Annotated in this window: 111 protein-coding genes and 1 other annotated feature (2 of these 112 cut by a window edge); of the genes, 18 read left to right on the top strand and 93 right to left on the bottom strand. The window is 41.8% G+C overall.

All coding sequences use genetic code 11. The features are described from left to right. The 12 genes from PV403_RS05285 to PV403_RS05230 all read right to left on the bottom strand — a co-directional run. Positions 1 to 704: the 5' portion of a gluconolactonase gene (locus PV403_RS05285; RefSeq protein WP_332083752.1), read on the bottom strand. It extends 784 nt beyond the left edge of the window; only the first 704 of its 1488 coding nucleotides appear in the window; its start codon is at positions 702 to 704; its stop codon lies beyond the left edge, outside the window. 16 nt (positions 705 to 720) lie between these two features. Further along, on the bottom strand, positions 721 to 1590 hold the full coding sequence (locus PV403_RS05280; protein ID WP_213532735.1) for a carbohydrate ABC transporter permease: 870 nt from the start codon (positions 1588 to 1590) through the stop codon (positions 721 to 723). Positions 1591 to 1594: 4 nt separating this feature from the next. Next, complete coding sequence (locus PV403_RS05275; protein ID WP_213532698.1) at positions 1595 to 2563, bottom strand: carbohydrate ABC transporter permease; 969 nt, start codon at positions 2561 to 2563, stop codon at positions 1595 to 1597. A 16-nt stretch (positions 2564 to 2579) separates the two neighbouring features. Continuing rightward, complete coding sequence (locus tag PV403_RS05270) at positions 2580 to 5540, bottom strand: extracellular solute-binding protein (protein WP_332083751.1); 2961 nt, start codon at positions 5538 to 5540, stop codon at positions 2580 to 2582. A 101-nt stretch (positions 5541 to 5641) separates the two neighbouring features. Further along, a complete protein-coding gene (locus tag PV403_RS05265) occupies positions 5642 to 7006 on the bottom strand; it encodes an ABC transporter substrate-binding protein (protein ID WP_332083805.1) in 1365 nt (454 codons plus the stop codon). A gap of 496 nt (positions 7007 to 7502) precedes the next feature. Further along, positions 7503 to 8552: a substrate-binding domain-containing protein gene (locus tag PV403_RS05260; protein ID WP_332083750.1), complete on the bottom strand. Its 1050-nt coding sequence runs from the start codon at positions 8550 to 8552 to the stop codon at positions 7503 to 7505. 77 nt (positions 8553 to 8629) lie between these two features. Beyond that, on the bottom strand, positions 8630 to 9346 hold the full coding sequence (locus PV403_RS05255; RefSeq protein ID WP_332083749.1) for a GntR family transcriptional regulator: 717 nt from the start codon (positions 9344 to 9346) through the stop codon (positions 8630 to 8632). Between the two features lie 7 nt (positions 9347 to 9353). Next, entirely contained in the window at positions 9354 to 10376 is a 1023-nt protein-coding gene (locus tag PV403_RS05250; RefSeq protein ID WP_332083804.1) for a sugar kinase, read from the bottom strand. Next, a complete protein-coding gene (gene dagF, locus PV403_RS05245; protein WP_332083748.1) occupies positions 10369 to 11130 on the bottom strand; it encodes a 2-dehydro-3-deoxy-phosphogluconate aldolase in 762 nt (253 codons plus the stop codon). Before dagF ends, PV403_RS05250 begins: the two co-directional genes overlap by 8 nt. A gap of 6 nt (positions 11131 to 11136) precedes the next feature. Next, positions 11137 to 12240 (bottom strand): DgaE family pyridoxal phosphate-dependent ammonia lyase, encoded by a 1104-nt coding sequence (locus tag PV403_RS05240; protein ID WP_442951730.1) that lies wholly within the window; start codon positions 12238 to 12240, stop codon positions 11137 to 11139. After that, positions 12221 to 13321 carry an amidohydrolase/deacetylase family metallohydrolase gene (locus PV403_RS05235; protein ID WP_332083747.1) on the bottom strand — a complete coding sequence of 367 codons (1101 nt, stop codon included), beginning with the start codon at positions 13319 to 13321 and terminating at the stop codon, positions 12221 to 12223. The genes PV403_RS05240 and PV403_RS05235 overlap by 20 nt, the downstream gene beginning before the upstream one ends. Positions 13322 to 13433: 112 nt before the next feature. Continuing rightward, complete coding sequence (locus PV403_RS05230; protein ID WP_332083746.1) at positions 13434 to 14363, bottom strand: DMT family transporter; 930 nt, start codon at positions 14361 to 14363, stop codon at positions 13434 to 13436. Positions 14364 to 14524: 161 nt separating this feature from the next. Between PV403_RS05230 and PV403_RS05225 the strand changes: the two genes are divergently transcribed. Further along, positions 14525 to 15421 (top strand): LysR family transcriptional regulator, encoded by an 897-nt coding sequence (locus PV403_RS05225; RefSeq protein ID WP_332083745.1) that lies wholly within the window; start codon positions 14525 to 14527, stop codon positions 15419 to 15421. Here PV403_RS05225 and PV403_RS05220 read toward each other — a convergent pair. Beyond that, positions 15398 to 16663: an MFS transporter gene (locus PV403_RS05220; protein ID WP_332083744.1), complete on the bottom strand. Its 1266-nt coding sequence runs from the start codon at positions 16661 to 16663 to the stop codon at positions 15398 to 15400. The two genes, PV403_RS05225 and PV403_RS05220, sit on opposite strands and share 24 nt — an antisense overlap. Positions 16664 to 16972: 309 nt before the next feature. Between PV403_RS05220 and PV403_RS05215 the strand changes: the two genes are divergently transcribed. After that, the gene (locus PV403_RS05215) at positions 16973 to 17116 is read left to right on the top strand and encodes a sporulation protein YjcZ (protein WP_191798553.1); all 144 of its coding nucleotides are present in this window, start codon (positions 16973 to 16975) and stop codon (positions 17114 to 17116) included. Between the two features lie 58 nt (positions 17117 to 17174). Here PV403_RS05215 and PV403_RS05210 read toward each other — a convergent pair whose 3' ends face one another. Further along, positions 17175 to 18074 (bottom strand): NAD(P)/FAD-dependent oxidoreductase, encoded by a 900-nt coding sequence (locus PV403_RS05210; RefSeq protein ID WP_332083743.1) that lies wholly within the window; start codon positions 18072 to 18074, stop codon positions 17175 to 17177. Positions 18075 to 18272: 198 nt separating this feature from the next. Between PV403_RS05210 and PV403_RS05205 the strand changes: the two genes are divergently transcribed. Next, on the top strand, positions 18273 to 18938 hold the full coding sequence (locus PV403_RS05205) for a hypothetical protein (RefSeq protein WP_332083742.1): 666 nt from the start codon (positions 18273 to 18275) through the stop codon (positions 18936 to 18938). A gap of 118 nt (positions 18939 to 19056) precedes the next feature. Here the strand turns inward: PV403_RS05205 and PV403_RS05200 are convergent, their stop codons facing one another. The 15 genes from PV403_RS05200 to PV403_RS05135 all read right to left on the bottom strand — a co-directional run bounded on the left by PV403_RS05200 (position 19057) and on the right by PV403_RS05135 (position 30193). Then, positions 19057 to 19671: a hypothetical protein gene (locus PV403_RS05200; RefSeq protein ID WP_332083741.1), complete on the bottom strand. Its 615-nt coding sequence runs from the start codon at positions 19669 to 19671 to the stop codon at positions 19057 to 19059. 22 nt (positions 19672 to 19693) lie between these two features. Then, a complete protein-coding gene (locus tag PV403_RS25290) occupies positions 19694 to 19834 on the bottom strand; it encodes a hypothetical protein (protein WP_442951732.1) in 141 nt (46 codons plus the stop codon). A 124-nt stretch (positions 19835 to 19958) separates the two neighbouring features. Continuing rightward, positions 19959 to 20513, bottom strand: coding sequence for a hypothetical protein (locus PV403_RS05195; RefSeq protein ID WP_332083740.1), 555 nt, complete (start codon positions 20511 to 20513; stop codon positions 19959 to 19961). 248 nt (positions 20514 to 20761) lie between these two features. Then, positions 20762 to 21100, bottom strand: coding sequence for a DUF3243 domain-containing protein (locus PV403_RS05190; RefSeq protein WP_213532679.1), 339 nt, complete (start codon positions 21098 to 21100; stop codon positions 20762 to 20764). Between the two features lie 280 nt (positions 21101 to 21380). Further along, on the bottom strand, positions 21381 to 22238 hold the full coding sequence (locus PV403_RS05185) for a prohibitin family protein (RefSeq protein WP_213532678.1): 858 nt from the start codon (positions 22236 to 22238) through the stop codon (positions 21381 to 21383). Next, positions 22216 to 22374, bottom strand: a complete 159-nt coding sequence (locus PV403_RS05180; protein ID WP_213532677.1) for a hypothetical protein — start codon at positions 22372 to 22374, stop codon at positions 22216 to 22218. Before PV403_RS05180 ends, PV403_RS05185 begins: the two co-directional genes overlap by 23 nt. A 151-nt stretch (positions 22375 to 22525) precedes the next feature. Continuing rightward, positions 22526 to 23434: an NAD(P)/FAD-dependent oxidoreductase gene (locus tag PV403_RS05175; RefSeq protein ID WP_332083739.1), complete on the bottom strand. Its 909-nt coding sequence runs from the start codon at positions 23432 to 23434 to the stop codon at positions 22526 to 22528. A gap of 165 nt (positions 23435 to 23599) precedes the next feature. Next, complete coding sequence (locus tag PV403_RS05170; RefSeq protein ID WP_374705805.1) at positions 23600 to 23863, bottom strand: hypothetical protein; 264 nt, start codon at positions 23861 to 23863, stop codon at positions 23600 to 23602. A gap of 122 nt (positions 23864 to 23985) precedes the next feature. Next, the gene (locus PV403_RS05165) at positions 23986 to 24747 is read right to left on the bottom strand and encodes an acyl-[acyl-carrier-protein] thioesterase (protein WP_249717221.1); all 762 of its coding nucleotides are present in this window, start codon (positions 24745 to 24747) and stop codon (positions 23986 to 23988) included. A gap of 128 nt (positions 24748 to 24875) precedes the next feature. Beyond that, positions 24876 to 25742 (bottom strand): AraC family transcriptional regulator, encoded by an 867-nt coding sequence (locus PV403_RS05160; protein ID WP_213532674.1) that lies wholly within the window; start codon positions 25740 to 25742, stop codon positions 24876 to 24878. A gap of 98 nt (positions 25743 to 25840) precedes the next feature. Beyond that, positions 25841 to 26926 (bottom strand): Gfo/Idh/MocA family protein, encoded by a 1086-nt coding sequence (locus PV403_RS05155; RefSeq protein WP_213532673.1) that lies wholly within the window; start codon positions 26924 to 26926, stop codon positions 25841 to 25843. 76 nt (positions 26927 to 27002) lie between these two features. Beyond that, complete coding sequence (locus tag PV403_RS05150; RefSeq protein ID WP_213532672.1) at positions 27003 to 28172, bottom strand: Gfo/Idh/MocA family protein; 1170 nt, start codon at positions 28170 to 28172, stop codon at positions 27003 to 27005. 2 nt (positions 28173 to 28174) lie between these two features. Beyond that, complete coding sequence (locus tag PV403_RS05145; protein ID WP_213532671.1) at positions 28175 to 29056, bottom strand: sugar phosphate isomerase/epimerase family protein; 882 nt, start codon at positions 29054 to 29056, stop codon at positions 28175 to 28177. Positions 29057 to 29264: 208 nt separating this feature from the next. After that, positions 29265 to 29762, bottom strand: a complete 498-nt coding sequence (locus tag PV403_RS05140) for a metallophosphoesterase family protein (RefSeq protein WP_213532733.1) — start codon at positions 29760 to 29762, stop codon at positions 29265 to 29267. A 47-nt stretch (positions 29763 to 29809) separates the two neighbouring features. Then, positions 29810 to 30193 carry a DivIVA domain-containing protein gene (locus tag PV403_RS05135; protein WP_213532670.1) on the bottom strand — a complete coding sequence of 128 codons (384 nt, stop codon included), beginning with the start codon at positions 30191 to 30193 and terminating at the stop codon, positions 29810 to 29812. A gap of 250 nt (positions 30194 to 30443) precedes the next feature. Between PV403_RS05135 and PV403_RS05130 the strand changes: the two genes are divergently transcribed. Further along, a complete protein-coding gene (locus PV403_RS05130) occupies positions 30444 to 31022 on the top strand; it encodes a TraR/DksA C4-type zinc finger protein (RefSeq protein ID WP_213532669.1) in 579 nt (192 codons plus the stop codon). 60 nt (positions 31023 to 31082) lie between these two features. On the opposite strand, the gene PV403_RS05125 is transcribed toward PV403_RS05130, so the two are convergent. From PV403_RS05125 to PV403_RS05115, 3 genes are all read right to left on the bottom strand, one after another. Beyond that, on the bottom strand, positions 31083 to 31640 hold the full coding sequence (locus PV403_RS05125; protein WP_213532668.1) for an ArsR/SmtB family transcription factor: 558 nt from the start codon (positions 31638 to 31640) through the stop codon (positions 31083 to 31085). 158 nt (positions 31641 to 31798) lie between these two features. Further along, the gene (locus tag PV403_RS05120; protein WP_213532667.1) at positions 31799 to 32821 is read right to left on the bottom strand and encodes a Gfo/Idh/MocA family protein; all 1023 of its coding nucleotides are present in this window, start codon (positions 32819 to 32821) and stop codon (positions 31799 to 31801) included. 46 nt (positions 32822 to 32867) lie between these two features. After that, complete coding sequence (locus PV403_RS05115; protein ID WP_213532666.1) at positions 32868 to 33227, bottom strand: helix-turn-helix transcriptional regulator; 360 nt, start codon at positions 33225 to 33227, stop codon at positions 32868 to 32870. A gap of 315 nt (positions 33228 to 33542) precedes the next feature. Here PV403_RS05115 and PV403_RS05110 point away from each other — a divergent pair, with 315 nt between their 5' ends. Then, entirely contained in the window at positions 33543 to 34565 is a 1023-nt protein-coding gene (locus PV403_RS05110) for a phosphotransferase family protein (protein ID WP_213532665.1), read from the top strand. Positions 34566 to 34631: 66 nt separating this feature from the next. Here PV403_RS05110 and PV403_RS05105 read toward each other — a convergent pair whose 3' ends face one another. The 12 genes from PV403_RS05105 to PV403_RS05050 all read right to left on the bottom strand — a co-directional run bounded on the left by PV403_RS05105 (position 34632) and on the right by PV403_RS05050 (position 50473). Next, the gene (locus PV403_RS05105) at positions 34632 to 35786 is read right to left on the bottom strand and encodes an acyltransferase (protein ID WP_213532664.1); all 1155 of its coding nucleotides are present in this window, start codon (positions 35784 to 35786) and stop codon (positions 34632 to 34634) included. 155 nt (positions 35787 to 35941) lie between these two features. After that, positions 35942 to 36547, bottom strand: a complete 606-nt coding sequence (locus PV403_RS05100; protein ID WP_213532663.1) for a general stress protein — start codon at positions 36545 to 36547, stop codon at positions 35942 to 35944. A gap of 109 nt (positions 36548 to 36656) precedes the next feature. Next, positions 36657 to 39188, bottom strand: coding sequence for an ATP-dependent helicase HrpB (gene hrpB / locus PV403_RS05095; protein WP_213532662.1), 2532 nt, complete (start codon positions 39186 to 39188; stop codon positions 36657 to 36659). 240 nt (positions 39189 to 39428) lie between these two features. Beyond that, positions 39429 to 40238 carry an SDR family oxidoreductase gene (locus PV403_RS05090; RefSeq protein WP_213532661.1) on the bottom strand — a complete coding sequence of 270 codons (810 nt, stop codon included), beginning with the start codon at positions 40236 to 40238 and terminating at the stop codon, positions 39429 to 39431. 90 nt (positions 40239 to 40328) lie between these two features. Beyond that, complete coding sequence (locus PV403_RS05085; protein ID WP_213532660.1) at positions 40329 to 41171, bottom strand: hypothetical protein; 843 nt, start codon at positions 41169 to 41171, stop codon at positions 40329 to 40331. A gap of 13 nt (positions 41172 to 41184) precedes the next feature. Beyond that, positions 41185 to 41937, bottom strand: a complete 753-nt coding sequence (locus tag PV403_RS05080; RefSeq protein WP_213532659.1) for a vWA domain-containing protein — start codon at positions 41935 to 41937, stop codon at positions 41185 to 41187. A 50-nt stretch (positions 41938 to 41987) separates the two neighbouring features. Beyond that, positions 41988 to 44114: a hypothetical protein gene (locus tag PV403_RS05075; protein WP_213532658.1), complete on the bottom strand. Its 2127-nt coding sequence runs from the start codon at positions 44112 to 44114 to the stop codon at positions 41988 to 41990. Positions 44115 to 44258: 144 nt separating this feature from the next. Next, the gene (locus PV403_RS05070; protein WP_191798528.1) at positions 44259 to 44534 is read right to left on the bottom strand and encodes a WXG100 family type VII secretion target; all 276 of its coding nucleotides are present in this window, start codon (positions 44532 to 44534) and stop codon (positions 44259 to 44261) included. 244 nt (positions 44535 to 44778) lie between these two features. Next, positions 44779 to 45294 (bottom strand): WXG100 family type VII secretion target, encoded by a 516-nt coding sequence (locus tag PV403_RS05065; RefSeq protein ID WP_213532657.1) that lies wholly within the window; start codon positions 45292 to 45294, stop codon positions 44779 to 44781. Between the two features lie 6 nt (positions 45295 to 45300). Then, positions 45301 to 46128 carry a hypothetical protein gene (locus PV403_RS05060; protein WP_213532656.1) on the bottom strand — a complete coding sequence of 276 codons (828 nt, stop codon included), beginning with the start codon at positions 46126 to 46128 and terminating at the stop codon, positions 45301 to 45303. Positions 46129 to 46144: 16 nt separating this feature from the next. Then, the gene (gene essC, locus PV403_RS05055; RefSeq protein WP_213532655.1) at positions 46145 to 50134 is read right to left on the bottom strand and encodes a type VII secretion protein EssC; all 3990 of its coding nucleotides are present in this window, start codon (positions 50132 to 50134) and stop codon (positions 46145 to 46147) included. An 18-nt stretch (positions 50135 to 50152) separates the two neighbouring features. Next, positions 50153 to 50473: a hypothetical protein gene (locus PV403_RS05050; protein ID WP_191798668.1), complete on the bottom strand. Its 321-nt coding sequence runs from the start codon at positions 50471 to 50473 to the stop codon at positions 50153 to 50155. Between the two features lie 400 nt (positions 50474 to 50873). On the opposite strand from PV403_RS05050, the gene PV403_RS05045 reads away from it, so the two are divergent. Beyond that, positions 50874 to 51113 (top strand): hypothetical protein, encoded by a 240-nt coding sequence (locus PV403_RS05045; RefSeq protein ID WP_191798524.1) that lies wholly within the window; start codon positions 50874 to 50876, stop codon positions 51111 to 51113. Between the two features lie 82 nt (positions 51114 to 51195). Here PV403_RS05045 and PV403_RS05040 read toward each other — a convergent pair whose 3' ends face one another. The 4 genes from PV403_RS05040 to PV403_RS05025 form a co-directional block, all read right to left on the bottom strand. Continuing rightward, positions 51196 to 51366: a hypothetical protein gene (locus PV403_RS05040; RefSeq protein WP_213532654.1), complete on the bottom strand. Its 171-nt coding sequence runs from the start codon at positions 51364 to 51366 to the stop codon at positions 51196 to 51198. A 125-nt stretch (positions 51367 to 51491) separates the two neighbouring features. Beyond that, entirely contained in the window at positions 51492 to 52019 is a 528-nt protein-coding gene (locus PV403_RS05035) for a GNAT family N-acetyltransferase (RefSeq protein WP_213532653.1), read from the bottom strand. A gap of 50 nt (positions 52020 to 52069) precedes the next feature. After that, positions 52070 to 53098, bottom strand: a complete 1029-nt coding sequence (locus PV403_RS05030) for a DUF4367 domain-containing protein (RefSeq protein WP_332083738.1) — start codon at positions 53096 to 53098, stop codon at positions 52070 to 52072. Then, positions 53062 to 53670 carry an RNA polymerase sigma factor gene (locus PV403_RS05025; protein ID WP_332083737.1) on the bottom strand — a complete coding sequence of 203 codons (609 nt, stop codon included), beginning with the start codon at positions 53668 to 53670 and terminating at the stop codon, positions 53062 to 53064. The genes PV403_RS05030 and PV403_RS05025 overlap by 37 nt, the downstream gene beginning before the upstream one ends. An 820-nt stretch (positions 53671 to 54490) precedes the next feature. Between PV403_RS05025 and PV403_RS05020 the strand changes: the two genes are divergently transcribed. The 4 genes from PV403_RS05020 to PV403_RS05005 are packed head-to-tail and all read left to right on the top strand — an operon-like array spanning position 54491 to position 56528. Continuing rightward, on the top strand, positions 54491 to 54688 hold the full coding sequence (locus PV403_RS05020) for a hypothetical protein (protein WP_213532649.1): 198 nt from the start codon (positions 54491 to 54493) through the stop codon (positions 54686 to 54688). A 1-nt stretch (position 54689) separates the two neighbouring features. Further along, positions 54690 to 55061 (top strand): GntR family transcriptional regulator, encoded by a 372-nt coding sequence (locus PV403_RS05015; RefSeq protein ID WP_213532648.1) that lies wholly within the window; start codon positions 54690 to 54692, stop codon positions 55059 to 55061. Between the two features lie 5 nt (positions 55062 to 55066). Further along, on the top strand, positions 55067 to 55933 hold the full coding sequence (locus tag PV403_RS05010) for an ABC transporter ATP-binding protein (protein ID WP_213532647.1): 867 nt from the start codon (positions 55067 to 55069) through the stop codon (positions 55931 to 55933). Next, the gene (locus tag PV403_RS05005) at positions 55926 to 56528 is read left to right on the top strand and encodes an ABC-2 transporter permease (RefSeq protein ID WP_332083736.1); all 603 of its coding nucleotides are present in this window, start codon (positions 55926 to 55928) and stop codon (positions 56526 to 56528) included. The genes PV403_RS05010 and PV403_RS05005 overlap by 8 nt, the downstream gene beginning before the upstream one ends. A 754-nt stretch (positions 56529 to 57282) precedes the next feature. On the opposite strand, the gene PV403_RS05000 is transcribed toward PV403_RS05005, so the two are convergent. From PV403_RS05000 to PV403_RS04990, 3 genes are all read right to left on the bottom strand, one after another. Further along, on the bottom strand, positions 57283 to 57621 hold the full coding sequence (locus PV403_RS05000; protein ID WP_213532645.1) for a L,D-transpeptidase: 339 nt from the start codon (positions 57619 to 57621) through the stop codon (positions 57283 to 57285). Between the two features lie 34 nt (positions 57622 to 57655). Continuing rightward, the gene (rsgA, locus tag PV403_RS04995; RefSeq protein ID WP_249717202.1) at positions 57656 to 58786 is read right to left on the bottom strand and encodes a ribosome small subunit-dependent GTPase A; all 1131 of its coding nucleotides are present in this window, start codon (positions 58784 to 58786) and stop codon (positions 57656 to 57658) included. A 388-nt stretch (positions 58787 to 59174) separates the two neighbouring features. Further along, on the bottom strand, positions 59175 to 59768 hold the full coding sequence (locus PV403_RS04990) for a DUF2087 domain-containing protein (protein ID WP_213532644.1): 594 nt from the start codon (positions 59766 to 59768) through the stop codon (positions 59175 to 59177). 186 nt (positions 59769 to 59954) lie between these two features. Between PV403_RS04990 and PV403_RS04985 the strand changes: the two genes are divergently transcribed. The 3 genes from PV403_RS04985 to PV403_RS04975 all read left to right on the top strand — a co-directional run bounded on the left by PV403_RS04985 (position 59955) and on the right by PV403_RS04975 (position 62070). Beyond that, positions 59955 to 60956 carry a YpdA family putative bacillithiol disulfide reductase gene (locus PV403_RS04985; RefSeq protein WP_213532643.1) on the top strand — a complete coding sequence of 334 codons (1002 nt, stop codon included), beginning with the start codon at positions 59955 to 59957 and terminating at the stop codon, positions 60954 to 60956. A gap of 5 nt (positions 60957 to 60961) precedes the next feature. Beyond that, entirely contained in the window at positions 60962 to 61405 is a 444-nt protein-coding gene (locus PV403_RS04980; protein ID WP_213532731.1) for a DUF441 domain-containing protein, read from the top strand. Between the two features lie 152 nt (positions 61406 to 61557). After that, positions 61558 to 62070 (top strand): ADP-heptose synthase, encoded by a 513-nt coding sequence (locus PV403_RS04975; protein ID WP_213532642.1) that lies wholly within the window; start codon positions 61558 to 61560, stop codon positions 62068 to 62070. Positions 62071 to 62139: 69 nt separating this feature from the next. On the opposite strand, the gene PV403_RS04970 is transcribed toward PV403_RS04975, so the two are convergent. Together PV403_RS04970 and PV403_RS04965 are read right to left on the bottom strand one after the other, a co-directional pair. Next, a complete protein-coding gene (locus PV403_RS04970) occupies positions 62140 to 62583 on the bottom strand; it encodes an NUDIX domain-containing protein (RefSeq protein WP_213532641.1) in 444 nt (147 codons plus the stop codon). Positions 62584 to 62637: 54 nt separating this feature from the next. Beyond that, entirely contained in the window at positions 62638 to 62931 is a 294-nt protein-coding gene (locus PV403_RS04965) for a HesB/YadR/YfhF family protein (protein ID WP_213532640.1), read from the bottom strand. A 538-nt stretch (positions 62932 to 63469) separates the two neighbouring features. Here PV403_RS04965 and PV403_RS04960 point away from each other — a divergent pair. Beyond that, positions 63470 to 65215, top strand: a complete 1746-nt coding sequence (locus tag PV403_RS04960) for an ABC transporter ATP-binding protein (RefSeq protein ID WP_213532639.1) — start codon at positions 63470 to 63472, stop codon at positions 65213 to 65215. Positions 65216 to 65230: 15 nt separating this feature from the next. Then, positions 65231 to 67312 carry an ABC transporter ATP-binding protein gene (locus PV403_RS04955; protein WP_213532638.1) on the top strand — a complete coding sequence of 694 codons (2082 nt, stop codon included), beginning with the start codon at positions 65231 to 65233 and terminating at the stop codon, positions 67310 to 67312. Positions 67313 to 67404: 92 nt separating this feature from the next. Here the strand turns inward: PV403_RS04955 and PV403_RS04950 are convergent, their stop codons facing one another. The 11 genes from PV403_RS04950 to PV403_RS04900 all read right to left on the bottom strand — a co-directional run bounded on the left by PV403_RS04950 (position 67405) and on the right by PV403_RS04900 (position 79984). Then, positions 67405 to 67929 (bottom strand): hypothetical protein, encoded by a 525-nt coding sequence (locus PV403_RS04950; RefSeq protein ID WP_249717200.1) that lies wholly within the window; start codon positions 67927 to 67929, stop codon positions 67405 to 67407. A gap of 58 nt (positions 67930 to 67987) precedes the next feature. Then, positions 67988 to 69778, bottom strand: coding sequence for a sensor histidine kinase (locus tag PV403_RS04945; protein ID WP_249717198.1), 1791 nt, complete (start codon positions 69776 to 69778; stop codon positions 67988 to 67990). A gap of 20 nt (positions 69779 to 69798) precedes the next feature. After that, a complete protein-coding gene (locus PV403_RS04940; RefSeq protein WP_332083735.1) occupies positions 69799 to 70965 on the bottom strand; it encodes a response regulator transcription factor in 1167 nt (388 codons plus the stop codon). Between the two features lie 130 nt (positions 70966 to 71095). Beyond that, positions 71096 to 72760, bottom strand: a complete 1665-nt coding sequence (locus PV403_RS04935; RefSeq protein WP_213532636.1) for an extracellular solute-binding protein — start codon at positions 72758 to 72760, stop codon at positions 71096 to 71098. 70 nt (positions 72761 to 72830) lie between these two features. Beyond that, positions 72831 to 73727, bottom strand: coding sequence for a carbohydrate ABC transporter permease (locus PV403_RS04930; protein ID WP_213532635.1), 897 nt, complete (start codon positions 73725 to 73727; stop codon positions 72831 to 72833). 46 nt (positions 73728 to 73773) lie between these two features. Further along, entirely contained in the window at positions 73774 to 74730 is a 957-nt protein-coding gene (locus PV403_RS04925; protein ID WP_213532634.1) for an ABC transporter permease, read from the bottom strand. Between the two features lie 187 nt (positions 74731 to 74917). Next, positions 74918 to 75628: a hypothetical protein gene (locus tag PV403_RS04920; protein WP_332083734.1), complete on the bottom strand. Its 711-nt coding sequence runs from the start codon at positions 75626 to 75628 to the stop codon at positions 74918 to 74920. A 24-nt stretch (positions 75629 to 75652) separates the two neighbouring features. Continuing rightward, entirely contained in the window at positions 75653 to 76525 is an 873-nt protein-coding gene (locus PV403_RS04915) for an ATP-binding cassette domain-containing protein (protein WP_213532632.1), read from the bottom strand. A gap of 31 nt (positions 76526 to 76556) precedes the next feature. Beyond that, a complete protein-coding gene (gene argS, locus PV403_RS04910; protein WP_213532631.1) occupies positions 76557 to 78254 on the bottom strand; it encodes an arginine--tRNA ligase in 1698 nt (565 codons plus the stop codon). Positions 78255 to 78307: 53 nt separating this feature from the next. Next, positions 78308 to 78568 (bottom strand) — a binding site (T-box leader). 53 nt (positions 78569 to 78621) lie between these two features. Continuing rightward, positions 78622 to 79458 (bottom strand): alpha/beta fold hydrolase, encoded by an 837-nt coding sequence (locus tag PV403_RS04905; protein WP_213532630.1) that lies wholly within the window; start codon positions 79456 to 79458, stop codon positions 78622 to 78624. 178 nt (positions 79459 to 79636) lie between these two features. Continuing rightward, the gene (locus PV403_RS04900) at positions 79637 to 79984 is read right to left on the bottom strand and encodes a four-helix bundle copper-binding protein (protein ID WP_213532629.1); all 348 of its coding nucleotides are present in this window, start codon (positions 79982 to 79984) and stop codon (positions 79637 to 79639) included. A 358-nt stretch (positions 79985 to 80342) separates the two neighbouring features. On the opposite strand from PV403_RS04900, the gene ggt reads away from it, so the two are divergent. Together ggt and PV403_RS04890 are read left to right on the top strand one after the other, a co-directional pair. Next, positions 80343 to 81989, top strand: a complete 1647-nt coding sequence (gene ggt / locus PV403_RS04895; protein WP_213532628.1) for a gamma-glutamyltransferase — start codon at positions 80343 to 80345, stop codon at positions 81987 to 81989. A 36-nt stretch (positions 81990 to 82025) separates the two neighbouring features. Further along, a complete protein-coding gene (locus tag PV403_RS04890) occupies positions 82026 to 83657 on the top strand; it encodes an L-lactate permease (RefSeq protein ID WP_213532627.1) in 1632 nt (543 codons plus the stop codon). 82 nt (positions 83658 to 83739) lie between these two features. On the opposite strand, the gene PV403_RS04885 is transcribed toward PV403_RS04890, so the two are convergent. Continuing rightward, a complete protein-coding gene (locus tag PV403_RS04885; RefSeq protein WP_249717197.1) occupies positions 83740 to 84762 on the bottom strand; it encodes a CobW family GTP-binding protein in 1023 nt (340 codons plus the stop codon). 172 nt (positions 84763 to 84934) lie between these two features. Here PV403_RS04885 and PV403_RS04880 point away from each other — a divergent pair, with 172 nt between their 5' ends. Beyond that, entirely contained in the window at positions 84935 to 85456 is a 522-nt protein-coding gene (locus tag PV403_RS04880; RefSeq protein ID WP_213532728.1) for a MogA/MoaB family molybdenum cofactor biosynthesis protein, read from the top strand. A 152-nt stretch (positions 85457 to 85608) separates the two neighbouring features. Here PV403_RS04880 and PV403_RS04875 read toward each other — a convergent pair whose 3' ends face one another. From PV403_RS04875 to PV403_RS04740, 28 genes are all read right to left on the bottom strand, one after another. Continuing rightward, positions 85609 to 86619, bottom strand: coding sequence for an acrylyl-CoA reductase family protein (locus PV403_RS04875; protein ID WP_213532626.1), 1011 nt, complete (start codon positions 86617 to 86619; stop codon positions 85609 to 85611). Positions 86620 to 86986: 367 nt separating this feature from the next. After that, positions 86987 to 88432 carry a nicotinate phosphoribosyltransferase gene (locus PV403_RS04870; RefSeq protein ID WP_332083802.1) on the bottom strand — a complete coding sequence of 482 codons (1446 nt, stop codon included), beginning with the start codon at positions 88430 to 88432 and terminating at the stop codon, positions 86987 to 86989. A gap of 55 nt (positions 88433 to 88487) precedes the next feature. Next, entirely contained in the window at positions 88488 to 89033 is a 546-nt protein-coding gene (locus PV403_RS04865; RefSeq protein ID WP_213532625.1) for a cysteine hydrolase family protein, read from the bottom strand. A 25-nt stretch (positions 89034 to 89058) separates the two neighbouring features. Further along, the gene (locus tag PV403_RS04860) at positions 89059 to 89856 is read right to left on the bottom strand and encodes an NUDIX domain-containing protein (protein ID WP_213532624.1); all 798 of its coding nucleotides are present in this window, start codon (positions 89854 to 89856) and stop codon (positions 89059 to 89061) included. Between the two features lie 98 nt (positions 89857 to 89954). Next, entirely contained in the window at positions 89955 to 90362 is a 408-nt protein-coding gene (locus PV403_RS04855; protein ID WP_213532623.1) for a PaaI family thioesterase, read from the bottom strand. A gap of 121 nt (positions 90363 to 90483) precedes the next feature. Beyond that, positions 90484 to 90933 (bottom strand): RicAFT regulatory complex protein RicA family protein, encoded by a 450-nt coding sequence (locus PV403_RS04850; protein WP_213532622.1) that lies wholly within the window; start codon positions 90931 to 90933, stop codon positions 90484 to 90486. A gap of 57 nt (positions 90934 to 90990) precedes the next feature. Next, on the bottom strand, positions 90991 to 92544 hold the full coding sequence (gene miaB, locus PV403_RS04845; RefSeq protein WP_213532621.1) for a tRNA (N6-isopentenyl adenosine(37)-C2)-methylthiotransferase MiaB: 1554 nt from the start codon (positions 92542 to 92544) through the stop codon (positions 90991 to 90993). 226 nt (positions 92545 to 92770) lie between these two features. Then, positions 92771 to 93343: a phosphate propanoyltransferase gene (pduL, locus tag PV403_RS04840; RefSeq protein WP_213532620.1), complete on the bottom strand. Its 573-nt coding sequence runs from the start codon at positions 93341 to 93343 to the stop codon at positions 92771 to 92773. A gap of 115 nt (positions 93344 to 93458) precedes the next feature. Beyond that, entirely contained in the window at positions 93459 to 94448 is a 990-nt protein-coding gene (locus tag PV403_RS04835; RefSeq protein ID WP_332083729.1) for a dipeptidase, read from the bottom strand. Between the two features lie 118 nt (positions 94449 to 94566). Then, positions 94567 to 94827: a stage V sporulation protein S gene (locus PV403_RS04830; protein ID WP_213532618.1), complete on the bottom strand. Its 261-nt coding sequence runs from the start codon at positions 94825 to 94827 to the stop codon at positions 94567 to 94569. A gap of 241 nt (positions 94828 to 95068) precedes the next feature. Then, the gene (locus tag PV403_RS04825) at positions 95069 to 95866 is read right to left on the bottom strand and encodes a TIGR00282 family metallophosphoesterase (RefSeq protein WP_213532726.1); all 798 of its coding nucleotides are present in this window, start codon (positions 95864 to 95866) and stop codon (positions 95069 to 95071) included. Positions 95867 to 95960: 94 nt separating this feature from the next. Further along, positions 95961 to 97511 carry a ribonuclease Y gene (gene rny, locus PV403_RS04820; RefSeq protein WP_213532617.1) on the bottom strand — a complete coding sequence of 517 codons (1551 nt, stop codon included), beginning with the start codon at positions 97509 to 97511 and terminating at the stop codon, positions 95961 to 95963. A gap of 326 nt (positions 97512 to 97837) precedes the next feature. Then, positions 97838 to 98566 carry a regulatory protein RecX gene (locus tag PV403_RS04815; protein WP_249717195.1) on the bottom strand — a complete coding sequence of 243 codons (729 nt, stop codon included), beginning with the start codon at positions 98564 to 98566 and terminating at the stop codon, positions 97838 to 97840. Positions 98567 to 98791: 225 nt separating this feature from the next. Continuing rightward, the gene (gene recA / locus PV403_RS04810; RefSeq protein ID WP_213532724.1) at positions 98792 to 99853 is read right to left on the bottom strand and encodes a recombinase RecA; all 1062 of its coding nucleotides are present in this window, start codon (positions 99851 to 99853) and stop codon (positions 98792 to 98794) included. Positions 99854 to 100239: 386 nt separating this feature from the next. After that, the gene (locus PV403_RS04805) at positions 100240 to 101505 is read right to left on the bottom strand and encodes a competence/damage-inducible protein A (protein WP_213532616.1); all 1266 of its coding nucleotides are present in this window, start codon (positions 101503 to 101505) and stop codon (positions 100240 to 100242) included. A gap of 120 nt (positions 101506 to 101625) precedes the next feature. Beyond that, positions 101626 to 102207, bottom strand: coding sequence for a CDP-diacylglycerol--glycerol-3-phosphate 3-phosphatidyltransferase (gene pgsA / locus PV403_RS04800; protein ID WP_213532615.1), 582 nt, complete (start codon positions 102205 to 102207; stop codon positions 101626 to 101628). A 185-nt stretch (positions 102208 to 102392) separates the two neighbouring features. Next, positions 102393 to 102881: a YajQ family cyclic di-GMP-binding protein gene (locus PV403_RS04795; RefSeq protein ID WP_213532614.1), complete on the bottom strand. Its 489-nt coding sequence runs from the start codon at positions 102879 to 102881 to the stop codon at positions 102393 to 102395. Positions 102882 to 103033: 152 nt separating this feature from the next. Further along, positions 103034 to 104014: a helix-turn-helix domain-containing protein gene (locus tag PV403_RS04790; protein WP_213532613.1), complete on the bottom strand. Its 981-nt coding sequence runs from the start codon at positions 104012 to 104014 to the stop codon at positions 103034 to 103036. Between the two features lie 82 nt (positions 104015 to 104096). Then, positions 104097 to 104864, bottom strand: coding sequence for a DUF3388 domain-containing protein (locus PV403_RS04785; protein WP_213532612.1), 768 nt, complete (start codon positions 104862 to 104864; stop codon positions 104097 to 104099). 187 nt (positions 104865 to 105051) lie between these two features. Further along, positions 105052 to 105306, bottom strand: coding sequence for a DUF3243 domain-containing protein (locus tag PV403_RS04780; protein WP_213532611.1), 255 nt, complete (start codon positions 105304 to 105306; stop codon positions 105052 to 105054). 99 nt (positions 105307 to 105405) lie between these two features. Then, positions 105406 to 106176, bottom strand: a complete 771-nt coding sequence (gene ymfI, locus PV403_RS04775) for an elongation factor P 5-aminopentanone reductase (RefSeq protein WP_332083728.1) — start codon at positions 106174 to 106176, stop codon at positions 105406 to 105408. Position 106177: 1 nt separating this feature from the next. Beyond that, positions 106178 to 107458: an EF-P 5-aminopentanol modification-associated protein YfmH gene (gene yfmH / locus PV403_RS04770; protein WP_332083727.1), complete on the bottom strand. Its 1281-nt coding sequence runs from the start codon at positions 107456 to 107458 to the stop codon at positions 106178 to 106180. A 3-nt stretch (positions 107459 to 107461) separates the two neighbouring features. Further along, entirely contained in the window at positions 107462 to 108742 is a 1281-nt protein-coding gene (gene yfmF / locus PV403_RS04765) for an EF-P 5-aminopentanol modification-associated protein YfmF (RefSeq protein ID WP_332083726.1), read from the bottom strand. A gap of 177 nt (positions 108743 to 108919) precedes the next feature. After that, on the bottom strand, positions 108920 to 109750 hold the full coding sequence (gene sleB, locus PV403_RS04760; RefSeq protein ID WP_213532607.1) for a spore cortex-lytic enzyme: 831 nt from the start codon (positions 109748 to 109750) through the stop codon (positions 108920 to 108922). A 173-nt stretch (positions 109751 to 109923) separates the two neighbouring features. Beyond that, on the bottom strand, positions 109924 to 112560 hold the full coding sequence (locus PV403_RS04755) for an FtsK/SpoIIIE family DNA translocase (protein WP_332083725.1): 2637 nt from the start codon (positions 112558 to 112560) through the stop codon (positions 109924 to 109926). 79 nt (positions 112561 to 112639) lie between these two features. Then, on the bottom strand, positions 112640 to 112873 hold the full coding sequence (locus tag PV403_RS04750) for a YlzJ-like family protein (protein WP_213532606.1): 234 nt from the start codon (positions 112871 to 112873) through the stop codon (positions 112640 to 112642). Further along, the gene (locus tag PV403_RS04745) at positions 112870 to 113631 is read right to left on the bottom strand and encodes a ClpP family protease (protein WP_332083724.1); all 762 of its coding nucleotides are present in this window, start codon (positions 113629 to 113631) and stop codon (positions 112870 to 112872) included. Before PV403_RS04745 ends, PV403_RS04750 begins: the two co-directional genes overlap by 4 nt. Before the next feature lie 196 nt (positions 113632 to 113827). Continuing rightward, positions 113828 to 115343, bottom strand: partial view of a ribonuclease J gene (locus PV403_RS04740; RefSeq protein WP_213532604.1) — the 3' portion only. The gene runs 164 nt beyond the window's last position; only the last 1516 of its 1680 coding nucleotides appear in the window; its start codon lies beyond the right edge, outside the window — the gene reads right to left on this strand; the stop codon is at positions 113828 to 113830.

Below are 115343 nucleotides of genomic sequence, written 5' to 3'. Positions count from 1 at the left end.
AATTGCATCTGTTTCTTTTGCGCATCACTTGCAAGGAGCCTCCATATGTAGTCTGCAAAATCACGCCGAACTTTGTTGGTTCCAGAGTATCCAATGAATTCACCACTTTTATCAAATTGCAGCATTCCTTCATATGCCCCTCTAGCGATGACAAAAATCCGACCTCCGGCGTCTACTGACAACTTAAGTGGTACAAAGGAAAAGGAAGATCCCAGCAGATCAGACTGAGGATTTTCAATAATTTGAATTAATTTTCCTTCTGGTGACAGAACAACCACTCGTTTATGTTCCGTATCTGCTACATACAAATTTCCTTCTTCACTTACGACAACCCCGCTTGGGGATAAAAAAGTATCTTCTTTCGAATCATGCTGGAAGGTGGTGATCACTTTTTTGACCTTCCAGTCATCCGCCAAAATCACAACCCGGTTATTTCCCGTATCTGCAATGTAAATCTCTCCCCTGCTAGACACGAAGAGATCCTGAGGTGTAGAAAAGCTGCCGATTCCGAGATCGATCCCTGATATGCTTCTTTCAGGCAAATATGCATCTGGAGCAGGTACTGCTTCCTCATAATAATTGTAGGTATAACTCTCATAAGGAGCTTTAGCTAGTACTGCGGTGCCATGGGAAGCAAGTGCCATGGAACAAACAGCAACACCCAGAATCGTGCGGCTGAGAAGACGTTTATATGCTTGCTTCATTGGTATCCACCCCTCCTCATTCCTTCATTCCGGATGTGGCCATTGTTTCAATTATCCGGCTTTGTGAGAAGACAAAAATCGTAATCGGCACACTCATCATCATCAGTGCAACCGCTGCCCCAACCCCAGCTCTTGCGATCCCGCCTTGTACGATATTGGTGGTTGCCGAAGTTAGTGTCTTGAGCTGCTCACTATAAATAAAGCCGTTGCCATCCGTTCCCCATAAAATTTGAAATAGTAAAATAATTAAAGTCAGCCATGCAGGCTTTACGTTAGGCATTACGATGGTCCAAAAAATCCGATATTCCGTTGCACCATCGATTTTCGCTGCTTCGATCAGTGCATCAGGAATCTGTTCCATGAACTGTTTCATAAGATACAGCCCCAGTGGATAAGAGAATGCCGGGATAATGACAGCCCAGTAAGTGTCAACCCATCCTAAAAACGACATGATCATGTACGTAGGAATAGCAGTTACAGCAGGAGTAAACATCAGTGAGAGCACAATGAGTTTAAACGTTACGTTACTCCCTGGAAAACGATGTTTCGCCAGCGGGTAAGCAGCTGCTGATGCTAAAAGTACGTGCCCAACGATCCCTACTCCTGTGATAAATATCGTATTAAAGATGTACCTTGTAAAAGGAACCCACGAAGCCCCCAGCAGATTTATTAAGTCTGCAAAGTTATCTAAGGTAGGATTTCTCACAAACAATGTCGGTGGAAAAATAAAGATTTCATCCAGCGGTTTAAAGGCGGCATTGATCGCATAGACCAAAGGCAGGACCATAAACGCACCGATAACGGCAAGGAGCAGGAAGAGGAAGAAGCTGCCCCAGAAAGAGCGATTCACTCTTTTCTTACGGAACATGCCGAGCGTAAAATTCATCGCTTTACTCACCCACTTTCCTGAGCAGTTTTTGAATAATCATGTTAGAACCAACCATTAACATGAACAAGACGGTTGCAATGGCGGATGCAAAGCCCATCTCAAACCGAATGGTTCCGAAATCCATTAAGTGAGTAACGACCGTTTCTGCAGCATAGTTGACGCTCGGAAAACCTGCCAGCTGGATGGATACATCGGCCACGGCAAACGAGGAAGTAATCTGAATTACAGCACCAAACATCAACTGTGGTTTCATCGAAGGCAGGGTGATATACCAAAGCTCTTGCCAGCGGTTTTTTATTCCGTCCACTGCACCTGCTTCATACAAGGTCTTATCTACCGTTTGCAGTCCCGCAATAAATGCCAAGAAACCAGTTCCAAGACTTAGCCAAAGCTGAACAAGTATGATAATAGGCATGATATAAGCTTCTGTTTTGAGCCACTGGATCGGTTCTAGCAGAATGCCCAGCTTAATAAGCAAACCATTGATAATTCCGTAACGGTCTCCCGAAAAGATTAGGAGCCAGATAAAAAATACGTTTCCTGAAATAGAAGGTGCGTAAAAAATCAGGGTCATAAATGCCCGTAATTTCGGGCTGAGTTCATTAATAATCCATGCGAAAATAAAACAAGCCAAGTAACTGACAGGACCTGTGATGGCAGCGAATAAAAATGTATTTTTCAAAGCAATAAGAAAAATATCATCTTCTAAAAACAATCTTGTATAATTCTGCCACCCTACAAATTTGGGCATTTCGAGCATATTAAAATAGGTAAAGCTAATCACAATAGATAATAGAACAGGCAATACCGTAAACATTAAAAACAGAATCATGTAAGGCGCCATCAAGATATACAAATGTTTATTAATTTTGATCTGATGAAGCTTTTGTTTCCGCCGTTCACGGCGCCGAAGCGAACGTTCCTCTGGAGGGACGCCCCTCACCTTATTTTTAAGTTGTAAATCAGACATGACGTCTCACCCTCCTTTACTCCGGCAGACCGAATTCATTACGTTTAACTCGAATTTCATCCTGGATATACTGTACATAGTCCATGAGTGCTTCTCTTGGTTCGATCTTTCCATCAACGGAACGATAGAAGGCATTAATGAGATGGCGACCCGTAAAATATCCACCTGGTACTTCCGGTATTCCCCTTACCCACTCCATTTGCTTTTGCAGGTTTTCATAATCTTCGACTGGCCAAGGCAGTTTCTCTAGTGCCGCAATATTCGCCGTTGGATATCTGGCTGCTGCACCCATAAGCCCTTCCATTTCTCTTCCGAATTTGACCTGCGTTTCTTCACTTGTCCACCACTTCATATATTCCCATGCCGCTTGTTTGTCTGCTGCATCTTCGAGCATCAGGACACCGCTTCCACCGCTGGCAACCGTATGGTCAGTAGATCCATCTGCTTGCACGGTACCAGGAATCATAGTGAATCCCCACATTCCGCGAATCTCGGGAGCAAACACAGTCAATTGGTTATAAGTAGTGTAATCTGCGATGCCAATCGGCATTTCACCTGTTCTGAATCGGTTCGCAAAGTCGTATTCACGCTCCAACTTGTAGTCCGTATAAAATTCAGTCCACTGTTTAAACGCTTCCATTCCGATTTTTGAGTCCAGGTTGGATTCCTTGCTTCCATCTCTGTAGAACTCACCGCCGCCTTGGAATAAGAGCATCGAGTACACGGAATTCGGCGGAACGTTTTCACCAGGATATTGCGGCTGAGTGACCAGCGGTAAGCCGAAGTCCATATGATTTTTATCAAGCACGGTCAGCAGGCTTCCTACTTCTTCCCACGTTTGCGGTATTTGAAGCCCAAGCTCTTCTAGTACGTCTTTTCGGTAAAATAACATATTAAAAGTCTGCGTTTCAGGTAACGCATATACTCCATCCTCAAATGTGTACGGTACCATAGCACTCTCTCTGAACTGCTGTTTCACTTCATTAAAATCATCAAACTGAGACAAATCGGCCGCTGCTTTCCTCATCGCATAGTTCACAGGAACATCATTCCCCATCTGCATTGCTACATCGGGTCCTTCACCCGAAAGAGTAGCAGGTAGCAGGGAATTCATCGGAACAAGCTTAAGGTTAACTTGTATTCCAGATTCCGGCGTAAACGTTTCATCAATCATCGCCTTAATGGTATTGGCCTGATCACGTCCGCTTCCAATCCAAACCGTAATTGTCTTTTGTGTATTGTCCGTTGCGGCATTACCAATTTGGTCATAATCAATAAAGAAAGAATAGAAGAAGGTTACGATCTCATGCCAAGTTCGAGCAAACCATCCCATCCCTTTTTCGGAAACTTTTTTTCCAGGAGAAGTAACATAGATTGCATCAATTTCGAGTGGCTGTTCCCTTGTTTGCTGCAACCAAGTTCCAAGTCCTCCTGTATTGGTTTTATAAGCCGATAACCTTCTTGGTATTGTATCTGGATCTTCAATCATTTCATCGAGCTGCAAAGCCATCGTCTTGAGCAGCGCATCTTGATCTCCTTTTTCGTCAGACAACTCTCGCAAACGTTTTCCTACTGCTTTTAAACGCTCGCTTTCACTCGCAAAAACATCAAGAATATTAGGCACTCGTTCACTAAGTCTATAGTCTCGAACTTCATCTGGAGCTGTACCTGTGATCATTAATATCTTTCGGTACATGGCATTCAGTTCAGTCAAACTTTCTTGTACCTCTCTAATCAGTGAAGCAAATTCACCTAAGCTAACTTCCATTCGGATGACGTTTGTTCCCTTTTTCAAATGATATAAATAAGGTGTCTCATCCCCCATAACCTGCATCGCATAGCTGCTCTTGTAACGGAAGGATACTCTATTCATTTCCTGAAAAGGAACTTCTCCGTTAATCATAATTTTTCGAGTAGAATAGACGCCTCGTGAGAAGTTTTGCTTTGCTTTAAAAGCGAGCTCGTACATGCCTTCCTCGGGAACTTCTACATTCCATTCAATCCACTGTCCAGGAATTCTCCAGTTATATCCGCCTATCGTATTGATTTTAGATACAGATGGACTATAAGGCTCTACTGCCGGCGAAGAACGATCCATTAGCGGATAAAGAGTAGGTGAGGATTTGGCTGACGCTTTCTCAGCTTGAAGTTCTATGGACACATCGTCAGGCGTACGCTGCACCTGATCCTTATACTCTGCAGCATATGTAGTATATTCGGGCGGAAGCTCCTCATGTAACAGTCTGATTTCACTGATCACTACTGGCTCACGCTGGGATGTAAGTGTTAATGTGTGTTTTCCTTTGCTAAAATAAAAAGTAAATGGCTCTTCATAATAACCATTGGAATCTTTAAACAAAGTCGTTTGCCATACTGGTTTTTCCTGCTGTTGAGGCCTCAGATCATTTCCTCGATTATCTTGCTGCGGCTCATCTTTTACATTGCCCCATACTCTGTCCATCTGAATGAAAGCTGCTTCTTGAAAAGGAAGTTTTCCATCAATCAGAACACTTCGTTCTATGGCAGAACTTTTCCCTTCGATTGGATAATAGCTCGTTTCCAGCTGATACAAACCTGGATCTGCTACTTCAAAAGTCCACGTGACACTGCTTTTTTCTCCGGTTTTCACGGACTTTCCGGTTTTCCCTTCAAAATCAGTGATGATTTCGCTGTCTTCCCCAGTCAGTTCACTTACCTTATCCGCACCTAATACGATTTCGCTTGTAGGGAAAGGTTCATCTTTATGCTTCTCCATATATTCACTGTAGAATTCGGTACTGGAAAGTTGAAAGCTATTATCTTCTATCGTTGAAGCAGGCGATGATGACAAATCAGCCTTTTCCAATTCAACATGATCCGTGTTTACTGAAGTAGCAAAGGCCAATTGACTGTTACCTCCGGCAAGTACAAGCGATACACAACCCGCAACAATGATACTTTTCATGATCCATAAGCGGACTCTTCTCTGGCCCTTCAATAGTAACTCCCCCCTCTGCTATCTTAGGCAGATGAATCTACGGAAAAGGGAGCTAGTTTTAATAACGCTCCCCTGTTCTCGTAGATTGCTAAACTTCATACTTATTTGGCTGCTCCCAGCTTGTCGATCGAAGCTTGCGCCTGTTGTTTAAATTTCTCTGCTGCAGATGCAACGGAGGCATTATTCACAATCACATCAGCAATAAAATCATTGAATGGATACTCTGGGTAAGCTTCATCCAACCCTACAAGTCCTGTGCCTGTAATATGTTCACGAATAATACGTGTGTCATCTTCCGTGGAGTATAAGCTCTCCAAATAGTTTTGCGTTGGATACTCTTCTAATTGAGGAACGTCAAATAGTTCTTCAAACACTTGATATACCGCTTCTGGATCTTTTACGCCTTTCGGAATGAAATATGCATTCAAACCTGTATCCGCATAAGTGACTTCCGGGCTTCCTTGTGGTCCGACTGGATAAGGGACAACACCAACTTCAAAGTTCAGATCACCGATCATCCACTGTGCTCCATGGAACATCGCAACGTCTCCGTCTTTAAAGGTGTCGCCTTCTTCCCAATTCACTTTGTCTCCCGTTTTCACTTTTACTACATTGTTGCTATATAAAGATGCCAAGAATTCAATGGCTTCAATTGCTTTTGGATCTGTAAACCCTTCTTTAGCATTCGATTCCCCATCTTCTGGATCGAGAACAGTGTTTCCACCATTTGCTGCAATAAAGTTACGTCCGACTACAGCTGCCCATCCAGAGAATCCATAAGTATCCATTTTTCCGTCGTTATTTGTATCTTTCGTTGCTTGTTTGGCTATTTCAAGGAATTTACTCCAGGTCCACTCGCCATTGTCATACAATTGTTGGAGGTCAGGAAGCCCAAGTTTTTCAAATAGGTCACGATTATAATGAATTCCATGACCCCCGTTTCCTTTGACTCCGCCATTGAAAGCGTATAACTCTCCAAGAAGCGGTGGTGCTGGATTAGCTAGCCGCTGATCCGTGTTTATACTAGAGTTTGGTGTTGTAAATTCAGAAATTTTGAGAAGCTGGCCTTTCAGAATGGTTGGCAAGGCACTTTTGTATTCAAGGAAGGCAATATCGGAGAATGGTTCCCCTGCAAGAACGGATGTAGTAAACTTATCCATGTACTCTTCAAAAGGTACGTTAACGTATTCGATTTTCACATTATACTTTTCTTCTACTTTCTTCTGTTGCTCAACCAATGCTTGCCCTGTAGCATCTGCATCGGTAGGTGCAAGGTCCCACCATGCTGACAGCTTGATTGTTCTACCACCAAGATCAACAGCAGGTGCTTGTGGTTCTTCCGTCTTTTCTGGAGTTTTTTCTTCCACTTCTTTTTGCGGAGCTGGATTTTCTGCTGTTTTTCCTCCGCTGCATCCGGCTACAATCACAAAACACGACACCAACAATAGAATTAAAAGCGCTTTCATGTTTCTCAAAGTACATAGCCCCCTTCGTAATGATGACACCTTATTACAGTATAGCTAACTGTTATCTAAAAATGATCGCACCCTTAAAAATCAGTGGAATCATTTTACAAAACAACAATAACACCACTATCTAATGTTAGTCAAACAATATTTTACACAGGTGGTATTTTGTTATCCAAATAGTATGTATCTGTATTTTTTATCATGTTTTTAGTTTTTTCTTGTGGCGAGCATACAACCATCTTGTAGGTCTCTATCTTTATAACTTTGTCTATATTATGACAGGTTAGATCCTTCAAGTTCCCGGTGATATTTATACATTTAACTAATTCATGAATTCTAATTACAGATTTCATATCCCGATCGGGTCATTTATGATACATAACAAAATTGATTCATTATCTTTTTTGTTATCAATTTTAAAGAAAACAAAAAGCAAAAAAACCATTAATCATGGAAAATATATTCCATCACTAATGGTTCTCGTATGGTTAGCTTATCCTCTTTTTGCTGTCATATATGTATCCCTGAATATGAGATCTGCATGGATCAGAAGACGTTCCACCGGCAAAGACGGATGATCTACTCTCCATAACAATTGATCCACTGCCCTTCTTCCAAGTAATGACTTATTCACATCAACTGTAGCCAGCAGCGGAAGATCTGTTTCCACATTATCAAAACCCGTCACAGCGCAATCTTCCGGTACGGACACATCTTGGTTGGATAATTGCTCCAGGACAAACAGTGCGGTTGAATCATTTACACACACAAATACTTCGGGAAGCTGACTTTTGGGAATCTCACTTACCGCTCCCATGAGTCCCTCCGTTTCTTCGTGGAACAATTTCATGTTCTGCTCTAAAGGAATGTTATGCTCATCGAGAGTCATTCGAAACGCCGTCCATCGTTCTAAAAAGCTGGGTGCATCATAAATATTCCCTACAAACTGAAACTTGCGATAACCGGTTGCAATTAGTTGATTCATCATCTCTCTCATGAGACTAATATTGTCACTAAAAACGGTGTCACAGTGAAATGCGGAATCCGAATGATCTAACATCACAACCGGAATCTGCATGCGCTGAAATTCAAGCAATAACGCAGAAGATACAGCACCCACCGTGATTACTCCTTGAATTGCATCGGGATTAAGTAACGAAAACACTTTATCTGAAGAAGGTTCAGTTAAGGTCAGAATATCGAATCCCTTCTCATTGAGCCTAGCAGATATGCCTTCGAACATAGGACCCCAGTACAGAGAATCTTTGTTCTGATATCTTATATTCGGAAATAGAACCAAGACTGTACCCGTCTGTTTTCGCCATTCGGGGGTTAACTCTTTCTCCTTTTCCTGCTCTAATGCAGCAACTCTTGAAGCACCGCCAAATCCATTCTTAAAATAACCCAGCTGTCCCGCCGTACGAATGATCTTATCTCTTGTTTGTTCGCTAACTCCAGATTTGCCTGTGAGTGCTCTAGATACAGCGAATTTAGACACACCGACCGTATCCGCGATTTGCTGCATTGTCACTTTTTTTCGCATCTTCTCACCTGTTTTCTATGGTCAAAATGTTCACAATATAGCGACATCTTATCATATTCCAGAGTAAGAAGCCTACTCTATGTCTGATAATCTACAATGTACGGCTTTAGATTTGTGTTATAGTAACCAATACTCCACTCTATGGCATGATTCCTCTCATCATACGTATACCGATGTCTTTGAAGCACGATCTGGCCTTCTTGCATCGCAAGTTCCCCGGCAACCTCTGCAGGCAGCGGACCAATCGTAAATTGATCCTGATAACGTTCCGCTACGAGATTTTGCTCTTCCAGCCACTCATACAAAGAAAAATCAGCACCCTGAATCCAGTCTAGTCTGCCTGCTACTCCAGGTGAAACTCGGTGTTCATAAAAGATATAAGGTACTTCATTCAAATAGTAAAGTCGCTTTATGCAGAGACATGAGGGGCCGAATAAATGGTATGCCTCGCTGTCTGGACGGTTTTGCTCCACTTTTTTATCAATTAATTTCTTATCAATTCGATCCCCTTGCTCCACCAGGATTTCTGTAAATCTCTTACCTTTGGATAGTGGAGGTGAAGCCGCATTTCGAAGCACCGTCGTACCGACTCCGCTCTGTTTCTGTACATACCCCTCTTGTTTTAACTCCTGAATCGCATTGCGCACCGTCATTTTACTCACTTTAAATTCTTCTTCCAATTGCGGTTCTGAGGGAATAAGTGAACCCACTGGATATATGCCGTGAACAATGCGATCACGAATCGTTTTTTTCAGCTGTAAATAAAGCGGCCCTTTTTTTCTTGACAGGGACACAGAATCACTACCTTTCAATATCTAACACTTGCTCATTCATCACCTGAAGAATATCCTCTTCTGAAGACGGAGCTGTATCTCCGACGATGGTATGGGCAAGGACGGAAGCAGCGGTTGCATACTGAACCGTGTACCCTGGATCGTATCCACAAATCTCCCCATGAATCACGCCAGCAGTATAGGCATCCCCTGCACCAATTCGGTCAAGGACTTGTACCTTCATCGGTTTTCCAAACGTAAGCCCTTTATCTTTGTGATATAAAAAACCTTGGATATAATGGCTGTCTGCTTCAATCGTTCTCTGTGTTCCCGAAATGACACGAATATCATAATCTTTCGCAATCTGTGGAATAAGTTCCTTGATTTGCTCTATTCGGTCAGCAGAAGATGACTTATATCCTAGCAAAGAGATTGCATCACGTTCGTTCATCATCACAATATCGGCAAGATGCAGCATATCTTCGTAATGAGTCTTCGCCTGCTTCTTATCCTCCTCTGACCATAGAGATGCCCGAAAGTTGCAATCAAAGATGACGGATCCGCCTTTTGATTTTACCACGTTTGCCAGTGTTTTCATTATGTATCTCATCTCTTCATTCATCGCGAGTCCAATCCCGCATAGATGAAAATAATGACTGTCTTCAGCAAAAGATAAGTCTGTGTAAGCATGATGTGAAGTTGTGTTAAACGCACTATTGACACGGCTTGCATAGGTTACTTTACTTTTTCTAGACCCATATCCTGTTTCAAGAAAATAAGATCCGAGCAGCTGCCCATCCCTTCGTACGTACTTCATATCAAAACCGAGTCCTCGAAGAGCTGCCTCTGCAGCATCTCCTAATGAATTGGCAGGCAGTGTGGTTACGATAGCGCCTTTATGCCCAAGCTTTATAAGAGCTGCAACCACATTGACTCCCGTTCCCGAGAAGGAATAGTTCAGCGAGCGGCTTTGACTCAAAGTCAGATGGGAGGGAATCTCCAGCCGCATCATGACTTCTCCAAATGATGTAATCTGCTTACGGTTACCCATTGTCATAAGCATCCACCTCGAACTTGAGAATATTCGTTAGCTCTTGAACATCCTGAATGATCGTCTGACCTGTCGTTTTGTCAATAATGGATGAATATACGTGAGGAATCACTGCAGGGACTCCGGCTTTTAGTGCAATCTTTAGAATTTCACGGAAATTCTCTTTATCTATTCCTCCGGTTGGTTCTAGTGCAAATCCTGCTTTGGCACAAGCACTCGCTACAGCCATATATTCTTCTTTTGTATCCAGTCCGTTCATTGGATAATACTTCAATGCATTTCCGCCCATATCAGATACAAGAGCTATGGCTGCTTCCACAGGTACAATGGCCTTCTCCGCGGCAGAAGAACTTAGTGGGCCTGTCGAGAGATTTACATACCCCGGTTTTCCACAAGGAGAAACAAGGCTGTTAATCCAGCTTGCTTTTCCGTTCAGACTCGCACGAGTTGCACCTACTCCAGTAAACACTTGGTTGATATGTGTACCCGCATATTCTCTTGCAATTTCAGTTACAACTTCAGACTGTCTTGGATCCCCTGCACCAAGTCCAATGGATACTGCATCTTCACATACTTCCCCATATTGTTTCATTGCTTCCACTGCAGAACTTGCATCTGGATAATTTTTAGATAAAACACCGATGACTACATATCCATCCGCTGCTTCAAAGATTTCTTTGGCATTTTGCACACTGCCAGCCAGTACATTCAGGGCCGCCCTGCCTTTATATAAACGTTTCTCCATAGTCGTCATATAGCTCTATTCCCCCGATATAATTTGATGAATACGTGAGTAAATGATGTTCATATCATCTTCTTTTAGCGATCTTGGATCGATATCAAAATAGCCCTGTCTTACCCCGTAATCACGGGTATAAATTGCTATCTCTCCAGTACGAAGCTGCTCTGCAACCTCAGCAGCGCTAATTCCTGTTATCTGTTCCTGAATCCGAATACGACCGCGATATATAAGTCTGCCTGCTTCATCTTGTACGATCGACATCTCTACTCCATTAAGTTTGGAAAGAGGAGCAAGCTGCTGCAGTTCTTGTTTCTCCTGATCACTTTTGTCTGTTTTCATCTGGTATTCGTCTAATGCTTTCAGCAGTCCAAACGTCGTTTCTTTCCCCACTTTCATACTCCGCCCAATACCGGACAGCTGAACTTTCAACCAATCTATATACTGCTTTTTGCCTGCTACAATCCCCGAAGTAGGACCTTCAATCGCTTTGGATCCGCTAAATATAACCAGGTCCGATATCCGGACATAGCTCGTCAAATCTTCTTCTGCTGCTGCATCAATAATGAGAGGAATTTGGTACATTTGTGCTACTTCATAGACTTCCTCTGCGGATATCATATTTTTCTGGACACAATGATGGGATTTGACATATAAAATAGCGGCTGTTCGCTCATTAATTGCTTCTTCGATATGTTCCTTTTTCCCTTCGTTCGCGTAACCAACTTCCAGAAGTTTGCCCCCGCCAAGATAAACCATCGTTTCAACCGGGGCCCCGTACTGCACATTATGACCTTTCAGCATAACGATTTCATTCTTTTGAATGGGTTCCTGATGTAATTTTTCGCTTTTTCTCTTGTTTCCTTGGGTAACCATTGCAGCGACCGAAAGGGCGATCCCGCTTGATGCGGAATTCACTACAACTGCTGACTCCGAGCCTAATACACATGCAATGTGATCTCCTGCTTTGTTCGTCAGATCCGCAATTTCTACGTACTGCTGCCCACCCTGTTTCATTGCCTCCATAACCGTGTCTGTTGGTGCCGATACGCCAAGAATACTCATTCTCCCACTTGCATTAATTACACGTTTTAATCCGTATTGCTCAAGAATAGAACTTGTCACCGATAATTGCTCCCTTCGTTTCAATTATTGTCTGTGTGTTACGAATCTCGCCCATGGAATCGGCCAATAAATATTGTCCTTGAACAAGTCTAAATAAAGTGAGGTTCGCTTTATCCCCTACTTGAATTCGTCCGAGTTCAGGCCGCTTCAGCCAAGTCGCAGCTTGCACTGTAACCGCATTAACGATATCCGTTAGAGAATAGCCAAGTAGTAAAAATTTGCTCATGACCTCAGCTAAGCTATGTACAGGGCCATTTATTCGATTACCCCGGTATATATCGGAGCTGATCGTACCCGGATGAATGCCCGATTTTTTCACCCTTTCCGCTACCTGATAAGAGAAGCTTGCGGTACCGTGACCCACATCTAAATGCACTCCCCGTTTTATAGCAGCAAGCAAAGCAGGTAACACTTCCCCTTTACCATCTAGAACGTTATTTTCCTTGCCATTCAAATAATGAGTAATGATATCTTTACTCTGAAGCAAGTTCAGCACTTCTTCGATTCCAGGCGGTCCTGAACCGATATGTACCATAAGAGGCAATCCTGTTTTGTCAGACATAGATCTTGCCATATGAAGCGGGCGAATACCTTCATCCTTAACCACACTTCTGCTGATCCGGGCTTTAAGTCCAACGATAAAGGAACCCAACTCACGAATAGACGTTTCTATTGCCCTCTCATTAATCCATCCTGCAGAACTAAGCTCATCCTGCCGTTCTCCCAGCCCTATGCGCGAAATGTTAAGAAAGGAGAGTACCCTCGTAGCCGTTATTTTACTCAGCTCAGCCAGTTTCCCGATATCATCAGCTCCACAGCTGCCAGCGTCAACGATGGTAGTGACACCTTGCCGTACTCCAATCTCATCGATTTCATCTCCATAAGGCCGATAACTTTCCATTGCATGGACATGCATATCAATCCAGCCGCTGGATACGAACAAATCACTAAAGTCCAATATTTCGTCTCCACACGCTGTACCTGCAGCTGATTTTTCCGCAATTATGCCATCTTTAATTATTAAATCAAAGCGTTCTGGATGATCTACCGTTCGTACGGAGCGAAGGATTGTTGTACCCATATCACTCCTCCTTATTCCTATATTTTCTAATTATTTATGAGATTAGGGTAACACAGTTTTCCTATTAGGTAAATATAACGTTATAATGTTTATGAAAAAATAAAAAGATCGTCTATGTCGACGATCCTTCACTAAGATTTATTTCAACACCTATTTGTTCTGTGTGTTTTTGTTTTCTAAACCGCTGAGGCAAACGCGGGGTAATCTCTGTAAGCAGCACCCCTGATAAGATTAAACACGCACCAACGAACCCATTCCAAGGCAAGCGTTCTCCGTAGAAAACAAAAGCAAATCCGGCTGCAAATACAGGCTCAAGTGAGAATATCAGTCCTGCACGCGTTGAAGTCATATGCCGCTGTGCTAGAATTTGAAGTGTATAAGCTGCTGCACTGCACAGTATAGTCAGCCCCATAACTGCTATCCATGCTCCGCTTGAATTCGGAAGTTTTGGCTGTTCAAATAGGAATGAAAAGATGAAAGCAATCCCGCCGGCGAAACCAAGCTGTAAAATACTGAGTACGATAGCATCACCTTTTCGCACCATTACTCCAGAGACAATAATATATACCGCATACATCATCGCCCCTAGAATACATAATAGATCTCCTGATCCAATACTCAATCTTTGATCTAGTGTTAATAAAGATATTCCGATTACAGCCAGCATAATGCACCCTGTCATTTTTCTGCTTGGGAGCTTTCGTCCCCATAATGAGGTAAACAGTGGTACAAAGACGACAGATAAACTGATTAGAAAACCTGCCTGAGAAGTACTTGTCCGTTTGACGCCATAAGTTATAAATACAAAGGCCATAAACAGAACTGCACCTAATATAAATCCTTGTCCTACAAGCCTTACAGTCACATAAGACCATTTTTTATAAAACAATAGACCAAGCAGCAGAAATGCAAAACCAAACCGTAAGGCAATTAGGTTGATTTCTTGAATACTGCCTAGACCTTCTTTCATAAACAAATAGGAAGACCCCCATAAAAGAGTGACTAACAGCATTTGCAAATCCGCTTGTTTTTTTGTATCCATTCCCCTAAACATGTCTTTCTTCTTCTCCCTTATTCCCTGTTATATATGTCAGCTAGCCGCTCTCATAAGAGCAAGACAAAGTATATAACAAGTCTTTCCATTAGAAAAATGAATGTTTATAATACATAACATGAAACATTTTCATGTAAGGAGAAATCGTTGTGAGTATAACTAAATATGCGATTTTATGTACTGTCGTTGAAGTCGGCAGCTTGACGAAAGCGGCCACCATCCTTAACTTAACGCAATCTGCTGTTAGTCACGCCATTTTAAGCCTAGAAAAAGACTGCGGATTCCCCCTTCTTATCCGGGCGAAGTCTGGAATTCAGCTCACCACAAATGGGGAAAGAATCTACCAATACATGAGAGAAATTCTAAAGTGGCAGGAAATGCTGCAGCAAGAAATTCATTTACTTCATGGAATTCAGACAGGCACAGTACGCGTAGGTACCTTTACCAGCGTCTCTTCTCAGTGGCTTCCTGGTGTCATAAAATCTTTTCACCAAGAATTTCCTGCGATACAAATTAAACTGAGAGAAGGTGACTATGCGGAAATTAAAAACTGGATTACTTCTGGTGTCGTTGATTTTGGCTTTATTACACTGCAAGGACAATCCCAGCTAGACAACATTCCTTTGAAGAAAGATCGCATGGTATGTATCGTTTCAAGTGAACATCCGCTTGCCGAAGCCCCTTCTGTTTCTCTTACTGCGCTGAGTAATGAACCCTTCATTATGCCAAAATGGGGAGGTGATGATGAGATTGAGACGATGATCAAAGAACATAAAACAAAGCTGAATATAAAATATGAAATTGCCGAAGAACAGGCGATCATTGGGATGGTTCAACATGGACTTGGTATCAGCATTTTGCCTGAAATGGTACTTTCCAGACTCCCTGATACCGTCCGTGTTATCCCCATTGAAGAAGAACCCTACCGTCTAATCGGGATTGCGGCCCCTTCATTATCAGAACTTTCCCCAGCTGCCAGCAGGTTTCTCCAAGCAATTCAAGACTGGTTACGTCTACAACATTTACTGGATGACTCTCGAAGTTGAATCTAATTTTCGTCGTTCAAGTAACATAAAGTATATACAGTAACCTAGCAGTACTACGGCGACCATCCACTGGAGCAATGAAGCGGAAACGACGGCTGATTTCACATTTTGAAATTCAGCAAACCTGCTAATCAACCAGATCATAATCATCTCAAGAAAGGACTGAATTAAGCTGTAAACACTCGTAACTCTACCAATCATAGAGACAGGAATTTCATTCTGGATGTATGTATAATAACCTGTATTCATAAAGGCTTGGAAGAATGACAAGATAACAAACCCCATACCTGCAACAACCAAATGATGTGAAAAACTGTAAACAACATAACCTGTTGAAAATAGTAACGCACCATAGCCCAGCAATGACATGGTATGCAGTCTATCTACCATACGAGTCTGAATAAATGAACCTAGCAAAAAACTAATTCCGGTGATGCTTAAGAGCATGCTGTACTGTGAATCACTGCTGTGAATGACTTGTGTTATAAAAGAAACTTCCAGTGAATCCAAAGCAGCAGCCATGATCATGATCCCGTGAAATAGTCCATAGATCATGATTACTTTTACATGTGTTTTACTAAAGTGCCATACGACCCACCAGTCTTTTTTTAGTATCCTCCACTTTTTAGTTATATGACCATGACTTTGCTCTGCTTCTTCCTGAGCAAGCGTAGAGGCAGGTCCCAGTTTAGGTAAACCTGTAAGAAGAAGTGCTGACAATAGAAATGAGATCCCATTTACCATAATCGCAGTTTTACTGCTGGAAATGGCAAACAATCCACCTGCTGCCGCAGGACCTATAACATAAGCACCTGACTGAGTCAAAGAAACCCATGCATTATATTTCTTACGTAAAGCAGTAGGAATTAAAGAAACGGTGAAGGCGAGTGAAGCCGGTTCGAACAAAGAACTAGCCATACTGATGAGAAATACGAAGATATAAATAAGAGGTAAAGAAGGTAAAAAGGGAACTGCGAGGATCAAAACAGCCCGAAATAGATCAAGCCAAATCATCATATTCCGTGTATTCCACCGATCCACCAAACTTCCGGCAAATCCTGCCGTAATCATCGTAGCAATGGGCCTAAGAATATACAATAGCCCGACCGCTGCCGGGGATTCTGTCATATGAAGAATCATTAAATTAATAGCAATCAGATAGATCCAATCGCCAATATGAGAAATTCCTATACTTGTGAGCAAAAAGTGAGCATGTCTCTTTTTAAATGCATACAAATTCATGGTTACATCCCTCTCTATGTAGAGGGCATATGGCTATATACGTTACACCGGATGCCCTGCATTAACTTTGTTCATCATGATCTCCTCCTTTTCTCATCATTCTCTGTCGTTTGTTACTGTTCATAAGACATGTAATGTTCATTATTATCTCCCCCTAGAAATTTTATCCATTAGCATAACGTATTCTGGTTCATATGACAACCTAAAGTTAAGCCGCGCCCAAATTACGGGCAGATTATCAAGTAGCCCAATCTTCTGCCGCCCTCCATACATAAGATGCAGGAGGTTGTTGAAGGGAGGTCAGTTCTTATGAGCAATGATCAACGTAGTGGTGGATTCGATTGTGGTTGTAGTAATTTTGGATATGGCGGAGGATCTAAGTCGTCGATTGGTGCAATTTTAGTACTCTTTATCCTTCTTGTTATTATCGCCAGTGCATTTTGCAGTTACTAAGCAGATGAGAATCGTAAAGAAGACCCCTTAAATATACGGGAGTCTTCTTTTCTTTTGCTCAAAAATCAGCACGAATCAGATCCATGTTGATCCCAATTGCCGCCCTACTTCCTTCTCCTGCGGCAATGACTAGCTGGGTTGGTGTGATAACAGAATTATCTCCAGCAGCATAGATTCCGCGAATCGAAGTACGACCGTAACCATCCGTCTGAATGGCTCCTTTGTCATTCAATTGGCAACATAGTTTGTAGCTAAGATGACCTGAATGTGACAGCTGTGGAGTAACAAAGCCTGCTTCGCAGGAAATCTTATCTCCATTGGTAAATACAATGCCTGCTAATTGGCCATCTTTACCAAGTAACTGATGAATGGGCTGATCTGTTACCTGGATTCCTCGGACTTGCAGCATCCGGTATTGATCTGGTGTTACTATGGAATGTCCATTCGTACATAACACTAATGCTTTACTCCAATGTTGAATGATCTGTGCTGTTGCAAAAGCATTCTTAGATTCCGTAATGAGAACAAGCTTCTTCCCTCTTATTTCATAACCATCACAGTAAGGACAACTGAACAAACTCTGACCATAAAAAGAATCTAAGCCTCTGATTTGAGGTAATATTTCCTGAATCCCGTTGCTTAAAAGTAATGTTCTGGCTGTTTCGCGCGTTCCATTGGAAGACAGCACTTCAAATCCTCCGCGATGATGATGGCGGACATCTATTACTTCTTCCTCTTTCTTTTCTATAGAAGGGTAAGCACTTAGATCCTTATAAGCTAGTCTTCTGAACTCCGCTGGTGTTACTCCATCCCTGGTTATAAAACCATGAGAATGAAGGGCAGGTGCATGTCTTGGTTTTCCATGATCAAATAGGAGGACTTCCCGCATGGATCGTCCAAGGACTAACGCTGCGCTCAGTCCTGCGGGTCCTCCCCCGATAATAATACAATCATACATATTTACACCTCTTTTATCTCGCGATCTCACTAGGCATTATATGCAGTAGGTAATCGTTCTACGTCCTCTATAACTTCATTATTGTTTCATGGATTTTTCAGCTAAGTTTACATTTCCGTACATGTTCAGTTCATATGAACACCGTAAAATAGACTCATGAAATCTTAAAAACCACATACATTGAAGGAGAATTGGATTATGAAACGAAAAAAAAGCTCAATCCTTGCGTCTTTGAGCCTAGCGAGTGCATTACTTCTCACCTTGTTATCAGGCTGCGGATCAACTACAGACGATGCACAGTCGAATTCATCCGCAGTAACAGAAACGGATACTTCCACTTCTGCAAATGCAAACGGCTCAGAAACACAGGGCACCCTGTTACTGGGTAAAGTTAAATCGATCGAAGGAAGTACACTAACCATCTATACTTCTTCTACCCAGCCAAGTGAAGGGAATGGAGGGAAACCTCCTGCAGGTGAAGCTCCACAAGGCGAAGCTCCACAAGGTGAAGCTCCGCAAGGTGAAGCTCCGCAAGGTGAAGCTCCGCAAGGTGAAGTGCCTACTGGCTCAGGAACAGGAACCCCGCCAGAACAAGGAGAAGCTCCTGAAGGAACAGTCCCTGCAATGCCAGCGGATGGAGTTGCACCGCCAAGTATGGACAATCTATTTACGGATGAAACAATGGAAATTACGATTACAGACTCTACTACTATGCCTTCAACCGAACTAGAAGCTGACGACATTGTGAATATTACTCTTGAAGAGGGAACTCAGAATGCAATATCTATACAAGTTCATGAAGGATTCGGAGGACCCGCACAGAACGGCGCAGTAAATACTACTACAGAGACAGACACACCTTAATAATCTTCCATAACAATGTTTATCCGTCGCCTTAATAACGAAAAGCCCCTTACCTAGTAGGAAGGGGCTTTTCGTTATTAAAGACGGCTATTGATTCATCAATTTCGTTTTAAAAACTTCAATTTTTTTGTTGCTCCTTAACTATATCTTTTATTTCTTGCTTGAATTGTTCTACAGAGACTGGAGTTATTTCGGTTTGAAAAGTAGTGATTCCATTATATTCAGATGCTTTATATTCGACATTGTTGTTTTCATCAATGTTAAACTTCCCTTGATAAGCCCCTATAATTACAAAAGCTTCCTCCTCATAGACTGGTCCTTCATATTTTTCTAGAAACAATATAAAACGATTCCCATCTTCTAAGGTTCGATTAATATCAAAAGATTTCACTTCAAACAACTCGATCTCTTCATTGCTATATGATCTATCTCCTGAAATCACATCAACTACTGTTGCATCAGATAATACAAAATCGGCACCACCGTAAGTTATTTCCTCTGTTGTACCGGGGATTTCTACTTCAACGATAAGTGCTGAATCTTCTACTATTCCACCTATATCTCCATAAATATTAGCTAGGTCCATTAGACCATAATCTACTTGGCTAGTAGTTTCTGATGTTTCTGAAGTTGTTGGTGTATCTGGAGTTTGAGCATTATTATTCTCACCTGAACATGCTATCAAAGCAAGGCACAAAAATACGCTAAATGTTAAACTTATAAAATTCTTCATAATTCCCTCCTATAAATCTCATTTAATGTGTGTACAAACTGTTTACACCATTAATATCATCAGTTTGTGGTTTATACCAACCGTTTGCATGGCGCTGTAACTGATTACGCTTAACTGATGGAACACCAGTAGATGCATGAGCTAATCCGAGGGCATGTCCAATTTCGTGGGTAAAGTAATGCTACCCATTCAGCTGACTAGTTTGCCTGCAGTCTGTAACGAAAAGCCCCTTACCTATTAGGAAGGGGCTTTTCGTTATTCTTTTATAATAAACCTTACGTTATAACTTAAGGAATATACTGCTGAACGATTTGAATCACTTCTCCATCTTGAACGGTAACATGATAAGGGAATTGGCTCATATCTAAGTTATCTTTCTGATTGTAGAGAGCGATGAATTTTTCAAGACTGATTTTTTCGTTCCAGTTGATATCAATATCTTCTGGTTGACCTGTACGGTCGTAAATTTGCACCAATACTTCCGCATCAGGAGCAACTTTTAGCTCGTAAGTCGAAGGATCGTCATTAACGATGTAATAACCATCTGGTGCATAGTCGATGCCAGCATTGGGTTCGTTCTTTACAAGAGCTTCATCCGCTGCCTTACCTTCGAACCACTCGATATCATCTGCTTGAATTTCAAGTTGTCCTTCTATGTTATTGATATTTGTTATATAAATAGTTTCTTTGGTTGTATCCGTTATATCTTTATTTTCAGTCTGAACCTCAGGATTAGATGGTTTTGCTAAGACCGTCGATGCCTCATAATTCAAATTTCCATATGTAAAGGAACCCATAAAAATCACGCTTAATAAACTTATTGCCAGTATTGTTTTTTTCATCTTGCATCTCTCCTCATGTTCAGCATGATTCCCCTAATGAAAATCATCTGACTAGTTCCTAGAGTCGAATAAACTGTACATCCATCAAAAACAGGGTGAATTTTCATTTCTGTGCACTTTTCAGCTCTAGATATATTATAAACGTTGTAAATGATGAAAGAGTTTCAAAGTTGTTATTAAAAATATAATAAATTTTCATTTTAATGTTTTTTGGGTCCCCTAAGGGACCCGCCTACAAATGATCCAGATTAATTTTTAACAAACCGCACAAGTATGCTTGCCAGCGTATCTTTCTCCTCTGGATCGGCAACATTCCAAAGTTCCTGAAGCAATTTTTCTTCCCGATTACGCGGTTCTTCCTTCGCTGCTAAAATATCCGCTACTTTTTGGGCTACTTTTGACAACTGTTCTTCATTTAGACCAAGAGATTCACCGAGTGAGACGCGTTTATTAAGATATTGTTTGAACGCATCAAAGCTTTCCAAAATATCTTCTTTCTGCTCGGCATCCATTCGCTCTATCACGTTCTCTACCTGGTCAAGCTTCATTTCTTTATCTTTATTAATCATATGTGTTTGTTCTGACATCAGATATCACTCCAATTTCACATTCTACTTTTTTCCATAACTTGTCTTACTTTTTATTAACCTTGTCTCCATCCTTGAAACAGAAAAAGCTATGGAAAATCACAACTTCCTTTATTTTTTTATTTTACGAAGGGTTTTGTTGATCCAGATTCCACATTAGACTCTGTCACCCATGGCAACTGCAGCTTGTTCTCTGAAAACCACAATGAAATGGAATACATCTTGCGTGATGAACTTAGGGTATTGCATAAAGTATTAGGGGAGTTTCCTCCCCCTATTGCTATTTACTTGTTTCCGCCTTCTGAGTAGGCAGCTGGATCACGGGTGTGTTAGATCCACTTACATACGGTAATACGCCATCCCATTTCTTCACGGTTTCATATTGTACTAATTCATCCGTTAATGATTGCAGCAGCACTTCATTTGCCTTGGCTTGGCCTTCTGCTTCAATTAACAATTTATCAGCATTACCCTGTGCTTCCACTCTTTTTCTATCTGCTTCTTTCTTAGCAATCTCAAGCTCCGTAGTCTTACGTTCAAGTTCTTGAGAAGCTTCTACTCGTTTATCAATAGCTTCTTGTGTTTTGGCATCTGGCTGCGGCACCCCAACCGTTACATTGGAAACAATGAAACCAAGTCCTGCCACGTCATCAGAGAAACGTTGTTGTACATCGATTGCTGCATCCGATGATTTCTCTCCGTATACATCAATTACAGTAAACTTAGAAATTCCTTTACGTGCGGCATCACGAAATCTTGTTTTCAAATAGGTGTCTTCAATTTCTTCGATACTAATCGGGCCAAATTTATTAAAAATGGATGATACCTTATCTGGTTCTACTTGATAGTTGTAAGCAAAATCAATGGTGATACTTTTACCATCGGAAGTTGCAATCTGAATATCCTTGTATTCTACCGTTTGAATACGAATTGGATATTTAGTAACCTTGTCGAATGCCCCTACCAGTTTCCAACCTTGGCTTAGCGTATTATCCTTTACTCCCCCATTTGGTGAATAAACGACGCCAACATAACCGTTTGGGATACGTGTTACAAATAAACTAACCACTATTAAAGCAATAATGATTACAGCTCCGATCACGATTCCGCCAATTTTAAACGTCTTTAGATTCTTCATTCGCACTCTCCTCTTTCGTAAATTGTTTATATTTCTTCGTCACTTTCTCTCCAACTTTAGTAAAGACTGGAGTTAACAGCATCCACACTACAAAAGCTAAAATGATGACTAAAATAATCCCGCCAATAAACGGCATATGATCACTTCCTAAATAGACGTTACTTTATATGTATGTATCAAAATGATGACTAACTACATCTGACGCTGTTTTTGATGGTACATCATTAAAAAACATCAAAAAAATACCCCTCTATAGGACGTGATGTTCCTATTTGAGGGGGATCGTTTTATTTTTTCATATGATGGAGGGTTTTGTTGATCCAGATTCCACACAAGACTCCGTCACCCATGGCAACTGCGGCTTGTTCTGAATGAATGCCAAGATCTCCAGCAATCCATAAATTCTCCACTGTGGACATACGGGATCTTCCATCAGCTGCTACATGTTTATTGTCAGCTACTTCTGCTCCAAGTTGCTCAGCAAGCTCAGAATGAACTTTGTTATTTCCAAAAGCAATAAATCCGCGTTCCGCTTCTATTCTTCTCCCATTTATTAAAATAACAGTGGAAATCATCCCATCTTCTTGTTCTTCTATTTTTTCAATCGGCTCTTCTATATACTCAATCTTTTTATCTTTTAGTTTTTGAAGAATTTCACTTGGGATATCCGCCTGCTCATGATTAATGTATGTCAAATCGGGAGTTTTGCTGGAGAGAATACGAGCCATACCCGCACCCGCTGTTCCCGAACCCATTATGATTGTTTTTTTATTCTTAATCTCATATCCATCGCAATCTGGGCACACATAGACGGACATGCCAAGCGTATTTTTCAGACCTGGAAGTTCAGGATGACGATCCGTTAATCCGGTTGCAAGCAGTAGTGTTTTCGCTTTATATTCTGTGCCGTTTTCTCCTGTTAATGTGAAACCCCCCTCTTCTTTGTGTGCCTTAACGACACGATCATGAATGAACTCTATTCCATAGGATTCCGCTTGATGTCTTCCTCTCTTCCGAAGTTCTTCTCCTGATATTCCGTCCGGAAAACCTAATATATTATGATAGCTTCGGCATAAACTTGATCTGCCTTCTCCGTAATCAATAACGAGCACCTTATGCTCCGCGTAACGCCCTAGCTGTATAGCCGCTTGAAGTCCAGCAATTCCTCCACCTACAATAATGCAATCTTGTATCATCCTATCCCTACCTTCTTTCTCGTTCTATCTATTTATCCAAAAGATCATCTCCATTATCCTTAAACATTTTGGTTTATTTTAAACGTAGGTGTACGAACAACAAAAAAGAGACCATGTTCTGCATGATCTCTACAAACCTACTTTTAAAACGATTTAAGATGGACTTTACTTTCGGTAATCAGCACGGTACTTTTCTTCTGTCGAAGAATTGCTTTTTGTCGCTTCCTTATCTTTTTCTTCCTGCTGTTCTAAATTAAGATCTTCCATGGGAATAGGATCAACATTTAGTTCATCCTCAAAGCGATCAAATAGACTTTCTTTCTCCGTTTTATACTGTTCTGGGTGGTCCATTGTGTTGTGGTTACTCTGTTTTTTATGTTCAGGATCTATGTTCTTGTCTGGTTGATTACGATCTGGAACTTGACTCATTACGAATCCCTCCCTTTCCGTTATACTTGTTATTCATTACCATAAACTAGTAAATTTCAAACATGAGGGTTATTTCAAGATAAAAAAACACTACAGAATGTAACTCCGCAGTGTTCTCATATTTAAACTTCAAACTGGATTTCTGCTTCAAAAATGATCTTTCCTTCTTCGTTTATACCTTTGAACCAGATGGATTTACCTATGAGATCGGAACGTTCGATTATCCCCTGTTCACCAAGTTTCACTTCTCGGTGATAGGTAATCCGAAATCGATTCATACGCAGATTCCGAACTTCATCTGCTTCTAAAGCATCGTAACAGAGATCTGCATACTTGGCATTATTTACATGGCCATTACTGTCCATAAGACTATATGTAGCAATGAATTCATAAGCTTTTTTCATTTCCAACTCTTGTGGAACAGCTACCTTATCGGGAGGTCCCTCTGAAACCTCTCCTTCTACGATCGGAATCTCATATGGAAAAGCAGTTGGACGCATAATTTTTCGTTTGTTAATATCCACAAGCGTCCAGGCCGAACGAGCATATCCTGCCGCTCCTGAAGCTCCTATTAATTCGTAATCTCTTAACCAGACAACTCCCCGGTAACCCTTAGACCACGTGGTCAGTTCCATCTTTTCCTCAAGTACAGGGTGCTGTGTAATTGTCAGATCCATAGTCATCAGCATCCATCCAAAACCGTCACGCAGCATTTCAGAAATCGTAATCCCAAGCTGCTGTAAATGCCGGTCAGCACCATCCTGCAATCGTTCCAGCAAGGCGGATAGTTTTATTTTCGATTCCGTATCAGCTTGACTAGAACTTACAATGAATGTTTCGATTCCTTTTTCATTCATCATTTTATTCTTGATTTCATTGTTCATTTCATTCACGATTTTATTCACATCCTTTATTCACTTTCAAGTAACACTTTACTCCTTATCGTGAAAGAAAGGCAAATCGTGACTGTCATCATCGTATAAAAGATCGTGAGTTAGAATAAAGGAATTAGTTAACGTAAACGGGATACCTGGCTGGTTCGATAAGCTTCAGGTGTGCAGCCCGCCGCTTGCTTAAATGTACGGCTAAAGTGAGAGATCTGTTTGAAACCTGCTTTGCGACTGACTTCCGTTACACTGAGATCAGGCTGAAGGCGAAATAACAGTTTGGCTTGGTTAATCCGTCTTTGATATAAATACTTGATGATCGTTGTACCGGTTAAATCTTTAAACAGGGCAGCCATATAAGGTTTAGATAAATGAAGTGCACTCGAAATATCGGAAAGATTCATTTCTTCCATATAATGTACTTCGAGATAGGTAATGATCCGCTGCAGATGTTCCTCTTTATCTGATAAAATCCTTCGATGCTTCATCGCCGTTTCAGAGAAATGTGCAGTCATCACAAGAAAATCGCATAACTTAAATACAAAACGATCATAGGTCCAATCTTGCCCCTCGTGGTTCAGAAATAACTCATTCATCTGAGTGAAGATCAACTCCACTTCCATTTGCTGTGCTTTAGAGAGATGAATCACTTCGTTGTTTAGTCTTTCAAAAGGTTCAAGGAGCCTTTTTGCTTTCTCGGGCTGTGCATATTCTTCAATTACGGAAGGATAAAAATGAAGCGTAGTACGGACATACGGTACAACAGTTTCGGGGTGTGCCTGATGCAACGTCATTCCATGCATAAGAATCAAATCCCCTGGTTCAAGTACATGAATTCGATCCCCAATAATATAGTTGCATTTACCCGTGTGAAAATAATAAATTTCATAGTAAGGGTGCGAATGAAATCCATCTCCCGCCTCGATATGTAAGGGTTCACAATTTAGGTAATTAAAATTAAGCGGCTCCTTCATCTGCAATGTGTAAGCCAATCGTAAGGTCACTCCTTTAATCGTTACCCTATTCTTAGGCTCCATTGTAACATGATGCGGTCTGCCGCTGTTATAGTCATTGTCCTGCGATCTTACAATTATTTAGCCAAGGTAAGCTGCTCTGCTTGCTGCTGAGCAATCAGACATAATTCAGCTGCTTTAAAAGCATGATCTTGTGTCATCGCGTTCTCCGTCCGATGTAAGCAATCGAGTATCAATTGACCAAAGAAAGGATACCCTACCTTTCCTTTTACTCCGAAGCGATATTCTCCCTCGTGATTCACAAGATATACTTGATCGCCTTCTTGTTCCCTCGCAATATCCGTATACTTTCTTAGTTCAATATATCCGTCTGTACCGAGAATTGTCGTTCTCCCATCTCCCCAGGTAGACAGACCATCTGGCGTGAACCAGTCCACTCGAAAATAACCGGAAGCTCCGTTATTGCCAACGAGTGAAGCTTCTCCAAAGTCTTCAAGCTCCGGATATGCAGGATGATGTAGATTAACAGCCCGGCTGTACATCACTTTTGCGTCCTGACAGGAGGAAAAACTAAGAAACTGCTCCACCTGATGGCTGCCAATGTCACAAAGAATGCCTCCATATTGCGATTTACGAAAAAACCAATCTGGACGACTAGCTGCATTGAGCCTGTGAGGTCCTGTCCCCATGACCTGAATAACGCGTCCAATCGCGCCCTGGTCAATAAGCTGCCCTGCATATACCGCGCTTTCTACATGAAGACGTTCACTATAGTAGACCATATATTTTTGGCCTGTTTCTTTTGTCTTTCTACGAGCAGCTTCCAGCTGATCCAGTGTGGTAAACGGTGTTTTGTCGGTGAAATAATCTTTCCCTGCATCCATTACAGCAAGCCCAAGATCGCTCCGTTCTGAAGGGATGGCCGCTGCCGCCACCATCTTCACATCGGAATCTTGCAATATTTCTTCCAGCGATCTAGCAGCTTTGACTCCGGGATACCGCTGAATGAATGATTTTATTTTCTCAGGGTCTTTGTCGTACACCCATCTAAGTTCTGCCCCCGCCGTAATTAAACTCCCGCACATACCGTAAATATGTCCATGATCCAAAGCTGCTGCGGCAAATATAAATTCTCCAGGACCACATACCGCCTTCTGCGCTGCACTCCGAGGGGAGTATATCATTCCATCCCTTGCACTCATGAGAATCCTCCTATTCTTCTTTGGACATTTACTCGTGTATCAGCTAAATGGTTTTTAGGTAGATCACTTCATCAAATTAGAAGGTACCTTTCAGATCAACGGGTTGTGTCTGTTCGTATCCTTCGGATTTGCTAACCTTAGAATTGCGGATTCGGTCTTGCAGCTGCTCATAAAATAACTCTTCATCGATAGGAAGTTCCACCCAATCATCAGTCCAAGTAGACAAATACATTGCATTCGATAAGGTAAGCCCATTAATCCCTTCTTCTCCTGGAGCGATCAGCGGTTTCTGTTCTAGAATAGCATCGATAAAATTCTGAATAATACCAGGATGTCCTGTCTCGATCCCCGGAGTAGGGATTTTCTTTTTTATATATTCAGGTTTGCCAAAAGCATCCGTGTTTCGTTTGTTAAATTCGCTCTCCGGTTCACTAAGCTGCCAGAATGTCATCTCTCCATCTTCGATTACAATCTTCCCGCGGTCGCCTGTGATCTCAAAACGATTCGTACCCGGAGCATCTCCAGTGGTCGTAACAAATACACCGGTAGCTCCGTTTTCGTACTCTACATAAGCCGTTACGTCATCTTCCACTTCTATATCACGGTATTTACCAAAAGAACAAAATGCACGAATTCGCTTCGGCATCATACCGGTTGCCCACTGCCATAAATCCAGTTGATGAGGATCTTGGTTAATCAGCACCCCGCCGCCTTCACCAGCCCAGGTAGCACGCCAGCCTCCTGAATTGTAATAACACTGCGAGCGGTACCAGTTCGTAATGATCCAGTTCGTTCGTCTAATCTCTCCCAGTTCACCAGATGAGATCAATTCTTTCAGTTTGATATACAGCGGATTCGTACGCTGATTATACATGATGGAAAATACTTTTCCGCTTCTTGCTGCTGCTTCATTCATCTCACGCACTTGCTTGGTATATACACCCGCTGGTTTCTCAATAAGTACATGAATCTTGCTATCGAATGCTGCGATTGCCTGCTCCGCATGGTGATAATGTGGTGTTGCCACGATAACAGCATCGATCATACCCGATTGCAGCATCTCGGAAGGTTCATTATAGAATTTGATACCTTCTGGCAGTGTTTGTTCCGCCCATACCCTGGCTGAATCTCTGGCATCACATACAGCACTTAGAACGGCTCCTTCTATCTGACCTTTCACCAGCGTCAATGCATGTGAAGAGCCCATATTACCGATCCCTATAACGCCAACCCTTACGAATTCCATAACTATACCTCCGCCCGTATCTCGCCAAGAAGCGCTTTCATTTGATGACTGAAATTTTTTAGCATTTCCTCTGAAGAAAGACTTTGACTAAAATCCTCGATCCCTAAATACCCTTTGTAATCTACAGATACCAAGTCTCGGAGCACCTGACTCCACGGCACTATTCCACCAAGTAATGGCGACCAGTTACACTCATACTCCAACTCCACGGAATCAGTAGTGCCACTTATTCCTTCTTTCTTATTCCAAACCGCATTTTTGACATGGACATGTGCAAGATAAGGACCAAGCATCTCGAGACCCATTCTGTAATTCTCAAATCCTTCATGTACCATGTTTCCCGGATCATATAAAACACCCACATGATCGGGATCAAAACGGGACACCAGACGATAAGCGAGCGAAGCACTCGGGGCAATGGTTCCATGGTGTGTTTCGACAAGGGCCTTTACACCATAGGTTCGGGACATTTCCTGAACTTCGGACAAGTAAGCATCCGCCCGTTTATACAATTCATGATAGTTTTCCGTTCTGTTATAAGAAGGAACACCTACTCTCATCATAGAAGCTCCTAAAACACGTGCCGCTTCAAATGCCTGCTCAGTAGAAGAAAGATCTGATACCGATAAATAAGGTACGAGTGCAATAGAGGTCAGTCCTGCTTGCGCTGTTAAGTTTCGTATATCCAGAATGTTATCGTTCGTTCCAGCTGGATCAATCGACGCGAGATTTCTTCCCCAAAAGGAAGGTGTTTCCGCCCGTACCTCATCTGGAATTCCTTTGTATCTCCATTCAATGCCTTCGATTCCGGCAACAGATGCAGCCTTTACCAGTTCCTTTGGCATCATATCCGGGGTTGCTACGGTAAATACGGATAACTTCATTTTGAGCCCTCCTCTCAAATAAAAGCGTATTCATGTACTATCGTAGCATCACTTTAATGGCGCAGATACGTTACCTCCCCAACAGAAGAACCTCAGATAACGAATAGAGGAAGGTGAACACTCTCATGCAAATAAAATAACGCAAACCCCTCTAGTCCTGCGAATAGGGGGTTTGCGTTATTTAGAAAATTTTATAAAAAAGTACGTTTTAAGACTTATGATCATAAAAAACATGTTCTGCATGAATGTCGCCATCGATCGTGATCACGCCATGTGAATATTGCTGTTGTCTTCGTTTGTCTGTCGGTGAACCTGGATTAAACAATATACAGTTACCATGCTGTTTTAATAAAGGGATATGAGAATGTCCAAAAATAATACAATCTACCTCTTCTCCACTGAATGCAGCTAGCGCATTCGCTTCGGTATTCCCTTTTCCAAGATGTCCATGTACGAGCCCAAAACGCTTTCCTCCTGCTTCTACAATCGTTTGCTCAGGTAGAATGCCCCTTAACATAATAAGGTCCGTATTCCCTGTCACCCCATGTACCTTACCCATAGATGAGAGTTCTTCATAGACTGACATGTCACTCCAGTCACCCGCATGAAAGATAAGGTCAGAATCTTGAATATCATGAAGCAGCGGAGCTGGCAGTGCCTTGGACATTCTTGGCATATGTGTATCGGATAGAACAGTTATTTTGATCATATTCGTGTCTCCTTCATTAAAAATGAATGGTTACTATGACTTACTTAGTCAAGATATGGATCTCTCGCTTCCGGCCGAGGCATTTTTCCTTTTAATTGACGAATGCTGTATTCGAGCTGCTTCACTACTTCTTCGAGTTGTTTACGATCAATCAGATTTGGATCTGCTTCCGGTTTTGGAGCATTTTTCATACTTCGAATCGTATACTGCTGCTCTTGCCATTTATCCATCAAATCCGAAATATGGGCATAGAAACGTTCATAATCCTTAATAACAAGGTCCAAAAATTCATCCACCTCATCTGGATCATAACCTCTGAGTTTATAATTAAATTGCTTTTCATGGATTGATAGAGCATCCAGTTGAATGCCGAGCTGTTTAAATAATTGTTTTTGCTTATCTAAACGACGCTTCATATGTTCATCCATCATAACGACCCCCATTACATCTTTCCTAAGGAAACCCCTTCCCTCTTCAGACAAAGGTTCCTTCTATTTTATATCATAATTTACGCGATTAAGAAAACGATTCCGTATAAAACCTGGCTTTATGCGCCATAAATTTACTTCTTATCCAAATATCATAGGTGAAATAGCCGACATTCATAGACTTGGTTGTAATTCCGTAAAACAGGGTAATTAGATGACACAATCGAAATCTTGAAGGGAGACGTTAATCATGACAGCAGCACTTACAAAAACAGAATTAAAAACATTACAAGAACGACTTCTTGAAGAGAAAGAATCCATTCAGAATCATTTTGATATTAACCGAGAGAGCTCTGAGGACGAACCCGACTCTCTTAGGGAATCTATAGGAGAATTATCTGCTGTTGATAATCATCCTGCCGACTTAGGTACAGAAACCTTTGAACGCGCACGTGATCTAGCTGTAGATGAGCACCAAAGCAATGAACTCGATCAAATTAATCATGCTCTTGATCAAATAGAAGCAGGCTCATACGGCAAATGTGAAATATGCGGTAAACCCATCCCCTTTGAAAGACTTGAAGCACTACCGTATACAACACTTTGTGTAGAGGATGCGGCCAAAGTGCAGGAAGGAGATCTTAACGATACACGGCCTGTAGAGGAACAAGTCATGACCCCTCCTCCACGCGGTGCAGGAGAAATCAGCCAGCGTAATGCCGGTAAATTTGATAATGCGAATGCATGGGAAACAGTAGAAGACTTCGGTAACTCCGATTCACCGGCTACTTCAACAAAAAGAGACGTTACAAATTATGATGATATGTAATCCTTGACCACCATGTGAGAAGAACCTTTCCATCTCTGGAAAGGTTCTTCTTCACTGTTATTAATGAGGATTACGGACAAAACTAGCAAAGAGATCATAGCTCGCCTTCTCTTTCTCTTTTTCTTTCCGTTTACTGAAATAAGGTTCACATAATCGAATTATTTCTTGCTGTAAGACTTTTGCTTCTTCCTCTGTCATATACAGCGTACGATTAAACAACTGTACAGAGGAAGCATCCTCGGATGTCCGCTCTACATAGTTGATTTTATGACGGTCAAATAACTCATTCAGGTGCTGAACATTTTCTCCCTTAACTACTTCTTGTATTTCTGCATTTTCTGTATGTTTCTGTCCGATCTCTATTTCTCCAGAAAAAACGGCATAATATTTTGCAATAATCCCGTTAATTTCTTTTGTATTTACCAAAGTTAACAGACCAATTTTCTCTAATTTCTTAACATGATAATGTACTTTAGCAGGAAGTTCTCCAAGTTCATCAGCAATTTCCTTCACCGTAGCCGGCTTACCAAACCGGCGAAATACATGTAAAATCCTCAAACGATAAGGATCCGAATAGATCTTAATCTCTTCCGTAGTAGACAAAACTTTTACATCCATGAATGATCCCACCTTTAATAAGGATTGATGACTATTATAGAGTGTACGGATGCACGGGTCAAAACTACCAAAAACGCCCCTTATGGATATACATCCTATCGGAGGCGTTTTCTATAGATATCTATCATTTTATGGAACAATACTAGAACAGAAGAGTGTTAAAAAACAGGGACCATTGCTGGCAAGGTGACTCGTTCCCTTTTACGAGCAGACGCTAGGCAGGCTTCAATGACCCTTATATTATGAACTGCATCTTCCGGTCCAAAAGGGAGCGGTTTGCCGTCAAGAACAGCATCTGCAAAGGCCTCTGCTTGAAGTACAAAAGAATTCGACACAGAAACTCGTTCTTCCCGAGTGACATGATCGGTATGAATAATAATCTGCGGAGGAATATCGCTGTTCTCCCAGCCGAATACTTTTGGAAGTTCAATTCTTCCTTTTGTCCCGAGTATTTCAAATTCTGCTCTCGCACAAGCCCACATCCCACAATCAAACGTCAGTGCGACTTTGTTCGGAAATTCAACAAGTCCCGATGCCATCATATCAACATCATCATGTTCTGGGGAGAATAAAGCGTGTACGGTAACTGCCTCTGGTTCTTCCTCAAGGAACATACGCGCTGCTGAAATAGGATAGACGCCAACATCGTAAAGAGAACCCCCGCCCATGTCGTTTTTAAAACGAACATTTTCTTTATCATCACAATTATTATAGGTGAAATTGGCATGAATGGCGCGAACCTCTCCAATTTCTCCACTCTCGATGATCTCTTTCACGCGTTGGTGTTTAGGATGATATCGATACATGAAAGCTTCTGCAAAAACGACATTTGCTGTCTTACACGCATCAATCATTTGAGTAACCTGTTCTTCGTTCAGTGCTGCAGGCTTCTCACATAATACGTGTTTACCCGCTTGCGCTGCTCGAATCGTCCACTCCATATGCAGATGATTCGGCACTGGAATATACACAGCATCAATCTCTTCATCTGCAAGCAGTGCATCATAGCTTCCATATGCTTTTGGAATATTTAATTCTGCCGCAATTTCTGCTGCCCGGCTCTCATCCCGGCTGGCAATAGCTACGACCTGACCCCGTTCCGATTGCTGTAAAGCAGGTATCACTGCATTTATGCCAATCTTCGCCGTACTTAAAATTCCCCATCTGATCAGCTCACTCATCGCTATTCTCCCTTTCTGTTACAGATGAACCGCTTTCCCGCGAGTCCTAAAAGTTATCTCGCTCTGCTTTATTAAGCATCCCAAGACACCTGTCCAAATCGACCTTTACCTGCTTTTTATATAAAGAGGCTTTTTCTTCTCCATCATCCGTAAAGTGATATAATACGATCTCTTGGAAATCGACGCGAGGGTCGTTTCCCTTTAATCGCTTGGTTCGATAAAACACACCTTCCTGAACCAATTCATGTAAGGCTCGATAAACTTCACTCTGAGGGGGAACATAACCAAACCCTTTGAATTCATCCTTCATGGCTTCCAGCATTTCATAGCCGTAACCTCTGTGCTGCTCGACCATGGTAATTAAATAAAGTTTAATAAATGCACGCTGGGATATCATAAAAGCCAACTGATGTCCTCCTCTCATTACAATCAAATAACCATCTTTGTTCCATTATAAACCTCTTTTTATGTCTTGACATCCTTCTATTTTTCCGTACATGCATTTTGTGACAGGAAATATAACATAGTGAATATGAGGCAATTTTATGAAGTTTTATATGAAGAGTAGCTGGGGAGCTGTTTTGAACTTCTTTTGTGAATTTTTCATGTATTGAAAATATTGAATAATTTGTGTTTTGTTTCAGCAAATCCATTTTAATTCTTCTCTACTTCCTCTTTTTATGCATCATTTATTGTAAAATAAGGAAATCAAATAAAAGGAGTGGTTATTCTGACGACCCGCATTTATTTTTCTGCTCCGCGAATTACGAACGTTCAGCAGCATACCATTCAAGAGATGTTATCTCGCTGGGCACTCGGTACTTTACACTCCTACAAGCCGACAGAGCACGGAGTTATGAAGCAAACTCTATTTATTCATACCTCAACAGGAGATTATGTATTTAAGGGAAATCCTCTTTACCCAGGACAATGGAAAGAAGAACAGTTTATGATTCAGCAGCTTAAAATACATACCAAAGCTCCCGTTCCAGTGCCTTACATTATCGACTCAGCGGAGGACCTTTTCGGCTATTCGTATGTAATCATGCCTCTTCTGCCTGGGGTTCATTATCATGATCTGGATAAACTTGCTCTGTCTGAAGAAGAAGATCAAGTGATCCTATCTAAGCTTGCTGCTGCGCTTCTTGAACTTCACACCTGGAGAACAAAAGAAGCTGGTGAATATGATCCAGAAACCGAAGATCTACGCCCCTTCCATCAGGGTCTCTACTCCTTTTCTAAGGAGCAAATCTTATACTGGCTCGAAGACGCCAAAAAATACTCCCCTATTGAAGATGCAGATATGGACTGGGTTCACGAAAAAATAAGTGCAGCAGAGCCCTCCTTCTGTGATATAGAGATGTATTCGTTTGTTATGGGAGATTACAAGTCAGAAAATATCTTGATTCAGCAAAATGCCGGCGAATGGGAAGTGAGTGGTATTATTGATTTTACGACCGCTTATTTTGGTGATCCACTCGCAGACGTCGTTAAGTTCACCAATCAACTGCTATGGAAAGGGCAGCAAAAAAGAGCTGGTTTCTTTCTCTCTTCTTATCTTCAAAACGCGGGTCTTCCTAGTTCTCCTAATGATATCTCATCCCGTCTTTCTATCCATTTCTTATACAGTCTGGTTCTCAAATGGGGAGAAATTCATGCTACTGGACAGTATGACAACAAAAATCCAATGACCTTTCGGGAATTTGCTTCTCATCATCTAGATATCGTCACGTCAATATACTAAAAAATCCTGGGTACTCGTATATACGCGAGCACTCAGGATCTTTTCATAACTATTATGAATTTTTCATCATCTGTTATTTTTCCTTGTTGGGATATGAATGCCCACAGCCCACTTTCCAATCTTTAAATAAGCGATTAACCGTGTTGCACCAAGGGATAATAAAGAAGCGATCAACCAGGTAAATAGCATTTTCCACGGTACATTCCAGTTTGGATATAGGACGGCTTCTATCTTATATGTACCGATTAGCATCAGCGCATGCATAAGGTAAGCACCAAATGACAAATTTCCTATAGTAGCAAATAGGCGAGAACATTTTCCTTCAGGCAGTCTCATCGCTATGAAATAAACAACAAATAAGGAGATCACAAGATATAATGCCATGTCCGGTCTCAATAAAGAGACTCGATTAAATTGAATATGCAGTCCATCCGGGGTAAGAAATTGACGAGAAAGATCGTAGACATAGTAAGCCGTGAACAACATAAAGAGAGGAACCATTATCATTCTCGATTTCCATACAATAGACTGCCACCATTTCGGATATAATCCCGCAGCAGCGCCAAGCAAAAAGTAAAAGAAAAAATACAAGACATTTCGATCTGCATATATCGTGAGCCACGGAGTGATGAATGGGATATCAGCAACTTCGGCTATGACTCCAATCTTTCCACGATAAAACATGAGAATAAAATAAATAACACCCATCATCAGCAAAAAGGTAAGTAAGACCGTTTCCCTATATTTATTTCTTAGCAGCAATACACCTTGGCGGATGATCGGAAACAGTAAATAGAGCTGCATAATCATAATGATATACCACAAGTGATAACTGCTTTTTCCCGTCAGCAGCTTCGTGAGGATTCCCCCCAGATCCAATGAACTAAAACCAGCCAGTCCGGCTGTCTGCCACGCATAGAAAAGAATATAAATCAGGGACCATATCAAATAGGGAAGAAAGATATCGGTGATTCTTCGTTTTATAAAAGTACCGCTTGTAAATCGGTCTTCATAATTGTAGAAGAGCACCATGCCCGTAATAAAGAGAAAAGCAGGCACTGCAAATTTTGATAACATAAGAAGCACAGACATCATTACACCATCTGTATAGGTAACTCCAGGTACATATGCATAATGAGCGATAGAGTGCTGTAGAACTACGGCGAGGAAAGACATTCCCCGTAACGTTTCGATCGCTGTTATTCTTGGTTTACTTGACACATATCCTCCATGAATTCATACATTTATTATTTTATTTCGTTGTTAAGAATCAATCATACACGAAATCTAGCATTGACGATATAACAGATAAAACCTCCCTAGCCAGAAGGCTTGAGAGGTTCATATTACTGCTTTATGATGAGATTACTTATTTGTTATCGAATGGTGCGATCCATATTGGTTTTGATTGCTTCCTCTTCCACCCGGTCTCTTGCAACACGATCAGGACCTGGAAGATTATTTTCTTCCTCATAATCACGGTAACGATCTGCATTTAGCGACCGATTATCTCGGAAAATCCCGTGGATTTCACGATCTGTACCTTTTTGATCTACGAGTACGAGGATATGCCCTTCGTCTACATTTCTTTCATATTCCTCAGCTTCATCTTCTGGAATACCAAGACCCACTAATCCGCCAACTAACCCGCCTGCACCAGCACCCACTGCTGCACCGGTTAGAGTAGCTGCTATCGGCCCTGCTGCCAAAATCGGCCCAATTCCTGGAATCGCGAGGGCACCAATTCCTGCAAACAATCCAGCTAGACCACCAAGCACACCGCCCGTAGCTGCACCCGCTGCCACGCCTTCCGGAGCTTTCGTACCCGTCTCCGATTCGATTGCTCTCATATCGTCTTTACTTCGTGTAATCACCGAAATTTCACTGTTGTGATATCCTCGGTCTTGTAACTGTTCAATTGCCCGTGCAGCTTCTTGTTCGGTCTGAAATACCCCTACAACTTTTTTAGTTTTGTTAGCCATTATCATTTCCTCCTCATCAAAAAGTAATCTGTGCTTGTTAATTACCCTTCTTTACAAGGTCGAAACAATAAACGCCAAATATAAAGTGCTTCTTGTGGGGTTACCCAGGCTATTTTCCTTTCGGTTTAACACGGTTTGTCGCTACTGCCTGTAGTGGATCTTCCGGCCAGTAATGTTTAGGATAACGCCCTTTCAGATCCTTCTTCACCTCGTAATAACCTTCTCGCCAAAAACTGTTCAGATCCGAAGTAACTTGTACAGGTCTTTGCGCAGGGGATAGTAAATGAAGCGTTAGGGGAACACGCCCTTCTCCCAGTCGCGGGCTTTCTGTAAGTCCAAACATTTCCTGCAGTCTGACAGCAATATATGGAGCCCCTTGTCCATCATATCTGATAGGAATCTTAGAGCCGCTGGGTACGGTGTAATGGGTAGGAGCTTCCTTCTCAAGTGTCTGTCGTTCTTCCCAGGATAAGCTGTCTAAGAGTACGGATGTAATGGATATCTGCTGTAATCCAGCTGCGGAGCGCACCCCTGCCAAGTAAGGCGGGATATGATTAAGTAGGTATTCAAGCAGAGCGGAACCCGAAAGATCCGGCCAAGCAGGATTTACGCTATGCAAAAATTGCATCCGTTCCACTAACTGATGAGTGGTTTTATTCATAGAAAAGACAGACAATCCTTCTTCTCTTATTCCTGTTAATAATGCTTGTAAAATATCTTCTTCAGGCGGACTCGGATAAGCCATTTCTTTCAGGATAATCTCTCCACGTTTCTGCCATTTCAAGGATCGCACACTGCGTGTGTTTTTATCCCAGAACACTTTTTCTTGGGTTGAAATGAGTTCTTTTAAATAAGTGTAGATATCTGCAAGCGCAAGCGGAGCGCATGTTCGAATAAGTCCATCCGCTCCTTGGTCATCAGCTTCTGCAACAACGATATAAGGAGCAGTGAGACCGCTCATCGCAGAAGAGGCCCGCACACCCCGGCCGCTTGCAAGGAAATAGCGGCCATCTTCTCTTCTTTGCCCGATCCGTTCCGGATAGGCAAAGGCAAGCAGTAAGCCGCAGCTTTCCTGCGGAGGTAGAGACTCGCCTTCTGTCTGGAGTGTCTCTACCTCTCTGTACAGCTGGCGGCTCTCTTGGATGAGGCTGCGCAGCGAGGCCTCATCTTGGGAGGCTGCCGAGGCAAAGCCGGCAGCAGAGGTTGTCCGCAGATGTTCTAGCTGCGGACGAAGATCCCATCCCGCCCTCGGGACCAGCAGGCGGGATGATCCTTGCTGCAATAGCGCGCCCAGCAGACTGGCATCCCTGGCCAGTCCTAGCTTCGCAGCTTGCAGCAGCATGTGTCCAATGCGGGGATGTGTCCCCATCCCCGCTATTTGTTTGCCGCGGCTCGTTGCATGGCCGCGGTCATCCAGGCAGCCCAGCTGCTGCAGCAGCGCAGTTGCTGCCTCATAAGCGCCCGCAGGCGGCACATCAAGCCAGCGTAAATCGTCCGGGTTCTGCACGCCCCACACCGCAAGTTCAAGCGCTACAGGAGCAAGATCCGCAGTGAGAATCTCGGGTCGGTTCTTTTCTGGTTTGGCATCCTGCTCTGATGCACTCCATAAGCGGTAGCATATCCCCTCTGCTGTTCTTCCTGCCCGGCCCTTTCGCTGGTCCGCGGAAGCTTTGGAGATCGGAATCGTCACTAATCGGCTCATACCGGAACGTGAAGAAAAGACAGAATCTTTTCTTAAGCCGCTGTCTACTACCGCTCCAATCCCTTCAATGGTTAAACTGGATTCCGCGATAGTGGTAGCAAGAATCACTTTTCGCTCTCCTGTACCTGGAGTTAAGATTGCACGGTCCTGTTCTTGCTGCGATAAAGCACCATAAAGCGGATACACCTTTATATTTGGATCTAAATTCTGTCCTTCTAGCATTCTCATCACGCGGTGAATTTCTTTTGCCCCAGGTAGAAAAGCCAGGACATGCCCTTCTTGCTGACGTAAGGCAAGGGGAATAACCTGTGCCATATGCGCCTCCATATCCATATTATGAAGCTTTGGCATATACTTCGTTTCTACTGGAAAGGTTCTTCCCTTACAAGTAATCAGCGCAGCATCACCGAGCAGAGAAGTTACAGGTTCAGCTTCAAGCGTCGCGGACATGACTAGGATCCGTAAATCTTCCCTGAGTACAGATTGACACTCCAGTGCGAGTGCCAAAGCCAAGTCACCATGTAAATTGCGTTCATGGAACTCATCAAAAATAAGAAGCCCCACCTCTTCGAGTGCCTGATCATGTTGCAGCATTCGCGTTAAGATTCCTTCGGTTACCACTTCGATTCGAGTATCACTGCTTACCTTACTGTCCATCCGAACCCGATAGCCTACTGTTTTCCCAACAGGTTCACCTATACTTTTTGCCATTCTCATTGCGGCATTCCTAGCAGCCAGTCTTCGAGGTTCAAGCATGATTATCTTTTTGTGAATCATCCATTCTTCTTCTAATAAAGCTAGAGGAACGACGGTTGTTTTCCCAGCCCCGGGTTCAGCAACAAGAACAGCCGAAGTTTTTTGCATAAGCGTGCTTTTGATGTCGGGAATGACTTGATGAATCGGAAGGTTGTGATCTTGATTCCATATCGTTTTTCGCATTTTAAATCTCTTTTCTCCATGTCTCCATGATTGTTAATCTTCCAGCTTTGCACGAATCTTAGACTCATACATAGCTAAAGCAGGATTCTGATAAATCCCTCGCTGTTCCAGCAATAAACAAACGTGTAGCTTAGTGTAATGTATATAAAATAGCGAAAAAAACCGCCTCCCGCAAGGGAAACGGTTGAGCTATATGATTTTTGGACAAATAACATATCCCATTCTACGCGATATGCTGCATTAGCTGAGAAGAGACTCCGCTCCATCAATTACAATTTGTGCCCCTGTAATATGCTGCGCAGCATCGGAAGCTAAAAAAGCCACCAGTTCCGCAACTTGATCGGGTGTTCCCGGTCCATGAGAGAGCGGCTGTCTTCCATCAGGAAATTCCATCTTGATCGAAACTTCATTAAGCTCTTCCGATGTGTCTGTACTCTGATCAATATGCGTCGTAATCGCACCCGGGCATATCACATTCACCCGAATTTTAAATTTGGCGAGTTCAAGCGCAGCCATTTTGGCAAAAGCAACTTGACCTGCCTTTGAGGTACTATACGCTGACATTCCTATATTCGAAAATGTGTAATTCCCATTAATGGAGCTGGTAATGATAATACTTCCGCCATTTCTTTTTTTCATATGAGGCAGTACATATTTCACCGTAAAAAATGTGCCTCCTAAGTTTGTGTTGATGGTGTTATGCCAATCCTGAATATCAATGTCTTCAATAGGAGCGACAACACCATTAATACCGGCATTCGCAAACACAATATCAATTCCACCAAACGTATCGATCGTATCATTTACTGATTTCTCCACACGATTTGGATCAGATATATCTACATCATAAGAGACCACTTGACCCAACTTCATCTGTTCAATCGATTTTTTCGTTTCTTCCGTACGTTCATCGATCAGATCAAATAAAGCAATGTTAGCCCCTTCTTTCGCTAGCTTTAACGCCGCTGCTTTGCCGATACCAGAGCCTGCCCCCGTAACAATCGCTGTTTTCCCTGAAAAACGTAATCCATTTTCCGAAGATGATGACATATAAAATCACTCCTTTGAAGTCTCTGATCCAGAGATATATAGAAATTCTCTTAGACAGCCTACCCAAAGGAGTGAATTTTTAACAAATAGTTATGATTTCCAGTTCAATTCGATAAAAGCAGCGTCATCTTCAAGTCCACCTGTATGCGGAGCATCCATCAACACTTGAATTTCCTCATCGGGTAAATGAATTCCAATCGGATCAAGTTCTCCCATACCATCTGTGTATAAACGAAGTACGAAATCTTCGCCAAGTGGAAATGTCTCTTCATACACGTGAGGACTTCCTCCGATGGGTCCTTCTACTGTTGACCACCGCTCTGATGTCCTTCTCGTTTTGTCAAAAGAAAGATCCATCTCTTTCCCGCTGCGAAAAAGCCGAATTCTAGAGTCACCTTGCCAAGCAAGCTGCAAACGGCTTCCTTTTTTACCGGAGCCCAGCTTTATTTTTCCGCAGATATACATGGACTGACTTCCTAATTTTTTCTTCGTTTCAAGCACTTCCTGCAGCATCATAGGAATATTTGCATTCTGACTTCCTGCGTAGTTGCTAAGCTCCCTCGAAGCGGGAATGGTAAGACTCATCAGAAATTGATACAACAAGGAAGAAGACCAGTCTTTGGTTTCGTTCATCCATGCGCATAACGCTTCTCCAAGATACCTGGCAGCAAAATCTCCATGATAACTCATGGACACCCCATCACAGAGTACAAAAGTGCATACATCTCCCTGAATATGAACCGCTGCAAAATCCTGTCCTTTATCACCATAAGATGCTGACTCAAAGGACAAACCGTAACCATAACGACAGAACCATCGTCCTTTATACGTGGATAACGGCTGGTTCGTATGTTGTGAACTTACATAATGGAAAGATTCCTCAGAGAAGAGCGGCTTCCCACGGTCTGGTACCGACGTTCGCAAAGACTTCAAACCGTTCTCCTCCTTACCTTACCGGTGTAGCTGCAGACATTTGGAATCCAATCGAGACCAGTTCTGCGCATGAGCCAGGCAGCATCATTAACGAACCAGGGGATAATAAGTAGTCCGCTTCCATCAACATTTCCCGATAACTTTCCGGAAGAACGGATGACATGTTGCGCAACTTCTCCCCATGTTCATCCTTCAACTCGGTATCTCTTAGAATACCGCCCCATCTTCTTGGCTCTGTAACAGGCACATCTAGAAGATGATCGGAAATAAATATATTTTCAATTAAAACATTTCCATCTGGCACACTCATATCCATAATTCGTTTTGCAATAGGCTCAGGATCATCCCCTGTTGCAACCCCATCTGTCATATGGCAGATAAGCGGTGCAGGACAATCTTGCATATGAGGCAGCTCGCTTTGCAATATTTTCTCCGCTTGTAGAAAAGCTTTGGCTGAATCTGAAAACCGCATCGGCGTCAGGTCTGGGAGTGAGCCAATGGCTGCAATCTCGTCAATTCCTTTCACGCCGCCAAGTAAATCATATACATCATCACTGTAAGCCAGGATGGCAATTCGATATCTTGGAGTCAGTCTATTCCCTTTCGTAGAGCGAAAAACCATTTGGCGTATGGCGAGTGATAAAGCATCATACACAATGTCCATCCGTCTACGATTATCCATCATCATATTCATGGAAGCACTAATATCAATTAAATAAATGATTAGTGCGGGCGTACGCTGTGAGGCTTGTATTGTATAATTCATTTTTGTTCCTTCACCTCTAAATAATTTAGAAATAATAAAATGAGGATGGATCAAATATTGGGTAAACGATAACTTCGATTACTGATAAATTTCTTGATATGTTTTACCCGTTGAGATATTTTTCCGACTCCGTTATAGTAACTGGCATCTTTCTCATAGCGCTCCATAAAATCTCTGGCATACGTTCTCGCATTTTCGATTTTTTTGCCTTTCTGAGCATTGTAAGCCAGATTATAAGAAGCGATGAGCTGCACTACATTTTGGGCACGCTTTTTCTTCAAGGCTGCTGCTTCTTCTGCTTTTTTCTGAGCAGCTTTTTTTTCAGCCGCTTTTTTCTCTGCTGCCTTTTGAGCTGCTAATTTTGCAGCCGCTTCCTTTTGTTTTTGTTCTTCCGCTTGTTTCTGTTGAAGCGCTTGTTTATCTGCCAAATATTTTTCATACTTAACTTGTTTATCGTATTTTGCTTGTAATTCCGCCTTTTTTGCAGCTTCTTTCTTGGCTTCTACCTTAGCAAGATAAGCTTCATATTTTGCTTGCTTATCGTACTTCGCTTGTAATGCCGCTTTCTCCTGTGCTGCTTTTTTAGCAGCTTCTTCATCTGCTTTCTTTTGAGCAAGTGCCGCAGCCTCTTGTTTCTTCTTCTCTTCCGCAAGCTTGGCAGCTTCGGCAGCCTGCTGGGCTTCCTCTTGTTTCTTTATCTGCTCAGCCTCTTGCAAAGCAAGGGCATGTTTTGTCTCTGCACGTTCCGCGAGGGTGTGCACCCCTGGAATAGCGATCGCTGAGACTATCACGACAATTGCTGCCGCAATCGTTAACTTTTTATTGCGCAGCCAGAATGGAGAAACTTTTATAGTATCGCCTTCATCTTTTTTGAGATGATCGGCTTCAAGCTGCTGGATCGCAGCACGAATCTCAACGGATAACGCGCTGCCAGATTCTGTTTTGGAAAGAGCAGAACGATAAGCATCTATAGCAGGTATAACCTCTCCGCTTTTCTCTAAGTCTCTTGCTTTTTGAATCTCATATTGTATTTCTTCGGATGTCCAAACTTTACTAGTCAGTTTCTCATTCTGAGCACTAGATTCTGCTGAAAGCTTAGGCGGAATAGTCAACTCTTGCTGATCTATCGTATGAATGGCTGGTTCAGCTTCCAAAGGTTTAGTGTAGTCTGTGTAGTCTGTATTTCCTGTTAATCCTTCATCAACTGTATCCGCATAAACTTCTCCCTTCTCTTCTTCGGGCTGAAGTTCAACATTGGAAAGGGCAATTAACCATTCTCCAAAAGTAGGACAGCTGCTTAAATCTTGACTATTCCATGCTCTGCTGAATAATTCCGAAATTTTGTGACCATATCTTGTTTCTAAAAAGTGCATAAGTTTCATGTATCTCTCACAGCCCGTTTGAAGTTCGCGCTGATCAAAATAACTTTCACCATATGTTAGATCCACGATATCTTTATCACAGTAACCAAGCATTTCAGCAAGAATTACGGCTCCAGCAAAACGATCTGCATAACTGCTCCATAAACCGCTGTTTACGATACGATGGGCAGCATATCCAGCTGAACCTGCTAATAAAGCATCGGGTCTGTCCATTTTTGGACTATAAATCTGTTCCACATCAACGAGTTCCACAGCTGCAGAGCCTTCAGGCTGTTCATCTTCGGAAAAAAACGGAATAAGTACATTGGGGGCTGATAGATCACAGTGTGCAATCCCTCTTTGCTCCATAGCAGATCCGATCCCGGCAAAAGAGGCCGCAAGTGTCAGACTTTCACTTGGAGTCAAACGTTTTTTGTCACATATGATATCGAACCAGGTAATCCCGCCGATCCATGGCATAAGCACTGAGTATAGTAGATCCCCATGCTCACTAATTAATTTTCCGTTTCTTTCAGGAGTGAGCACGTCACGATTGCAGACCTGCAAGCCTGACACTTCGCTATACTTTTCCATCTGTTCAGATTGATAGACCATAGCGGGGACACGGAACTTAGGGAAAAACACTTTTAAGGCTTTAGATTCATATTCGTTACCGCCGGCAGGAATCAACTTATATACGGTACCTTGCCTTCCCGTCTGTGCATATGCTATGCCAGGGGCAGCCGGATGTTGTCCCACCTGGTAAGTAACTCCATTAATATGGAGCTGATCCCCCGGATTGGGTTGAAAAGACATGAACATCCCTCTCTTTTCGTTGTCGATGCAAGAAAACCGGAAGTTATGTTAACTCCCGGTTTCCAGGTTGATAAAGCTATTATCAAATATAATGAATCCATTTCATAACTCATGTAAGTATAATTAGAATCTTGCGATAATTGATTAGCGAGATTGGTCAACGGAACGGAATTTCTGAGCAATCGCGGTAAGTTCTGTACTGATGCTATTCAAGGTTTGAACAAAGCTTTGCATTTGTTTGCTTGCTTCCTGGAACTCAGTGAAGAAGCGTTGTTTTGTCATCCCTTCCCATTGACCTTCCATACCATTAATGGATTGAGTCAAACTAGAAACGATCTGTTGACTTTGCTCACCGCTTTGTTTAAATTGATTCGCTACTTGATCCACTTGCTCCGGGGAAATGAGAATGCGACCTGACATAGAATGATATTCCTCCTTATTATTCTTCAAAATTTAGTTAATTCCTGAAAAAATTGTACCAAAATGACTTTAGACCTGTCTAAAGTCATTGGTCCTAATTGTAAATAAACCCAATTTAGTAAGAATGAAACTTCCGCAAACAAAGAGTTGGTAAAGGTTTTTCTTACTTATTAGCTCGGCTTCTAATTCTATATTTACACAAATGGGAAGCTAATCGCAGCTAATAAAAGTTTGGTAGATTCGATTAACCCACCTTTTCTCCTATAGCTGGGTCCTTAAAAATCCAACCTCTTGGATTTGTTTCAGAAGCTTGGAGGAGCACGCCGATCCCATTTCCATCATCAGAACTACCCGATTGATGAATTGCCATTAAAGCTGATTTCGGATTAGATACCGCAAAAGATGTCAGCTCGTTATTTCTTAAAGAAGTAATCTGTTGAGATTGCAGCATGCGCATTGGTGAGACGTTAGAATAATCAATATAAGATAAAACGGTATGATAATCTTCGTCTGCACGAGTAAAATCTTCTGCCTTCCGCGACAACTCGGAGCTAAATCTCTCAAGTTCTGTTTCGATAAATGAAGCCAGCTGCTTTGATCTCATCCATTCATAAACGATGCCTTCATGTACAGCTGTATCTCCCTCGATAGTACTGAGAGCTCTCTCCAAAACAACAATAGTTTGCTGAATTTGCTCCGCCGCGAGCTTCAATTGACTGCTAAGCGTTCGAAGCACATTCGGTTCCACACGAATGCGCATAATGCATCACCTTTCTTCTTGATCTAGAGGCTGATTCAGCCAATCGAAAAGCATTTCCTTAAACTGCTCTTTCGTTGCCGGAGAAGCAATGAGCCAATCCCCTTTTCCCATCGTACTCATGCGTAACAACCAATTAACGGAAGTACCGGATATAAACGCAGCAGATTGAGATTCCCACTCCTGTCCGTTCCAGACAAGCAGCTGAAATTCCCCTTCTGTCTGCTTTTCTATAATCGTTTCAGCAAGTGCGTGAGCTCCTTGCCTGTCATGACAATCTTCTGCAAGAGCTTGACTCAAAGAGTCCAATTCCTGGTATTGCTTTATATTCTCATAAAACTTTTTCTTTGAAAACATTAATGCAGGAATATTTTCACTTATTTTCTCTTGACTCCATTTTATTTTATCGACAACAGCTTCACATGCCTGTTCTACGTTACCAAGATCGGATAATTGGTAGGTTACCTGCTCTTCATGTGCCCTGGTCACTTCCACTACGCGCTCATTTGTGCAATGCAGGTACCCTTCATAACTACTACCTTTATCTTCATATTGAAAACGGAATGCTCTCGAGGATAATCCTGCAATGGCAACTCTTGAGAACACGGTCGGTGTCATCGTGATCTCACTGGAGCCTTCATCTTGAATCAAGTAACCTTTTTGCAACAATGCCTCTTTTGCTTTATTCCATTCCTTAGCAATATCATCTGTTAAATAGCCAAGAAAAGGATCTTCAATGCCAAGCAATCGGTCAGACCCTAAGATTCCGGCCAGAAAAAACAGTTCTGTTTGTTCCAATGTTACGACCTTCTGTTTGGAATGATGAACCGTCAACATTATGAGCCACCTCCCTTCAAACTACAACATGCCATCGGTCACGAATTTTTTTAATCCATTCAGCACATTCTTTGGTGTTATTCCATGGCAGAGCAGCTTTAATCCTAGAAAACCTTCGCTTGACATAGTACCCTTGGCCCGGCGGAAGGACTTTTAGACCATTCGATGCCGCACTCGATTCGGAATAAGGTATACGGAAGGAGGATAAATCATTAGGGTCAAGCGTACCAAATAATAATCCACTCTGCGATGCTTTCACATCCGTTACCCAATCCGCTCCAAAGGTCGGAAAGTCAGAAGCCACACCTGCCAGTACGACATGTACACCTCTGTCTCTTCCCTGTCTTACAATCACACCAAGCTGATCTTTCATTGTAAAATCATTCATCTGTTTTGCTAAAGTATCCGCATCATCAATGAACAAGACGATCTCAGGTCCACAAGTATCAGAAGATAGTTTCATCACTCTCTCATATACCTCTTGAATGAGAGGAGCAAGTTCCTCTTCCCTTGCCGCGTGTTTATAAACATGCGGCAGATCCTTTAGTTGACCTAGTCCGTGCTCTCCATACCTTGTATCAATTGTATACATATTTAACTGTTCAGGCGAATGATGATAGGCAAGAGATAACATCCAAGTCATTAAAAAGCTGGATTTACCGCCTTCCATGGGACTTGCCACCATAAAGTGCGGTCCTTCTCTAAGGCTGATATGAAACAAGGAAAGATCGTCTGTCATAAGTCCCACAGGGACTTTATAAATAGCCGTTTCCTCTTGCAGTCTATCTTCTTCAGTAAGAAGCTCCGAGAGCGTTACTACCTCAGGCAGCGGTTCAATTTGTGGAACCTCCGGCCCCAAATACTGATTATTGATTTTTTGAATACGCAATTTAAGCTGTTCTGCCCGCTCTGATTCCTCTCTTCCTCTAACAGGAAGAGCTACTTGAAATTCTAACGGCGGGGTTTGTCCTTTAACTAGTGCTCTGCCTGGCGGATAACCAACCGGCACCCGTGAAGGTCTTCCCACTGCATAGTAATAATCACTTGGATCTGCCATTTCAAAAGAAATCGCATTCGAAATATTGCTTCTTACTTTTTCAAAAATGTCTGTGATCCGATTCGCAGTAATTACAAATGTAATACCTAGGCTTGCTCCTTCTCTTAGCAGAATCTCAAGTTGTTCATTCTCATCAGGATAAGAGTTGCGGAAAGATAAATATCCATCGATAACAACAAGAACTTGCGGGATTCTTTGCCCCGTTCCTCTACGGAAAGCAGAGATGGTTTTGACACCAGCATCTGCGATCATCTCTCTTCTTTGCATAAATACTTTGGACAAGTAACGGAATAAACGTTTAATCCGATCATCATCCTCTGCAGTCATTACACCGCCGATCTGAGGTAAGTTTTTGAACTCTCTCATCATGCGGCCCATGTCAATGACATATCCGTGCCATGGACTGTCGTTATCTTCGGCAAGTGACATCAGGAGAGTTTGAACAAATGTTGTTTTCCCGAGGCCCGGCATACCGTAAATTGCATAATGTCCAGAATGAAGTGAAATTCGCAGCGGTACCTGTTTTTGATTTGGCAGATCATCCAGTAACCCTACAACCGGCTCCCATGACATTCCTTCGTGTGCCTGATCCAAGGTCATAGATCCTTGAGATGTAATCTCTTGAAGTTCGATCAGTTCAGGCAAAGGGGGAAGCCAAGGCCCCTGTAACCTTTTAATTCCCTGCTTTTCAGCAATTTCTGCAATGTAATCTATAAATACCTGGAGCTGTTTAGAAGAACCCTCTGATTTCATCATCGTTACACGTTCTCCCGTCAGCAAAGGTTCCCTTTTGCCATTTAGCCTTACTTCCATCAGCGGAAGGGACGAAGCACTGTCTTCCTCACTGGATGTGTAAGGTGCTCCGCTCCAAGCAAACTGCATTTCCTCAAATACTTCATCACTACCGACCTGAAAATAGCCGCGTCCGGGCTTTGTAATCCAGGCTGCATTCGGTATTTTTATCATATCCCGGCTATCGCCTTCACTTTGTACTCGCAGACAAATGCGGAACCTTGAGTTACTCCATATTTTATCATCGACGACACCTGCTGGTTTCTGAGTAGCTAGGATTAGATGGACGCCCAAGGTTCTGCCGATCGCAGCAATACTGATTAGTTCATCCATAAATTCAGGCTGTTCTCTCTTCAGCTGAGCAAATTCATCAATAATAATGACGAGATGCGGCAGGGGCTCTGCATGGTGTGAGTCAAGCCATTTATAATACTCATCAATATGTTGTAAATTCCCTGCGCCACTCAGAAGCTTTTGTCTTCTAACAAGCTCTGCTCGCAGTGAAATTTTAGCTCTTTCCATTAATGATTGATCAAGATTCGTAATTGTACCTACCACATGAGGCAAGTTATTGAATGTGTTAGACATTCCTCCGCCTTTATAGTCAATTAGCATAAATGCCAGATCATGCGGATGGAACTCAGAAGCAAGCGAAGCTACAATCGATTGAATAACCTCACTCTTCCCTGAACCTGTTGTTCCTGCGATAAGTCCATGAGGACCATGGCCTTGTCTCTCTATTTTATCATGTAAATTAATATATACGCGTTTTCCGCCTGCGCGCACTCCCATAGGAACAGGCAGAGTATTCGGATGACGATTTCCAGCCCATCTGGATTCCACATTTAGCTGCTCGACTCTCGAAACTTCCAGCATATCAAAAAGTGGAAGCAGCGGCGGAATATCAGAGGCCGATGAACGTTTTAATCGAAGCGGCGCTAAGTGCCTTGCACTAATCTCTGCTTCTTCTCTAGTCATTCGATCAGGAACAAATGATCCATGAATGACGTCTGCCTGCTCCGTTTTTTTGGAATAACTTCCTTCTTTTTTTCTTGCTTCAACCACAAGCTGACAATGCATAGGCAGATATTCTTTACGTGAGGCAAGAATGATAGTACATGTAGTGACCGCCTCAGCATCTTCTAGAATGAGGGGAAGTAAAGGTTCCTCTTCAATGATGTCTCTTTCTGACAACAACACCACGTAGCAAGGAAGATCCGGACTTTTCTTTCCTCTTTCTTTTCGAGTCATTTTACGGCGATGAAGTAACGTATATAGATGGTCGGCTAACTGGTGCACTCCGCTGTGCCTGTCAGCCATATACCTCTGATCACGTTCATCATCCCAAAAATGAGGAAACCAGCGCATCCATTCCCATTCATCTGCCTCTTTGTCTTCATAAAAAGCAGCAAGCTTCATTTCATCAGGAGAGTGTCTTGTGGTCAGCTGCGTAACAATTACCCGAAGCATAGACAAGACATCTTCTCGATCGCCGACAATTCCTACCACTTTTGATTCATAGATAGGAAGAACAATGGATGCGTCTTTTACCATACGAAAATCCTCTGCCAGTTCATGTGCTGCCTCAATCAGCGGTTCTTTCTCATATCCGTCTTGTCTAGGCGGTACTACAGAAATACGAAACGGAACCTCTCCGGTTCCTGCACGTACTTGTAAGAAATCATCATCTTCTGGAGACCGTTCCCATAGGGAACTGTGCTTGTTCTTTACGATTTGACTGCAAACTTCAGGGTCACCATGAATTTCATGCATTATCTGTACCTGAAGCTCGGCTTCCCGTGTAAGCTCATCCCGATGTTTCTGAAGTTCAGATCTATACATCTGATCTCGCTCTTCAATCTTTCGCTTATAGTCCTTCTTATTACCTAAATATACGAAAAATGGAATCGTATAGGTCATCAGCATCATCGACATCATAACCATCTGAATTGTCATATAACTGCTGTTACTGAGTTTCCCTGACTTACTTAAATAGAAATACAAACTAACCGTAACGGCGGTCATTACGATCGGTATAATAATAGAAATGAGAGAAAAGGTCGGTTTATTCGGTTCAACCGGAGGACGTAAAATCTCCACGGTTTCTTTTTTGAGCACTTCTTTCATACGGGGGGAACGCTGGTACATAATATTCATCAAAGTTCCTCCTCTTGGCTATGTATGAGATCCTGTTTGAAATAAAAGACGTTTGCCAATAACGGGTGCCTCTTTATCTGTTGTAGAGAACGTTTTTTGTAATCGAACATAACTTCCTTCTCGAAGCCCGGTTTCAGACAGCAGCTTCGTATCCGGCAACACAAACCAATGGGAACCTGGAAATTTAGCTTCTACTATATATTGAACATGATCTTGTGGAGGCTCATTAAAAATTCGAACAGCCAGCACTGATTTCACATATTGAATGGTGCTTTCATCCGGAACTTCTAAGTCAAGCCACTCTGTCCCCTGTCTGCCTTGTACCACTGTGAGAATCATTCCATTCACACCCTTTTTGACTATGTCCATCGTCCTAAATCATATTTCACCTGTATTTACGACTAAGCTCATCCTATAATCTATCATATTTTCTTACAGAAGATACTTAATTGCAATGTTATGATTTCATTTTTAAAGCTAAATACCTAGTTTCAACACGGGAATCTATTACTATTGACTTACTTATTTCCAATTTTTATTTTTAAAAAGAACATTTATCGACATGTTTTTTAAATGTTCTACAATGGAAATCATTAGTTGCTCACAACCAAATTGTGAACACTTTGCAAACATTGGTGTTCTTTATGTTTACATAAGCTTATTTTAAGGTAATTTTAAGCAACGGAATATAGTATTAGCAATATGAAATAACTCTAGTAATCTAGTTGAGGTGATTTCAATGAGAACATTAATCTTTTTTCAAGACAAAAAAATCCCGGTTTACTTTAACACAGAAAACAAACAACCTGTTCAAAAGACATTAAAACTTCTTAGCAGTGCTTTAGAAACAAAGATTAACCACGGTAAACGTGCATTACAGAAATGTTTAAATACGCTGATTAGTATCGAGATTATTGGTAGTGAGGCTATTTTGCACAGCATCAGTGAGAATGACACACTCGCACTATCCCTTTATTAAGGGGTGGTGCTTTTCTCTGTAGAGAGTTGCCCAAAGAAAAGAGGACCTCTCCGATTAGAAGTCCTCAGGCAGCACCTTTTCATTAACATACATAATGATATGCAAATACTGATTTACGCCGACTCATCAGCTCCTCCATTTGTTCTGCCATCTCAATTCGAATCATAAACAGCTCTAAAAGATGCTCTTTCGTATGTTCTTCTTCGCAGCTATTTAATTTCCTTATTATAAAACGGTCTATGGAGTTGGACATACGTGACAGCCTCCTTCTTCATTTGGTATATCCCAAGTGACTGCAAGATACGTGATGTTCCAGTACATCAGAATTACCCATATATTTACATAGTTGAAACAATTACTCTACGTTTTGCTTTATTTTTATTTCTGTGTTGTTAAACGATCCAGATGATCCCATCCAAAAGCAATTTCCCCGAGTTTTACACTGCCGATCTCTATCTCTTCGCGGCCTGTAAGGACTCCTCCAAGTTTTTCATAGAAAGACCGATAGCGATTGTCCTCTAGAGCCCACAAATAGGTGGATTTATACCCTTGATCTGTTAGAAAACTTGTGATTGAAGACATGAGTAGTTCTCCGATGCCCTGTCTTTGATATTCTTCGAGCAAATAGATAGCATAGATTTCACTATCAAAAGGCATACTTTCCAGTCGATTGAGTCCTCCACTCACAAAGCCTACAATCTGACCAGCCTCGTTTTCAGCAACAAATATTTTACTCCCTTCGTTTCCTCCATCTAGCTGCTTTTCCCATAGTAAAGTGCGTTTTGCAACAGATAAGTTATCTAGATACGAATCTGGAACGATTCCTTTATACGTTGTTCTCCAACTGTTCACATGAACTTCAGCAATTTGAACAGCATCTGATTGTATAGCTGAGCGGATTCTCATCTTCTTCTTTCCTTCCTGATCTTAATGGGTATTTATGTAACCAAAACGAATTAATGTACGAATTTCTCCGCGATTTTCAAGAAATCTTGCTTACTGAGCTTACTTTTCTTCGTGTCATGTATATGATAATAAGCCCCTGACGTTTCATCGATCCATTTGATCACTTGATGGGGGTTGTCCCCTTCGTACTTCAAGTAAAGAATCTCTTTTCCATTGACTAGACCTTTTTCGGTAGTCATCCCTGCTTCTTGCTGTACCTCTTGTTTAACTCCATCCGTAAAAGAAGCCAGGACCGTTACATAATCCTCTATATTTTTCCCCTTCCTATAATGTAAGTAAATTGATCTTAGCTGTTCAGATTCCAGTGTCTCTATGAATAATTTTTTGTCTGTTTGATCCGCTTTCGCTTCCTCGATCAAAGCAGTTTGAATCTGTAAATACCTCTCATTCGGAGTACCGTCCGTATTGTATAATTTTGGCATATCTAAATAAATTCCGCCAGAATTAAATGAGTACCCCCCCGCAATTGAACTTGGAATATGAGTTATTGGAGAGTTCAACTTCTCCGCTTCTAGCTCTAAAGTAGGCAGAGTATAATATTCGATCTGATTTCCTTGAAAACCGAGCAATCCCCTGTCAGGATTAACTTCACTTATCAAATGGTTAATCGTATCGTCCTTTATGTAATAAGCAATATGTTGACCCGGAAGAACGGAGCGTAATGCTTGACTCTCGTATGGAGAAGATAACTTATGCAATTGTTCTACTTTATCATTTCGATCCCAGGGAGCCATCGTCTCAAGCAGTATTTTTCCATCCTTTGCACGAAGCTGTAAAAACTCAGTTGCAGCATAAGCGGTAAAGGACAGGAAAATAACGATCAGGAAAGCACCAAAAGTAGATAAGATGGCTCTCGATGCTCTCTGCCTAGGAATTGTGAATTTTGTTCTTGAGCGGTTGGTAGAGACTGCGCCTTCGCTGATTTGATTCATAACCTGAGAACGCACATCAATCTTATAATCTATTCTTTTTTCGTAGGTTCTCAGCTTCTTTTCCAAATGGTCTGCGCGACTTTCCATTCAATTTCCCCCTCACTTTCCTCTATCCATTTCTTAAGCTTCTGTCTTGATCGACTATATTTCTTCTTCACTGATTCCATTGACTTGTTCACAATAGCAGAAATCTCATTAAAACTCTTTTCTTCAAAAATATGCAGAATGACGATGTTCCTTTCATCTGCCGATAGTTTATGAAGTGCCTTTTCGAGCGGTTCGCTGAATATCCATTTTTCAAGTTCCTGCTCAGGACTGTCCGTGAGATTTTTCTCGCTTCTAAACAAAGGTGCGATCCGGTGTAGAAAACGAACCCTTCTGATGACATTCAAACAGTGATGGTAGGCAACCGTGTATAACCAAGACTGAAAATGTGCCTCATCACGATAGTCCTTCAGATTTTGATATGCTTTCATTAAAATCTCTTGAACAGCATCCTCCGCATCTTCCCGGTTTCCGAGTAATCGCCAACAATACATAAATATTCTCTGTTGATATATTTCAACAATAGATAGATAGGCCTCGCTATCTCCTTCTCGTACTCGGTTAATTGCACGAAGTACTTGATTGTCTGCAGTTTGTTCATGGTATTCATCCATATTCCCCCTCCTCTCAATCTCTACTATTTTCACTCTATAAAGTTAGAACACATGAGCACCCAAAAAAGGGACAATTTCAAATAAAGAAAAGTCCGGTCTAATCCCACAGCGTGACTCTAGGGAATAAGATCATTCCGAGATCATTGCGACTTTTGGCTTTGGCTGGACCCCTACTTCTTCGATCTACTTACGTCCAGACAAAACAAGCGGAGCATGAGCACGGAAGGAACGTTTCCCGTCACACTACAGTTACGCTGAGCACGATATCCCCGTTTTCCTACGCTTCCCGACAACGTGACTCCAGAGAATAAGATCATTCCGAGATCATTGCGACTTTTGGCTTTGGCTGGACCGTTACTTCTTCGAGTTTACTTACGTCCAGACAAAACAAGCGGAGCATGAGCACGGAAGGAACGTTTCCCCACGCACAACAGTAACGCTGAGCACGATATCCCCGTTTTCCTACGCCTCCCTACAACGTGACTTCAGGGAATAAGATCATTCCGAGATCATTGCGACTTTTGGCTTTGGCTGGACCCTTACTTCTTCGAGTCTACTTACGTCCAGACAAAACAAGTGGAGCATGAGCACGGAAGGACCGTTTCCCGACACTACTACAGTAACGCTGAGCACGGAAGGAACGTCTCCCAACACATATAAAACCACAATTCTCTGCACTACTTTTAAAAGGGAATATATGTATAAAAAGAGTTGCATGAGGATATATAATTGAATATAATGCAACTACCGTATATATACAATATTTAGAAAGGCGGATACATATTTCGCTTTCCAGCAAACATTGAGGAGGAAAGGAATAATGAAACATGTCTCTATTAAAGGCGTTATTTTTGTCGTATTAGTCGTTCTTTTAAAGGCGTTTCAGGATGCGATACCAAAAATTAACGATCCAACAACGAATATAATCGTATTTTTATTATTTGTAATATTCATTAGTGTATATGGATTATCTAAAGTTAGAAAAAGCAGTTCTGTAAAAACAAAGAAGAGGGATTAACATGCAAATAATTCTTGCTAATAGTTCGAAAGAGCCGATTTATGAACAAATCATGAATCAAATTAAATCGTCTATTTTATCAGGTGATTTAAAGGATGGGGCTGCGTTACCTTCGATGCGCCAACTCGCAAAGGATTTACACATTAGTGTGATCACAACAAAACGCGCCTACGAGGAATTGGAAAAGGCAGGCTTTATATATTCCATTGTCGGCAAAGGTTCTTTTGTCGCTGAACAAAATTTAGAAGTTATTCGAGAACGCAAGCTTACGGCGATCGAGGATCAGCTGAGTGCAGTCATCATGAATAGTAAAGAAATTGGACTATCTCTAGATGAATTACAACAATTATTGAAGATTTTATATGAGGAGTGAAATGTGTGGAAAATACCGTTGAATTAACAAATGTCTCGAAAAATTTTAAAGGTTTTTCCGTTAAAAATATGAATTTGCAGGTGAAACAAGGCTTTGTAACGGGCTTTATCGGCGCAAATGGTGCCGGTAAGTCGACAACGATCAAAATGATCATGAATTTATTAAAACCAGATGATGGGGAAGTTAAGATTTTTGGGTTAGACTACAAGGCACATGAGAAGGCCATCAAGGAGCGCATTGGATTTGTATACGATGGCAATGTGTTTTTTGAAGGGCTGAACTTAAAAGATATCAAGCGCATTGTTGGTCCTGCTTATAAAAACTGGGATGATACCTTGTTTTATCAATATGTAGAGCAATTCAATTTACCACTTAATAAAGCGATAAAGACTTTTTCCAAGGGGATGCAAATGAAGGCATCATTGGCGATTGCTCTGTCCCATCATGCAGAGCTAATCATAATGGACGAACCAACAGCAGGCTTAGACCCTATTTTCAGACGAGAACTGCTGGATCTTTTACAAGAAATAATGATAGATAGTAGTCGTACTCTTTTCTTTTCAACGCATATTACCACAGATTTAGATCGTATCGCAGATTATATTACGTTTATACATAACGGAGAATTGGTATTTAATAAATCCATTATTGATATTGCTGAAAATTATGCGCTTGTGAAAGGCGGCATGGATTTGTTAGATCGAGACACGGAAAAAGCCTTTGTCCATGTGCATTCTGCCCCAACTGGATTTGAGGCATTAACGGATAACATTAAAGCAGTGAAAAACATATTTGGGGATTCGGTTGTCATAGAAAGAGCATCTTTGGAAGACATCATGTATTACATGAAAGGAAGTAAAAGCTATGTTTAATTTAATTAGACGTGATGCCATCCTACAGAAAAGACAGTTATTCGTTTTTATGCCTTTTATCTTATTTTTTATCGTAATGAACTCAGATCCAGCGTTAATTTTTCTAGTTGCAAGTATCTTTATCCCCTTTAACGCATATGCCTACGATGAGAAAGCAGAGACGAATATTTTGCTAAATTCTTTGCCGTATACACGTAAGCAAATTATTGCATCCCGCTATCTAGGTGCGATTGTTTATATGAGCTTATCCATTGGAGTTACAAGTATAGCTTTATTTATCTTAGATAAGCCTTTTACGATTACTGATGTTGCAATTGGTAGTAGCTTATTCTTAGCTTTTGTGGCGCTAACATTCCCTTTATTTTATATATTCAGAGGCAGTATCACAGCAGTTGTTCTCATTACATTTATTGTCTTAACAGGCGCCGCGCCGCCTCTTGTAACGTTTTTAGCTGAACAATTACCAACCATTACCGACTTTATCGTCAGCTTATCTACCCCAGCTTTGTATATGGGAGTGGCAAGTGTGATCGTGCTCCTTTACGCGGTCTCATGGAGCATTACAACGGTCATTTACCAACGAAAAGCGTTCTAAATGCATAAGTAGATTTCCGTATTTGTACTTTAATTGTGTATGCTTCTCAAGATTATCATTTACTAGTCTGCCTCCCCTCTTTCTTCTATGACTCGCTGTTTACCCCAGGGAAACAGCGACGTCCTTTACCCCTCCCTCTCGTGGAGAGGAAGCTTTACCCATTTCAACCCCACAACGTGACTCTAGGGAATAAGATCATTCCGAGATCATTGCGACTTTTCGCTTTGACTGGACCCCACTTCTCCGAATCTACTTACGTCCAGACAAAACAAGCGGAGCATGAGCGCGGAAGAAACGTTTCCCGACGCACAACAGTAACACTGAGCATGGGTTATCTGTCCTTAGCTCCATTGCCATTTACCCACTATCTTCTTATTCACATAACAAATAAAAGGCAGCTATTTACTAGCCTGCCTCCCCTCTTTCTTCTACGACTCGCTGTTTACCCCAGGGAAACAGCGACGTCCTTTACCCCTCCCTCACGTGGAGAGGAAGCTTTGCGCTGCTTTACCCTACAACGTTACTTTAGGGAATAAGATCATTCCGAGATCATAGCGACTTTTGGCTTTGGCTGGACCCTTACTTCTTCGAATCTACATACGTCCAGACAAAACAAGTGGAGCATGAGCACGGAAGGACCGTTTCCCGTCACACTACAGTTACGCTGAGCACGGAAGGAACGTTTCCCGTCACCACTACAGAAACATTAAGCACAGAATAACCACTTACGCGTTAGCAACTGATTAAGAAAACATCAAGGACGAATCGTAACTCTAGTGCCCACCGTTACCTTACTAGCAAGATCAAGTACATCTTCGTTATACATGCGGATGCATCCATGAGATACATTATGACCAATTGATGAGGGGTTATTGGTCCCATGAATACCATAATGTGCTTTCGATAAACCAAGCCAATATGCCCCAAATGGGCCGCCAGGATTCGCTTGTCTATTCACAATTGTAAAATCACCTACGGGCGTTTGTGTAACCATCGCTCCAATTGCTACTGGATACCCCTTCACAACAACATCATTATCTAGCAGATAAAGCATATGATCACTTTGGTCCACAATGATACGATAATTTGGCATGTGCAACTCCTCCTGCCCTATCGTATGCATCTCTTTATTTTGAGGCTCCTAAATCCTCTTCTACTTCAGTGCGCCACTCACCTCTTTTTTTACGCCGTGGAGCATTTTTTGTGAATTTACTATTCCTTTTAGCAGCTTCCGCTTCTTTCCGCTGTTGATAAGCAATCTCACGCTGCATTTTGTGATAATTCGTTAACCGACTTGCATCCACCGTTCCTGTTTCTATTGCTTCTCTTACAGCACAGCCTTTTTCTCTCCCATGCTGACAGTCATCGAAATAGCAATGTTTGGCCCATTGTTCTATATCATCAAATGTGCGTGCTATCCCGTCACCATCATCCCAGATCGACAATTCCCTCATACCAGGTGTATCGATGATAACTCCGCCATCCGGTAATAGGAATAATTCGCGATGCGTTGTCGTGTGTCTTCCTCTGCTGTCATCTTCACGCACCTCTTGTGTGATTTGTTCCTCCTGACCTGTAAGCCAATTAATAATCGTAGATTTACCAGAACCAGATGATCCGATAAGCGCTACCGTCTGTCCATGACAGGCATATTGATCAAGAAGATCTTTACCTATGCCAAGTTTTGCAGATACCGCAATCACGGGGACGCCGGGCGCAATTTCTTCTGTCTCTGCAAGCCTAAATGCTACAGCATCATTTAAATCACTTTTACTAAGCACAATAACGGGATTTGCCCCGCTGTTCCAGGCTAGAATTAGGTATCTTTCTAACCGTCTTACATTGTAGTCTTTATTTAGTGCACACACGATGAATAAGGTGTTCACATTCGTAGCAATAATTTGTTCTTTTGTCTCATTTCCAGCAGCCTGTCTAGCAATGATACTGCTTCGTTCCAAAACCGCATGCACCTTCACATCATCTTGTGCTCCATGAGAAGTAATCACAATAAAATCGCCGACACCGGGTTTCATTCCACCTGCCTCTTGCCTTTGTCTAAATTTACCGGTAAGAGATGCAAACCGGCTTCCTTCCGCTGTAATAACACCAAACTTCTGACCATAATCCGCAATGATACGTGCCGGTTCATAAGTTGCGGTAATTGCTTCTTCTTCCGCGCTCATCAATTCAATCGTTTTTATCCACTTCTTGTTCCACTCTTCTGCCCAGCCCCACTGTTCTAATCGGTTCTTATTCAAAGATAACCCTCCATTTTCACTTTTTTCGTTCTTACGTCATTTTCCACCTCCCCAAACAGACACAAAAAACCGCAGGAAATAACATCCTGCGGTTCTACATTCTTTTCATTTCTATAATCCATGACAAAGAGAACATAAATAGCCGTTCCCCTCTATCATTGTAATATAGCAATAAAAAAAGCATCCACAGGATATTCCCCCTGCGGATGCTGAAGCAGTTTACAAATGAAGTATTACGTATACAACGTACTACTCTTTAGTAAACTGTGGTCCGTTTGGGAGACGATGTGTACAAGCAACTAACAAAATCATCATATGGTTACTCATAGGTATCGCCTCCTTCATCATTTTTCCACATATTACCTGAAATATGTTTTCGTGTCAAATTTTATTTTACTTGGTCCCACCGAGTCCACATTTCAACCGGATTCACTTCATAGACCCCATCTTCCCGGTACATAAACTGGTGCATAATAAATTCCCGACGCAAAGTCGCAAAATCTTCATGATATGTCTTAATGAATTCATTAATTTCTTTCTCTTCATATTTTTTTCCTTGATCAAGCTGCTCCACCATATGCTGAAGCACAATCAATTTTTTCTTATACTGGGCAGGAATCGATCTAAGCTTACCGTCTTTACTGAAAAAATTACGCATTACCGAATCCTTTAACTTCTGGCTCTGATCCATTTCTTCCATTTCAATCTCTCCTTTAAAAATAAAGTGTAAGGATGCTTCGGCATGCTGCTGAATGAAGTAAGGATATAAGCTGAAATATACTGTATTCTTATCTCGCCGTTCTTTAATAAGGCCTGCTCCTCTTAACTTCGCTGCGTGATGTGTAACGGTAGGCTGTGACAAGTTAAGTCGCTTCGCAAGCTGTTGCCCGTTCATTTCCCCATGAGATAAGAGCAGTAACATACGCATTCTTGTCGGGTCAGCCAGTGCCTTGTGGTAATTCACAATTTTATCGAGCTGCATTAAATATCCCTCCTTTGCTATTTAGAAAATTATCTAATTAGATGTTAGTATAATCCCAATTTATTGTCAATTCATATTCCTGACACCTGTTTACTGGCAATCAAATGATGAATACGATAGGATAATAATACCTATGTTTATCCATGAAGTATGGAGAGATAATGATTAAAGGAGGAAATTTGCTTTATGAAAAAAGATGTAATTATTATTGGAGGAGGCCCCTGCGGTCTTTCTGCTGCTATTGAATGTAAAAAGCTTGGCCTATCCGCACACATCATTGAAAAATACAATGTCGTTCAGTCAATCTACCTCTATCCAACAAATATGCAATTCTTCAGTACCGCAGAGTTACTTGAAATTGGGAATGTACCCTTCAGTTCGCCTAATGACAAACCCTATCGTTATGAAGCACTTGCCTATTACCGTAAAGTTGCTTCGCATTATGATTTAGAAATGTCTTTGTATGAAGAAGCTTATGCCATTGAACCTTCTGCTGAGGGAGGTTTTCTTGTTAAAACGAAGAATCGGAAAGATGAAACCGCAATCTATGAGGCACAACATGTGGTTGTTGCCACTGGATATTTTGATCATCCTAATTACCTCGGTATTCCGGGTGAAGAAATGGATAAAGTAACTCATTATTTCCGGGAAGCTCATCCTTATGCACGCACAAAAGTTACGATTATTGGGGGCAGCAATTCAGCCGTTGATGCCGCTCTTGAACTTGCCCGAGTCGATGCAGATATTGACATGGTCTACCGTGGAAACAGTATCTCCGAGCATATCAAACCATGGGTGCGTCCTATTTTTGAAGGGATGGTAGCTAAAGGGAAAATAAAACTGCATCTTTCTTCACGAGTCACCGAAATTCATGAAAATCACGTGGTGGTTACTCCAAATGAAGGCGTTCCTTTCGAGCTTGCCAATGATTTTGTACTCGCCATGACAGGCTTCCGTCCAGATCGCAAGTTACTCACCTCTATAGGGGTTACCATGTCTGAAGATATGGACAAGCCTCTCTTTAACCCGGAAACAATGGAGAGCAGTGTTCCTGGAATTTACATAGCGGGCGTTATTGCTTCGGGACGGAATGCCAATGAAGTATTTATCGAGTCTGGAAGATGGCATGGTAAGCTCATCGCGGAACATATTAAATCCAAAGCTGCCGATGCGGTTAAGGAAGGATGAAAACAATGGATGTCACTTCCCTTTTGCTGTTAGCCTTTGCAGCTCTCGGGATTATCAGCAGTAATACCCCCATTACAATTGCCGTGGTTGTTCTCCTGCTTATCCGGGTAACCGGTATGCAGCAAGCTTTTCCGTGGCTTGAGAAGTACGGTCTGACCATTGGTATTATCATACTTACGATTGGCGTCATGGCTCCTCTGGCCAGTGGGAAGATCAGCCTGGATACGCTAGGCTCTTCTTTTCTGAACTGGAAGTCACTTCTTGCCATTGCTATTGGTATGCTAGTAGCCTACCTTGGTGGACGCGGCGCCAGCCTGATGAGTGGACAACCTACCGTCGTGGCTGGACTGCTTATCGGAACCGTTCTTGGTGTCGCTCTGTTTAAAGGCGTCCCTGTTGGTCCGCTCATTGCTGCGGGGATCTTATCCTTACTGATTGGTAAATCCTAATTCTGCACTATTAGACCATCTCTTTTATCCAAAGAGATGGTCTTTTGTATGCTCCCCGTTGTTAAGCTATATAGCTAAAGTGATATATGGTATACTCATAACAATTGACAAAAACAAGAAAAATACATCGCAGCAGCAGGAGGATTACCCCAATGCCACGAACACTGGTTACGGAAGCCGTGATGATCGCAATATATGGTCAGTTACTGGCGCCATCAGCGCCTGTTGAATATCTGTTACCTTATACCACGGTGGTGGAATTATACGAATTACAAACGAGCCTCGATCCGCTTATGGAATCAAAACACGAGGATCAGCATGTAAAGAAAAAAATAAGTCAGATGCTTCAATACTTTGAAGAACCGCTCAATCAGAAAAAAATACGGAGAGCCCTTCAGATCCCTTGGGCGCTAAGCTCACCAATACTGCTCAGTGATCTGGTTTCAATACGTATCGTGAACGCACTCGATACCGCAGTGTTAGGTGAGTTATTTGATCCAATCGAGACAGAATTGCTTCTTACCTCTCAGCGTTTTAAGACCCCGCTTCTGACAGATCAAGTCGAATGGATTTCACGAATCCTTGAAGCAAAGGTTCCTGTTCAAATTTATGATATTGATGATTTTGAATATGCTGTCGAAAATAACGACTTTACGGAATCATGACTTTTTTTATTGGTATACAGCATAAAAACAGCCTCCCCTGCTGATACAGGAGAGGCTATTTTTGTGTACTTATAGTCGAGAAAGCATCATACTTGTAACTGGACAAAGCTCTGGAGTTTCCTCTTTTGCAAAAAAGCGCAAGGGTCCTTCTTCTTTGACTGCCCCGTAATCTAGTTCCGAAGAGAGCAGGCCTTGAGCAGAATAGACTGCAATCAGATCATACTCTTCGTCTCCAGTAGCAAACGTTCGCTTCAGTTCAGGACCAGACAGCAGTGATTCGAGCTTCATACCCTCCGCTCTAAGTCCTGTTTCTTCCCATAACTCACGTAGCGCAGTCTCTTCTAATATCTCGCCAGGCTTCATGTTGCCAAGAGGTATGCACCATAATCCATCGTCAGCACGCTGTTGAAGCAAAATTTTACCCTGTTTGTTCAAAACGACCACTGCAGCTTTTACTGCAATTAAGGATCTTTTCATTACAAATTGCCCAAGATCTCCTTTTTTGGAATTCACGAGGACCTCCCTCCTTGTCTATAAGCTACAAGCAATTAAGTGACTTCAACTTGTTTATTCTGTTTCGTATCTGTACAAGATATCATCTTCTGCTTCCACATAGGTTACATCCAAACGGTGACCCTTCAAATACCAGTAGTCTTGCTCTTCCATAAAGAAAGTGATGCCTGAAACCTCTGTGCGTTCAATCGGTTCTTCTGGTTGTTCTACAGCTATGCCGAGTGAGAAGCCCGGATGAAGACCTCCGCCAGAGCTGTACCGAGCAAAAAATCGAATGGCTTCGCCATCTGATATTCCAAGCTCTTTCTTGTACCATTCTGCCGCTGCTTCCGTTACGTGTATGCTCATCGTTATGTCAACTCCTCATCGTTTGTTTTTATATTATCATATTGATTCCCTTCAAGTCATACTTAAGCCGCATGAATGAAGTATAAAATAGAGAACAATTTTTGAAACACCCAACATATGTAATTTATTTGAAATTGTTTGACATATAATTTGTCAGGTGGTAATATTTTTTTCAGACGATTCCTTAGCTAGAATTAATTACCAATTTGAGAAAGGGTGATTCCGATGTTTAGAATTATGGATGATTTATTTACAACCAGACAACTGAATACGGAGCAGCCCATCAATACGATTGGAATTGATTCTGATCAGTGATAAATGTATCTAATGACTTTACACCTGTTTTTCACATCCAATCATTAGCGACTTCTGCTCACGCATGTGACATTTGCTGCGTATGAACCTGAATATAGGAAGGCATACCGTTTAGCGAACGGTATGCCTTTTTTGTGGTTTGTAAGATTGCGCTAGGACCCTGAATCGTATCACAAAACAGCTGAACGAAATTGAAATTCATTTTAGAAAGGATGGGATTCCCTTGTTCGCAGTACTGAAAAATTTAAGCTGGTATTTTAAACAGGAGCAAAAGCGATATATCGTTGGTTTGATGCTGCTAATTCTAGTTGGCATCGCTGAACTGCTTCCACCAAGGCTGATCGGGCATGCTATCGATGAGATTGTCACCGGTTCCATCACCTGGCCCGCACTCACCCGGTATATTTTACTTATTCTTGGTATTATTCTGGCCATCTACTTTATTACATATGTTTGGATGCACAAGCTATTTGGAGGAGCAAACCTCGTTGAAAAATTACTTAGATCAAGGTTCATGGGCCACTTGCTTCGCATGACCCCGCCATTTTTTGAACGAAATCGCACAGGCGATCTGATGGCAAGAGCTACTAACGATTTACGCTCTGTTGCTCAAACCGCAGGATTTGGAATGCTCACCTTAACAGACTCAACGGCATACTTGACGACAGTACTGTTCGCAATGGGATTCCTGATCAGCTGGAAACTCACGCTCGCAGCTACCCTGCCGCTTCCTTTTATAGCCATAGCCATGATGATCTATGGAAAAAAAGTGCATGAGCGCTACTCTCTTGCTCAAGATGCTTTTGGAAATATGAATGACCAAGTCCTTGAATCTGTAGCAGGTGTACGTGTTATTCGGGCCTATGTACAAGAACGACATGATGAAGAACGATTTAATGAGATTACGGATGATGTATATCAGAAAAATTTAGCTGTTGCTAAAATGGATGCTTTATTTGAACCTACCATACGACTATTCGTTGGACTCAGTTATATTATCGGTCTTGGCTTCGGAATCTACCTTGTTTTTCGAAACGAAATTACACTTGGAGAACTTGTGTCTTTTAACATGTATCTTGGAATGATGATCTGGCCGATGTTTGCCATCGGGGAGCTGATCAATGTCATGCAGCGAGGTAATGCCTCCCTTGACCGTGTTAACGAAACATTGCATGTGGCCCCCGATGTGCAAGATCCTAATAATCCGGTACATGTAAATACACCTGAACGTATTCAAATGAAAGGCCTGAACTTCCGTTATCCAACCTCTACTGTCCCCAATCTGACCAACATTAACCTTGATATTCATCAAGGCCAGACGCTTGGTGTGGTTGGAAGAACAGGAAGCGGGAAATCCACTTTACTGAAACAACTTCTTCATGAGTATCCTTCTGGTTCTGGAGATCTTCTAATTAACGATACCAAGATGAATGACATTTCTAAAGACCAACTTCACAGCTGGATCGGATATGTCCCTCAAGAACAGATTTTGTTCTCGAAAACAGTGCGAGAAAACATCCAGTTTGGTAAACCTAACGCTAATGAAGAAATGATCATGGAGGCGATTCGCACCGCGGCGTTTGACGGAGATTTGGGTACGCTCTCCGATGGTCTAGAAACGCTCGTTGGTGAAAAAGGAATTGCTTTATCAGGAGGCCAAAAACAGCGGGTATCTCTCGCAAGGGCATTCATCTCAGATCCCGACATTCTTATTCTCGATGATGCCTTATCAGCGGTGGATGCACGTACAGAAGCAAAAATCATAACCAATATTCGAAAACAGAGATCCGGCAAAACGACGCTTATCTCTACCCATCGTTTATCTGCCGTAGAACATGCGGACCATATCATTGTTCTTGAACAAGGGAAAATCGTAGAACAAGGTACGCACGAACAACTCCTAAACCAAGAGGGTTGGTATAAAGAACAATACGTACGTCAACAAGTCGAATCCAATCTCACTCTTTAAGGAGGTGTCTTCCATATGAATTATACAAAAAACGTAACTAAGAGACTATTTGCCTATGCACTAAAATCGAAAGGTACCTTCATTGCTGCACTTATTATGTTATCGATCGGGGTTGCAGCAGATCTCACTGCTCCGTTTATTGCAAAAAATATGATTGATAATCACGTTCTCTCTATCGAACAACCTTACTTTGAGTCAGAGCCAGGTCAAGATGCTGTTCCCTATCACGGAAAGCATTATAAACGTAATGATCGATTTCATGAAGGAGAAACACAAGGTGAAGAAATTCGTATCTTGCAAAGTGGACGCTCTTTTTATCTCGTAAATGAACCCGTCACCATAGAAAGCGGGAATTCTTCTTATGATAATGGAGTCCTCACCGTAACACGTGGAGAACAGAGCGCGTCTTATCAAGCAACTCCTTTATCTGTAGATGAGCTGTTCGCTTTCTACAAGCCAGAGCTTCCAGGAATTTATAAGCTAGTCGGACTCTATTTTATGTTTCTAGTGATCGCAATCATTATGGATTTTGGAAAAACGTACTGGCTGCAATCTTCAGCAAATAAAGTCATTCAGAGGCTCCGTACGGATGTATACGCTCATATTCAAAGACTTCCTGTTCATTATTTTGATAATTTACCAGCAGGGAAGGTCGTTTCTCGAATTACGAATGATACAGAAGCAGTAAAAGATTTGTTTGTCGCTGTGCTTTCTAATTTTTTCTCCGGAATCATCACCATGATCGGGGTTTATATTGCTCTCTTCATTTTAGATGTAAAGCTAGGACTCATTTCCTTGTTTGTTGTCCCTCTACTCGTGCTGTGGATGGTCCTATATCGCAAAATTGCAACCAAATACAATACAATTATTCGTTCGAGGCTTAGTGAAATTAATGCCATGATTAATGAATCTATTCAAGGGATGTCCATTATTCGTATATTCCGGCGTCAGAAGAAAACATATGAGGAGTTCGAAGCGTTAAACGAAGATTACATGAATCATCAGAACAAAATGCTTAATCTAAACGCATTCACCACTCATAACCTGGTAAACGTACTTCGTAACCTCGCATTCGCCATTGTTCTTCTCTACTTTGGTGCAGGTTCAATAGACGGATCAAGCCTCATCTCTCTTGGTGTACTTTACGCATTCGTTGACGTACTAAGCCGTTTATTTCAGCCGGTTACAGGAATGGTTAATCAGCTGGCTAACCTGGATTCTTCGATGGTGTCTGCGGGTCGTGTCTTTGAACTCATGGATGAGACCGGCGAACAAGTAACGGACGGATCTATGCCAAGATATCGTGGTAATGTGGAATTTAAAGACGTTTCTTTCGCTTATAACAGAGATTATGTGCTCAAAAACATATCATTTGAAGCGAAGCAAGGTGAAACGGTTGCGCTAGTTGGTCATACCGGATCAGGAAAAAGTTCAATTATTAATCTTTTATTTCGTTTTTATGATCCGCAAAAAGGCACGATTACGATTGACGGTCAGGATGTCAAAGATATTCCTAAACAATGGATTAGAGAACATATGGGAATCGTACTACAAGATCCTTATCTTTTTACGGGTACCATTGCTTCTAATGTCAGCTTAAATGATAATAAAATTTCTCGAGATACTATTGAGAAAGCCCTTCGGGATGTGGGTGCTGAACAGTTACTCTCTCATCTTCCGCAAGGTTTTGACGAACCCGTCGTAGAGAAAGGAAGTACCTTATCCGCTGGGCAGCGTCAACTGATTTCTTTTGCAAGAGCACTGGCTTATGATCCTGCCATCCTGATCCTGGATGAAGCGACGGCAAATATCGATACAGAAACAGAAGCTATCATCCAAAGTGCGCTGGAAGTTTTGAAAAAGGGGAGAACGACTTTTATCATAGCCCATCGTCTCTCTACGATTCGCAGTAGCGATCAGATATTAGTTCTTCACCAAGGGCAGATTGCGGAGCGAGGAAATCATGATGAGCTAATGGCTCTTGGCGGACGATACTATCAGATGTATCAGCTGCAACAAGGGAATCTACTGGCTAATTCCACTGTTACAGATCAAGTGAATCATCCAGCTCTAGCGCAGACATCTTCCCCGCATTAAACCATAACCATGCACGAACTCATATAAAAAACCCTCTTGCAAAATCGGTTTGCTTCCTGAGCAATCACAATTTTGCAAGAGGGTTTTTGCTATTATTTTGAATTTCCATCTCCATCAGCCAAATCGTCGTCTTCCCATTCCTCATCGGTTAACTCTTGATCCGTCTCCTCTTCGAGTTCAAGCTGATTAATCAGAACTTGGGTGTAATGCAGTAGTTTATACTCCAGCTTCTGCGCTTGGTCTTTGAATTCAATAAGCTCATCAATCATCTGAGAGCGACCTTCGGGAGTGAAGGTTTCTAATATTCGTTCCTTAAAATAATCATGCACGATATAATTTCGTTTTTTCCATATATTATTTAAAAGGATACTTTCCTCTTCTGAGAAATCAAAATTATGCTGTATTTCATGAACCAGTTGACCTAATGAACTTCCTAATTTCTTATAATATAAGTTCGTAAGTTCCTCTTCCGGGCTAATCTTTCCTTGCGTCAGCTTCATTAGCACCAGCAAATTGACGAGTTGTTGTTCTAGGGCTTGTGAGTAGTATACCGCCAAACCGTAATAAGAGAACAATTCCTTCGAATGTTCACTATCCAGCAGCCGATGCTCATGCATAAGATGTCTCTCCTTTATACTTTCTTATGCCTATGTTACTAGGAATGTTGTGGTAAAATCAACCAAAATCTGATTTCTTTGGTGAGATCCCGCTCTTTTTCTGCACCGGAGTGATGATGGTGATATTTGTTCCCATACCCAGCTGACTATAAATAGTTACCCCGTACTCTTCACCAAAAGACAACTGAATCCGTTCATGAACATTACATATTCCATACCCTTTTTGTTTAATTCTATCTTTTTCAAGCAAAGATTGTGCATGCGGAGGCTTCATACCAACTCCATCATCAATGATCTGAAATACGATCTTGTCCTCGAGCTGTTCACCCGTGACCCGGATATAAATTCGATCTCCACACCAAGCATGCTCTAGTGCATTCTCAATAAAAGGCTGTAAAATCAGCTTGATTGTCTCATACCGCAATATATCAGGATCAATATCAAAATCCACCTCCATACGATCACCGTATTTTACCTTCTGAATATCCAGATAAGCCTGTACCTGTTCCAGTTCTTTATAAATTGAAATAATGGTCTGACCGTCATTTAAGGTTAAACGATAAAATTTAGCTAAATTCATAATCATTTCATGCTGCTGCTCAACTCTTCCGAACTTCGCTAGCCGGCTGATCGAAGAGAGCGTGTTATATAAAAAATGGGGATTGATCTGAGCTTGAAGCGACTCGAGTTCAGCCTGCTTCTTTTTCAGATTCGTTTCATATACTTCTTCAATTAAATGCTCCGTTTGCTCCCCCATTTTATTAAGCGCATCTGCAATTAATGTGAATTCATCTGTTCCTTTATAATGAATCCGTTTATGGTAATCCCCCTGCTGAAACATAACAAGTACGGAGATCAGCTTACTAAATCTTTTCGAGATATATCTAGAGAAATAGCTGGCTACCGCACTAATCAATACTATAAACAAGATGCAGATGAAGAGTGTAATCTGTGTAACTCTCTGTACCCCTTTTTCCAAAATCCCTTGAGGTACATAGGCAGTAATTGTCCAGTCAAGCTCGGGTATCTCCTCATGGATAATCAATTCACTTGAAGCACTCTCATTACGCTTGACAGGATGATCTTCTGCATTCAGATCACTGGAAGCGTACATTTTTTGGCCATTCTGATCGACAACTTCAATCATACTTCCCGGACCGATTTTATTATAATCCATACTTTCAAACAATTCAGATAGATAGATACTGCCGCGAATAAAACCAATTTCTTTCAAATCAAGAGGATCTAGTGTATTCACCAACCGCCGAAGTAAAGAGATTCGTTCAAACTGTTCGTCATCATCCACCTGAGACCATTTCATTGTCTTTCCATACTTTTCAGGCGGGAAACTTCGATACCAATCCTCAAATTGAATCCGATTAATATGATATACATCAAAATATTTACCTTTCACCTTTAGTAAATCTACGGGTCCTGCATCATAATATACTTCGGGTAAGTTCGGATCCCGCAGATAAATAGACAACCATAATTTTTGATTCGTTGATTCAACCGCTTGCCTAAATTTCGGAAGAAGAGTCGTTGATGTTGTCTCGTAACTGATCCAGCCTTCTTCTGAACTCCTAAGACTCAGTGCAAGCGCCTCATCGTAGTAAAGCATATCTGATATTCTTTCGGTATCCCTTAATTTATAGCTGACATTATCCCTCATCTGAGCAAGTGTTCCCTGTAGATTGGTAATGGTTTGTGTCCGCATGGAATCGACCAGAATGGAGTTAGCGGTATATCCCAAGATCACGACCGGGAGGATAATGAAGACGAGATAAGAAATAAATAATTTCCAGCCAAAAGGTAAAAATTTCGCACTCTGATTCATCCGTTTATACATGGAGCCAGCCTCATTCTTTCTTATGCTTTTCTACGATATTCAATAGGAGTCATACCATATGTTTCTTTGAATTGTCTGCTGAAATACGGCATATATCGGTATCCGACGCGATCAGCTACCTCATACACTTTAATTTTTGGATCTTGCAATAAGTCCCGGGCTTTCTCCATACGCAGGGCAATAATATACTCATTATAACTTTTCCCCGTCTCTTCCTTGAAGATCGCTCCTAAGTAATTAGGAGAAAAGCATAGCTCGTCAGCGACCTCGCGGAGAGTCACATTCAGATGTAAATGTTCTTCTATATAATGGATAACCCGCCCGATCACCTTGGCATGTTTCTTTTGCTTGAACCTCGGGTGATTCTCCATGTCGAATAGATTCAATAAATGATCTGTCAACCAAGAGATAAGTTCACTTTTGGTTTGATGGTTTTTGATCTTCTCTACTTCAAGTTCGCTAAGAGGAATAAAACCTATGGGGTAATTCAATTGAGTACTGACATAATGATCGATACGTATAAGTAAATACAGCACGATAAAATGTAGTTGAGATTTGATGTTTTCGCCACGAGCTACTCCAAGCATCTCTTTAAGTTCTTCCTGTACCATAACTCGGTCACAAGCAAGCAGACAGGAGACCAAGCAATCCAGTGGTTTATCAAAAATAAGCGCTTTCGCATCCGATGTAATACGGTATATGTCTGCATATTGTTCATTTTTATGAGCTACGCGTGTTCCAATTAGGTGATACTCGATCGATTTGATCGCTGCCTGACTAAATACCAAGTCCATTTCTTCACGCAGAAGTTTTTCATTCAATTCATTCGTTATTTTTTGAAGAACGGCAATCAATTCGTGATCATCCATAGGCTTCAGCACATAACTATAGGCTTGTAAGGACAAGGCTTCCTTAACATAAGCGAAGTCTTGGTATCCGCTTACAAATATTAATTTTAAATCTGGTCGCAATTGAAGAGCTTTACGAGCCAGCTCCATTCCAGTCATCCCAGGCATATGTACATCCGTAACTAAAATATCGACATGTTTTGTTTCCATCACTTGCAAGGCTTCGAATCCATTATTCACGGCTCCACTAACTTCAAGCCCCAATTCTGCCCAAGGGATAAATTGACACATCCCTTCCAAATCTAAAATCTCGTCGTCTGCAATGAGTACCTGATACATAGTGTCATTCCCCCCTGTAGAGAATTCACAACGAATAAATGATAAACGCATTGCACCGTTCTAAAAAAGAGCGGTGCGCGTTTACCATTATTATACTTCACTAAATGAAATGAGCGAGTATTAAATTGAATTATTTCCCAGCAATTTTAGCGATATTTTCTTGCCATTTTTTTGTTTTAAAAGCAAGTAACTTATCATATCCGATACCTACTGCTTTTTCATGGGCTTTATCTAGGATAGATAATACTTCCTCATCACTTTTTGCATAAAGCGCTTTGGCTCTTGCTTCTGTGAAAATTTCATTCAATTGCTGCTGAATAATTCCTTCTTCGGACTCAGGCATCGCCGTAAGGTTGATATATTCTGTCGCATCGAACTGTGTTTTCCAAGTAACTTCGGATTGATATTTTGTCTCCCAGTTTTGCTGATCTGCTGGAAGGGATTGTTCAAACTTCATTTTTGCATTATCAACAAAAACGGTATTCCCATTCCACTGAAGGTTAACTGTAGCATCCATCATTTTGTTACGTCCTTCAATATCTGTTACATAAGCATCCGTAAATTTCGGAGCCCCATCTTCATCTGTTCCATCCCAGTATTTCCCTTCCGGTCCCCACATAATGACACGTTGACCTTCAGGAGATGTGTACCAGTCAAGGAAAGCAAAGATTTTTTCTGGATCTTTAGCACTTTTCGTAATGACACTTACGTTCCAACCAAGACTGTTATACGTACCCGCCCAGATTTTGTTTTTGTCGAGTCCTTCTTTGTGCACAGGCCAAATCATGAAGTAACCATCATTTGGATCTTTCTTCTTCAGCTCAATATCACCCACAGCACCATACTCTGTCGGACTTGCACCTGCCGCTACCGCAACGCGCCCTGTATATACTTTTTCCTTGATTTGGTCTTTTGTTTGAGTAAGTGCATCTTGTGCCATTAATTTTTCACGGAACAATTTGCTTGCATATTGCGTTGATTCTCTAAATACAGGATCAAGGAAAATAGAAGTCAGCTGATTATCTTTTGGTACTCCTCTTTCCTTCACAAATACAGGAGGATGATCTTCGCCAAAGGAACCGTAAAGAACATCTAGCCCTTGGCCGTCTACCGCAAGATCCGGTTCAAATGGAACAACATTCGGATATTTTGCTTTAACTTGTACAAGGTAGTTATACAAGTCTTCTGTTGTTTCAAGTGCTGGCTCACCAAGCTCCGTGTACATCTTCTTGTTAACTAAGTATCCCGCATTACCATTTGGCTGCGAAGTATACCAATTCGGGAATTGATATAATTTGCCGTCACTAGAACGAAGCATATTTAACGTTTCTTCACCAGCCCACTTTTTCAGGTTGGGATATTTATCAAGATAATCATCAAATGGGACAAGCGCTCCCGCTTCACGCAGACGCTCCACATCCGCATTACGGTCCATCCAGATCACATCAGGGAGTTCAGAAGCAGCAATCATCGTGTTTAGCTTTTGAGCCGCATTTCCCCCGGAATTAATTGCAGATACATTCACTTTTTTATTGTCTTTGATCCATTTACTTGCTTCGTCGCCGCCCCACTGCGGCATGGTGTACCAATCATAATGACCGTAGAAAGTAAAATTCAGATCTTCTTTCCCCAGCTCAAAAGAAGTTGCTTCTACGTTTTCTTTTGGCGGAGTAGGTTCTGCTTCCGGTGTAGCAGCTGTTCCCCCATTACCACTCGAACAACCTGCAATCCCGATGGCTGATGCAAGCAGTGCAACTAGCAAGGTACTAGTTCCCTTGTTTCTTTTTTTCCACATCTTTGTAAACCCTCCCCTTAATATGTCTGGTACAACCATCTATGGTCCAAAGTCAAATGACTTTAAACACCTATTCTTTTAGCGATCCAACCAGTACACCCTTCACAAAATACTTTTGTACAAAAGGATAGACGGCAATGATCGGTAGTGTAGCAACCATCATCGTTGCCATAGAAAGCGACTTTGTGGTCACGTTTCGCATACGAGACATACGGGCTTGTGCAGCAGAGTCAAGCTGCGACATCTGTTCACTCATGATGTTGGAATTCAGTATCTGTTGAAGCATGGATTGAATAGGCAATAACTTCTCATTGTTAATATAAATACTCGGTAAGAACCATTCATTCCAGTGGAAGATTGCCGTGAATAATGACAACGTCGCGATGACCGGACCTGAAAGTGGAAGGACGATGCGGAAAAAAGTTCTGAAATGACCGCATCCATCAATTTGCGCTGACTCAAGCAACCCATCCGGTAATCCACGAAAGAAGGTTCTGAAAATAATCATATTCCATACACTGATCAACGTCGGGATAATGAACACCCAGAAAGAATCCATCAGTCCAAGACTGCGTGTTACTAAAAATGAAGGAATCAAACCACCGCTGAAGTACATCGTTACGATAAAGAAGACCATATAATATTTCCTGCCGATTAGGTCCTGTTTGGACATCGCAAACGCAAGCATCGCTGTAAATAGAACGGAAAATAAAGTGCCGATTAGTGTTCTCATGATCGATATGTAAAATCCATTTAATATCCGGCTGTCTTGGAATACAATGCTGTAGTTCTCGAGTGTCCACTCCCGGGGCCAAAAGGTTATACCTCCGAGAGCCGTATCCATCCCTTCATTAAAAGAAACCACCAGCGCATTCCAGAAAGGATAGAATGTAGAGAACCCTAGTAAAATAAGAAGAGTGTAGATGATAAACATCATCAATCGATCATTCAAACTTCGGTGTTTCATCTAGATGCCCCCCCTTGTGACATATCTCCTTGTTGCGCGATTAATCCTACCATAAGCTGTTCCCCGATCTGCGTGCGATATAGTTAGCTACCGTAAGGAGAGTTACACTGATCACCGCTTTAAAAAGTCCAGCAGCTGTAGCGTAAGAAAAACGCTGATTCTCTATACCAATTCGGTAAACATAGGTGTCAATAACATCGGAAACATCTCGGAGAACCGGGTTTGATCCAAGCAGCAAGATGTCTTCGAAACCTGCATTTAATAAGTTACCAATCGCAAGGATAAAGAAGATAATAATCACGGGCATAATGGAAGGTATCGTAATAAACGAAATTTGTTTTAGTCGGCTTGCACCGTCCATCTCCGCCGCTTCATATAGACTTGGGTTAATTCCTGCGATCGCCGCTAAGTATACAATCGAGTTAAATCCAATTTCTTTCCATACATTGGTACTTACAAGAATTGTCCAGAAATAATCAGCTGTCCCAAGAAATCCGATAGGTTCATCAATTACATGCAGGGACTGCAACAAAATATTTAAGCTACCATTATCCGTTGAGAGAATCGACATTGCGAATCCTGCAACAATAACCCAAGACAGAAAATGCGGTAAATAACTTATCGTCTGAATTACTCGTTTAAACGCCATCTGTTTAACTTCATTCAACATCAGCGCTAGGATAATGGGGGCAGGAAAACCAATGATTAACTTTAACGCACTTATGACGAGCGTATTTCTCATAATGGTCCAGAATTCAGGTGCATTAAAGAACATTTCAAAATGTTTAAATCCTACCCAAGGGCTAGCCCAAAACCCATCAAAAATACTGTAATCCTGAAAGGCCATCAGCACACCATACATCGGAATATAGCTAAATATGAATACAATAATCAACGCCGGGATCACCATAAGCTGGAGTTCCCATTGTTTCCATAACCGAACCGCTAGACCTCTTGGTTTTTTGCGCTCCGCCACTCTAATGTCCGTAGAGATCTGTGACATTGTTCCCCCTCCTCTTGCTTTTATTGTAAAACCTTCTTGGAGAGGAAACTATATATGTAATTAACGATATTTGATAAAAATCAATGATAATGTAAGTAATCGTAACACAAAATAACGTTTTTTTATTAAAAAATAATAATTTCGTAAAGACAGCGTTTACATATGTGAACAAAAAAAGATGTAAGCGTTATAACATGACATCTCTTTTTTTGGAAGATAGATAAACATAACATGAACCTAAGATAAAAGCGTATACAATTGAATAAATCACCAAACCTAACATAGGCCAAATCGATTCAGGTGTGAGCATTTGTTGAATAAGTGGTAATACCGGAGGTAAAACCCAGCTGATAAATTGGACGGAATCAGGCAGGATTGCTATCAATTGTGTATGCAATATGCCTGTAATGGACCATAAAATAAGGAGATTTAATCCATAATTCAATTGAGGAATCATACTTCGCTGGGTTAGCAGTGCTAAAGACGATCCTAAAATCCCGAGCGTGAAATGCCCGCTAATCGCTGTAACCCATTCATTCACATTTGGATAGCCTTGAAACATCATCGTAATAACCGGATAAAGGATTGCGATCGCTGCTAAAATGAAGGTCACTGCGATAGCAGATAACCATTCGGATAAATAGTATTTCCACCTATGTGGAGAATGGGTAAGTGTAACGGCCCGCTGATCCGGGCTTTCTGCATGATATAAACTTCTTCCTACCCAGCAAGATATGAAAAATAGAAATATTGCCGTTATACTGTAACTATCAGCAATCGGATTTGGCTTATAGGAATACAATAACATCGTAATGAAGACGTATAGAATACAAGGTACAAAATAAGCATTTGATCTCAGATAGGTACGTAGAAGATACGTTATATTAGATAAGATCAACTTTATCCCTCCTTTCAAAACCGTTTATTTTTCTTCTCTGATCACGGATTGTATCGATCCGCCTTTTGCTAGGATATGTGCTAGTATAATATCGCTATGGCTAGAGTGCATGATAATCGTTATTTCGGGTTCAGCTTCTTTTTTTGACTGTGTACTAAGTTCAATGATGCCTTCAGCGGTAGAAAGGACTTTTGCTTCTGCTTCGGAAAGATTGGTAACTCGAACTAGGGTGGTATCTATGGTCACTATTTCTTCTGGTTGCAGCAATCGTATCAACTTTCCTCTTTGCATTTCTACTACGCGATCTGCAAGTTCGCTTACAATTAAATGTTCATGACTCGCACATACTAGGGTCATCTTTGTTTTCTTGTACTCTGATAGTAATTGAATCAGATTCCGCTGAGAGTTCCGATCTAAGCCAGACAAAGGCTCATCGAGCAGCAAAAGTTCTGGATCCCCTAACAAGCTTTGCATGATATTTACCTTCTGTCTCATCCCCTTTGAATAAGAGGCAATCTGCTCATTTTTATCCTCCATAAGTCCAAATAATTCAAACCACATGCCCGTGTGATACAGAATTTCCTTCTTACTGAGACCTTGTATTAAGCCCATGGCAAGTAAATAATCTTCTGCTGTAAAATTAGTTACGGGTAAACGATCAATCGCATATCCTGTTCTTCTTAGTAATGTCTTTTTAGTGCCTCCGGTTATTTTCCTTAGCACTTTTCCTTCCGTTGGGTAGATTAACTCCGCAAGTAATCGAAGGAGGGTCGTTTTGCCTGACCCATTATCACCGATCAGCACAAGACACTCTCCCTGATTAATTTGCAGAGAAACATCCGAGATCACCACTTTCTCTCCATACCTCTTTGATACTCGATCTAATTCAATGAACATGAACTCTCCTCCCTCCCTGAACGATAATAACTTACATACGTTCCGGTGTTTTCACTCCAAGCAAGGTGAGGATCTGATGAATCCGTTCACCTGACACTTGTGCTAGATAAAGTTTATACTCCAGCTCTTGCGGTTCACCGTCCAGAAAACGTTCATGATGATATAAACGATTGAATAATTGAGCCGTATCAATAACATACCTCGCGAGTATGGAAGGTTCTTTTAAACAGACTGCTTTTTCAAGATACTCCGGGTATCTGGAGAGATGCTTTAACAAATTCCAAGCAGCATCACTTATTGATATTTTATCTAACGATATAGAGGACCTTGTATTGCCCCCTGGAACGATTCCCTGTGCTTTTGTAAGCAGGCTTTGAATCCTCGCATACGTATATTGCACATACGGGCCTGTTTCTCCTTCAAAACTAAGCGCCTCTTTGAGTGAGAAATTAACTTCATTTAACCGATGATTTTTGAGATCTCCAAATACAATCGCTCCTATACCTACTTGCTCCGCTACCTCTTCTGCATTTGGCAGATTCGGGTTTTTTGAATTGATAATTTCACGTGCCCGCTGAACAGCTTCATCAAGAACCTCCTCCAGAAAAACGACTTTCCCCCGTCTCGTGGACATTTTGCGCCCTTCAAATTTCATTAAACCAAACGGAACATGGATGAAGTCTTCCGCCCAAGGCTCGCCCAACTTGCGAAGAACTGCGATGACCTGCTGAAAATGAAGCTTTTGCTCCGCACCGACTACATAAAGAATTTCATCTGCGCCCATTACTTCACGGCGATAAAAAGCGGTTGCGAGATCTCTTGTAGGGTAAATCGTCGTACCATCCTGCTTAATAATAAGACATGGCGGCAATCCTTCCTCTTCCAGCGGGACAACGAGCGCTTCATCGCTTTCGATAAGAAGACCCGACTCCTGGAGCTTTGTCACAATTCCTGCCGTTTTATCAATATAGAAGCTTTCGCCAAGAACATGGTCAAAGTCTACACCAAGACGCTTATACATCCGTTCAAATTCCTGCATACTGATCTTGACAAAATAATTCCACAACCTAGTGGCTTCCTCATCACCTTGTTCTAATTTGCGAAACCATTCTCTTGCTTCTTGGCTGAGCGTCTGATCATGCTCTTCTTCATCGTGAAACTTCACATATAGGTTAAGTGATTCTCTTATGGGCTCTTTGGCCAGTTTCTCGTCATCCCCCCATCTTTTATAAGCCGCGATTTGTTTACCAAATTGGGTTCCCCAGTCTCCAAGGTGATTTACATTTTCTACGCTGTATCCTGCGATTTCGTACATTCGATATAGAGCGGCACCAATCACTGTTGAACGAAGATGGCCTACTCCAAAAGGTTTAGCTATGTTGGGAGAAGACATATCAATGACTACTTTTTTCCCTTCTCCTATAGAAAGCTTCCCAAAGTCCGGATGACTTAACTGAGCGAATATAGCCTCGGCAGCAGTACTCCGCTGAAAAAAGAAATTAACATACGGACCCGCTGCCATTGCGGTTATCCCGGTTTCTTGAATAGAAGCTGCTAGTTCAGCTGCTATAATAACAGGTGATTTTTTTAGAGATTTAGCCAGCAAAAAACATGGAAAGGCAACATCCCCCATTTCAGGATGGGGCGGCTGTTCTAACATAGCTTCTATCTCTTGTGCAGTCATATCAACATGTAAATCTAAAATCCCAGCTATCTTTTTTGTTAACATCCTTACTACACTCCTTTAAAATTGGATATCAAAAAAAGCCCTCATCTCTGTTTATCAGAGACGAGAGCTATTATTCCCGCGGTACCACTCTATGTGAATAGATCAACCATTCGCTTCTGCAAAAAACATAACGAATAAGGAGTATCTATTCCCCTTATATGCGGGTAACGTCCACATGACCGGATACGCCTACTTCGATTTCGGCATACCATCTCCCAAGTGCGTTTCATACCAGATCCTGCATACCGGCTTCCACCAACCCGGTTCGCTAACAATACGGTGTCCTGGATTACTCTCTTGATCATCGATTGTATAATTTTGTAATATTATATATTTAGTTTCTGCAAAGCGCAACCTTTTCGAGGGATTATTTTTGGCTAAATTTCACGAAATCTTTGAATGCTTCTTCTTCCTCTATGAACGGATTATGATTTGATTTATTAAAAATCGTAAATTTGGCATCAGGTATTAATGTTGCTATTTCAATACCATATTCGACCGGACATTGTGCATCAAATTTTCCTGCAAACACGTAGACCGGAATATGTACCTTTTTTAATTGTTCACGATGGTCAAAGTTTTTAACTTCTACTTTTCTAAAATAATCAAGACTTCTCCCCATGGTTCGTCCACTATTTGGAAGTGTTAATGCTTGCTTTAGTTTTTCCTCGGAATGATACGACATTAAAGCCCATTCGTAGTTCAATTTTTTACGTTCTTCTTGTAAAGTATTTGGGTTATTAAGTAACTCCATAATTTCAATAATCCGCTGAAAATTCTCGTTTTTCGAACAGTACATGCTTCTTGGATGGCTAGCATATTCGTTACTTGCAGCGGTACATCCAGCAATTACTTTCATTAGCGAATGGGGTGCTTCAATGGCATATTGTAGTGCAAGCATTCCTCCCGTTGAATGACCTGCGAAAGCCCATTTTTCAAATCCTAACGCTTCTCTAATCGCTTCAAAATCTTTAACCATTTCTTTCAAGCTTAATTGACTATCGTGTTCAACTTTGGCGGAATTCCCCGCTCCCCTTACATTAATTAAATGCACCTTATATCGTTCAGTAAATGGACTCGCAAACAAATTTCCGCGATCATCGAAAGCCATATAGAAATGTGTAATTGCTAATGGTTCTCCTTCTCCACATATAAAATACTCAAATCGCCCCCTGCTCGTTTCAACAAAGTTTCCTTTCCACACGATAGCGAACTCCTTTCTGAGTTTCCTGCACCTTTAAGCTTATGTTAGAGACAAGTTTATAGTATTAAATGTAAATAGATAGGGATATTCTATAGAATCTCACAAAAAAAGCAGAACAAGGATTAAACTCCTTCTTCTGCTACTTCTCTTCCTCGCTCATATACAGGAAAACAACCCATCATACAGCCATGCTCATTGTTGAGCAGATCTCTGCACAGCGGCGGCAAGCTTCTGCACTACTTTGGCAATGAGTATGTTCAAATTTCTCACTTTCATTTGCACATTGTTCACAAGCTTTTACGACAAGAGCCAAAATTTCTTGTTCAAATACCGTTCCACGGCTAAGGGCTGCTGCTGCAAAACTGCAGATTTCGGCTGCTTCTTTATTATATTTCATGCTTTCACATAGGGAAGCTAGATCATATTCTTTTAAGCTGGATACATAGCATTTATTACACGCATTCATTGCTTCAATACATGCTGCAATTTTGGTTTGCTTTTCGATCTCTAAGTTTGTCAATGTCATTATGATATACCTCCGTGTATTCGCTATTTGTTCTTCTATTACCCGAAGAACGGATACGCTAATCAATATGCAATAGCAACCGCGAAAATTCGACCATTTATGAGATAATGTCTTCTTATGCTGTAAATTTCTACTCCCACTTAATTAAAGCCTCTGAGCATCTCCTGAGATTGTAGCCTTACTTATCTTACTATGCACTTACTAAGCCTCTTTGTTGCCTCTTCATAGTGAATTCACAAAATTGACCATGTATTTTATGATTACCTCTCTTTATGTGGGGTAATATGTCGAAAGTCCCTGTTTATGTCAAAGGACCCAGTATTGAAACACCTACTATTCACAGAAAGGGTGAGATTGAATGACATTCCATTATGAAAAAGGTGGTTCTCATGCTTCGATGATAACAGGTAGACCACCTGCTACGGGAACTCGCGGAGCAGTGACATCCCCGCATTATTTAGCAACCATCGCGGGCTATGATATCCTTCGACGAGGTGGACATGCAGTTGATGCGGCAATTGCAATGAATCTAACACTTTGTGTAGTTTATCCGCATATGGCGGGTCTTGGTGGAGATCTGTTCTCTTTACTGTGGGACAACAAGAAGAAGGAAATACGAGCACTTAATGGAAGCGGTTCTGCATCGAAGCTGGCAACTCGGGAGTTTTACAACGAGAGAGGGCATAAAAAGATTCCAAGCCGCGGTGTACTGTCAGCGATCACTGTCCCCGGTGCAGTAAATAGTTGGAAAACAATGCATGATGAATATGGTAAACTCCCTTGGGAGTCCCTGTTTGAATCAGCAATTTATTATGCGGAGCAAGGATTTCCTGTTTCACTAAAGCTCAGCCGATTTATTGAGCGGTTTCAAGATGAACTTTCAGAGCATAAAGAAGCTGCACGTATTTTTTTACCTGATGACAAACCCCTTGCGCCGGGCGAAATCTTAAAGCAAACAGATCTTGGACATTCGCTGCGACTACTGTCGAAGCAAGGAGCAAGTGTCTTCTACAAAGGGGAACTGGCTGATGCGATATGTGATGGCGTGAAGAAGGCGCGGGGAATGTTGTGCAAGGATGATTTCTCTTCTCACCAAGCACAATGGGAAGAATCTATATCTACAATGTACCGCGGTTATGAAGTACATCAAACACAGCCAAATACACAAGGTATGGCAGCACTCATGATGCTCAACTATCTTGAAGAATATGATATGAATGAGATCGGAGATCAGACACCGGAATACTATCACCTTATGGCAGAAGTGGCAAAGCTGGCTTTTACATTTCGAGATCGTTATGTAACAGACCCCCGAACGATAGATATTCCGCTTGAAGATTTACTAAGCAAGCAGCATGTAAAGGAAACGAGTGAACAGATAAGCAAAGAGACAGCTGCGGATAAAGAAGACCACTGGGACTTAGTTATGAATAGAGATACTGTATACATGGCTGTAGTGGACAGTGAAGGTAACGGGGTCTCTCTAATTGAGAGCATATTCCATGAATTCGGGTCGATGTTTATTCCAGAAGGCACAGGTATTTTACTCCAAAATAGAGGTTCATTCTTTTCACTCGATGAAGACCACCCTAACTCTCTTGAACCAGAAAAGCATACTTTTCATACGATTATTCCGGCTATGGCATTAAAGGACGGAGATCTCTTTATGTTGTATGGATCAATGGGCGGAGAAGGACAACCTCAGACCCAAGCTTCGCTTGTTACCCGTGTTATTGATTATGGATATGACATTCAGCAAGCGATTGAAGCACCACGATGGTTATACGGGAGAACCTGGGGAGAAAATACCGAATCCTTCAAATTAGAGTCGCGTGCGACGTCAGCCGTTTTCGAGGTATTAAAGACAAAAGGACACGATGTGCAGCTAGCTCCGGAATGGGCTGAAGAAATGGGACACGCTCAAGGTATTGTAATCAATAAGAACAAAGGCAGTCTTTCAGCGGGGGCTGATCCCCGAGGCGACGGCATTGCCCTAAGCTGGTAACAAGATTTGTCTATCTTAAAAAAAGGAGGACTATCGTTGGATCATCAACTTCCTATTACATTATCGTACTGGACGTTATCACTGTTACCGCTAATCGCACTTCTTGTTATGATGGTGTGGTTTAGCTGGTCTGGCGCCGTATCCGGTGGTATCGCTCTAGCCCTGTCGTTAGGTATTGCTTTTATTTTCTTTAACGTTCCGTGGGATACTGCTCTCGTTGGTATAGGCAAGGGAGTATGGGATGCGTTCTTTATTTTACTCGTCGTATGGCCAGCACTGCTCATTTATCAAGTGGCAGATAAAGCTGGTGCTTTCAAGGCGATTCGCAAAGGAATTGAAAAGTATAGTCAAAACTACCTGTTCCTCGTCCTGGCATTCGGATGGATATTTTCCTCCATATTGCAAGGAATTGCCGGCTTTGGCGCCCCTATTGCGATTGTGACTCCACTACTTATTGGGCTTGGAGTCAAACCCTATATGGCTATTGTTATCGCTTTAATCGGACATGCCTGGGGCAAAATGTTCGGTACCCTGGCAGTTGGATGGATGGCGACACTCAATGTTGTTGACATCGAGAATCAAACGGAATCATTACTCTATCATGGGATTTTACTATGGATACCAAATCTGCTAGGTGGATTTATGATTTGTTATTTATTCGCCAAGTGGAAGGGAATTCGCGCAGTGTGGCCCTTTGTCTTCGTTGTATCCCTGATTCAAGGAGGAGGACAATTAGCCTTGCTCCAGGTGAATCCTACAATCAGCGCCTTTGTTCCCGCAACATTATCTTTAGGTGCAGTCATTGTATTCTCACGCTTTACACGTTACAAAGAACGGAACGAAGAACTTGAAAATGCCAGTTCAATTTTCGAGAGTCCAGATGAAGATGATTCAGAGGTTAAGATGCCGCTTCATACTGCATTCATGCCTTATTATGTACTGACAGGTCTCTCGATCGCCATGCTCGGAGTTCCTTTTATATTAAAGTTTCTCGAATCTGTGGAATTTGGTTTTGCATTTCCAGAAGTGTCGACTGGGTTTGATTACACAACGGAGTCGGAAAGCGCTTACTCCCCTATCGCACCATTCACCCACCCAGGACTTTATTTATTCATTTCAAGTATTTTTGGCTACTTCTGGTACAAAACAAAAGGCCATTATAAATCCTTGACTAGCGAAGGAAAGAACCCCTTACAAGTAATCGGAAAAGGGACAGCATCCGAAGCATTAGGTGCATCCATGGCTATTATTGCATTTCTTACGGTGGCGCAGACGATGGAACATTCAGGTCAGACGAATGTGCTTGCTCTTGGGATTGCTGCTGTCTCATCACCTGTCGTATATGCTGCGCTTGCCAGCATGATTGGTGTAGCAGGTGCATATATTACTTCTTCCAGTACATCCGCAAATGTTCTATTTTCACCACTGCATGCTTCTGTCGTGGAATCCATGGATGGGTTAAAACTGGAACAAGTTATTGCTTCTCAATCCGCAGGGGGTGCGGTAGGTAACGTCGTTGCCCCAGCCAATATTATTCTAGGTACATCGACTGCTGGGATTAAGGGTAAAGAAACAAAAAAGATTTATAAACCAACACTCATTTTCCTTGGTATCTGTACTGTTTGTATATCTGCAGTCGCTGTGTTGTTCCACTTGATGTTTAATTAACTCTGAACTTTATAATGAAAAACATGCCCGCAGTCCGACTGACAAAGTCAGTTTCGCTGCGGGCTTTTCTTTTACGAGAATACTAAATCGAAGAATCCCGACTATTATCATGTTCTAGCTGCCGTAATGACTGCTCTATCTCTGTTTTTGAGAAATGTTCTCCGATAAAAACACCTACATCTTCTAAACGATCGCTGCTTCGGAGCTTCGTGAAATCTGTTTCACGATAAGCGAACTGGAACAAAAACCGGCTGTTGGTATCCGAAAAAGTAACAATTCCTTTTGCACGGTAGATATCTCTTGGCAACTGCTTTAGCCATGACTCGAACTGTACACTATTAATGGGTTTTGAGAAATAATGAGTATAGGCCATTACATGATCATGTGAATGAGTGTGACTAGATTCTGAGCTGTTATGACTCTCCTCTTGTGCGGATTCAGAACGGTGATCGGCAGACACGCCCGGAAGTTCATTCTCTCTTAAGATCGCTGTAGGCGGAGTGGCACAGTAGTTCGTCAGATGAATCTCAGCATGCGGATTCCATCTGCGTATACATTCTACCAGCTCCTGACGTTCCTCTTCCGTCACAAGATCAATTTTGTTCAGCAGCAATTGAGAAGCAGCACGAATTTGCTCTTGCATCAATCGGAACGTTTTTCCCTTCTGCTTCCTGTACGTATCTAGTAAGTGAATACTGTCTACAACAGAGATTAATTCCCTGATCTGAAGTTTCACATATAAGGACGTATCCGCAATCCCATCTAAAATTTCCACTGGATTTGCGGCTCCCGTTGCTTCGATCACAATCACATCGGGAGATGAACTCTGTACCAATTCCACGAGCTGCGGAGCAAGGTCACCTCGTACAGAACAACAAATACATCCTCCAAGTATTTCAGCCATGCTTACATCTTTTCCAATGATTTCACCGTCAAGGTTAACCTCCCCCAGCTCATTCATTACAACAGCAGGAGTCATTCCTTTACTTTTCCAATACGCAAGCAGCTTCACTAGTAATGTTGTTTTTCCGCTTCCTAAAAACCCAGATAAAATATATACAGGTATTGTCTTATTGTCCGTAGTTTGCTCGGGTGTCATCTTCATTCCTACTTCCTTCCCAACTGGTGCATTTCATTTTACTCAAAGAGTACATGATTCTGTTATTCATTAAGTAGCTGCTTCGTCTGTCTTACTACTATCTGACAAATATCCACTTCGTTTGCGTCTCGTGAAGTAATCGTCTAAAGTAGATTCATATCTTGAATTTGGAGGATTGATCTTTATGAATTCTGTCGAAGAGCACAAACAGAAGGCACCGCCTAGTGTAAACTGTATGGTCATTACGGTATCGGATACACGTACCTTAGATACAGATACTGGCGGACAGCTCATGCAGGAACTTCTCCTTACAAACGGCTACGCTGTTGTCGATTATATCATTATCCCTGATGAGACGGCTACTATACAGTCCGTGATTCATCAAGCGGTAATGAGAGATGATATCGAGGCTATTTTATTAACTGGGGGAACGGGAATTTCACCACGTGACAATACGTACGAAGCAGTACACTCTTTGCTCGACAAGGAACTTCCCGGATTCGGGGAAATATTCCGATACCTTAGTTTTACTGAGGATATCGGCACAGCTGCTATTCTAAGCAGAGCAGTTGCGGGTACAATCGGTTCGAAAGCTGTATTTTCAATGCCAGGATCGAGGGGTGCAGTCAAGCTCGCTATTACCCGAATTATTGCTCCAGAATTACGTCATGTTATGCGAGAGATATATAAAAATAGTTAACTAATTGAAATATAAAAGCAATTAACTAATTGAAATACAAAAACAAGGCAACTGTCGCTAGCATCCGTTGCCTTGTTTGTTTAATGAAAGTAGAAGCGAGCTTAGCTCATTCGTAAAGCTCTTTTTAAAAGTACCTTGGTAGTCTTCTTATTCTACGACAACTTCACAACGGTACGTCCTACCGCTTTACCATCCAAAATGCGACTTAACGTGGCTGGCAGTTCTTCCAGCGAAATTTCATTTACGCCCAGTTGCAGCGCCGATTTGGGTTTCCACTCTTTACCGAGATGTTTCCAAAGCTGAGCACGTCTTTCAGCCGGACAATATACAGAATCAATACCGATGAGCTGTACCCCGCGTAAAATAAATGGAATGACACTGGATTCAAACTGATAACCGCCTGTCATACCAGAGAGAGCCACGCCTCCCCCGTATTTCACAGATCCAAGCACACTCTGCAGCATTTTGCCTCCTACAGGATCGACTACCCCTGCATAACGTTCGGCAGATAGAGGACCTTTTCCCTTCTCATAAGCTTCTTCTCGCGTTATTACCTGCGTTGCTCCGAGCTTCTGAAGTAGTTCCTCTTCCTGTTCTTTCTTCCCTGTACTTGCGGTTACTTCAAAGCCAAGGGCTGACAGAATGGAAATCGCCATACTTCCAACACCCCCGCTCGCACCAGCTACAAGAACTGGACCGGAATTTTGGTTTATACCTGTCCGCAGGAGACTCTCTACTGACATCGCAGCCGTAAATCCTGCTGTGCCAATCGCCATCGCTTCTTTCGTTGTTAAACCCTCAGGAAGAGGTACCAGCCAATCTCCAGGTACTTTCGCATAAGGACTATAACCGCCAAAGTGTTTTACACCCAGTTCATAACCTGTGGCGAGTACCTTATCTCCTTTTTTGAATCTATCGTCTGATGACTGAGTAACGGTCCCTGCGAGATCGATCCCCGGAATAACAGGATATCCACGAACAACTTTTCCTTCTTCTATGCTAGCCAGTCCATCTTTATAATTGACACTGGAGTACTCTACCTTAATCGTAACATCTGCGTCAGGCAAGTCAGCTAATGTGATGGGTTCCAGCCCTGCCCGAAACCCATTGTCATCCTTACGAACCATATATGCTTGAAACGTCTGTTTGTTTACTTCGCCCATTTCTCCATCTCTCCTCTTTATCTATTCTTGTATCCTTTACCTGCACCATTGTTACATAACTTACTACTATTTTCCATGAGTTATATAACAACTGTATTTATTAAAATTACCCTATATATAAGGTGAGAAACGCATGGACCCCATTCTACTTCTATATGACTAAGTCCGTAGTATTTTGGCGGGAAATGCCAACTGGTGCGCTTTCCCGAGAAATAATTTTTAGAGAAATGAAGCAATTATTTCCCGGGTAAAAATCAATGAGTGTACTATAATCGAAAAAGGCCGCCTTTAGGGCGACCTTTTTAATAATTATCTTCACATGAATCAACTTCACAACTCATTGAAATTGAATCACTTATGAATTCATTTAGGAATGAATATAGTCCGAAATCATTTTTTGTTTTAAATTCCATGCAGCTGGGCTAATGTTTACCCGGTAGATTTCCGGATTTAACTTACGCAAGTATTCTGGCCAGAACATATTAATCTGCTCCCGATGATACTCGCGAATTTGTTCTAGCGTAGGAAGTTCGTACACTTTCTTTCCTTCGACAAATATAGGCTCAAGCATAGTAACCACATCGTAATTTTTAATCGTCTTTTTCATGTAAGGATGTACGGGATTAAATAATTGCAATGGTTCTTTCTGCTTAGGCTGTTCATCGTCAGGATAGCAGATATAATCAGCGATGGCTTTGTTCGTTTTAGGGTCTACAAGCCGGTACACTTCTTTTTTACCGGGAGTTGTTACCTTCTCGGGATTTGCAGAAATTTTGATTGTCGGCTGCATGCCCTCTCCTACTTCACGTTCTACTAACTTATAGACGCCGCCAAGTGAAGGCTGATCTGCTGCTGTAATGAGCTGAGTACCCACGCCCCAAGTATCAATCTGTGCCCCTTGAGCTTTTAGATTGAAGATGGTGTGTTCGTCCAGATCATTAGAAGCTACAATTTTAACATATGGAAAACCGGCTTCATCAAGCATTTTTCTTGCCTGAATAGATAGGTAAGCAAGGTCACCGCTATCGAGCCGAATCGCATTCATTTTCTTACCTTGGGCTTCCAGTTTCTTAGCTGTCTCAATGGCATGAGGCACACCGCTTCCAAGGGTATCAAACGTATCGACGAGGAGTGTGACCTGGTCTGGCATTACTTTTGCATAGGCATCAAATGCCTCCTGCTCACTTTCAAAACTTTGTACCCAAGAATGTGCATGCGTACCTGCTGTTGGAATACCAAACTGCTCTCCAGCAAGCATGTTCGACGTCGCATCAAAACCTGCTACATAAGCAGCACGTGCTCCCCATATTGCCGCATCCGCTTCTTGTGCTCTTCTTGTCCCAAACTCTAGTAATGTATTGTTGCCGGCAACTTGTTTAATTCGAGAAGCTTTGGTAGCGATCAGTGTTTGATAGTTCATAAAGTTTAAGATCGCAGTCTCAACAAGCTGGGCTTCCATAATATTTCCTTCGACGCGGACTAGCGGCTCATCCGGAAATACGAGTGCTCCTTCTTTCATTGCGTAAATCGTGCCTTGGAAAGTAAACTGCAGCAATTCTTCAAGAAATACCGGATCATAATTTTCCTCCTGGCTGGATAAATACGTAATGTCCTCCATTGTGAACTTGAGGTTACTAATATAATGTACGATCCGTTCAAGTCCTGCAAAAACGGCGTAACCATTTTTAAAAGGCAACTTGCGGAAATAAGCCTCAAATACGGCTTTGCGTTTGTGAGTTCCATTCACCCAATGCGCATACATCATATTAATTTGATATTTATCCGTATGTAATGCCAGGCTTGTGGTTTGCATCTGTCTCATCCTCTCAGGCCTCTTGTGAAGCCACAAACAATTTCATTGGTATGATTTACTCGGTATGCTTCGTCACGGTTGCACCCAGACTATTCTTAAAATGTCCTAGTGCCCACACATGACCTTCTGCATTAAAGCTTGCAGTTGCATCCTCATATACTGTGATGGAAAAACCTTTGTTGTATGCATCAACTGCAGTATGGAGTACGCATATATCGGTGCATACGCCAATCAAATGAACCTCGGTAATTCCGCGTTCACGCAGTTTCATCTCAAGATCCGTGCCCGCAAAGGCACTATATCGTGTTTTATCCATAAAATAAATGGATTCTTTATTGTGCTCGTACAATGTGCCGAGTCTGCCGTATAGTTCTCTCCCCACCGTATTTCGAATATTATGGGGTGGAAATAACGAAGTTTCAGGATGAAAGTCATCTTTCTCATCATGCAAATCAACGGCCATTACAACATAATCCTGCTGATTTATAAACTCTTTTGTAATGTCCACGACCCTTTCCTCAATAGCGATTGCGGGTTCCCCTACGGGTAAATTACCATCCACAAAATCTTTTGTGTAGTCAATGACGATCAAAGCTTTCATCCTTTTCACTCCTATTCTCTATTCTTTACGTATAAATGGATAGTCTTGGCCTCAAGTCAGTAAACCGGTAGAGCTGAGCAGGACGCTGAGAATACTGATTAGAGCTAAGCGGGTTCCCCTCTTCATCTCTCACTTCTTCAATAATTCCCTTGCGGCTTCTCGTTGAAGTAATTTTGCGAATGAAGTTTGGTTCCTCAAAATCAGGAACAACACTCTGAATAACCTGATATAACTCACTTAACGTAAAATGCCCAGGCAAAAATTGCCTTGCAATGGTTGTTTGCAGCATCTGCTCTTGTATCCTTCTATAGGCATCTTCTATGATCGTTCGATGATCGAAGCCAAGTTCCAACTTTTGCAGTGCTTCTTCGATGGTAAATAGCCCTACTTCTTCGGCGTCATCTGTTGCTTGCCTATGTTCAAGCATCCACTCTTCCACGAGAGCAAAAAATGCATGAGAGATAATCCAACCGCGCGGATCTCTTCCTGGTTGACTATATACCCCAAGATACTCTAGATGTCCGCCATCTACACCGGTCTCTTCCATGAGTTCACGTTTTGCTGCATCGTAAATAGATTCATTCTCTTGACAGAATCCGCCTGGCAGTGCCCATTTTCCAGCAAACGGCCAAGATTTACGTTTAATCAGCATCACCTTCAGCTCTCTAATAGGAAGAGTCTTGGTAACCGTCTTACGCTCACGCTTCGTTAATGTAAACATGACAATATCAGCAGGTACACCATCAGGTGTCCGATACTTCTTTTTGGGAAGCATACGATCCGGATCATTGTCTTCTGCAAAATGGTTGATTTCTTCGTTCATCTATTATCACCGCTATGATTTCATTTTGATATTTTCATTATGACATCATTATCTTGTTTGTCAACCATATCCATATGAAGGTAAGCTAATCCTGCCTACTACTTATTTTTAGGTATAACTAAACGGAAGGAAGCTGTAGCCATGCAGCCCAACACGCCATCTGCGTTTTTTACTTCTGCTCTTGTTGTTAAACTTCTTCCCGCTTCATGAATCACTTCAGCGGTTACCAAAAGTTCCCCTTCATGCATCGGTGCTAAATAATGAACGTTTAGATTTGTAGTAACACAGTTATCACTTTGTTTGCTCGCTACCGCTACCATACCCATGGTTTGATCCATTAGGGATGATAAGACTCCTCCATGAATGATTCCCATAGAATTCGTATGTTTTTTCTCCGCAATCATAGAAACCGTAACTTTGTTTTCTGTAGCTTGGATCAATTTGCAGCCTAATAGTCCCCAAAAGCGGTCATCAGCATCTTGAACCATCTGTTCGATTATCTTCATTGTGTAACTCCCCTCATGCTGTTCGTGCTTTAGAATACCCTGTATTCTATGCTCTACTCTTGTCATTAACATTAATTATACAGAAAAAGAGCACGGAAACTTTTCCGCACCCTCTACTGTATTAATCACATCGTGATGGAGGTGCATCCGTTCCTGTCTCCACGTTTACTTTCTCGGAGACCGTATCGTGGATGACTGACATCACAAGCTGTAATAAATAGTTTATATCACTCTGGCTTTGTTGAAATTCAGTGACTAGCGGAATACCATCAATCTCATCCTGCAGTTGCTCGATCTCAGCTTCAATCTTAGCAACCATTTCTTTATTTTGAAATGACTCAAAAGCTACAATTTCTTTCTGTTTCTTTTTCATCTTTTGGATGAGTCCTTGTATTCGCTCATGTTCTTGAATTTTAGCCTCAGCTTGTTTGAAATGTTGAACTTCTTCGCTCGTACCAATTAAATCAGCGAGCTCTTTGGCCTTATTCATAATATCATCGCGTATAATGAGATCCCGCGTTCGAAATGAAGGCATACCATATTGATTGACTTTCTGTTGATCGCTTTCCATAATGATCGCTCCATTCTGTTAGGTTGGCTCATAATGCAATGTATCTCTAGTTGTATATTAGTTATTCGCCGCTTGTGGTAAAGGGAGCCATTCACCCTTGATATACCACGATTTAGCATCTGTAATTTTCACTTGTACAAAAGTACCGATTAATTCTTTTGGTCCTTCGAAATGAACAAGTTTGTTTCCGCGAGTTCGACCAGACAGTACTTCGTCATTATTCTTGCTTTCTCCTTCTACAAGAACTTCGACAACTTGTCCTTTCATTCGCTCGTGTGCTTCAAAGCTGTATTCTTGAACCGCTTTGTTCAATCGTTGAAGACGTTCTTTCTTCACTTCCATCGGAACGTTGTCTTCCATTACGGCAGCCGGCGTTCCTTCACGAGGTGAATAAATATAGGTATATGCAAAGTCAAATCCCACTTCCCGAACGAGTGACAGCGTATCTTCAAACTGTTCATCTGTCTCCCCAGGGAAACCAACAATGATGTCCGTAGTCAGGACAGCACCAGGGATGGTTTGTTTAATTTTGTGTGCAAGTTCCAGATAGCGTTCACGAGTATACTTACGGCTCATTTTTTTCAGCACTTCCGTACTTCCCGATTGCACCGGAAGGTGAATATGTTCCACCAGGTTTCCGCCTTTGGCAAGTACTTCAATCAGATGATCGTCAAAATCACGCGGATGCGAAGTAGTGAAACGCACTCTTGGAATATCAATCTTGCGAATCTCGTCCATGAGATCACCGAAACCATACTTTATATCCGTAAAGTCTTTACCATACGCATTCACGTTTTGCCCTAGCAGGGTAATCTCTTTAAAACCTTGGCGTGCTAGGTCACGGACTTCCGCAATCACATCTTCAGGCCGGCGGCTGCGCTCTTTACCGCGCGTGAATGGAACAATGCAGTAAGTACAGAACTTGTCGCATCCGTACATAATGTTGACCCATGCGCGTAAACCTTGGCGTTTCTTAGGCATATTTTCAATAATATCGCCTTCTTTGGACCACACTTCAACGACCATTTCCTTGCTAAAGTATGCTTCTTTGATTAGATAAGGCAGTCTATGAATATTATGTGTTCCAAAAATCATATCGACAAAGCCATGCTTCTGCAGGATACGGTTTACTACATTTTCTTCTTGTGACATACATCCACATACACCAAGTAACAAATCCGGTTTCTCGGTCTTCAAATGTTTCAGATGACCTAATTCTCCGAATACCTTGTCTTCGGCATTTTCACGGATGGCACAAGTGTTTAAAAGAATAATATCCGCTTCCTTACGATCTTCGGTCGGCTGATACCCCATCTCTTCCAGCATTCCTTTAATCGTCTCTGAATCATGTTCATTCATCTGGCATCCATAAGTATATACCAGATAATGTTTACCTTTACCGATCGCTTTCAGTTCCTCAGGAATTGCATTATCATACAATACCTCAATATTCTCTTTCCCCCGTTGTTTCTCGCGTTTCTGATTAGGCTCCGATATAATATTGATTTCACGTCCACGAATTCGGATCTTCTTACCGAACTCATCCTCAGAGAGAACTTTTGCATCCGAAAAATCAAAATACTTGGAGTAATCCTTTGCATCTTTCGTCATGGTAGATCGGTCACTCCTTACGCTAAATCTATTTCGTATTTCCTATCCATTATCGATCATCAATATCCAACTCAAAAAGGCATTACACCAAATTATATCATGATTCACAATCCATATCTACCGTACTTCCCCATCATAAAAAATACAAAAAAAGGGTTGTCCCCTCTGGATTAAAAAATCCACTCGGAACAACCCTTGCTTAATTCGTACTTATAAGGACGGATGCTTAGCCAATAATTTCAGCTACATCACCGGTTTTAGCACCAGCTGCATTTGCTTCGTCTGTATCGATATGCATATCAAGAGCAAAGGATTCAGATACTCGTGCAATGACATTTTCCAGAACAAGACCACGTTCTCCACCAAGGCGAACTTTTAGCATATCTTTATCTTTAATGCCCCATTTTTCTGCATCAGAAGTATGGAAATGAATGTGTCTTGCAGCTACAATCACGCCTTCTTCCAAAGTTACTTCGCCTGCTGGTCCTTTTAGAGTAACACCAGGAGTACCTTCAATAGATCCGGATTCACGAACTGGCGCTTTTACTCCAATTGCAAAAGAATCGGTACGAGAAATTTCCAATTGGCTTGCCGGACGTGCCGGTCCCAAAATTCTCACTTTATCAAATTGGCCTTTTGGTCCAATAACAGCAACGGTTTCGTTCGCTGCAAATTGTCCAGGTTGGGACAACGGTTTAAATTCAGTCAATTGATATCCAGCTCCGAACAAAGCTTCCACATGTTCTTGGGTTAGATGGATGTGACGTGCAGACACACCTACTGGTACTGTTTTAGTCATTTCAAATAACACTCCTTAATTCTCTGTCTATATATTTGGTCCGTCCTATATTATACCCACATTAAGACCCAATTGAAAAGGCATCCTTCACTTTCCGTTCTTTTAAGTCTATAAATTAAGGTTTCTCCATTAAATTTTCACATAGAAATGAGAGCACATTATCATACATAAACTGTCTGACTAACGTTTCGGAATAGTGTTTCTGCAATAGTTCTACAAGATCAGGATACTTACCAGGATGTTCAAGACCTTCTATCCACTGATGGATACCATCGAAGTCCGATCCAAACATGATATGGTCTGCCCCTCCTAAAGAACAAACATGATCGATATGTTTTAAGAGATCTGCTTTTGTTACTTTTTCTTCCTTTTTCACAAACCAAGGAACAAAGGTCATCCCGATTCGTCCATTCAGCGCAATGATCGCACGAATCTGATCATCTGTAAGGTTACGAGGGTTTGGACAAATTGTTCTTGCATTAGAATGGGAAGCGATAATTGGCCGTTCCGTCATATCGGTGAGCTCCCAAAACCCAGCCTCTGATAAATGAGATACATCTATGATCAGTCCTATATCATTACATTTCTTAATGAACATTCTTCCCTTATTCGTGAATCCTCCATTTCTTTCTTCCAAAATCCCATCTGCAGCCCAGTTCGCATAATTCCATGTGACACCAATAAACCGCACACCCTTATCATAAATGAGATCAAGATAAGATAGATTGCCTTCGAGGCCATCCACACCTTCAAGCGATAACAAACTCCATATCTGATTCCTATTCTGCCATTCATCTTGGTTAATAAGATTTCGGAGATCCTGTGCATCTTGTTTCCATCGTAAAGGCCGTAAACCCAGCTCACTGCTTTTTTGTTCCATTAGCCTCTCATATATCTCTATCTGCCTATAGACATGTTCAAATCGCGGCGTACCCAGTCGCTCGGATAGATAGATCGCAAATGTTTGAAGCGCCACCTTTCCCTCTAATAACCTACTCATCGTAACATCGAGTTCAGAATCGTTTAGGAAATCAAGACTCGGTTCAAACTGCATTTTATACAGTACATCGCAGTGCATATCAATAGCAGGAATATGTAACTTCATAGGAGTAACCCCCTTCACCTTCTTAGCATTACTGCTATGAAACTTATCATGTCTTTATTCTTACGCAAAAAAGCCCATTTGCACTACCAAGTGCAAACAGGCTAAGACTACTGCTTATTTATCTGGGTTCTACAATCAGTTTAATTGCTGTCCGGTCTTCCCCGTCGATTACGATATCCGTAAAGGCAGGGATACAAATGAGATCAACTCCGCTCGGTGCCACAAATCCCCGGGCAATGGCTACTGCTTTTACTGCTTGATTAAGAGCTCCTGCACCAATCGCTTGCAATTCAGCATTTCCGCGTTCTCTAAGAACACCTGCTAATGCACCTGCGACTGAATTCGGATTGGACTTGGCTGAAACTTTTAATACTTCCATGGTAAGTACCTCCCCTGGGAATAGGATGATGGATTGTTTCCACGACATGGTCCAACATGTGATAAATGCAGTAACTTAACTGAATCTCTCGGCCTCTTTAGCTCATGCAATAGTCCGCCCGGTTGTTTTAGCTTGATCTTCTGAATGAACAGACTCTAATAAATGTTATTCGCGAGAATGGAAAAGATTCCTTCTTTTTATCAGGTGCAGAGGCCTGACTGAAAGAGATCTGTAAAATCCTTTATTCCATTCTCCATTCATCTTCAACTAACCGGATTTTTTCAATCTTTGTTGCTCTACCCGTGTTCTCATCGATATCAATGAGTACCGCGTGGAAATGCCATTTTCCTTCGTCCACATTAAAACGTACTGGCAAACTAGTTAGAAATTTATGAAGTACAGCTTCCCGTTCCATACCCAAAATTCCATCTTTTGGTCCTACCATCCCAACATCCGTAATCGCAGCGGTACCTTCCTCTAATATTCGCTCATCATTAGTTTGCACATGTGTATGTGTACCTACAACGACCGAAGCTCTGCCATCCAAATAATATGCCATCGCAATTTTCTCGGATGTTGCCTCCGCATGAAAATCTACCAGAATACATTTATGTTTCTTCTTCAGCTCGTCCACCAGTTCATCCGCTTTACGGAAAGGATCATCTAGCGCCGGTAAAAAGGTACGACCTTGTAAATTAACAATAGCCAGTTCTTTACCATTAGCTTTGATTACAGCATGGCCTTTACCTGGTGTGGAGTCTTCTGGAAAATTAGCTGGACGAATCAAGCGAGGTTCATCATCAATAAATTCAAAAATATCTCGATTGTCCCAAGTATGATTGCCCATCGTAATTCCATGGACACCCCAGTCGAAGAATTGTCTGGCAATGGACTGAGTTATGCCTCGGCCCGATGCTGAGTTCTCACCATTCGCTATGATGATATGAGGATTATATTTTGTTTTGAGTAATGGAAGGTTTTCCTTCAATGCTTTCCGACCAACGCTACCAACGATGTCTCCAATAAATAAAACTTTAATGTGTATTGCCTCCTTTTAACCTATATACGGAAAAATTAATCATCTATGAATGAGAAAAGTGGCCGAAGCTCGGCCACTTTTCTTCGTTTCATTCTTATTTAGCGTATTCCACTGCACGTGTTTCTCTGAGGACCGTTACTTTAATATGTCCTGGATAATCTAATTCGTTCTCAATCATTTTCGAAATATCGCGTGCTAAGCGGAACGCTTCAGCATCATCGATCTTATCCGGTTGTACCATAACGCGAATTTCACGACCTGCTTGAATCGCGTACGATTTTTCAACTCCATCAAATGATTCGGAGATTGCTTCTAGTTTTTCCAAGCGTTTAATGTAAGTCTCTAGTGTCTCACGACGTGCACCCGGTCTTGCAGCAGATAATGCATCAGCTGCTCCAACCAACATTGCAATAACAGAAGTAGCTTCTTCATCACCATGATGGGATGCAATACTATTAATAACAACAGGATGCTCTTTATATTTTTTCGCTAATTCCACGCCGATTTCCACGTGTGAACCTTCCACTTCGTGATCGAGTGCTTTACCAATGTCATGCAGCAGGCCAGCTCTTTTGGCAAGTACGATATCTTCGCCAAGTTCTCCAGCCATCAGCCCTGTCAGGTAAGCAACTTCCATCGAATGCTTCAACACGTTTTGTCCATAGCTTGTACGGAATTTAAGTCGTCCGAGAATTTTGATTAAATCTGGATGTAAACCATGAACTCCTACCTCAAAGGTAGCTTGTTCACCGTATTCGCGAATACGTTCATCCACTTCTTTACGCGATTTTTCAACCATCTCTTCAATCCGTGCAGGATGGATTCGTCCATCCGCCACTAATTTTTCCAAGGCGGTTCTTGCAATCTCGCGACGAATTGGGTCAAAGCCAGAGAGAATAACTGCTTCCGGAGTATCATCAATAATGAGATCAATCCCTGTAAGGGTTTCAAGTGCACGAATATTACGGCCTTCACGACCGATAATACGTCCTTTCATCTCTTCGTTAGGCAGTGTCACGACCGATACGGTAGTCTCGGCAACATGATCAGCTGCACAACGCTGGATAGCCAGTGTAATAATCTCGCGGGATTTCTTATCCGCCTCTTCTTTCGCTTGTTGCTCGATATCTTTAATCATTTGAGCCGTTTCATGACGAACTTCTTGCTCTACATTGGACAGAATGATGCTCCGAGCATCTTCCATCGTCAGATTGGAGATTCTTTCAAGCTCCGTTACCTGACTCTTGTAGATTGTTTCAATTTGTTGCTGTGTCTCATCAATTCGCTTCTCTTTGTTGGCCACTTGTTCTTCTTTGCGTTCCAAGGAATCCATTTTTTTATCCAGCGATTCTTCCTTTTGCAACAATCGTCTTTCTTGTCGTTGAATTTCATTTCGACGTTCACGAATGTCTTTTTCAGCTTCGGTACGAACACGATGAACTTCATCTTTTGCTTCAAGTACCGTTTCTTTCTTCAATGCCTCTGCATCTTTTCTCGCATTTTCTACGATTTGGACTGCAGCTTCTTCAGCACTGGAAATTTTAGCTTCAGCTAAAGATTTGCGAATAAAATATCCGGCAAGGAACCCAATAATCCCAAAAACTAAAGCGGCAACAACGAGAATTAACCAGGCGATAGCACTCATTCTGTTCACCTCCCCGTTGATTCCTCCAAGGGATTTCTCCTTGGGATATTCATGTTTTTGTTTGCATTTCAAGACTACACATTTACAAAAAAATCCATACAGTGAAATTCACTGTTTCTTTTTTTGTACACGCCAGGGCATGTACACTCTACCGCCGCAGGACATGGCGGACTTACACTACTGCCTTTATACAAGACTCTGCATCAAATGTACTTTTTTGGAAGGAAAAAATACTTTTTTTGTTGCATAGGCTCAGTTACATTTTAGTATTCGTATTAAGATATTGTCAAGAGAATGAACATTTTCGGGATCCAGGACACCACATTTTACCTAAAATCCTCTTCAAACTCCTGTTCCTCCTCAGAACTCTCGAGTACAAGCTGTGCCATTACCTTTCGTGTCACTTCTCCTGAGTAGCCTCTTCTCATAAGAAAGGGGTACGTTTTTCGTTTCTTTTCCGTGAGATCACCTTTGATCTGATTCCATTTTTTTCGTCCAACCATAAGTGCGCTGTTCCACTCTTCTTCTACACTGATTTCGCCAAGCGCTTCCGTAATGTCTTCTTTGGCAATGCCTTTTTGACGCAGCTCTTGACCTACCCACAGTTTTCCCTTGCGATGATTTGAAATACGCTGTCTAGTCCACTCTTTAGCATATAACGAATCGTCAATGAGTCCCTCTTGCTCCAGTCTTGTTAATATTTCTTCTATGATAGGTAGTGTAAACTCTTTTTCTTTTAATTTTTTTGATATCTCATGACGAGTTCTTGCTTTGCGTCCGAGAAAACGCAGTCCCTGTACATAAGCACGCTGTTTTTCATCCGCAACTACGATCTCTTCCAGCTCATTTTTATGAAAAGTGTTACCTTTGGTCATACGATATTTAATCATTACATCTTCAAGAACGGATAACTCATATTGCCCAAAATAGATGGTATACCTGGAATCGCGTCCTTTCATCTTTTCTACCCGAGTAATTTCAAGCATTTGTTCAGGAAAATGACTAATCCCTTTTTGTTCTTCTTCATTACGATCGAACTCATCGTATTCTTTCACTTTACCACGCCTTTCTTGATACCTTGTTCTATTATCTACTTTGTTTCGGACCTATTACATATAAAAAAACCGCAGCCAAAATAAGCCGCGGTTTCTTACTCTTACACTATAAAGCGTTCCTGACAGTTCATACAGTTGTATAAGGGTAACGTTATAGTAACATCTATTCTGCCAGGAAAAACATGTCCTTTACAGGTACCTTGTTCTCACATTTAGCGAATCTTTTTATTCGACCTCAAACAATTCCTGTTCTTCTTTCGCTTCTTTCGCTTTATCTGCTTCAGAAGGAGCTTCAACCACAGTCGTCAAATTGCTTGCTTCACGAATCTTTTGTTCAATCGTTTGAGCGATCACAGGATTTTCTTTCAAGAACTGTTTTGCATTTTCACGGCCTTGACCTAAACGTTCACCGCTGTAAGAGTACCAAGCGCCACTCTTATCAACAATCCCATGTTCAGTACCGATATCAATAAGACTTCCTTCCTTGGAAATCCCTTCACCATACATAATGTCGACTTCCGCTTGTTTAAACGGAGGAGCAACTTTATTTTTGACAACTTTAACTCTTGTACGGTTTCCGACAACGTCGTTACCCATTTTAATGCTTTCAATCCGGCGGACATCAAGACGAACTGTGGAATAGAACTTCAGTGCGCGTCCACCTGGTGTTGTCTCTGGATTACCGAACATAACCCCAACTTTTTCACGAAGCTGGTTAATAAAGATTGCAATCGTTTTGGACTTACTGATTGCACCAGACAGCTTACGAAGCGCTTGAGACATCAGACGAGCTTGAAGACCTACGTGAGAATCTCCCATATCTCCTTCAATCTCTGCCTTAGGCACAAGTGCAGCAACAGAGTCAATAACCACAATATCAACAGCACCACTTCTTACAAGAGCTTCAGCAATTTCAAGACCTTGCTCCCCTGTATCTGGTTGAGAAAGAAGTAATTCATCGATATTTACACCCAGTTTGCTTGCATATTGCGGGTCAAGCGCATGCTCTGCATCAATAAATGCAGCTTGTCCGCCTGCCTTTTGAACTTCAGCAATAGCATGGAGTGCAACAGTTGTTTTACCTGATGATTCTGGTCCATATATTTCAATAATCCGACCTCTTGGAAATCCGCCGGTTCCTAGTGCAATATCTAAAGCAATCGATCCACTGGGTACAATTTCTACTTGCATGTGAGTTGATTCACCCAGTTTCATAATTGAACCTTTACCGAATTGTTTCTCTATTTGACGTAGCGCCATATCTAACGCTGCACGACGATCTGACAATAAACTCACATCCTTCTATGTTTATAACTCTATGATACTCTCTTTGGTCTCGTTTGCCAAGCATTTTTTGAGAACATACATTCGTTTTTTTTCGAGAGACCAGGGGCCCGCTGATCCTCTGAGCATAAAAAAAGGAAGAACCTGTGCAAATCTGATTTGCGCCCGGTTCTTCCGATTACTTGTAGTATACTGGTTCAAATCAAAAGCGTCAAACATATATAACTTGAATCAATTTCATAACTCATTAATAATGATGAACTTGTAACTATATATAGACAAATAAAACCATTTCGATCTATATACAATCTTGATAAAAACAACTAAAGGTATTATGAAATTGATTCACTTATAGTACTTTTTTCTTCATCTGCTTTGTAACTATTTATCTAGTTCAGTTTTTCGTTCTCAACCAGTCGGCGCCACAAACGATATAAAATGGTTTTAGCAGAACGAATTCGAATCGTCTCCCGATTACCGCTCAGTTTTAATTCATGAACTTCTGTCTCCTTGTCTCGTTCAGCTATACCAATGTATACAAGACCTACTTCTTTTCGCTCTGAATATCCCGGACCTGCTACACCCGTAATGGATAGTCCGTAGTCTGAATCTGCAATCATCTGAGCTTGTTCTGCGAGTACTTTCGCTACTTCAGGACTCACGGCCCCAGGTGCATCTTCACCTTCAAGATAATGATGCGGTACATTCAGAAGCTTCTCTTTCATTTCATTCGAGTAGCATACAAATCCGCCTCGAAGCATGGTTCCGCTCCCTGGAATAGAAGTTAGAAGGGCCATCAGCAGCCCCCCTGTGCAGCTTTCAGCTGCTGCCAGCGTCTGTTCGCGATCTGCCATCATTTCAACGATAACATGTTCTATCGGAATATCATGGCTTGCATACATATGCTCAGGTAACCGCTGCTGAATAAGAAGCTCAAGCTCATTTAACTTCACCATGGCTTCTCTTTCACTTGGAGCCTTCGTTGAGATTCGTACGGTAACTTCTCCTTCACTTGCATAAGGGGCAATCGTAGGATCCGTTTGACTCGTAATCAAATCTTTCAGCTTGTCCTCAAGCATAGATTCACCAATACCGGCGAACTTAAGCATTTTTGAATATATCGGCATTTCGCCAGCTAAAACATGCTGATACAACCAAGGCAATACCTGGTTTGTAAACATGGGCTTAAGCTCTTTCGGAGGACCAGGAAGAATAATATAATGGGTTCCTTCATGACTGATCGCATTCCCAAGTGCTAGTCCCGTTTCGTTAAGCAACGGACTTGCTCCTTCTATAATAGTAGCTTGACGTTTATTATTTTCCGTCATCACTGTACCGCGTCTAGTGAACATTTTTTCAATTTGATCCAGGGAACGCTGATCCATCAGAAGATTTAGTCCCAGGAGATCGGCTAAAACATCCTTTGTAATATCATCTTGAGTCGGACCGATTCCGCCTGAAAAAACAACAATATCTGCACGGCTCCGCGCCGTTTCTATCGCTTGTCTCATCCGGCTGGCATTATCCCCGACAACCGTCTGAAAATATACATCAACACCAATAGCAGCAAGCTCCTTCGATAGGAACTGAGCATTCGTATTCACGATTTGACCGAGTAAAAGTTCTGTACCTACTGCGATAATCTCTGCTTTCATGTTAACTCCTCCAGTCTCCCAGCTTATGTTTCTAGTCCCCAAAAGAGCAATAGGATTTACCTATTGCTCTTTTGCGTTGAATTATAAAATTATATTAAACAATTACGCTTAGGTTTACGCTTAGTTTTGGCGAAGAAGATGTTTGTTCTTAACAAAATAGTCGATTCCAGAGTACAGAGTCACGATGGTTGCCAGCCAGATGAAAATAACATCCATAGGGATGGATATAAAAGCAAATGGGAAATTATTCAATAATAAAAGGGAAATTGCGATAATTTGAGTTACCGTCTTCACCTTGCCCCAAGAGCTGGCAGCTACAACGGAACCATCCAGCAGCGCTACCTGACGTAATCCTGTTACCGCAAATTCACGACTGATGATAACAACAGCCATCCATGATGGTACACTGCCCATTTCAACTAAGGAAACAAGCACAGCTGTAATTAAAAGTTTATCTGCAAGCGGATCAAGTAGTTTACCGAGATTGGTAACCAGATTGTGTTTTCGCGCAATGTATCCGTCAATTCCATCAGTACTCGCAGCTACGATAAAAATAATCACAGCAATGAGCTGGTTATAAGGAAGAGAATAATCACCAAACTGGATTGGAGATGGATAAAAATCAAAATCAACTAGCAAAAAGATCATCATGACCGGAATCATGAAAATTCTTGCTAGTGTGATTCGGTTGGGTAAATTCAAGAAAGACGCCCTCCCCTTTAGATCGTACTTGGAGATCTGCAGTGATAGCAAATCCCCCCTATGTCTATTTGTCATTCATGAGATATGTAATGAATCCTGAGCATCTCTATTTATGAATTTCTACTCCTTACATATATCCGAGCATGAAAACATATAGAGATTTACTCATGATTTCATATCTTGTTTTATTTCATGTTTGTAAACTGAAGATCAAGAGGTAAATCACTTGAGCGCAGCAACTGTATAATCGCTTGAAGATCATCCCGACTTTTTCCAGAGACCCTGATTTGATCGCCTTGGATTTGACTTTTTACTTTTAGCTTCGAGTCACGAATCAGAACATTAATTTTTTTAGCATTATCTTGATCAATTCCTTGTTTAAAACCAAGACGCTGACGCACGGTACCCATCGAAGCAGGCTCAACTTTACCATAGTCAAGATTTTTTAGCGGGAGACCTCTTTTAACCATTTTTGATTGTAAAACGTCAATGACTGCATTCAGTTTATATTCATCATCTGAAACGATAATAAGCGCATCTTTCTCTATTTTAAGACTGCTCTTACTACCTTTAAAATCGTAACGGCTCCCAATTTCTTTCTCTGCTTGGGTTACGGCGTTCGTTAGTTCCGCCAAATCTAATTTGGATACAATATCAAATGAACTTTCACTCATATGATCCACTTCCTTTCATTAGTCATGATGCCCTATGTAACATTATATTAGAATAGGGTCCATAAATCGAATCTCTATCAAAATCTTGTCAGATAACCTTACTCGAAAAAACATGTACAGCGACATTTCGCTGTACATGTTAGAGTAGGCAATTACTCGCCAGAATCTGAAGATTCATCTTCGCCTGCCGTATTGCTCTGATCAGAACTTGATCCTTCCACACGCTCTAAACGAATTCGATTCGTCGTCTTTCCATCGGTAACCACTTCACCATTAACGGTAATTTCCGTAGCGGGAGCGTAGCCAGATTTAATGTACATTCCTTCTGGACCAAGATCAAAACTGTAGGTTTGTCCCTCTGCCGTGTTATCTCTGAACAATTTCTCACCACTAGAGTTCTCACCTGCATATACTTCCATCCAGCTAAGACCTGAAGCTTTAATTACAACCTTCACCGGTTCACCTTCACTACCGCCAGCAACGTCAAAGATCGTAATATTACCTGCTGTACCGCTCTGCGTAATCGTCACTGGCTGTTCAGTTGGATCTTCGGCAGGCTCTTCTTCAGCCGGAGTATCTTCTCCATCGCTTGGATCTTGCTGATCTCCACCGCCTACATCGGTACCTGGCTCCTCTGTATCCTCGCCCGCAACCCCTTCGTCTTCGGATGGTGTTGGCGTTTCATTTACAGGTGGGTTTACCTGTTGTTCCGTATCAGGATTACTTGGAATCTCAGCTTGATTCTTATCCTTATCACTTGCATAAACGTAAATTAGAACTAGAATGAGAGCCAAAAAAGTCCAAGGTAATACAGTAGTCAACCATTTGTTATTACGCTCCGAAGCCGGACGGCTGGAACGCTTCGTAATAACCGGTTCCATTGTAGCTTCTTGTTCTGAATCTGGAACATCCTTCTTATGTCCTTCGAGCAGCTCATCAGGATTCAATCCTACCGTTTCCGCATAGGTTTTAATAAACGCCCGCACATAAAAGCTGCCAGGGAGAACTTTATAATCTCCGGATTCGATTGCTTCAAGATACCTTTTTCTAATCTTTGTCATTTCTTGAACATCATCAAGGCTTAGTCCTTTTTGCAGCCGGGCCTCTTTCAACTGCTGACCCAGTTCAGACATGCGAATTCCTCCTCTTTTTTTGTCTTATCCAAGATGTATTTCATTTATAAAAAACACATTTCTTTAAATTATCGCTGTACCTTTACAGATCATCGGTATAATTTGCAGTAAACGTATCATATATAATCTCTTCGTCTGGAGTGCTTCGAAGTTCAATGATAATATCGAAATCATTATAGTCATACTCAGATTCTTGCACGAAAATGTCAGGATGCTCAATTACTTTCGTACTCGGCATGCTCATGATCTCTTGCAGCAAATTATAGTGTTTCTCGTTAGAACGAATTGTACTCACAATCCCGTCGACAATAAAGACATTATTTGGGTTCATTTCGTCCTCAGACATTTGACTGCGTATGGTTTGACGCAATAGAGTAGACGATACAAACGTCCATCGTTTCATCGCACATACACTTCCGGCAATAATGGATTCCGTTTTTCCTACACGCGGCATTCCCCGCAAACCAATAACCTGATTTCCTTCCTTCTTAAATACTTCACCCAAAAAATCAACAAGTAACCCAAGTTCATCCCTTGTAAAACGAAAAGTTTTACGATCATCTGAATCCCGATCAATATATCGGCCATGTCTGACCGCGAGTATATCCACAAGTCTTGGCGCACGAAGAGCTGTTACCGTAATGTTATTCACTTTTTTCAGCATTTGACCTAAGAGTTGGATCTTCTCATCATCATCTGACTCGATCAGCATCCCTCTTGTCTTTCCTTCAACACCATTAATAGTCAAAATGTTTACTTCAAGCATTCCAAGCATGGAAGCAATATCACCAAGGAGTCCAGGTCTGTTCTTATGTATTTTGTACTCCATATACCATTGTTTGTACTCCATATTAACACCTCTGAAGCTTATTCCTCAATATTCGACATAATCAGTCATTCCCCGAGCAGAAAATGTTTGGATCTGAATCCATCAAACATGGGTCTTACTAATGATATATAAAATAAAAATGAATTACAAGAACCAAGGATGTAACAATTACAGAAAAGCTCCCTTTCGGGAGCTCTTCCGTGCGCCACTATGCGTTTTTCTTAGCCAATTTGACCATGAGCTTAGCAATTGTACGACGCTCTTCCTCATTACCCACGTCCCATAGTTCTTTTAATGCACGGTTGGATGGGTTTGCCGGATCGACTTTTTCATCAAGAAAATCACCGATTTCGTAAGCAAGTTTATTAATGACATCTTCGCTAATACCGAGTTTTTCGGCCTGCGCTACACGATCACCCAGAAATTTTTTCCATGCATCAAAATTACTGACTACTGTTGACATCATTAAATCCTCCTTAGCATTACTCATGAGATTTAAAGTGAGCAGTAGTTAATATGAGCAAGGTACGTACTCCTTATACAGGAATTAATTTACTGTGTTCTAGGTCAGCCAGCCGCCATTCGGCGATATAATCTGTCCATTAATATAACCAGACTCAGGAAGTGCTAAAAAATATACCAATGAAGAAATTTCATCTGGTTTAGCTAATCTCCCTGCAGGAATTTCTTGTTCGAGCGTTCTCTTTTCCTCTTCGTCGAAGGAACTCATCATATCTGTATCCACGGCACCTGGTGCCACTGCATTCACCGTCACACCAGAGGGAGCCAGTTCTTTGGCCAGCGCTTTCGTGAAAGCATTGATTCCTCCCTTAGTCGCTGAATACAGTACCTCACAAGAAGCCCCTGATATTCCCCAGATCGATGAGACGTTAATGATCCGGCCATACCGCTGAGAGACCATACCCGGCATAAACATTTGCGTGCACAGGAAAGTACCTTTCAGATTAACCGCCATGACATGGTCCCATTCTTCTTCCGTGACATCAGACAGAAGACCATAATGAGAAATCCCAGCATTATTTACCAGAACATCAGGAATCATGTCATAATCTTTTAATTTTTGAGCCATACGCTCGATTTGTTCTTTGCTGGTTAAATCCGCACTGACGGTCATAATTCTACCGCCAAAATCCATACACTGCCTTGCGACTTCGTTGGCTGCTTCATGAGAACTCATATAATGAATAACTACATTCATTCCAACAGACGCAAAACGCTTAGCTATGGCTGCTCCAATCCCCCTGCTTGCTCCTGTAACCAGAACCGTTGTATCGAGTATAGGCTTCATAAAGGATCCGGCTTCTCTCTCCATGTTAAGGACTCACCACCAAAGATACTGCCAGCTGATCCCAATTAATATGTTCTCTAAGACGACGATTTACATCTTCGAGTGTAATGGATTCATAAATGGGCAGTACACGGAATAAATCCCCGCCGCGGAATTGATAACGAGTAAATTCATGTGCAATACTCTCGGGGGAATTAAGCATACGCAAGTATCCACCCATTTTTTTCTTGCGAGTCCGCTCAAAATGATTTTGGTCAAAACCTTTTTGCTGCATCGCTTCCACTTCTGTACGTACACGTGCTAACAAAAGATCAGGATCTTTTGTATCTCCGCCCACAGCGGAAAAGCTATACTGAGCTGAACTGTTATACTCATGCCCAAAACCATCTGATATCAAATCTTCGTCATAAAGTTTCTGGTACAGTTCAGTACTTGAACCAAACAATAAATCAAGCATCAATCGTGTGGTTAAATCCTCTCGCACCAATTCCTCACCGCTGAGGCCTTTACTTAGTTCCTTAAATCCAAATAAACATTTGGGTAAAGAAACCGCAAGTTTTACTTCCCGGCGTTTCTGACCTACTTCAAGAGGTTCCTCTTCAAATAGACGATCTATTTTTCCTTGCTTCTCATAATTCTTTTGGGCCTGATTGTTACGAATGAGTTCCATGACTTCCCCAGGGTCAACTCCACCCACTACAAAGAGAAGCATATTGCTCGGATGATAAAATGCATTATAGCAATCATAAAGCGTTTCTTTCGTAATTGTACTGATGGATTCAATTGTACCTGCAATGTCAATTCTCACCGGATGTTTCTGGAACATCGCTTCGATTAATCCAAAATAAACGCGCCAATCCGGATTATCCTGATACATATTAATTTCCTGGCCGATAATCCCTTTTTCTTTTTCTACATTTTGATCTGTAAAATAAGGATTTTGCACGAAATTCACAAGTGTCTCGATGTTTTCGTTAATATTTTCGGTAGCTGAAAATAAATAGACGGTCTGATCGAAACTTGTAAATGCATTAGCAGAAGCACCATGAGATGCAAACTTAGCAAATATATCGCCTTCAGGCTCTTCAAACATCTTGTGTTCCAAAAAATGAGCAATCCCGTCGGGTACTTGCTGCTCCTCTTTCCCCTCTACTCGAAAATGGTTGTCTACAGAACCAAACTTCGTAGCAAAAGTAGCATAGGTTTTTTCAAACCCGGGCTTAGGCAGTACATATACAGAAAGACCGTTGTCCATTACTTCATAATACAAAGTTTCTTGTAGATGTTCATATCGTATGCTCTCCACCGGTCATTCCCCCTTCTGATCTCTCAAGAAATAAATGGTATCCAGTTGGAACGTTTCCGCCGCCTTCTGAACATCTTCTTTCGTTAAGGACTCGATTTGCGTAAGCAATTCCATCGTTGTTCGTTCTTTACCTGACAACTGACGGTTGAAATCATAAGAGATCATCTCAAATGCAGAATCTCCGATTTCCTTAAGCAAATTACGAATCATCGCCTTCGTTTGGTTCATCTCCAGGTCAGAGATTTTACCTTCTTTTAAATCGGATAATTGATTCGTAATAATCTCTACCGCCTGCTCGTAATTGGGGATCTCGATTCCTGATTGAATCGTTGCAATACCTTTATGACCGTCATATCTCGAAGAAGCATAGTAAGCAAGACTATGTTTCTCCCTCACGTTAACAAACAGTTTGGAGTGAGGATATCCGCCCAAAATACCATTGTACATTAAGGCAGATGCATACTGGTCGTCTCCATATGTAATGGATGTTCGAAGACCCATATTCAGTTTCCCCTGATTTACATTCAGCTTCTCAACAACGGTTTGTACTTCGCGGTGCTGACGACTGCTCACTTCCGTTTTGTACTCGAATGAACTATTGCGATTCAGATGAAAATACTTCTCTACGAGCTTTTCAACTTCTTCAAGTGTGGTGTCTCCTACTACATATAGGTCCATTCCCGCGTCCTGGAGCCACTGTTCATAGGACTTATAAAGCCCTTCTGGTTCAATTCCCGGAAGATCTTTACGTTCTCCTAAAGGATGAAGACGGTAGGGTTCCCCTTTACACATTTCTTCAATACAGCGCTCTCCTGCGTAACGAATTTTATCGTTTACAATGGACTCTAGTCTTTTGCGAACGGTATCTCGCTCTTGTTGAACATAGGAAGAGCGGAAATGACCGTTTTCCTTCGCAGGGCTTGTAACCACTTCACCAAGAAAAGCAAAGGATCGGTCAAGCAGTTTATCACTGCTTTGAACAAAGGAGTCATTAATGGTATCCATACGAAACTGGATAATTTGATGATCTCCTCTTTTGTATACGTCAAAACCGAATCCTGCTCCATACAGCTCTTCTAACTGCTCACGAAACTGGATTGTCTCTGGATATGATGATGTTCCTCTACGCAGAACGAATGGAATCAGTGCTGTACTCGTAACCGTATCTTCTTTAAGCGGCGCGCCCACATACAGAGATATGGCAAACGTCTTAAAGCGTTTGGTAGGCAGCACATGAATGCGAATATGCTGATTGCTGCCGCGTTCGAATCCTGTATTAGTCAAGTTTCAAAACCCCTTTACGACGTCATAATTTTTTTCATTAATTTTCCTAGTATGATTTCATTCTAACTCATTCAAAAGCACAGAAGCAACCGAAGGAATTCCGCCGATTGCTGTCCGTACATTCTTTATTAAGTATTAAGCTGTTGTTACAGAAATGCAGTAATTCCATTCTATAACTTACATGCAGAATATATGCTGACCAATCGTTTTCACTTGAGGCCGTGACCATATCCATTTAGAAGTAGCTGTTTTCGGGTTGAAGTAGTACAAGCATCCGCCTGATGGATCCCATCCATCTATGGCTTGCATTACCGCTTTTCGCGCTTGCTCGTTCGGTTCAAGATAAATTTGTCCATCTGCTACAGCAGTGAACGCACCTGGCTGAAAAATGACACCAGAAGGTGTATTCGGAAACTGCGGTGATTCAACACGGTTTAATATGACAGCTGCTACAGCCACTTGTCCTTCAAAAGGTTCCCCGCGAGCTTCTCCGTAAACGGCATTAGCCATTATTTTAATTTCATTTTCCGTAAGTCCCAGTGAATTGGTACTCCCCATATTGTTATTTCCACTGCTTCCATTGTTACCTCCCGAGGTAGTACCCGAAGAAGAGTTGCCTCCAGTAGCTTGCCCTGGTCCTGGCTCGGTTGGACGCCAGTCTTTAGTGGCGTTGTACAGTTTAAGTTTTGTTTTTGGACCAACTACGCCATCCACTTGGATACCAAATTCCGATTGAAACCACTTGACGGAACCTAAAGTCTTGGGTCCAAAATGGCTGTCAATTTTACCGTAGTAGTAACCAAGATACTTAAGCCGGCCTTGAAGTTCATATACATCCTGTCCATAGGCACCAGATGTAACAATGTTTTGACTAAACGTAGGGACTGCTTCGGCGTTCTGTTCGATTCTCGGTTCTGCCTTTTCTTCATTTGCCATCAGGATCAGACGATATGAAGAAGCCGATAGTAAGATCACGCCGGCGAGGATCCATAGATTGATTTTTCGCATGTTTAGAATCTACCTTTCTTTAATGTTCTCTTGTTGGCTACATTTATTATGTTTAGCAGTTATTGTTCCTATGCACGTTTCGTCATAGTAGAAAACATGTTAAAGAGTGGAAATTGTAAATATGAATATAAAAAAGGAGTCCCTTTCGCATGGAAAGGGACTCCTTAATCGTATTATGAACTGATTTTGTTAGCTTGAAATTGTTCCATGGAAATAAGAACTTCTCTCGGTTTACTGCCCTCGTAAGGACCAATAACACCTCTAGCCTCCATAGAATCAATAAGTCTTGCAGCGCGAGTGTAACCTACCCTCATTCGCCGCTGAAGGAGAGATACGGATGCCTGCTTGGCTTCTATGATGATCTGTACAGCCTGGTCATACAGCTCATCTTGGATCTCTTCTGTTTGTTGCTGGGTATCATCAATCTCGGGTACAAGCGATTCATCATATTCTGCCTCTGCCTGGTCACGAACATAGCTCACAATATTCTCTACTTCCTGATCGCTCAAAAACGCACCTTGTACACGCACCGGCTTAGAAGAACCAACTGGCATAAAGAGCATGTCCCCACGACCGAGAAGCTTCTCCGCTCCTCCCATATCGAGTATCGTACGGGAGTCGACTTGTGAAGAAACACCAAAAGCGATCCGAGATGGTATGTTCGCCTTAATTACACCTGTAATAACGTCAACGGACGGTCTTTGAGTTGCAATGATTAAATGAATGCCGGCAGCACGAGCCATCTGAGCAAGTCTCGCGATGGCATCTTCCACGTCATTCGCCGCAACCATCATAAGGTCAGCAAGCTCATCGACAATAACAACGATATAAGGAAGGACGGCAGCTGGATTATCTTTCATCAGATTATTATACCCTTCTACGTTCCGAGTACCTGACTTAGAGAACAGCTCATACCGTTTTTCCATCTCGACAACAATTTTCTTAAGTGCAAGCGAAGCACGTTTCGGGTCAGTCACCACAGGGGCAAGCAGATGCGGGATCCCGTTGTACATATTAAGTTCTACCATCTTGGGATCCACCATCAGAAACTTCACTTCATCGGGTTTCGCTTTATACAGAATGCTCGTGATGATTCCGTTGATACACACGGACTTCCCTGAGCCTGTAGCACCGGCAACAAGTAAATGGGGCATTTTTGCCAAGTTCCCGACAATCGTTTGCCCTGAGATATCACGACCAAATGCGATAGAAAGCTTGGAATCGGCTTCCTGGAAGACGGTTGTTTCCATCACTTCACGCATAGTAACAACAGATACCTCTCCATTCGGCACTTCAATACCAATGGCGGATTTACCTGGAATAGGAGCTTCCATACGAATATCCTTCGCCGCAAGCGCAAGTGCAATATCATCCGTTAAACCGACGACTCGGCTGACCTTAACACCGATATCCGGCTGAATTTCATACCTTGTTACCGCTGGACCACGAACGACTTCAAGTACTTTAGCACGAACACCAAAGCTCTCCAGCGTAGCCTCTAGTTTACGAGCAGTTTGCTTGTAGTCATTCTGATCTCCACCCTTACCGCTGTTGCTTGGTCTAGACAACAATTTAAACGGTGGAAGCTTATATGGTTTAGGCGGTGGAGCCGGCTGCTGAATGGCGCCTTCTTCTAATTCTTCTGCTGTTCCGGAATCCACCTTAGAAAGGACTCCTGGTGACTCGGCTGCGTCTGAATCAGAACCAGACTCTTCCACTGCGTTTGAAGATACAGCAAGGTTCTCTTCTGAAGGATAAGCATCATCCAGATCATCTTCCTCCACCGCATTTTCATTACGTACATTCTCAAAGAAGTCCCGAATAATTGGCGCTGAACTTGCAGCACCTCCCGGTTTCACTTCTGCATCTTTCGGTAAAGAGTTACTGTCCTCCGAATATCCTTCTGCCCACGGGAGATTTATATCCGTGGAGGCCGCTCCGTAAACTACCTCTTGTCCACCCTCTTGATACGGATCTACATCAGAATCATCATCTGCATGCTGCTTTGACTTCGCATTGCCAAACAATTGAAAGAATAGAGGTGCTTTGCGACTAGGGAGATCCTCGGTATACTGTTCCTCTTCTTCCTCTTCATCATGGTATGGAATAACTTTCGGTTTGGGTTTCGCCTTATTTTTTGTGCTTGTTTTGCGAGTAGCCCCTGATTTAGATGAAGATTTCCATTTCGTAGCAAGAGCGCGTCCTGAACGAAGGACACGAGTTTTAAATATTCGCATTAAGTCTACATAAGATAGACCGGTAATCAACATAAAACTGATAAAGAACATAACAATCATCATTAAGTTGGCACCCATATTGCCAAATAACCATAACAATACAGCGTATTCTACTGCTCCGATGTATCCTCCGCTGATATCTCTACCAAGCATGGAAGCATTACTCGTTTCATCAGCTCTTAGCAGTTCGGTTTGCAAATCAATATGTATCTGATTCATCACTTCGGATGCACTTAACAGATCCATCGGACCAAGCTTCTGTTCCATAGCTGAGATCGTACTCATTAAGGTCAAAGCAAGGACAAGCAACACCAAGCCGCTCTTTCTTAGATTCCAGCCTGCCGGCCACTTCCGATGAATCATTACCATGAGACCATAGAAAATCCCGATAAGCGGGATTACAAAATAAAACTTACCCAGTAAAAGTCCAAACATTTTGGATAAAGAGCGTCCAACTGTGGCCTCACCAGAGAGGGCAATAACAGACAAGGTAATCAAAATGATTCCATATATCTCGTATTTAAGAACCCCACCAAGGGTTGATTTTCTTTTCTTTTTCTTCTTTCTGGCCAAAAAAGGTCACCTCCAGAAGAATATTATACCATAAGTACATACATCAGCACATATGTTCTTTTTCGGCATTGTTTTAATATTATCCTTGTTCTATTTTCCCTGTATATAGCGGAATTTCTCTACCAGGAGAGTATGCAGGATCTAAATAATCGTATAATCCTCCATTTAACATTCTCACGATAATTCCTGTTTTTTCATCTTTCGGCATCACTTGAATAAGTCGCCCCGCTATACTCATCTCCATCATAGGCAGCTGTTCTTTCCACATACCTTCCCAAAGCTGCTCTGTAGGCATTACTGTATACATCGTCATTGTGTTAGTCCCTTCGGCAAAGACGTGTCTTTCGCTTCTTGAATACGGCGATTTAGTTCTTTAATTGCGTCTCCAATGCCGCCCACCGCGTCCATCAGTCCATACTCCACTGCATCGGCTCCTGCAACTGCGGTTCCAATGTCACGGTTAAGTTCCCCTGTCTTAAACATTAGCTGTTTAAACTGTTCTTCGGTAATCCGAGAGTGCGAAGTTACAAAACGAACGACTCTTTCCTGCATTTTTTCCATATATTCAAAAGTCTGAGGTACACCAATAAATAGTCCATTCATTCGGATGGGATGAATAGTCATGGTTGCACTCTCCGCAATAATGGAATAGCTACTGCTGACTGCTATGGGAACACCTATACTGTGTCCTCCCCCAATGACCACCGTAACGGTAGGTTTCGTCATCGAAGCTATCATTTCAGCAATAGCCAGTCCCGCTTCTACATCTCCCCCCACTGTATTGAGAATGATGAGAATTCCCTCTATGCGCGGATTTTGCTCTGCAGCTACAAGTTGCGGAATTAAATGCTCGTATTTTGTTGTTTTATTTTGTGGCGGTAATATAAGATGGCCTTCGATCTGGCCGATAATCGTCATACAAAAAATATTTGATTCTCCAGGCGGAACAGGAACCGACGTTGTTCCGAGTTCTTGAATGGTATTTACGACTGGATTATTTTTGATCTCTTCTTGAGGGGTTATTGGAGTTTCATTGTTCGTTTCTTTTGTTTTATCATTTGATTCTTGCATTAATAAACACGCCCTTCTCTGCCATTGTTAAACGTCCATATTTGTTTATTATGGCAGAGAAGGATCTGTTTCTATTCAAAATTAGACAAAAAAGCCTCTTCATTCCAACAGGGAACCGTCCAATATTACCTGTTGGTTGAAGAGGCGACTGTGTGCCTTTTGATGAATCTTTTTTAATCTGTTTGTTAAAAACGTATTACACTTCCATGATGATTGGCAAAATCATTGGTCTGCGACGCGTTTGTTCATATAAGAAACGACCCAAAGAGTCTTTTACATTCGTTTTGAGTGAAGCCCATTCATTAACATTCTCACTCATTAACTTCTGAAGGGTACTTGTCACAATTCGGTTTGCTTCATCTAGCAGACCTTCCGATTCACGAACATACACGAACCCTCTGGAGATGATGTCTGGGCCAGAAACTATTTTTCCATCCTGTTTGCTTAGTGTTACAACTACAACCAGAATGCCGTCTTGTGATAAAAGTTTACGATCGCGTAGTACAATGTTACCTACATCACCGACACCAAGACCGTCAATCAGTACATTACCGGAAGATACTTTACCGGCTTTACGAGCAGAACCACCTTGAATCTCAACAACTTCACCAATATCGGTAATAAAGATGTTTTCACGTTCTACGCCAACCGCTTCTGCAAGCAGAGCATGACGACGTTGCATCCGGAACTCACCATGAATTGGAATAAAGTATTTCGGCTTCATAAGGTTAAGCATAAGTTTAAGTTCTTCTTGGCTTCCGTGACCAGAAACGTGAACGCCGGAGTTAGCTCCGCTGTAGTGAACTTCAGCACCGAGGCGGAATAATTCATCAATTGTACGTCCTACGTATTTTTCATTACCTGGAACAGGGGTTGCCGCAATGATAACGGTATCTCCTGGTAAAATATCTACTTTACGATGTGTAGAGCGGGCCATACGTGTAAGTGCTGACATTGGCTCACCTTGGGAACCTGTGCATAGAATAACCACACGGTCAGCTGCCATTTTGCCTACTTCTTCTGGTTCAATGATCATTCCGTCTGGAATGTCCAGATAACCTAGATCGGAAGCAATATTAACAACATTCACCATACTTCTACCGATTACTGCCACTTTACGACCTGTCACTTCAGCTGCATTAATGACTTGTTGCACACGGTGTACGTTAGAAGCAAAAGTAGCTACAACAACACGTTGACTAGCCTTACGGAAAATATCTTCAAGAACGATACCGACATTTCTCTCAGAAGGAGTAAAACCAGGTTTCTCTGCATTCGTACTATCCGACAAGAGAGCCAAAACGCCTTTGCTTCCAATTTCAGCCATACGCTGAAGATCTGCAAATTGACCATTGACTGGTGTGTGATCAAACTTGAAGTCTCCGGTATGCACGACTACACCTTCTGGTGTTTCAATACATACGCCGACAGAGTCTGGAATACTGTGATTCGTTCCGAAGAATGAAACCGTGAGGCTGTTACCAAGCTCAATTACGGAATCTTCGTTAATCAGAATACGTTTTGTTTCGCCAAGTAAATTGGCTTCTTTTAATTTGTTCTCCACTAAGCCAAGCGTAAGCTTTGTTCCATATACAGGAACATTAAGGTGTTTTAGAACGTAAGGCAAACCGCCGATGTGATCTTCATGACCATGCGTCAGAACGATCCCTCTTACCTTGTCACGATTTTCGGTAAGATAAGAAATATCAGGA

The organism is Paenibacillus sp. GYB006 (assembly GCF_036577645.1).
Taxonomy (GTDB): Bacteria; Bacillota; Bacilli; order Paenibacillales; family Paenibacillaceae; genus Paenibacillus.
The sequence above is the reverse complement of the archived record's forward strand: the minus strand, read 5'-3'. Positions and strand labels throughout refer to the sequence as shown.

Bases quoted from the DNA above. Each gene is read 5' to 3' on its own strand.
- PV403_RS05280 (WP_213532735.1), bottom strand. From the start codon at position 1,590: ATGAATTTTACGCTCGGCATGTTCCGTAAGAAAAGAGTGAATCGCTCT.
- PV403_RS05275 (WP_213532698.1), bottom strand. From the start codon at position 2,563: ATGTCTGATTTACAACTTAAAAATAAGGTGAGGGGCGTCCCTCCAGAG.
- PV403_RS05265 (WP_332083805.1), bottom strand. From the start codon at position 7,006: ATGAAAGCGCTTTTAATTCTATTGTTGGTGTCGTGTTTTGTGATTGTA.
- PV403_RS05260 (WP_332083750.1), bottom strand. From the start codon at position 8,552: ATGCGAAAAAAAGTGACAATGCAGCAAATCGCGGATACGGTCGGTGTG.
- PV403_RS05250 (WP_332083804.1), bottom strand. From the start codon at position 10,376: ATGGGTAACCGTAAGCAGATTACATCATTTGGAGAAGTCATGATGCGG.
- dagF (WP_332083748.1), bottom strand. From the start codon at position 11,130: ATGACGACTATGGAGAAACGTTTATATAAAGGCAGGGCGGCCCTGAAT.
- PV403_RS05235 (WP_332083747.1), bottom strand. From the start codon at position 13,321: ATGGGTACAACAATCCTTCGCTCCGTACGAACGGTAGATCATCCAGAA.
- PV403_RS05230 (WP_332083746.1), bottom strand. From the start codon at position 14,363: ATGGATACAAAAAAACAAGCGGATTTGCAAATGCTGTTAGTCACTCTT.
- PV403_RS05220 (WP_332083744.1), bottom strand. From the start codon at position 16,663: ATGAATTTGTATGCATTTAAAAAGAGACATGCTCACTTTTTGCTCACA.
- PV403_RS05215 (WP_191798553.1), top strand. From the start codon at position 16,973: ATGAGCAATGATCAACGTAGTGGTGGATTCGATTGTGGTTGTAGTAAT.
- PV403_RS05210 (WP_332083743.1), bottom strand. From the start codon at position 18,074: ATGTATGATTGTATTATTATCGGGGGAGGACCCGCAGGACTGAGCGCA.
- PV403_RS05205 (WP_332083742.1), top strand. From the start codon at position 18,273: ATGAAACGAAAAAAAAGCTCAATCCTTGCGTCTTTGAGCCTAGCGAGT.
- PV403_RS05200 (WP_332083741.1), bottom strand. From the start codon at position 19,671: ATGAAGAATTTTATAAGTTTAACATTTAGCGTATTTTTGTGCCTTGCT.
- PV403_RS05195 (WP_332083740.1), bottom strand. From the start codon at position 20,513: ATGAAAAAAACAATACTGGCAATAAGTTTATTAAGCGTGATTTTTATG.
- PV403_RS05190 (WP_213532679.1), bottom strand. From the start codon at position 21,100: ATGTCAGAACAAACACATATGATTAATAAAGATAAAGAAATGAAGCTT.
- PV403_RS05185 (WP_213532678.1), bottom strand. From the start codon at position 22,238: ATGAAGAATCTAAAGACGTTTAAAATTGGCGGAATCGTGATCGGAGCT.
- PV403_RS05180 (WP_213532677.1), bottom strand. From the start codon at position 22,374: ATGCCGTTTATTGGCGGGATTATTTTAGTCATCATTTTAGCTTTTGTA.
- PV403_RS05175 (WP_332083739.1), bottom strand. From the start codon at position 23,434: ATGATACAAGATTGCATTATTGTAGGTGGAGGAATTGCTGGACTTCAA.
- PV403_RS05170 (WP_374705805.1), bottom strand. From the start codon at position 23,863: ATGAGTCAAGTTCCAGATCGTAATCAACCAGACAAGAACATAGATCCT.
- PV403_RS05165 (WP_249717221.1), bottom strand. From the start codon at position 24,747: ATGAACAATGAAATCAAGAATAAAATGATGAATGAAAAAGGAATCGAA.
- PV403_RS05155 (WP_213532673.1), bottom strand. From the start codon at position 26,926: ATGAGTGCAAGGGATGGAATGATATACTCCCCTCGGAGTGCAGCGCAG.
- PV403_RS05150 (WP_213532672.1), bottom strand. From the start codon at position 28,172: ATGGAATTCGTAAGGGTTGGCGTTATAGGGATCGGTAATATGGGCTCT.
- PV403_RS05145 (WP_213532671.1), bottom strand. From the start codon at position 29,056: ATGAAGTTATCCGTATTTACCGTAGCAACCCCGGATATGATGCCAAAG.
- PV403_RS05135 (WP_213532670.1), bottom strand. From the start codon at position 30,193: ATGGATGAACATATGAAGCGTCGTTTAGATAAGCAAAAACAATTATTT.
- PV403_RS05130 (WP_213532669.1), top strand. From the start codon at position 30,444: ATGACAGCAGCACTTACAAAAACAGAATTAAAAACATTACAAGAACGA.
- PV403_RS05125 (WP_213532668.1), bottom strand. From the start codon at position 31,640: ATGGATGTAAAAGTTTTGTCTACTACGGAAGAGATTAAGATCTATTCG.
- PV403_RS05120 (WP_213532667.1), bottom strand. From the start codon at position 32,821: ATGAGTGAGCTGATCAGATGGGGAATTTTAAGTACGGCGAAGATTGGC.
- PV403_RS05100 (WP_213532663.1), bottom strand. From the start codon at position 36,547: ATGGCTAACAAAACTAAAAAAGTTGTAGGGGTATTTCAGACCGAACAA.
- hrpB (WP_213532662.1), bottom strand. From the start codon at position 39,188: ATGCGAAAAACGATATGGAATCAAGATCACAACCTTCCGATTCATCAA.
- PV403_RS05090 (WP_213532661.1), bottom strand. From the start codon at position 40,238: ATGTCATCATCTTCGGAAAATGGATTACGTTTTTCAGGGAAAACAGCG.
- PV403_RS05080 (WP_213532659.1), bottom strand. From the start codon at position 41,937: ATGAATTATACAATACAAGCCTCACAGCGTACGCCCGCACTAATCATT.
- PV403_RS05075 (WP_213532658.1), bottom strand. From the start codon at position 44,114: ATGTCTTTTCAACCCAATCCGGGGGATCAGCTCCATATTAATGGAGTT.
- PV403_RS05070 (WP_191798528.1), bottom strand. From the start codon at position 44,534: ATGTCAGGTCGCATTCTCATTTCCCCGGAGCAAGTGGATCAAGTAGCG.
- PV403_RS05065 (WP_213532657.1), bottom strand. From the start codon at position 45,294: ATGCGCATTCGTGTGGAACCGAATGTGCTTCGAACGCTTAGCAGTCAA.
- PV403_RS05060 (WP_213532656.1), bottom strand. From the start codon at position 46,128: ATGTTGACGGTTCATCATTCCAAACAGAAGGTCGTAACATTGGAACAA.
- essC (WP_213532655.1), bottom strand. From the start codon at position 50,134: ATGAATATTATGTACCAGCGTTCCCCCCGTATGAAAGAAGTGCTCAAA.
- PV403_RS05050 (WP_191798668.1), bottom strand. From the start codon at position 50,473: ATGATTCTCACAGTGGTACAAGGCAGACAGGGGACAGAGTGGCTTGAC.
- PV403_RS05045 (WP_191798524.1), top strand. From the start codon at position 50,874: ATGAGAACATTAATCTTTTTTCAAGACAAAAAAATCCCGGTTTACTTT.
- PV403_RS05040 (WP_213532654.1), bottom strand. From the start codon at position 51,366: ATGTCCAACTCCATAGACCGTTTTATAATAAGGAAATTAAATAGCTGC.
- PV403_RS05035 (WP_213532653.1), bottom strand. From the start codon at position 52,019: ATGAGAATCCGCTCAGCTATACAATCAGATGCTGTTCAAATTGCTGAA.
- PV403_RS05030 (WP_332083738.1), bottom strand. From the start codon at position 53,098: ATGGAAAGTCGCGCAGACCATTTGGAAAAGAAGCTGAGAACCTACGAA.
- PV403_RS05025 (WP_332083737.1), bottom strand. From the start codon at position 53,670: ATGGATGAATACCATGAACAAACTGCAGACAATCAAGTACTTCGTGCA.
- PV403_RS05020 (WP_213532649.1), top strand. From the start codon at position 54,491: ATGAAACATGTCTCTATTAAAGGCGTTATTTTTGTCGTATTAGTCGTT.
- PV403_RS05015 (WP_213532648.1), top strand. From the start codon at position 54,690: ATGCAAATAATTCTTGCTAATAGTTCGAAAGAGCCGATTTATGAACAA.
- PV403_RS05005 (WP_332083736.1), top strand. From the start codon at position 55,926: ATGTTTAATTTAATTAGACGTGATGCCATCCTACAGAAAAGACAGTTA.
- PV403_RS05000 (WP_213532645.1), bottom strand. From the start codon at position 57,621: ATGCCAAATTATCGTATCATTGTGGACCAAAGTGATCATATGCTTTAT.
- PV403_RS04990 (WP_213532644.1), bottom strand. From the start codon at position 59,768: ATGCAGCTCGATAAAATTGTGAATTACCACAAGGCACTGGCTGACCCG.
- PV403_RS04985 (WP_213532643.1), top strand. From the start codon at position 59,955: ATGAAAAAAGATGTAATTATTATTGGAGGAGGCCCCTGCGGTCTTTCT.
- PV403_RS04980 (WP_213532731.1), top strand. From the start codon at position 60,962: ATGGATGTCACTTCCCTTTTGCTGTTAGCCTTTGCAGCTCTCGGGATT.
- PV403_RS04975 (WP_213532642.1), top strand. From the start codon at position 61,558: ATGCCACGAACACTGGTTACGGAAGCCGTGATGATCGCAATATATGGT.
- PV403_RS04965 (WP_213532640.1), bottom strand. From the start codon at position 62,931: ATGAGCATACACGTAACGGAAGCAGCGGCAGAATGGTACAAGAAAGAG.
- PV403_RS04955 (WP_213532638.1), top strand. From the start codon at position 65,231: ATGAATTATACAAAAAACGTAACTAAGAGACTATTTGCCTATGCACTA.
- PV403_RS04950 (WP_249717200.1), bottom strand. From the start codon at position 67,929: ATGCATGAGCATCGGCTGCTGGATAGTGAACATTCGAAGGAATTGTTC.
- PV403_RS04945 (WP_249717198.1), bottom strand. From the start codon at position 69,778: ATGTATAAACGGATGAATCAGAGTGCGAAATTTTTACCTTTTGGCTGG.
- PV403_RS04940 (WP_332083735.1), bottom strand. From the start codon at position 70,965: ATGTATCAGGTACTCATTGCAGACGACGAGATTTTAGATTTGGAAGGG.
- PV403_RS04935 (WP_213532636.1), bottom strand. From the start codon at position 72,760: ATGTGGAAAAAAAGAAACAAGGGAACTAGTACCTTGCTAGTTGCACTG.
- PV403_RS04930 (WP_213532635.1), bottom strand. From the start codon at position 73,727: ATGAAACACCGAAGTTTGAATGATCGATTGATGATGTTTATCATCTAC.
- PV403_RS04925 (WP_213532634.1), bottom strand. From the start codon at position 74,730: ATGTCACAGATCTCTACGGACATTAGAGTGGCGGAGCGCAAAAAACCA.
- PV403_RS04915 (WP_213532632.1), bottom strand. From the start codon at position 76,525: ATGTTCATTGAATTAGATCGAGTATCAAAGAGGTATGGAGAGAAAGTG.
- argS (WP_213532631.1), bottom strand. From the start codon at position 78,254: ATGTTAACAAAAAAGATAGCTGGGATTTTAGATTTACATGTTGATATG.
- PV403_RS04900 (WP_213532629.1), bottom strand. From the start codon at position 79,984: ATGACATTGACAAACTTAGAGATCGAAAAGCAAACCAAAATTGCAGCA.
- ggt (WP_213532628.1), top strand. From the start codon at position 80,343: ATGACATTCCATTATGAAAAAGGTGGTTCTCATGCTTCGATGATAACA.
- PV403_RS04885 (WP_249717197.1), bottom strand. From the start codon at position 84,762: ATGAAGATGACACCCGAGCAAACTACGGACAATAAGACAATACCTGTA.
- PV403_RS04875 (WP_213532626.1), bottom strand. From the start codon at position 86,619: ATGGGCGAAGTAAACAAACAGACGTTTCAAGCATATATGGTTCGTAAG.
- PV403_RS04870 (WP_332083802.1), bottom strand. From the start codon at position 88,432: ATGCAAACCACAAGCCTGGCATTACATACGGATAAATATCAAATTAAT.
- PV403_RS04865 (WP_213532625.1), bottom strand. From the start codon at position 89,033: ATGAAAGCTTTGATCGTCATTGACTACACAAAAGATTTTGTGGATGGT.
- PV403_RS04860 (WP_213532624.1), bottom strand. From the start codon at position 89,856: ATGAACGAAGAAATCAACCATTTTGCAGAAGACAATGATCCGGATCGT.
- PV403_RS04855 (WP_213532623.1), bottom strand. From the start codon at position 90,362: ATGAAGATAATCGAACAGATGGTTCAAGATGCTGATGACCGCTTTTGG.
- PV403_RS04850 (WP_213532622.1), bottom strand. From the start codon at position 90,933: ATGGAAAGCGATCAACAGAAAGTCAATCAATATGGTATGCCTTCATTT.
- miaB (WP_213532621.1), bottom strand. From the start codon at position 92,544: ATGACGAAAGATGCAAAGGATTACTCCAAGTATTTTGATTTTTCGGAT.
- pduL (WP_213532620.1), bottom strand. From the start codon at position 93,343: ATGACTAAAACAGTACCAGTAGGTGTGTCTGCACGTCACATCCATCTA.
- PV403_RS04835 (WP_332083729.1), bottom strand. From the start codon at position 94,448: ATGAAGTTACATATTCCTGCTATTGATATGCACTGCGATGTACTGTAT.
- PV403_RS04830 (WP_213532618.1), bottom strand. From the start codon at position 94,827: ATGGAAGTATTAAAAGTTTCAGCCAAGTCCAATCCGAATTCAGTCGCA.
- rny (WP_213532617.1), bottom strand. From the start codon at position 97,511: ATGAGTGCTATCGCCTGGTTAATTCTCGTTGTTGCCGCTTTAGTTTTT.
- PV403_RS04805 (WP_213532616.1), bottom strand. From the start codon at position 101,505: ATGAAAGCAGAGATTATCGCAGTAGGTACAGAACTTTTACTCGGTCAA.
- PV403_RS04795 (WP_213532614.1), bottom strand. From the start codon at position 102,881: ATGAGTGAAAGTTCATTTGATATTGTATCCAAATTAGATTTGGCGGAA.
- PV403_RS04790 (WP_213532613.1), bottom strand. From the start codon at position 104,014: ATGTCTGAACTGGGTCAGCAGTTGAAAGAGGCCCGGCTGCAAAAAGGA.
- PV403_RS04785 (WP_213532612.1), bottom strand. From the start codon at position 104,864: ATGGAGTACAAACAATGGTATATGGAGTACAAAATACATAAGAACAGA.
- PV403_RS04780 (WP_213532611.1), bottom strand. From the start codon at position 105,306: ATGTCAACAGTAGTCAGTAATTTTGATGCATGGAAAAAATTTCTGGGT.
- ymfI (WP_332083728.1), bottom strand. From the start codon at position 106,176: ATGGAGAGAGAAGCCGGATCCTTTATGAAGCCTATACTCGATACAACG.
- sleB (WP_213532607.1), bottom strand. From the start codon at position 109,750: ATGCGAAAAATCAATCTATGGATCCTCGCCGGCGTGATCTTACTATCG.
- PV403_RS04750 (WP_213532606.1), bottom strand. From the start codon at position 112,873: ATGACGATGTATACAGTAATGCCTACAGAGCAGCTTTGGGAAGGTATG.
- PV403_RS04745 (WP_332083724.1), bottom strand. From the start codon at position 113,631: ATGCAAGAATCAAATGATAAAACAAAAGAAACGAACAATGAAACTCCA.